General features: G+C 50.6%; 110 protein-coding genes, 1 tRNA gene, 14 pseudogenes, 1 riboswitch and 1 other annotated feature (2 of these 127 running past the window's edge). Of the genes and pseudogenes, 54 read left to right on the top strand and 71 right to left on the bottom strand.

From position 1 onward, the window contains the following. From WC7_RS06130 to WC7_RS06210, 18 genes are all read right to left on the bottom strand, one after another. A protein-coding gene (locus WC7_RS06130) for a DUF5983 family protein (protein WP_009652438.1) crosses the window boundary here: on the bottom strand, nt 1–219 show its 5' portion. 273 nt of this gene lie to the left of the window's left edge; the window shows 219 of its 492 coding nt (coding positions 1–219); the start codon lies at nt 217–219; its stop codon lies beyond the left edge, outside the window. Further along, nucleotides 216–593: a TA system toxin CbtA family protein gene (locus WC7_RS06135; RefSeq protein ID WP_016154457.1), complete on the bottom strand. Its 378-nt coding sequence runs from the start codon at nt 591–593 to the stop codon at nt 216–218. The genes WC7_RS06130 and WC7_RS06135 overlap by 4 nt, the downstream gene beginning before the upstream one ends. Before the next feature lie 49 nt (nt 594–642). Then, entirely contained in the window at nt 643–1,002 is a 360-nt protein-coding gene (locus tag WC7_RS06140; RefSeq protein ID WP_016154456.1) for a type IV toxin-antitoxin system YeeU family antitoxin, read from the bottom strand. Between the two features lie 23 nt (nt 1,003–1,025). After that, nucleotides 1,026–1,247 carry a DUF987 domain-containing protein gene (locus tag WC7_RS06145; protein ID WP_009652392.1) on the bottom strand — a complete coding sequence of 74 codons (222 nt, stop codon included), beginning with the start codon at nt 1,245–1,247 and terminating at the stop codon, nt 1,026–1,028. 13 nt (nt 1,248–1,260) lie between these two features. After that, entirely contained in the window at nt 1,261–1,743 is a 483-nt protein-coding gene (gene radC, locus WC7_RS06150) for a RadC family protein (RefSeq protein ID WP_016154455.1), read from the bottom strand. 11 nt (nt 1,744–1,754) lie between these two features. Next, nucleotides 1,755–1,973, bottom strand: a complete 219-nt coding sequence (locus WC7_RS06155) for a hypothetical protein (protein ID WP_009652503.1) — start codon at nt 1,971–1,973, stop codon at nt 1,755–1,757. 10 nt (nt 1,974–1,983) lie between these two features. After that, complete coding sequence (locus WC7_RS06160; protein WP_009652453.1) at nt 1,984–2,457, bottom strand: antirestriction protein; 474 nt, start codon at nt 2,455–2,457, stop codon at nt 1,984–1,986. Between the two features lie 16 nt (nt 2,458–2,473). Further along, a complete protein-coding gene (locus tag WC7_RS06165; protein ID WP_009652519.1) occupies nt 2,474–2,728 on the bottom strand; it encodes a hypothetical protein in 255 nt (84 codons plus the stop codon). Next, entirely contained in the window at nt 2,728–3,546 is an 819-nt protein-coding gene (locus tag WC7_RS06170; protein ID WP_009652424.1) for a DUF932 domain-containing protein, read from the bottom strand. Before WC7_RS06170 ends, WC7_RS06165 begins: the two co-directional genes overlap by 1 nt. A gap of 103 nt (nt 3,547–3,649) precedes the next feature. Continuing rightward, nucleotides 3,650–3,883, bottom strand: coding sequence for a DUF905 domain-containing protein (locus WC7_RS06175; RefSeq protein ID WP_009652474.1), 234 nt, complete (start codon nt 3,881–3,883; stop codon nt 3,650–3,652). Nucleotides 3,884–3,938: 55 nt separating this feature from the next. Then, nucleotides 3,939–4,160 (bottom strand): hypothetical protein, encoded by a 222-nt coding sequence (locus tag WC7_RS06180; RefSeq protein ID WP_009652443.1) that lies wholly within the window; start codon nt 4,158–4,160, stop codon nt 3,939–3,941. A gap of 82 nt (nt 4,161–4,242) precedes the next feature. Beyond that, nucleotides 4,243–4,755, bottom strand: a complete 513-nt coding sequence (locus tag WC7_RS06185; RefSeq protein ID WP_009652395.1) for a DUF4234 domain-containing protein — start codon at nt 4,753–4,755, stop codon at nt 4,243–4,245. 48 nt (nt 4,756–4,803) lie between these two features. Further along, on the bottom strand, nt 4,804–5,274 hold the full coding sequence (locus WC7_RS06190; protein WP_009652431.1) for a hypothetical protein: 471 nt from the start codon (nt 5,272–5,274) through the stop codon (nt 4,804–4,806). 46 nt (nt 5,275–5,320) lie between these two features. Further along, nucleotides 5,321–5,632, bottom strand: a complete 312-nt coding sequence (locus WC7_RS06195; protein ID WP_009652410.1) for a hypothetical protein — start codon at nt 5,630–5,632, stop codon at nt 5,321–5,323. Nucleotides 5,633–5,644: 12 nt separating this feature from the next. Beyond that, the gene (locus WC7_RS06200; RefSeq protein ID WP_009652486.1) at nt 5,645–5,911 is read right to left on the bottom strand and encodes a hypothetical protein; all 267 of its coding nucleotides are present in this window, start codon (nt 5,909–5,911) and stop codon (nt 5,645–5,647) included. Continuing rightward, nucleotides 5,908–6,636, bottom strand: coding sequence for a helix-turn-helix transcriptional regulator (locus tag WC7_RS06205; RefSeq protein ID WP_009652433.1), 729 nt, complete (start codon nt 6,634–6,636; stop codon nt 5,908–5,910). The genes WC7_RS06200 and WC7_RS06205 overlap by 4 nt, the downstream gene beginning before the upstream one ends. Before the next feature lie 261 nt (nt 6,637–6,897). Further along, the gene (locus WC7_RS0124730) at nt 6,898–7,194 is read right to left on the bottom strand and encodes a membrane protein (RefSeq protein WP_009652512.1); all 297 of its coding nucleotides are present in this window, start codon (nt 7,192–7,194) and stop codon (nt 6,898–6,900) included. Between the two features lie 349 nt (nt 7,195–7,543). Next, nucleotides 7,544–8,512, bottom strand: coding sequence for a hypothetical protein (locus WC7_RS06210; protein ID WP_016154453.1), 969 nt, complete (start codon nt 8,510–8,512; stop codon nt 7,544–7,546). Nucleotides 8,513–10,118: 1,606 nt separating this feature from the next. On the opposite strand from WC7_RS06210, the gene WC7_RS0124725 reads away from it, so the two are divergent. From WC7_RS0124725 to WC7_RS06220, 3 genes are all read left to right on the top strand, one after another. Then, complete coding sequence (locus WC7_RS0124725; protein WP_009652475.1) at nt 10,119–10,487, top strand: hypothetical protein; 369 nt, start codon at nt 10,119–10,121, stop codon at nt 10,485–10,487. A 171-nt stretch (nt 10,488–10,658) separates the two neighbouring features. Beyond that, nucleotides 10,659–11,228, top strand: a complete 570-nt coding sequence (locus WC7_RS06215; protein ID WP_016154452.1) for an inovirus Gp2 family protein — start codon at nt 10,659–10,661, stop codon at nt 11,226–11,228. A 152-nt stretch (nt 11,229–11,380) separates the two neighbouring features. Beyond that, a complete protein-coding gene (locus tag WC7_RS06220) occupies nt 11,381–11,620 on the top strand; it encodes a helix-turn-helix transcriptional regulator (RefSeq protein WP_009652493.1) in 240 nt (79 codons plus the stop codon). A gap of 37 nt (nt 11,621–11,657) precedes the next feature. On the opposite strand, the gene WC7_RS26820 is transcribed toward WC7_RS06220, so the two are convergent. Further along, a complete protein-coding gene (locus WC7_RS26820; RefSeq protein ID WP_131334065.1) occupies nt 11,658–11,837 on the bottom strand; it encodes a hypothetical protein in 180 nt (59 codons plus the stop codon). A 72-nt stretch (nt 11,838–11,909) separates the two neighbouring features. Here WC7_RS26820 and WC7_RS06225 point away from each other — a divergent pair, with 72 nt between their 5' ends. From WC7_RS06225 to tssB, 5 genes and pseudogenes are all read left to right on the top strand, one after another. Continuing rightward, on the top strand, nt 11,910–12,329 hold the full coding sequence (locus WC7_RS06225; protein WP_016154451.1) for a putative zinc ribbon protein: 420 nt from the start codon (nt 11,910–11,912) through the stop codon (nt 12,327–12,329). Next, complete coding sequence (locus WC7_RS06230; RefSeq protein ID WP_009652429.1) at nt 12,317–12,733, top strand: putative zinc ribbon protein; 417 nt, start codon at nt 12,317–12,319, stop codon at nt 12,731–12,733. Before WC7_RS06225 ends, WC7_RS06230 begins: the two co-directional genes overlap by 13 nt. A gap of 75 nt (nt 12,734–12,808) precedes the next feature. Then, nucleotides 12,809–13,375, top strand: coding sequence for a YagK/YfjJ domain-containing protein (locus tag WC7_RS06235; RefSeq protein ID WP_009652434.1), 567 nt, complete (start codon nt 12,809–12,811; stop codon nt 13,373–13,375). Nucleotides 13,376–13,451: 76 nt separating this feature from the next. Continuing rightward, the gene (locus tag WC7_RS06240) at nt 13,452–14,057 is read left to right on the top strand and encodes a DUF2913 family protein (RefSeq protein ID WP_009652485.1); all 606 of its coding nucleotides are present in this window, start codon (nt 13,452–13,454) and stop codon (nt 14,055–14,057) included. A 736-nt stretch (nt 14,058–14,793) separates the two neighbouring features. After that, a pseudogene (gene tssB, locus WC7_RS25935) lies at nt 14,794–15,098 on the top strand (type VI secretion system contractile sheath small subunit); the annotation flags it as partial. Here the strand turns inward: tssB and WC7_RS25930 are convergent. Continuing rightward, nucleotides 15,096–15,482: pseudogene (locus WC7_RS25930) on the bottom strand (transposase); the annotation flags it as partial. The pseudogenes tssB and WC7_RS25930 sit on opposite strands and share 3 nt — an antisense overlap. 272 nt (nt 15,483–15,754) lie before the next feature. Between WC7_RS25930 and WC7_RS27010 the strand changes: the two are divergent. The 6 genes and pseudogenes from WC7_RS27010 to WC7_RS25925 all read left to right on the top strand — a co-directional run. After that, nucleotides 15,755–15,880, top strand: a pseudogene (locus WC7_RS27010) (hypothetical protein); the annotation flags it as partial. A 119-nt stretch (nt 15,881–15,999) separates the two neighbouring features. Continuing rightward, on the top strand, nt 16,000–16,122 hold the full coding sequence (locus WC7_RS27365; protein ID WP_369700765.1) for a hypothetical protein: 123 nt from the start codon (nt 16,000–16,002) through the stop codon (nt 16,120–16,122). A 304-nt stretch (nt 16,123–16,426) separates the two neighbouring features. Next, nucleotides 16,427–17,641, top strand: coding sequence for an efflux RND transporter periplasmic adaptor subunit (locus WC7_RS06255; RefSeq protein ID WP_009652401.1), 1,215 nt, complete (start codon nt 16,427–16,429; stop codon nt 17,639–17,641). Next, the gene (locus WC7_RS06260) at nt 17,641–20,814 is read left to right on the top strand and encodes an efflux RND transporter permease subunit (protein ID WP_009652455.1); all 3,174 of its coding nucleotides are present in this window, start codon (nt 17,641–17,643) and stop codon (nt 20,812–20,814) included. The genes WC7_RS06255 and WC7_RS06260 overlap by 1 nt, the downstream gene beginning before the upstream one ends. A gap of 17 nt (nt 20,815–20,831) precedes the next feature. Beyond that, nucleotides 20,832–22,301, top strand: coding sequence for an efflux transporter outer membrane subunit (locus tag WC7_RS06265; RefSeq protein WP_009652383.1), 1,470 nt, complete (start codon nt 20,832–20,834; stop codon nt 22,299–22,301). A gap of 345 nt (nt 22,302–22,646) precedes the next feature. Beyond that, on the top strand, nt 22,647–22,838 hold the full coding sequence (locus tag WC7_RS25925; RefSeq protein WP_016154448.1) for a heavy-metal-associated domain-containing protein: 192 nt from the start codon (nt 22,647–22,649) through the stop codon (nt 22,836–22,838). Between the two features lie 1,619 nt (nt 22,839–24,457). On the opposite strand, the gene WC7_RS06280 is transcribed toward WC7_RS25925, so the two are convergent. Further along, nucleotides 24,458–25,243, bottom strand: a complete 786-nt coding sequence (locus WC7_RS06280) for a MipA/OmpV family protein (protein ID WP_016154445.1) — start codon at nt 25,241–25,243, stop codon at nt 24,458–24,460. Nucleotides 25,244–25,370: 127 nt separating this feature from the next. Here WC7_RS06280 and WC7_RS06285 point away from each other — a divergent pair, with 127 nt between their 5' ends. From WC7_RS06285 to WC7_RS06300, 4 genes are all read left to right on the top strand, one after another. Further along, a complete protein-coding gene (locus WC7_RS06285; RefSeq protein WP_009652481.1) occupies nt 25,371–26,066 on the top strand; it encodes a response regulator in 696 nt (231 codons plus the stop codon). Continuing rightward, nucleotides 26,063–27,229 carry a sensor histidine kinase gene (locus WC7_RS06290; RefSeq protein ID WP_009652412.1) on the top strand — a complete coding sequence of 389 codons (1,167 nt, stop codon included), beginning with the start codon at nt 26,063–26,065 and terminating at the stop codon, nt 27,227–27,229. Before WC7_RS06285 ends, WC7_RS06290 begins: the two co-directional genes overlap by 4 nt. Nucleotides 27,230–27,330: 101 nt before the next feature. Next, on the top strand, nt 27,331–28,446 hold the full coding sequence (locus tag WC7_RS06295) for an efflux RND transporter periplasmic adaptor subunit (RefSeq protein ID WP_009652501.1): 1,116 nt from the start codon (nt 27,331–27,333) through the stop codon (nt 28,444–28,446). Next, nucleotides 28,443–31,502 carry an efflux RND transporter permease subunit gene (locus tag WC7_RS06300; RefSeq protein WP_016154444.1) on the top strand — a complete coding sequence of 1,020 codons (3,060 nt, stop codon included), beginning with the start codon at nt 28,443–28,445 and terminating at the stop codon, nt 31,500–31,502. The genes WC7_RS06295 and WC7_RS06300 overlap by 4 nt, the downstream gene beginning before the upstream one ends. Before the next feature lie 168 nt (nt 31,503–31,670). Here WC7_RS06300 and WC7_RS06305 read toward each other — a convergent pair whose 3' ends face one another. From WC7_RS06305 to WC7_RS06325, 6 genes are all read right to left on the bottom strand, one after another. Next, nucleotides 31,671–31,931 carry a cation-transporting P-type ATPase gene (locus tag WC7_RS06305; RefSeq protein WP_016154443.1) on the bottom strand — a complete coding sequence of 87 codons (261 nt, stop codon included), beginning with the start codon at nt 31,929–31,931 and terminating at the stop codon, nt 31,671–31,673. Between the two features lie 109 nt (nt 31,932–32,040). Next, on the bottom strand, nt 32,041–32,415 hold the full coding sequence (gene crcB / locus WC7_RS06310) for a fluoride efflux transporter CrcB (RefSeq protein WP_016154442.1): 375 nt from the start codon (nt 32,413–32,415) through the stop codon (nt 32,041–32,043). A gap of 34 nt (nt 32,416–32,449) precedes the next feature. Continuing rightward, nucleotides 32,450–33,085 carry a 2,3-bisphosphoglycerate-dependent phosphoglycerate mutase gene (locus WC7_RS0124720; protein WP_223175621.1) on the bottom strand — a complete coding sequence of 212 codons (636 nt, stop codon included), beginning with the start codon at nt 33,083–33,085 and terminating at the stop codon, nt 32,450–32,452. 377 nt (nt 33,086–33,462) lie between these two features. Then, nucleotides 33,463–34,749 carry a phosphopyruvate hydratase gene (gene eno, locus WC7_RS06315; protein WP_009652415.1) on the bottom strand — a complete coding sequence of 429 codons (1,287 nt, stop codon included), beginning with the start codon at nt 34,747–34,749 and terminating at the stop codon, nt 33,463–33,465. Nucleotides 34,750–34,764: 15 nt separating this feature from the next. Further along, nucleotides 34,765–35,193, bottom strand: coding sequence for a universal stress protein (locus WC7_RS06320; RefSeq protein ID WP_009652460.1), 429 nt, complete (start codon nt 35,191–35,193; stop codon nt 34,765–34,767). A 3-nt stretch (nt 35,194–35,196) separates the two neighbouring features. Further along, nucleotides 35,197–36,159 carry a DHHA2 domain-containing protein gene (locus WC7_RS06325; RefSeq protein WP_009652407.1) on the bottom strand — a complete coding sequence of 321 codons (963 nt, stop codon included), beginning with the start codon at nt 36,157–36,159 and terminating at the stop codon, nt 35,197–35,199. Nucleotides 36,160–36,201: 42 nt separating this feature from the next. Further along, nucleotides 36,202–36,276, bottom strand: a riboswitch (Fluoride riboswitch). Nucleotides 36,277–36,392: 116 nt separating this feature from the next. Here WC7_RS06325 and WC7_RS27360 point away from each other — a divergent pair. Continuing rightward, nucleotides 36,393–36,536: pseudogene (locus WC7_RS27360) on the top strand (Tn3 family transposase); the annotation flags it as partial. A 120-nt stretch (nt 36,537–36,656) separates the two neighbouring features. On the opposite strand, the gene WC7_RS06330 reads toward WC7_RS27360, so the two are convergent. Next, entirely contained in the window at nt 36,657–36,869 is a 213-nt protein-coding gene (locus WC7_RS06330; protein ID WP_009652456.1) for a YdgH/BhsA/McbA-like domain containing protein, read from the bottom strand. A 290-nt stretch (nt 36,870–37,159) separates the two neighbouring features. Here WC7_RS06330 and WC7_RS06335 point away from each other — a divergent pair, with 290 nt between their 5' ends. After that, the gene (locus WC7_RS06335) at nt 37,160–37,510 is read left to right on the top strand and encodes a DUF3147 family protein (protein ID WP_016154441.1); all 351 of its coding nucleotides are present in this window, start codon (nt 37,160–37,162) and stop codon (nt 37,508–37,510) included. A gap of 284 nt (nt 37,511–37,794) precedes the next feature. Here WC7_RS06335 and WC7_RS27190 read toward each other — a convergent pair. Further along, a pseudogene (locus tag WC7_RS27190) lies at nt 37,795–38,433 on the bottom strand (ISNCY family transposase); the annotation flags it as partial. Nucleotides 38,434–38,491: 58 nt separating this feature from the next. On the opposite strand from WC7_RS27190, the gene WC7_RS06345 reads away from it, so the two are divergent. The 3 genes and pseudogenes from WC7_RS06345 to WC7_RS06350 all read left to right on the top strand — a co-directional run bounded on the left by WC7_RS06345 (nt 38,492) and on the right by WC7_RS06350 (nt 40,469). Continuing rightward, a protein-coding gene (locus WC7_RS06345) for an IS3 family transposase (protein ID WP_085954962.1) occupies nt 38,492–39,642 on the top strand; the annotation gives its coding sequence in 2 pieces (ribosomal slippage) (nt 38,492–38,753 and nt 38,753–39,642; 1,152 coding nt in all). Nucleotides 39,643–39,672: 30 nt separating this feature from the next. Next, nucleotides 39,673–39,822: pseudogene (locus tag WC7_RS25910) on the top strand (integrase core domain-containing protein); the annotation flags it as partial. 437 nt (nt 39,823–40,259) lie between these two features. Then, nucleotides 40,260–40,469 (top strand): YdgH/BhsA/McbA-like domain containing protein, encoded by a 210-nt coding sequence (locus WC7_RS06350; RefSeq protein ID WP_032443218.1) that lies wholly within the window; start codon nt 40,260–40,262, stop codon nt 40,467–40,469. Nucleotides 40,470–40,709: 240 nt separating this feature from the next. Here the strand turns inward: WC7_RS06350 and WC7_RS0124705 are convergent. Further along, a pseudogene (locus tag WC7_RS0124705) lies at nt 40,710–41,924 on the bottom strand (IS3 family transposase). Nucleotides 41,925–42,395: 471 nt separating this feature from the next. Between WC7_RS0124705 and WC7_RS06360 the strand changes: the two are divergent. Then, a complete protein-coding gene (locus WC7_RS06360) occupies nt 42,396–42,725 on the top strand; it encodes an NIPSNAP family protein (RefSeq protein ID WP_016154439.1) in 330 nt (109 codons plus the stop codon). A gap of 439 nt (nt 42,726–43,164) precedes the next feature. On the opposite strand, the gene WC7_RS06365 is transcribed toward WC7_RS06360, so the two are convergent. Next, on the bottom strand, nt 43,165–44,301 hold the full coding sequence (locus tag WC7_RS06365) for a nucleotidyltransferase-like protein (protein WP_009654824.1): 1,137 nt from the start codon (nt 44,299–44,301) through the stop codon (nt 43,165–43,167). After that, on the bottom strand, nt 44,294–44,920 hold the full coding sequence (locus WC7_RS06370; protein WP_016154438.1) for a Cap15 family cyclic dinucleotide receptor domain-containing protein: 627 nt from the start codon (nt 44,918–44,920) through the stop codon (nt 44,294–44,296). The genes WC7_RS06365 and WC7_RS06370 overlap by 8 nt, the downstream gene beginning before the upstream one ends. A gap of 408 nt (nt 44,921–45,328) precedes the next feature. Here WC7_RS06370 and WC7_RS06375 point away from each other — a divergent pair, with 408 nt between their 5' ends. After that, on the top strand, nt 45,329–45,826 hold the full coding sequence (locus WC7_RS06375; protein WP_016154437.1) for an MFS transporter: 498 nt from the start codon (nt 45,329–45,331) through the stop codon (nt 45,824–45,826). Here WC7_RS06375 and WC7_RS26430 read toward each other — a convergent pair. Continuing rightward, nucleotides 45,823–46,667 (bottom strand): IS5 family transposase gene (locus WC7_RS26430; protein WP_100245687.1). Its coding sequence is split into 2 segments (ribosomal slippage): nt 45,823–46,322 and nt 46,322–46,667, totalling 846 coding nucleotides; the frame shifts between segments, so codons are not numbered across the junction. The genes WC7_RS06375 and WC7_RS26430 overlap by 4 nt on opposite strands. Nucleotides 46,668–47,114: 447 nt before the next feature. Here WC7_RS26430 and WC7_RS06385 point away from each other — a divergent pair. Beyond that, on the top strand, nt 47,115–49,253 hold the full coding sequence (locus tag WC7_RS06385; protein WP_009654821.1) for an AAA family ATPase: 2,139 nt from the start codon (nt 47,115–47,117) through the stop codon (nt 49,251–49,253). Nucleotides 49,254–49,533: 280 nt separating this feature from the next. After that, complete coding sequence (locus tag WC7_RS06390; protein WP_016154436.1) at nt 49,534–49,782, top strand: hypothetical protein; 249 nt, start codon at nt 49,534–49,536, stop codon at nt 49,780–49,782. A 384-nt stretch (nt 49,783–50,166) separates the two neighbouring features. Here WC7_RS06390 and WC7_RS06395 read toward each other — a convergent pair whose 3' ends face one another. The 3 genes from WC7_RS06395 to WC7_RS06405 all read right to left on the bottom strand — a co-directional run bounded on the left by WC7_RS06395 (nt 50,167) and on the right by WC7_RS06405 (nt 52,831). Then, entirely contained in the window at nt 50,167–50,529 is a 363-nt protein-coding gene (locus WC7_RS06395; protein ID WP_016154435.1) for an ArsR/SmtB family transcription factor, read from the bottom strand. A 122-nt stretch (nt 50,530–50,651) separates the two neighbouring features. Further along, nucleotides 50,652–51,820 (bottom strand): IS3-like element ISEc52 family transposase gene (locus tag WC7_RS0124700; RefSeq protein ID WP_155849768.1). Its coding sequence is split into 2 segments (ribosomal slippage): nt 50,652–51,571 and nt 51,571–51,820, totalling 1,170 coding nucleotides; the frame shifts between segments, so codons are not numbered across the junction. A 69-nt stretch (nt 51,821–51,889) separates the two neighbouring features. Then, nucleotides 51,890–52,831: a cation diffusion facilitator family transporter gene (locus WC7_RS06405; RefSeq protein WP_016154434.1), complete on the bottom strand. Its 942-nt coding sequence runs from the start codon at nt 52,829–52,831 to the stop codon at nt 51,890–51,892. A gap of 185 nt (nt 52,832–53,016) precedes the next feature. Here WC7_RS06405 and WC7_RS06410 point away from each other — a divergent pair, with 185 nt between their 5' ends. Further along, nucleotides 53,017–55,512 (top strand): heavy metal translocating P-type ATPase, encoded by a 2,496-nt coding sequence (locus WC7_RS06410; protein WP_009654818.1) that lies wholly within the window; start codon nt 53,017–53,019, stop codon nt 55,510–55,512. Nucleotides 55,513–55,525: 13 nt separating this feature from the next. Then, nucleotides 55,526–55,990 (top strand): Cu(I)-responsive transcriptional regulator, encoded by a 465-nt coding sequence (cueR, locus tag WC7_RS06415; protein ID WP_016154433.1) that lies wholly within the window; start codon nt 55,526–55,528, stop codon nt 55,988–55,990. A gap of 89 nt (nt 55,991–56,079) precedes the next feature. On the opposite strand, the gene WC7_RS06420 is transcribed toward cueR, so the two are convergent. Beyond that, complete coding sequence (locus WC7_RS06420) at nt 56,080–56,532, bottom strand: Cd(II)/Pb(II)-responsive transcriptional regulator (RefSeq protein ID WP_009654812.1); 453 nt, start codon at nt 56,530–56,532, stop codon at nt 56,080–56,082. 81 nt (nt 56,533–56,613) lie between these two features. On the opposite strand from WC7_RS06420, the gene WC7_RS06425 reads away from it, so the two are divergent. Together WC7_RS06425 and WC7_RS26805 are read left to right on the top strand one after the other, a co-directional pair. Further along, nucleotides 56,614–59,109, top strand: coding sequence for a heavy metal translocating P-type ATPase (locus tag WC7_RS06425; RefSeq protein WP_016154432.1), 2,496 nt, complete (start codon nt 56,614–56,616; stop codon nt 59,107–59,109). Between the two features lie 74 nt (nt 59,110–59,183). After that, nucleotides 59,184–59,483 carry an AraC family transcriptional regulator gene (locus WC7_RS26805; RefSeq protein ID WP_071601782.1) on the top strand — a complete coding sequence of 100 codons (300 nt, stop codon included), beginning with the start codon at nt 59,184–59,186 and terminating at the stop codon, nt 59,481–59,483. A 100-nt stretch (nt 59,484–59,583) separates the two neighbouring features. Here the strand turns inward: WC7_RS26805 and WC7_RS06430 are convergent, their stop codons facing one another. Continuing rightward, complete coding sequence (locus WC7_RS06430; RefSeq protein ID WP_000019441.1) at nt 59,584–60,564, bottom strand: IS5-like element ISKpn26 family transposase; 981 nt, start codon at nt 60,562–60,564, stop codon at nt 59,584–59,586. Between WC7_RS06430 and WC7_RS06435 the strand changes: the two genes are divergently transcribed. After that, entirely contained in the window at nt 60,563–63,964 is a 3,402-nt protein-coding gene (locus WC7_RS06435) for a molybdopterin-dependent oxidoreductase (RefSeq protein ID WP_050566848.1), read from the top strand. The two genes, WC7_RS06430 and WC7_RS06435, sit on opposite strands and share 2 nt — an antisense overlap. 322 nt (nt 63,965–64,286) lie before the next feature. Further along, nucleotides 64,287–65,021 (top strand): annotated as a pseudogene (locus WC7_RS26425) (IS5 family transposase). Here the strand turns inward: WC7_RS26425 and def are convergent. Together def and WC7_RS06445 are read right to left on the bottom strand one after the other, a co-directional pair. Continuing rightward, nucleotides 65,010–65,462 (bottom strand): peptide deformylase, encoded by a 453-nt coding sequence (def, locus tag WC7_RS06440; protein WP_016154430.1) that lies wholly within the window; start codon nt 65,460–65,462, stop codon nt 65,010–65,012. The pseudogene WC7_RS26425 and the gene def overlap by 12 nt on opposite strands. Before the next feature lie 176 nt (nt 65,463–65,638). After that, nucleotides 65,639–67,006, bottom strand: a complete 1,368-nt coding sequence (locus WC7_RS06445) for an OprD family outer membrane porin (RefSeq protein ID WP_016154429.1) — start codon at nt 67,004–67,006, stop codon at nt 65,639–65,641. Between the two features lie 382 nt (nt 67,007–67,388). On the opposite strand from WC7_RS06445, the gene WC7_RS0124690 reads away from it, so the two are divergent. Beyond that, a complete protein-coding gene (locus tag WC7_RS0124690; RefSeq protein WP_016154428.1) occupies nt 67,389–67,745 on the top strand; it encodes an IS4/Tn5 family transposase DNA-binding protein in 357 nt (118 codons plus the stop codon). Nucleotides 67,746–67,917: 172 nt separating this feature from the next. On the opposite strand, the gene WC7_RS26800 is transcribed toward WC7_RS0124690, so the two are convergent. The 5 genes and pseudogenes from WC7_RS26800 to WC7_RS0124680 form a co-directional block, all read right to left on the bottom strand. Further along, nucleotides 67,918–68,109, bottom strand: a complete 192-nt coding sequence (locus tag WC7_RS26800; RefSeq protein ID WP_045890344.1) for a hypothetical protein — start codon at nt 68,107–68,109, stop codon at nt 67,918–67,920. 307 nt (nt 68,110–68,416) lie between these two features. Further along, complete coding sequence (locus tag WC7_RS06450; RefSeq protein ID WP_016154425.1) at nt 68,417–68,629, bottom strand: YdgH/BhsA/McbA family protein; 213 nt, start codon at nt 68,627–68,629, stop codon at nt 68,417–68,419. Between the two features lie 426 nt (nt 68,630–69,055). Then, entirely contained in the window at nt 69,056–69,796 is a 741-nt protein-coding gene (gene istB / locus WC7_RS06455; protein WP_269150626.1) for an IS21-like element helper ATPase IstB, read from the bottom strand. A 13-nt stretch (nt 69,797–69,809) separates the two neighbouring features. Next, nucleotides 69,810–71,353: pseudogene (gene istA, locus WC7_RS0124685) on the bottom strand (IS21 family transposase). Nucleotides 71,354–71,620: 267 nt separating this feature from the next. Next, a pseudogene (locus WC7_RS0124680) lies at nt 71,621–72,076 on the bottom strand (transposase); the annotation flags it as partial. A 50-nt stretch (nt 72,077–72,126) separates the two neighbouring features. On the opposite strand from WC7_RS0124680, the gene WC7_RS06465 reads away from it, so the two are divergent. Together WC7_RS06465 and WC7_RS06470 are read left to right on the top strand one after the other, a co-directional pair. Beyond that, a protein-coding gene (locus WC7_RS06465) for an IS3 family transposase (RefSeq protein WP_162838707.1) occupies nt 72,127–73,367 on the top strand; the annotation gives its coding sequence in 2 pieces (ribosomal slippage) (nt 72,127–72,442 and nt 72,442–73,367; 1,242 coding nt in all). Further along, nucleotides 72,435–72,551 (top strand) — a sequence feature (AL1L pseudoknot). (Overlaps the previous gene by 117 nt.) 46 nt (nt 73,368–73,413) lie before the next feature. Then, a pseudogene (locus WC7_RS06470) lies at nt 73,414–73,641 on the top strand (transposase domain-containing protein); the annotation flags it as partial. Nucleotides 73,642–73,818: 177 nt separating this feature from the next. On the opposite strand, the gene WC7_RS06475 reads toward WC7_RS06470, so the two are convergent. From WC7_RS06475 to WC7_RS06490, 4 genes are all read right to left on the bottom strand, one after another. Next, complete coding sequence (locus WC7_RS06475; RefSeq protein ID WP_016154418.1) at nt 73,819–75,780, bottom strand: DUF3732 domain-containing protein; 1,962 nt, start codon at nt 75,778–75,780, stop codon at nt 73,819–73,821. Further along, on the bottom strand, nt 75,777–76,265 hold the full coding sequence (locus tag WC7_RS06480; RefSeq protein ID WP_016154417.1) for a three component ABC system middle component: 489 nt from the start codon (nt 76,263–76,265) through the stop codon (nt 75,777–75,779). The genes WC7_RS06475 and WC7_RS06480 overlap by 4 nt, the downstream gene beginning before the upstream one ends. Continuing rightward, nucleotides 76,262–77,485, bottom strand: a complete 1,224-nt coding sequence (locus WC7_RS06485) for an ABC-three component system protein (RefSeq protein ID WP_016154416.1) — start codon at nt 77,483–77,485, stop codon at nt 76,262–76,264. The genes WC7_RS06480 and WC7_RS06485 overlap by 4 nt, the downstream gene beginning before the upstream one ends. Before the next feature lie 567 nt (nt 77,486–78,052). Beyond that, complete coding sequence (locus WC7_RS06490; protein ID WP_016154415.1) at nt 78,053–79,075, bottom strand: IS110 family RNA-guided transposase; 1,023 nt, start codon at nt 79,073–79,075, stop codon at nt 78,053–78,055. A 142-nt stretch (nt 79,076–79,217) separates the two neighbouring features. Between WC7_RS06490 and WC7_RS27185 the strand changes: the two genes are divergently transcribed. Next, the gene (locus tag WC7_RS27185) at nt 79,218–79,433 is read left to right on the top strand and encodes a DeoR family transcriptional regulator (protein ID WP_223822565.1); all 216 of its coding nucleotides are present in this window, start codon (nt 79,218–79,220) and stop codon (nt 79,431–79,433) included. A 43-nt stretch (nt 79,434–79,476) separates the two neighbouring features. On the opposite strand, the gene WC7_RS06495 is transcribed toward WC7_RS27185, so the two are convergent. From WC7_RS06495 to WC7_RS06505, 3 genes are all read right to left on the bottom strand, one after another. Next, nucleotides 79,477–80,667 (bottom strand): tyrosine-type recombinase/integrase, encoded by a 1,191-nt coding sequence (locus WC7_RS06495; RefSeq protein ID WP_016154414.1) that lies wholly within the window; start codon nt 80,665–80,667, stop codon nt 79,477–79,479. A 175-nt stretch (nt 80,668–80,842) separates the two neighbouring features. After that, nucleotides 80,843–80,918, bottom strand: a tRNA-Phe gene (locus WC7_RS06500). A gap of 105 nt (nt 80,919–81,023) precedes the next feature. Beyond that, nucleotides 81,024–81,731: a DUF554 domain-containing protein gene (locus tag WC7_RS06505; RefSeq protein WP_016154413.1), complete on the bottom strand. Its 708-nt coding sequence runs from the start codon at nt 81,729–81,731 to the stop codon at nt 81,024–81,026. A gap of 468 nt (nt 81,732–82,199) precedes the next feature. On the opposite strand from WC7_RS06505, the gene WC7_RS06510 reads away from it, so the two are divergent. After that, nucleotides 82,200–84,335 carry an ornithine decarboxylase gene (locus tag WC7_RS06510; protein ID WP_016154412.1) on the top strand — a complete coding sequence of 712 codons (2,136 nt, stop codon included), beginning with the start codon at nt 82,200–82,202 and terminating at the stop codon, nt 84,333–84,335. 55 nt (nt 84,336–84,390) lie between these two features. On the opposite strand, the gene WC7_RS06515 is transcribed toward WC7_RS06510, so the two are convergent. The 4 genes from WC7_RS06515 to mutY form a co-directional block, all read right to left on the bottom strand. Then, the gene (locus WC7_RS06515; protein ID WP_016154411.1) at nt 84,391–85,647 is read right to left on the bottom strand and encodes a nucleoside permease; all 1,257 of its coding nucleotides are present in this window, start codon (nt 85,645–85,647) and stop codon (nt 84,391–84,393) included. Between the two features lie 210 nt (nt 85,648–85,857). Continuing rightward, nucleotides 85,858–86,943, bottom strand: a complete 1,086-nt coding sequence (gene mltC, locus WC7_RS06520; RefSeq protein ID WP_016154410.1) for a membrane-bound lytic murein transglycosylase MltC — start codon at nt 86,941–86,943, stop codon at nt 85,858–85,860. A gap of 94 nt (nt 86,944–87,037) precedes the next feature. Next, complete coding sequence (locus tag WC7_RS06525; RefSeq protein WP_016154409.1) at nt 87,038–87,313, bottom strand: oxidative damage protection protein; 276 nt, start codon at nt 87,311–87,313, stop codon at nt 87,038–87,040. A gap of 27 nt (nt 87,314–87,340) precedes the next feature. Continuing rightward, nucleotides 87,341–88,393, bottom strand: coding sequence for an A/G-specific adenine glycosylase (gene mutY / locus WC7_RS06530; RefSeq protein ID WP_032947194.1), 1,053 nt, complete (start codon nt 88,391–88,393; stop codon nt 87,341–87,343). Between the two features lie 160 nt (nt 88,394–88,553). Here mutY and trmB point away from each other — a divergent pair, with 160 nt between their 5' ends. From trmB to WC7_RS27180, 5 genes and pseudogenes are all read left to right on the top strand, one after another. After that, nucleotides 88,554–89,273, top strand: coding sequence for a tRNA (guanosine(46)-N7)-methyltransferase TrmB (gene trmB / locus WC7_RS06535; protein ID WP_016154407.1), 720 nt, complete (start codon nt 88,554–88,556; stop codon nt 89,271–89,273). Beyond that, entirely contained in the window at nt 89,273–89,599 is a 327-nt protein-coding gene (locus tag WC7_RS06540) for a YggL family protein (RefSeq protein ID WP_016154406.1), read from the top strand. Before trmB ends, WC7_RS06540 begins: the two co-directional genes overlap by 1 nt. 49 nt (nt 89,600–89,648) lie before the next feature. Continuing rightward, nucleotides 89,649–90,368 (top strand): YggN family protein, encoded by a 720-nt coding sequence (locus tag WC7_RS06545; protein ID WP_016154405.1) that lies wholly within the window; start codon nt 89,649–89,651, stop codon nt 90,366–90,368. A 188-nt stretch (nt 90,369–90,556) separates the two neighbouring features. After that, nucleotides 90,557–91,603 carry an L-asparaginase 2 gene (gene ansB / locus WC7_RS06550; protein ID WP_016154404.1) on the top strand — a complete coding sequence of 349 codons (1,047 nt, stop codon included), beginning with the start codon at nt 90,557–90,559 and terminating at the stop codon, nt 91,601–91,603. A gap of 119 nt (nt 91,604–91,722) precedes the next feature. After that, a pseudogene (locus WC7_RS27180) lies at nt 91,723–91,835 on the top strand (DUF1202 family protein); the annotation flags it as partial. A gap of 25 nt (nt 91,836–91,860) precedes the next feature. Here the strand turns inward: WC7_RS27180 and hemW are convergent. The 5 genes from hemW to WC7_RS06575 are packed head-to-tail and all read right to left on the bottom strand — an operon-like array spanning nt 91,861 to nt 95,167. After that, nucleotides 91,861–92,997: a radical SAM family heme chaperone HemW gene (hemW, locus tag WC7_RS06555; RefSeq protein WP_016154403.1), complete on the bottom strand. Its 1,137-nt coding sequence runs from the start codon at nt 92,995–92,997 to the stop codon at nt 91,861–91,863. Further along, the gene (locus WC7_RS06560; protein WP_016154402.1) at nt 92,990–93,583 is read right to left on the bottom strand and encodes an XTP/dITP diphosphatase; all 594 of its coding nucleotides are present in this window, start codon (nt 93,581–93,583) and stop codon (nt 92,990–92,992) included. Before WC7_RS06560 ends, hemW begins: the two co-directional genes overlap by 8 nt. Before the next feature lie 7 nt (nt 93,584–93,590). Beyond that, nucleotides 93,591–93,881 (bottom strand): DUF167 family protein YggU, encoded by a 291-nt coding sequence (yggU, locus tag WC7_RS06565; protein ID WP_005123286.1) that lies wholly within the window; start codon nt 93,879–93,881, stop codon nt 93,591–93,593. Continuing rightward, nucleotides 93,878–94,444 carry a YggT family protein gene (locus WC7_RS06570; RefSeq protein ID WP_016154401.1) on the bottom strand — a complete coding sequence of 189 codons (567 nt, stop codon included), beginning with the start codon at nt 94,442–94,444 and terminating at the stop codon, nt 93,878–93,880. The genes yggU and WC7_RS06570 overlap by 4 nt, the downstream gene beginning before the upstream one ends. 18 nt (nt 94,445–94,462) lie before the next feature. Beyond that, on the bottom strand, nt 94,463–95,167 hold the full coding sequence (locus WC7_RS06575) for a YggS family pyridoxal phosphate-dependent enzyme (protein WP_016154400.1): 705 nt from the start codon (nt 95,165–95,167) through the stop codon (nt 94,463–94,465). 17 nt (nt 95,168–95,184) lie between these two features. On the opposite strand from WC7_RS06575, the pseudogene WC7_RS26990 reads away from it, so the two are divergent. The 3 genes and pseudogenes from WC7_RS26990 to WC7_RS06580 all read left to right on the top strand — a co-directional run. Beyond that, nucleotides 95,185–95,310: pseudogene (locus WC7_RS26990) on the top strand (type IV pili twitching motility protein PilT); the annotation flags it as partial. A gap of 274 nt (nt 95,311–95,584) precedes the next feature. Next, nucleotides 95,585–96,022, top strand: coding sequence for a hypothetical protein (locus WC7_RS0124675; RefSeq protein ID WP_369707995.1), 438 nt, complete (start codon nt 95,585–95,587; stop codon nt 96,020–96,022). After that, entirely contained in the window at nt 96,022–96,441 is a 420-nt protein-coding gene (locus WC7_RS06580; RefSeq protein ID WP_016154398.1) for a DUF3828 domain-containing protein, read from the top strand. The genes WC7_RS0124675 and WC7_RS06580 overlap by 1 nt, the downstream gene beginning before the upstream one ends. Before the next feature lie 5 nt (nt 96,442–96,446). Here the strand turns inward: WC7_RS06580 and WC7_RS0124670 are convergent. Next, nucleotides 96,447–96,617: pseudogene (locus WC7_RS0124670) on the bottom strand (YggS family pyridoxal phosphate enzyme); the annotation flags it as partial. Nucleotides 96,618–96,634: 17 nt separating this feature from the next. On the opposite strand from WC7_RS0124670, the gene WC7_RS06585 reads away from it, so the two are divergent. After that, a complete protein-coding gene (locus WC7_RS06585; RefSeq protein ID WP_016154397.1) occupies nt 96,635–97,615 on the top strand; it encodes a type IV pilus twitching motility protein PilT in 981 nt (326 codons plus the stop codon). Here WC7_RS06585 and ruvX read toward each other — a convergent pair. The 8 genes from ruvX to metK form a co-directional block, all read right to left on the bottom strand. Next, entirely contained in the window at nt 97,612–98,028 is a 417-nt protein-coding gene (gene ruvX, locus WC7_RS06590; protein WP_016154396.1) for a Holliday junction resolvase RuvX, read from the bottom strand. The genes WC7_RS06585 and ruvX overlap by 4 nt on opposite strands. Further along, a complete protein-coding gene (locus WC7_RS06595; protein WP_016154395.1) occupies nt 98,028–98,591 on the bottom strand; it encodes a YqgE/AlgH family protein in 564 nt (187 codons plus the stop codon). Before WC7_RS06595 ends, ruvX begins: the two co-directional genes overlap by 1 nt. A 176-nt stretch (nt 98,592–98,767) precedes the next feature. Beyond that, the gene (gshB, locus tag WC7_RS06600) at nt 98,768–99,715 is read right to left on the bottom strand and encodes a glutathione synthase (protein ID WP_016154394.1); all 948 of its coding nucleotides are present in this window, start codon (nt 99,713–99,715) and stop codon (nt 98,768–98,770) included. Between the two features lie 12 nt (nt 99,716–99,727). Next, nucleotides 99,728–100,459, bottom strand: a complete 732-nt coding sequence (gene rsmE, locus WC7_RS06605) for a 16S rRNA (uracil(1498)-N(3))-methyltransferase (protein WP_016154393.1) — start codon at nt 100,457–100,459, stop codon at nt 99,728–99,730. Between the two features lie 75 nt (nt 100,460–100,534). Next, a complete protein-coding gene (gene endA / locus WC7_RS06610) occupies nt 100,535–101,242 on the bottom strand; it encodes a deoxyribonuclease I (RefSeq protein ID WP_016154392.1) in 708 nt (235 codons plus the stop codon). Between the two features lie 94 nt (nt 101,243–101,336). Next, nucleotides 101,337–101,834, bottom strand: coding sequence for a SprT family zinc-dependent metalloprotease (locus tag WC7_RS06615; RefSeq protein ID WP_016154391.1), 498 nt, complete (start codon nt 101,832–101,834; stop codon nt 101,337–101,339). A 77-nt stretch (nt 101,835–101,911) separates the two neighbouring features. Then, the gene (galP, locus tag WC7_RS06620; protein ID WP_016154390.1) at nt 101,912–103,306 is read right to left on the bottom strand and encodes a galactose/proton symporter; all 1,395 of its coding nucleotides are present in this window, start codon (nt 103,304–103,306) and stop codon (nt 101,912–101,914) included. Nucleotides 103,307–103,704: 398 nt separating this feature from the next. After that, a complete protein-coding gene (metK, locus tag WC7_RS06625; protein ID WP_003027071.1) occupies nt 103,705–104,859 on the bottom strand; it encodes a methionine adenosyltransferase in 1,155 nt (384 codons plus the stop codon). Between the two features lie 538 nt (nt 104,860–105,397). On the opposite strand from metK, the gene WC7_RS27245 reads away from it, so the two are divergent. The 4 genes from WC7_RS27245 to speB all read left to right on the top strand — a co-directional run bounded on the left by WC7_RS27245 (nt 105,398) and on the right by speB (nt 108,806). After that, entirely contained in the window at nt 105,398–105,535 is a 138-nt protein-coding gene (locus WC7_RS27245) for a hypothetical protein (protein WP_269149342.1), read from the top strand. A 91-nt stretch (nt 105,536–105,626) separates the two neighbouring features. Further along, the gene (gene yqgB, locus WC7_RS25860) at nt 105,627–105,758 is read left to right on the top strand and encodes an acid stress response protein YqgB (RefSeq protein ID WP_049041971.1); all 132 of its coding nucleotides are present in this window, start codon (nt 105,627–105,629) and stop codon (nt 105,756–105,758) included. Nucleotides 105,759–105,766: 8 nt separating this feature from the next. Beyond that, the gene (speA, locus tag WC7_RS06630; protein WP_016154389.1) at nt 105,767–107,743 is read left to right on the top strand and encodes a biosynthetic arginine decarboxylase; all 1,977 of its coding nucleotides are present in this window, start codon (nt 105,767–105,769) and stop codon (nt 107,741–107,743) included. 142 nt (nt 107,744–107,885) lie between these two features. Then, nucleotides 107,886–108,806: an agmatinase gene (speB, locus tag WC7_RS06635; protein WP_016154388.1), complete on the top strand. Its 921-nt coding sequence runs from the start codon at nt 107,886–107,888 to the stop codon at nt 108,804–108,806. Nucleotides 108,807–108,917: 111 nt separating this feature from the next. Here speB and WC7_RS06640 read toward each other — a convergent pair whose 3' ends face one another. Further along, nucleotides 108,918–109,676 (bottom strand): metalloprotease LoiP, encoded by a 759-nt coding sequence (locus tag WC7_RS06640; protein WP_016154387.1) that lies wholly within the window; start codon nt 109,674–109,676, stop codon nt 108,918–108,920. 279 nt (nt 109,677–109,955) lie between these two features. Here WC7_RS06640 and tkt point away from each other — a divergent pair, with 279 nt between their 5' ends. From tkt to WC7_RS06655, 3 genes are all read left to right on the top strand, one after another. Beyond that, nucleotides 109,956–111,947, top strand: coding sequence for a transketolase (tkt, locus tag WC7_RS06645; protein WP_016154386.1), 1,992 nt, complete (start codon nt 109,956–109,958; stop codon nt 111,945–111,947). Nucleotides 111,948–112,263: 316 nt separating this feature from the next. Next, nucleotides 112,264–112,707, top strand: a complete 444-nt coding sequence (gene cmtB / locus WC7_RS06650; RefSeq protein WP_016154385.1) for a PTS mannitol transporter subunit IIA — start codon at nt 112,264–112,266, stop codon at nt 112,705–112,707. 27 nt (nt 112,708–112,734) lie between these two features. Next, nucleotides 112,735–114,019, top strand: partial view of a PTS mannitol transporter subunit IIBC gene (locus WC7_RS06655; protein WP_016154384.1) — the 5' portion only. Its footprint extends 95 nt past the window's final position; only the first 1,285 of its 1,380 coding nucleotides appear in the window; its start codon is at nt 112,735–112,737; the stop codon falls past the right edge of the window.

Below are 114,019 nucleotides of genomic sequence, written 5' to 3'. Positions count from 1 at the left end.
AGTGCTGCACTGAATGCCGTTCAGGCGGGCAACGGGCGGAATTGGATCTTCAACAATCAATTTCCCCGGTTCGTCAGCAACGAGAAGCGAATAACCGTTCTGGTTCACCACATTGATCAGGTCGGTCAGTTCAATACCGTCAATGTCTACGACGATCCGGCCCATGTTGAGGGCCAGTACGTTGATGGCATCGGCTTCCACCGTCAGGGACAGCTTCATGGTTGCACCTCACGGTATTTGCCGGTGGTGATGTCGGTAACGGCCCTGTAGCTATGACGGGTCATCAGCCCGGTGGCTTTGCGGGCGCGGAGAATATCGATACTGGTGAGAAGCGGCGACTGAGTTTCCGCGTTAAAACCGCGACGATCAGTGCGTACCAGGTCGTATTTCTCCACGATGAAATTCACCGCGTCGCACAGTGAGATACCGGCATCGATATGCTCTTGGATCACACCATCTTTGCCAAATGGCGTGTCGTTGAGCGTCAGACCGTAGTGACGGTCCAGCAGGTGACTCAGGAGGCGCTGCCAGATCGCCACGGGTGACGGGCGTGGCGAAACCTCCCGTTTCGGAGGAACAGGTTGTGTTTGCATAATGGAAACCTTTACTGGTGAGTTAAACGAAGGAAAACTGCCGGGAGGTTTATTCTGTTGTTGCAGGTGTCGGGTAAATTGCGAGATAGACGTACCCGTGCGAGCCGAGGCTGTCGGCCTCGCATATCAGCCCTTTTGCATACAGCGTGACGCAGTGCTGATGACGGGGATTCAGCTCACCGGAAAGCAGCATCAGCTCCAGTTGCTTCAGCAGTAGCGGGAATGCCTGGTCGAGATGGCGTAAATCCGCGTCGCTGAAGGTGCCGGTGATGCTGGCGCGGTCGTTCAGGTAATGCAGCCGGTTGCTCTCCTGCACCAGACGTGCGCCAAAACAGGGGGTGATATCGCGTTTAAGCCCCCACCAAGGGGCGGCGATATCGTGGTTTACAGGCGGTATTGTATTCGACAATTTTAGCCTTCCTTAAACGTGAATTAATTCAGCGTAACGCTGCGTAATACGACGTACGGGCCGTTGCGGTCCTGACGGTGTTCTGCGAAGACGGCGAGCACGCCGCTGATATCCTGCACTTCCCGACCTGCGTAGTGGCAGATGCTGCCGGACCATGTGTATTTGCCGGCACAGAAGCGAAACAACCGGGACTGCGGATGCTGGCGGTATATCGCCATCGCCTGGCGTTTGCTGATGATTTTCATCGTTATTCTCTCCTTAAAGCCACCCTCTCTCAGCAAACGAGACGATCTCCATGCCGCCCACCACCAGGTGATCAAGCAGTCGGATATCAACCAGCTCCAGCGCCTGCTGAATACGCGTAGTGACCTGACGATCTGCATTGCTGGGTTCGGCAAGGCCTGACGGGTGGCAATGCGCCACAATGACAGCGGCACAGTTATGCTTCAGACCGGCCTTAACCACCTCGCGGGGATGGACCTGCGTATGATTGATGGTGCCGGTGAAGAGCGTTTCGTGGGCTATCAGACGATGCTGGTTATCGAGGAAGAGTACAGTGAATACTTCACGCTCCAGTGAGGCGAGTTGCAGACGCAGCCAGTCACGAACGGCGGTGGTGGAGGTAAAGGAGGCGCCGGGCTCGCGTAACTGGCGTTCCAGCAGGGTCAGCGCACGTCGGATAGTGCGCTGTGCGGCGGGAGATATTCCCCCGCTGTCGGGGGGGCAAGGGGTTATATTCATTGGCTTTTCCTTTATGTTGACCCGTCCGGGATTGATGTGTTGTACAGTTTCACGGCAACGACGAACTCGTCGTGCTGGGATTCAAACCATGACCAGATAGGGAAGAGAGAGGTGCCCGTCAGAAAATGCAGGAAGAGTTCGTCGGTCACAACGTCTCCGTCCTCATCCCTGACCGTTATTTTCCCCAGCGCATCCCACAGGGTATTCAGGTGAGACAGTTCATACGACATGGCGGGATGCTCAGTCGATGATGTGCATGATGGCGCTGCATTCCGGGTGACTGAGCGCGTAATCCCGCAGGCGGTAGTAGTGCTCCGTCATGGCATCGCATTCGGTGCGCATGGCATGGTGGCTGTAAGTCATCAGACAGACGGCAATCCCCGCAGCGTCGGCACTGAGTTCACCGCCGTTGCCGTTCATAGTGTTGAACAGCGACCACGGTTCATTGTTCTCCGCTTCCGGGGCCATAAACGCACCACCGTTGCTGAGCGTATAAAAATTCCAGATACCGCCGTTGTAGTCGGCGCAGAAACGGTCCATCCACGCGAAGACCGTCGGCTCAAGGATTATCCACTGCGGTATGCTGCCGAAGTACTGCGGCCAAAAGCCGATGCGCTGCTCGTCCTGTACGAGGGTGGCGGTCAGCGCTGGCGCAGAACCGGCAGGTTGTGGCGGTAACGGAAGGGTATCGTGAAGGTTAATAATGTCGGTCATGTTAGTTTTTCCTTGTTTATTTATCGGGTTGGGGATGCTGGTTCAGCAGGAGTGACGGGCAGGACTGCGCATAGCCATCTTCATCGCACCGTGAGGGCCAGATGCTGTCAGATACAGACAGTCGGCACAGGCTGAGCTCGCCGGGACGGTAGCAAAGATGTCTGCACCAGGCGCAGAGGTCATCGTCGGAGATGGAACGGCAGCCGGACTGGTTTTGCAGGGAAACGGGCCAGACAGCCGTCAGACGGGTATTTGCAGGAATGTGCTGCATCAGCTCAGTGCCTGCTGCAGTTCTTCGGCCATCACCCAGAGCGCGCGGTTGAGTTTGATATCCCCGTCGATACCGTTAACCGCACGAGTGTGGGTACGTTTACCCTGTGCGGTGCGTCCGCTCAGCCCGCCTTTCAGCAACGATTCCTGAATGCGGTTATAAACGGTCCACAGGTCGTCCTGATGGTCCTCATACCGTCGCGGTGTCAGTATCTGCGCTGCGGTCACCGGCTGATATTCTTCACCAAAGCGGTATGTCAGTGCGGCGTTCGCCAGGGCATGTTGCGCGGGTGCTGGTAGTCGAAGTGACTGCATGGCCTCGCGCTTTTCTTCCACCCGATCAAAGACACCGAGCACTTCATAAGCCCCCTCAATCACTTTCCCGGCCACATCGCCACGATGCGGTACACGAATTTCACCGAACGACTGTCCGCAGACGAGCCCGTTGGTGCAGATGGCTCTGAACAGCCCCGGCAGCATCTGGTATGAGCTGCTACCATCGTGCGAGTTAAGCAAAATGATTTCGGGAACCTGCTGGCCGGTTATCTGACCGGTACGACGCAGGCGCAGCAGATGTTTGGTGTGCTCCCGGCGGTCAGGGTCGCGTACGCGTGACTGGCAGGCGAAGAAGGGTTCAAAGCCTTCGCGTTGAAGATTTTCGAGCAGAGTAATGGTGGGTATGTAAGCGTATTTTTCGCTCCTGGAACCGTGGCGATCTGCACTGAATACGCTGGGAACGACCTGCATCAGTTCTTCGCGGGTTAACGGACGATCGCGACGGATCTGGTTTGTCCGTCCAAAGCGGCTGGCTAGTCTCATGGTAAATTCCTTATTGTTGATTTAACGGCATAAACAAAACAGCCATGCTCCTGTGGGAGCATGGCTTTTTTGTGTGGTCGCTATTGGGTTAAGCTGTGGTGTGTCAGTGTTTGGGGATCCCGTGGCTGAGCAGATAGCGGTTAAGCCATTCCCCGGCACTGGCTTCAAAATTCCAGGCCCGCCAGATTAACGTCCCCTCGCTGTCGCGAATAACCAGCCGAAAGTGCGTACCCTGGTCATCTTCTATAGTGACGTTGTGGTAAAGCGTGACCACGGCTTCAGCCTGTCGGCGGGTGAATTGCCCTGGCGGTAACGACGTATCGTCAGTGACTTGCATATTCAGTTCCTGATGAATGGCATAAAACAAAATGCCCCGCTCAGTGAGCAGGGCATCAGTGGGTTAAGTGTGTGGCAATAAGCTGCAGTATCTGTTCCATGAGCGCTGTGATTAAGGCACCTGCGAGCAGGGTTGCCGCCTGTCTGGCGATGTAAATACTGTCTTCGTCATAGCCTTCTTCGCGGAAGTGGTCTTCCACAAACTGCTGCGCCCGGCTGCTGGCGCACCACGTCAGCACCTGACGCAGGGTGTTGAGCACGATTTTCAGTAATGTCATTGGGTCAAATCTCAGAGGGGGGATCCGGATGAATCTGGGGCACACAGGAATGCCCCGGCCGGATAATAAGAGGAGAGCTGCGTTACTGCGGTGACGGAGACTCCGGCGGCACAGGGGCCTGACCATGAATAATGCGGTGCTTCGCCAGTGCCTGCGGCATATCGTTGATGCAGTATGTAATGTAGAAGACGTTGAGCACCACGGTATAAAACGCATTCATCTTCAGGTCAAACCGGAAGGTGTTCAGCGCATAGTGTCGCAGTGCTGCTCTGGCCTTAAAGGCCCAGACGATGTACATCACGCCGCAGGTGAGCGACAGAATGCCGCTTAAGGCCAACAGTGTATCGCTGCCCGTGTAGTAGCCCGCCAGGTCCGGTGAGGCCATCACGCCGAACTGTCGTCCGAGCCCAAAACAGACGGCGAGCCAGATGATAAACAGATTGCCGCAAACCGGATATCCGGTGGTGTCGCTGATAATCTGCTGTTTTCGGTACAGCCACAGTAACGGCCAGATGCCGCAGGTGGCGACGGTGAGTAGAACAAAATGCAGGGTTGGCGTCGTCAGTCGCTGGCTGAGTGTCGAAATGTCGGTCATATCGTATTGTCCTTGATTGATTTTGCTGTAAACCGGGGATGCGCCGGGTTACCCGGCGGTCAGTGTCGTGCATTCGGGCATATCAGCCAGAACCTTGTGAACGTTTCCAGCCGAAGGGGTAAAGTGCCCCACCTGTTTGTCGTTGACGTAAATCTCAAACGACGTTGCTTTTCTGATGGCATCAATGAACGACAGCCAGGCGTTGTCGCCGTTACGCCAGCCCAGAGAGGACGGCAGGGGGAACGTCTGGTCATCCGTGACGACGGTGATGGCGGTTTTCTCATCCTGTGAATCGGCACCGCTGCCGTCAGGCAGGGTGAGCATGACGTGATGCTGCAGGATATTCTGGTCGTCAGGGTTGCCGGTGCAGTTCAGGTTCATCATCACGTTTTCCGGGCTGGTGATGATGTACTCGGTGACGCCCATACCGAAGCCACTGCTCCACATATTGGGGACCGCCTGTGCCGTGATGGCAAAGGTCAGTAATCCTGCTGACAGGATGGCGTGCATGAATCGCATGGTATTTTTCCTTCTCAGTCAAAAATGTTGTTGGGGGGCAGCCGTGTTACATGAGTTGTTTACCCACGACGATAAGTCCGGCCAGCCAGCCGATATACTGTGGGCCCACAAGCCAGAACAGACGGGCCTTGAGTAATCCGGTCATTCCTTCGCGGGTGTATACCGCATCCGGCATCAGCCATTGTCGAAGAGCAGCACCGACCGTCATACCGGCTCCGGGCCCAAGCGTCATCCAGAACAGATATTCCATTCCCTGACCAAAACTGCGTATCTCGCCGGTACTCCCGAACACGTTAAACAGCACGACCACAAGCGCGATGGCGAAGGCAATCGCGAAATATTTAATGACAAGCGCCATGTTCAGATTTCCTTATTTTCTGCACTGCTGAGCAGCGCTCAGCATGTTGTCCATGAAGCGCGGGGGGACATAACCGTATTGCTGGTTCATTTTCTCCAGCTCCCCGTGCGTATATTTCGTTTTGAGGTCATCCCGGATACATCCGCAGACGGCGGTAGTACCGCCGCCTGATTTGCATCCCCGGATAAACTCGCGTTCATTTTTGTCGCCACAGCCGCTCAGGGTTACGGCAGACAACATCAGGGTGAAGAGCAGCAGAGGGCCTTCGACAGGTTTCACGATTTGACTCCTTTGGGTCTGGATGGATGTTCAGGGTGTTGTTCCCTGAAGGTGTGAATGACATCACTGATAAAGCGAAAGTGGGGCAGTGCGCTGATAAATCCCTCTTCAGTAATGAGCGAACTGATTTCGCTCCGGCGACGGAAGGTTTGCTCTGAGAGTGAGGCCGAGATAATGTCTTCCAGCCGGAACACCCGAAGGCTCCCCCGGCAACAGACGACCAGATACCAGTGCTGATGCCGGTAAATCAGGCGGTAAGGCTCCTGCTCATCGTGACGGACACCGCCGACCAGCAGACTGACCACCCGGTGATGACAAATGGCTTCGGCCAGACGATGAAAACTGTCAGCCTGTGTCCATGCTGGCGGTAAGTCGTGCCAGATAAAGCAGGGTGAGGTGCCCGTTTCATTCATCAGCAGGTGCATCAGTTGCCGGTTCTGCGACGGGATAATGCGTGCGATACCGGTACTGCGGGCAAAGGAAACGGCCCCCGGAGAGTGATCACGCGTGGCGCTCTCACTGAGCCGATACGTGCCGTTCTCCCCGATAATGTCGAGGTGGACCAGCCGTTGATGTAAGTCACGACGCAGGGTGCGTATCGATACACCAAACTCACCGGACAGTGTCTGAAGGGTCAGCGTTTCTCCGGCCATTAACCGGCTGATAATGACCGACAATCTGACGGCCAGCCGGTCGTAGCGGGCCTCTTCATCGGGTCGTTGCATGGACGCTCCGTGTGCGATAAATAGGTTGATATTTCATGCGGTTATTATGCGGGCGGGGAGGGACACGTTATGTCCATCCCCCGTAATGGCGGAAAAGAAAAAGTAAAATTCATCTTTCAGTAAACAGGAGAATTAACAAAGGGTTAGTGCCAGGTAGCTGAAATGACGACAGCATGCTGACACGCCCTGTCATCAGTCGTGCCGTAGCGAGTACGGTCAGCGGCTCAGGCTTTGTGCAGGATGGGCTGACCCTTATTAACGTTACGGTGCACTGAAGATATGCTCGCACTGCGTGCAGCCGTATTCATCAAAGACGGTACCGTCCAGTTGTTCTCCGGCCAGAGAGCCTGCCACCGCACCAGCACAGGCGCCGGACAGAAAACCAATGAGGCCTCCGGCTATCGTACCGACAACCGGAATGACTGAACCTATCAGCGCACCGGTGGAGGCTCCTTCAAGCCCGGCAATGCCTCCGGCTGTTGCGCCAATGACCCCACCCGTCTTTTTACCCACATGGCGCAGTCGTATGTTTTGCGAACCGCAATTCGGACAATGCATTTCTTTCTCCCTTATTACTGGCAATAAATAGCCGCCTTCATGAGCTGGCGGACCGTGTATCAGAGAGACCTGGGTACCGGAACAGAAAGCATAGCTGTGACTTAGCGCGAGAAGCATACGCACGGGTATTTTGTGGGACAGTTGACCCGGGAGAAGGAATAACGACGGTAACAGGGTATCGGGACCCCGTTTGTTCTTACTGGACACATTAACCTCCGTGAGTGAAATAACAAAACGGCAGCACTTCTGCTGCCGTTCTCACACCGGTAATATAGGTCTGAAATTATTTTGAATGTCATTTCTGGTCTGTATTACTGCCTCCGCTCACCTTGTTTTTAGCGCAAAGCCCTCACTCACCACCACAGGTTTTTCGGTAATGGTCATTAATCAGCATTTCCAGCATATCACTGATGCGAACTCCGCTACGTTCTGCCATAAAGTCCAGTCGAGTTTTTGTTTCGTTCTTCAGGTACGTATTGAGTGCTTTTTTATCGGTACGGGACTGACGTAATTTTTGCTGGTTCCAGGCTTTATTCAGGTTCAGAAGGAATAAACGCTTTGTATCCGGTGCATCGTCCCATAAGTCGATCGCCGTGCGCAGGGCTAAATTGCGTTCAGAATGACTCAGGGGGGTAAACCAGGTACTCATTCCTGGCGTTGAAATATTTAATGAGAGCCCGATAGTGGGCGCATTTCTTTCTTCCTGAAGCGATTTGAGGCTGTTCCATGCCCACAGTACCGCGTCTTCTTCATTAGGTAACCATTTCAGCGGAGCTGGTTTGCTGTAAATATTTTTCCACTGGTCTTTCAGCCTGTCCATGACCTGGCGCTTGAGATGATTTACCGGTGGGGTCGGAATAATAATGTTGTCGAAAAAAGAGATGATAATATTAATTCTTTCCTGGTGGCTTGTCGGAGATACACTCAGATTCATTCGCTGATACCAGTTCTTTCCGAACTCTGCATTTGCTGGTTTGTCAATACCAAGTTCGTAGTCTCCGGCCTTGCAAATATACGCCCATAACCAGAATGTTGCCCGTTCATCCTGTTCTAGCCAGTCAAAACTTTCCAGCGGAAGGATGTTTTCATCACGGGCTGTTTCCATATCAGAAAAAAGTCTTGCCCGCTGTTCTGCATTCGGTATGAACTGATTAATCAGTTTGTTGAGTGCCTGTCGACAACTTTCTGCATCCTGGTGAGGAATGTCACGGGTGTTAATTATTTTATTAACACCCAGCCACCCGGCATAAAAAGCACAGACTCTCAGGTCACGGGTTTTTATAAGATGTTGTCTGCCATTGTCGTAATGTACAACCATTGTGGATACCTGTAATCGTAAACTACATAGTAGTGGTTATGGTGGTGATTGTTGTAGCTACACAGTATCACGATGATGGTTTTATCGTCACTTAAAAACACATCTGGTAGTCATCGTGAGGTTTTATTGTTGATTTATACTGGTTTTGACAAGGTTTTACCATGGTTTTAAAGTTGTCATTTTCTTTGTTTATCTCTCAGATGCTTCTCTGTTTACTGGATGAGTATCGTCTCAATAGGTTATCTTGTTCTCCTGCATGCTTTCGTTTTCATCCCCATCATGGTGCCTGGTTCGCTTCAGGGGGCATTTCTGGTATCAGGTCGGGCTGCCATGAGGTATTTCCATTTTGTTGCTCATAATCAGGATTGAGGGCTTCTGCGGGCAGTGATGATACGGGGTTAATTTGATTGAGGTTATTTGATATGACGTGGTGTCTATTTTCATGTTATTGAAAAAAGATAATTCCAGAGTAACTGATGCAGGCGTTTGTTGTAGGTAAGTGCTGTCTGGCGTGGTTATCTTCATAGCTATTGTTATGCCTGGCGTGTTGGATTGGTATTAATATATTAAAGAAGGGGTCTTATCATTTGTAACAGTAATCGATGATGTGTTATCAGTAAGTGGGTTATGCCTGGGAGGTATTATTATCTGAAGGTATTCACTAAGGGGATAGTACTATTGGATGGTATCCATTGAGCAATCATTGCCATCAGGTAAGAAATACACCATTCAATGTAGTCACAACCTGAATGTTTAGCACTCATTAAAAATCTATCATTAAGAAAACAGAATTGAATTGAGTCGATATTACCATTGACTAGTCCTCGTCAGGATAAAAGTGAAGATGATTAACATCAGTAATCTAATAATCATAACGACAGGGTGGTTACTGGTTAACAGTAACGTTTTGGGTGAATGGTCATGCCTGAAAATCAGCAGGTGAGTATCAATGGTTTATTACTGGTCTGCGTATTAGTGATGAGCGTTAAATGCTCAGTCAGTGAACTAACCTGTAGTAAGCCTGTCGGTATTGCTCTGTCTGCCTGATATTGACGCTTACAATACCTGTCAGTTACAGATACTACGGTGACCCGTTATCCCTGAAAGTTTTTTGATATGTGTAAACAAGGCCATTGGTAACGACTGTAAACGGGGCATTATCCGTGTTGGTGATAATAGTCATGATTGTATCGTAAACAGAATAACCCGATTGAGGTGACGTGGAATAGGGTGATTATCCTGGTAATCACCGCAAGCTATTTAATAAGTAATTGAGCGCTGTAGTGTCTTATACCGCCATAGCTTCCTGTGAGCCTGCATAAGCGCATTGAATAACACGATAGTGGAAATCTGTGGTTAGTATGAATATGGCGCTCCTGATGCGTTACAGGGCGTTTTAGCAGTAGTCCCGATAACGATTATTTATCGGGCTTATTGAACGGGGTAATAATATCATGACAGCAATGAGGGACTGGTACAGGGGCTCTTGCCCCGGGTATATACATCCCTCTGGGGTAATATTTGCTTTTCAGGGTAACCACAACCTATTTTGGGTCCAGGTCAATACAAGGGCATCGCAATCTTCAGCTGCTTCTGTAAGCCAGAATTGCAGCGACTTAACAGTTTCGATCTTCGCTACTGGCCTGACATTGCCGGGATCATTCGCTCACTGGGGATGGAAGAGGTGGAGGTAACATTCAGGGATGAAGCGACAGAGGCAATTATCAACGCCCGCAGACCTTCACAGACGGATTTCTTCAGAGCGTTATTCGATAACATCAGTAACCAAAAAACCGGGGATTACTACGCCTTGTCACGGAGTTTTAAACTCTCCGATACAGCACTGGCGACGATTTGTAATATCACCCGTGATTTGCCACCCGATGAACTCGTTGACGCCGCTTATGTCAAGCGTACCCGCCATCGTCTAACGGGAAGACTGTTTTTTCGCAGCCTTCGGGTCACCCGGCATTAGAACCGATTTCTGAGAGGCGATTACCCTTTACGCAATCATTCTGCCAGCCACGATATTTTACTGAAGCCAGCCGTCTCTGAGGGATCGACTGGCGGACTCGCTGAAGGCAATAAGTTTTTTTTAACAGCACCGGTAATGGTTATGAACGATAACCCACCGGAGTCCATTTTAATGAGTTACACATACGACCCTTACTGGCAGCAACGCATCGCTGATACCTTCAGTTGCGCTCTTAACGCTTACACCCGCTTACTGGCCCTGCGTGTTGACCTCCGTCTGCCGGATACGCCAGCGGCCACCGATGCTGCTGTTATCTCCCGCTTCACCGATTCCCTGAAAGCCCGGATTGATGCCCTTCAGACGCGTCAACGTCGCGAGGGCAAACGCGTCTGGCCGACCACGCTGCGTTTTATCTGGGCGCGGGAGTTTGGTGAAATCAAAGGGAAGAAGCATTACCACGCGGTGCTGTTGCTGAACCGCGATACGTGGTGCGGACCGGGAGATTACAAAGACCCGGATTCGCTTGCAGGTATGATTAAACAAGCGTGGTGCAGCGCCCTGAAGGTGGATGCACAGGCGCATGCCGTTCTGGCTCGTTTCCCGGCGAGTCCAGTCTCATGGTTGACACGTGGCGATGGTGCTCAACTGCAACAGGCCCTGTCGCAGGCGGCCTATTTAGCCAAGCTGGAGACCAAAATCACCGGTGACGGTGAGCGTAACTTCGGTTGCAGCCGTGGCTGAGCCAGACATATCTCGATTCATCAGGCCTGATTGTGCGGGCCGGGTAATTTTTTACAACGTTCCCCTATCCTCTGAGGAGAACCGGTAACCCCATGATTCAACCACCACCGGACGTCTCCCGATAGCCATATCCTCAGAGGGAGAAAAATACCATGACCACGTTGAATACGAATATTAATGCCAGCCCTGACACACTGCTTTCAGCTCAGGACCCGCTTATCGACATGACCTTTATCACCACGTTTACCGGGATGACCGACAAATGGTTTTACAAACTGATTGGCGACGGGTTGTTTCCGAAACCCATCAAGCTGGGGCGCAGCTCCCGCTGGCGCAGAAGCGAGGTGGAAGCCTGGATGCAGCAGCGTATTGCTGATTCCCGTGGCGTCTGAGCAGGGAGGATATCTGAATGGAAAAACGACGCCGCACTCAGCCACAGGCCATCCCGGTTCGCTGGACGTGTCCCCGTTGCCGGCGACAGTACTGTGGCGCCAGACCCTGTCCCGTTTGTTTCAGACCCACCGACGCACCTGCACAACCGTAACCTTTCTGTATTCCGGTGCCGACCACCAACCGTACCGACCCGCTAACGCATAACTGAACCGCCATTCACCCTGCCACGCTGCCCGTACCGGGACGGCTGACGCCTGCGTGTCGTCTGGCGGTAAGGAGAGTACCACTATGTATGCAAAATCGTTTATGGCTCTGGACGGCAACGGCCGTCTCACGGGAGCCATAACCGCGCAGACCGCGCCGTATGACCGCTACAGCTGCCATCTGTGTGCCAGTGCCCTGCAGTACCATCCTGAATACGACACCGAACGTCCGTGGTTTGAACATCATGCAGCAAAGCTTTCGGAGAACGGTCGACAGCACTGCCCGTATGTAAAGCCCGGGGTGAGGGAGACCCGCCATATCCGGCAACTGCAGTCTTATGTACCGGAAGCCCGTCCCCTGGTTTTCTACGCAGACTGGCACTGTCACGGCTGCGGCAGTGATTACCACGGTGAGCGCTACTGCCTCACCTGCCGGACGGGCGAGCACAGTGATGTGCGTGCTGATACCAACCGGATAGAGGAAGTGACGGCATGCGCATGCTGAAATGTTATCTGGCCAATGACCGCGAAGGCCACTTCGCGACAGCCGGGGAGGCCGTGAGTGCGCCGGGGCAGATATGGAGCTGCGCGTCCTGCGGCTGTCGACTGGTGCTCCATGCGGGGACATACGGGGAGCCGCCGTGGTTTGAACATGACCAGCAGAGCGTGGCCCGGCATGTGCTGATGGCCTGCGCCCACCTTGACCCGGAAGTGAAAACCGAAGCCCGGCACCGAAAGCTGCGCAGTCTCATCAACGGGCTGGAAGCGACGGTAATGGTGCTCTCCTGGTACTGCGTGTGGTGCGGCGACCATTACCAGGGCGTGAAGCACTGTCCCCGGTGTCTGACTGGTATCTACAGCATCGAAGAAGCGCACTGGCAGAGAAACTACTGCTGCAGTACCAGATAGTTCCCCGTCTTTATGAACCAGATACCGCCGTAGAGGCGGTGTCCTCCCTGATTTAACCTAAAGAGAGTCTGCATTATGAATCATTCTTACATACGGGCGTCTGATGCTGTCAGCGCGGATGCCGTCAGCACGCGTGCATTTCTGCAACAGGCCGTTGACCATTACCCGCGACTGGCGGCATTCAGCTTTACGCTGGCGCTACCGTATCGTGAAGCCATGAGCGAATACCGGTCATTGATTCTGCGTTTTCACTCTGAAGTCTGGCAGCGCACCGGCGAATATTCGCGCCAGCGTCAGCAGGCACGACATCGTTCACTCCCGACGCTGTTACGCTGGATATGGGAGACGGCCAGCGCACCGGAGTGCAAAATGGTGCTGCTGCTCAATCTCGATACGCTGGGTACAGGGCGAAACCTGCAACTGACCGACAGTGCGCCTCCGGGGCTTAACGCCATCATCGCCGACGCATGGCAAAAGGTGACCGGTACCGCCTGCACTGACGGTGTAACGAGTATGACGCAGATCATTATTAACCGCGTCGCTCAGGGAGTCTTCGCAACACCCTTTAACCAGCTTACCGTGCATGTTAAGGCCATGTCAGAGCCAATAGCAACGGCCAGAACGGGGATGATTTGTCCGTGAAAGTAATAGCTTCTCTAATTAATGGGGGAGTTATCCAGGTCTTCCCCGGTGTCTGCAGCGCCGATATAATCCCTGAATGAAAAAAGCTCACGATACCTTACCCCCGGAACAAACCGTCACAGCACTTGCGCATTTCGCCTGGTGCGCCCTTGTCGCCTTACGTACCGCTCAGCAGGATGGTCAGGCATTGTCGCCACTCAGCACGCATGCATTTATACTGCGCTGGTTAACGGTGGCGTATAAGCAAAAACGGTTTCCACGTGCAATCGCATCTGATATTGAGGGATTGCTGACGCTGGGGCGTAACAAAGGCCTTGCCGCCAGCTTATTCAGTCGTCTGGAATATCTGTGGTCTTCGTGCACCGGACCGGTGTCAGCGCAGTCGGATTTGTATCGGCTGACGTACGCAATTGAACAGCTTAAATCGCGGGGCTGGGTCAATGCAGCGGTGAGTGACAGGGACTGGGACAATGAAACGCTTCTGGCCCTGGAATACAGCGATGCGAATGCACTGCTGGTAAGGAAGTCGGCACTGACCTGCGGATTTTCGGATGGAGGGAAACTCGTTGCGCCGGTTGAGTTTCTTGTGAATGGCGACTTGTCAGCCTGTATGGCTGTTTTTGCGGCTCATACACTGTCGGCTGTCATGCTGGAGTCGAATCGGATCGTGTTACAACCTTGAGCAGTAAAACAACCGTTCTCAACCCGCAGCAAAGCTCATCACTGTCCACGTCTGTCTTTCTGTAAACCGAACGGGTGTTGTTCCTGGTCGCGCTAATGCACCGGCGGCTGAGATATTCATATCGCTGGTACAGGTATGAGATATGCGTAAAGTCCGGGCGTTGCAATTCCTTTAATCTGAAAAAAAATAAATAAGCCCGGTTTACGTGAATAATAAGAAATGATGGAAACCTGAAACTGTCGCCAGTTTTTCACATGCTCAGTCACGTCCAGCTTCTCAATTTCTGATAAAAGTACAAAATCAGATATTTCACGTGACTGGTGATATTTTGTACAAATATACACCCTAAGCCAAATTGATCATTTTCTGTACATCCTTATCCCGCGGGGCCTGAAGGGTTATGGTGTAAAATTTTTATAAATCAGAAAGATGATATTTTTTTTGTTAAAAGCCAGGAATGTAAATCTTTGTTACATTTTTTCATTTTCGATCTGGCAGGGAACGTTCCCAAACTCCAGCCATTGGGCCTTATCCGAAATTTTTCATTTCAGACAAATACCCAGAAAATACAGTGTCGACATGCTGGTGGATGGAATGCGCCCGCTTTTTTTGGTTCCGGGATTTTTATTTACGTCGGATGACGCGAACCGGAAAGTTGTTCTGGCTGGGTAATTTTTTCTTATTTATTTTTCACTGGCATTGACCGTTTCTATCACTCCATAGAACAGGGACAGCCATGTCTAATTCTTCCTTTCAGTCCGAAATCCCTAAAGCGCGTATTAATTTAAAACTTGATTTGCATACCGGTGGTGCGAGCAAGAAAACGGAGCTCCCCCTGAAATTGCTCGTGGCGGGCGACTTCAGTAATGGTCAGGAGTCTGCCCCTTGTCTGAGCGCAAAAAAGTTGATTTGAATAAAAATAATTGTGATTCTGTCATTTCTGAATATTCCCCAAAAGTCAATCTTACCGTTAAAAACACGCTTGCTGATGATGGCAGTGAAGACAACATCAGTCTGACCTTCCGGAGCATGAAGGACTACCAGCGTCGGTGAGACATCCGCGTCATACAACTCTTTGAACGCAGCCACTATCTCACGGGTGGTCATCCCTTTGGCGTACAGTGACAGGATTTGGTTATCCATCCCGGTGATCCGGGTCTGGTTTTTCTTCACCAGTTGGGGCTCGAAGGAGCCGTCACGATCGCACGGCGTACGCAGTTCCAGCGGGCCATCGCCGGTGGTAACGGTTTTTGTGAAATAGCCGTTGCGGGAGTTGGCACCCGGTTTAGACTGATGTTTACCGTAGCCGAGGTGATGGAGCATTTCGGCGTTGAGGCGGCGCTCAACGTTGATTTTTTTCAGCAGGCGATCGAACTGGTTGAGATCGTCAGGGGTTTTGAGATTTTTGGTCAGTTCGTTAGCCAGAGCCTACAACTGTTTTTCGTCCATAAAGTAACCTGCTTTTGATGTTGAATTGAACATATCAAAATCAGGCAATTACACAAACTTGTGTACAGGCTCCATACAGCTAACCCGGCCCGTCACATCGTAATGTCAACCCGTAATGCATAACATCATGCAGCGTTCCATTAATGAGTCGGGAATCATATTCAACCTTCTTGAATCGCCACGGGTAATCTAGACACTTCCGAGCCGTTGATGGACTGACCCCACCCCGGTAGACGATCCTGCCCTATAGTAACGAGCGCATGGCAGACATGTCCCCGTTCTGGATGCTAAATGTTCTGAACAGCGCCGAACTGGTACTGGGGCAGTATCAGCGCCTGCAGCACAGCCCGCCAAGTACTGTGGTTCCGACCTTAATGGGGGCCGCCAGCTGTCAGTAAAGGTCAGTGTCTGACCCCGGAGACACGCGGACAGCCAAGCACCTACCAATCATCTGCTGGTCCCGCGCTAGCAAATCAGCCAGTTGCGTAAAGAAATGCGGCATGTTGTGCCGCTGGTTCTGAATGGTCAGGTTGGCAGCGCGATGACGAATGACATGCTGCCGCAGGCGGCTATCCCGGGAGAAGGGGGAAGGTCTGGCGTGAGTCTTCAGCGGTGAGCTCAATTGCTGCATGGGTCACTACCTTCGCCATATCTTGAGCATACTACCGGAGTAGTCCAGCAACAAAGTGGCCGAACTACTTCCATGGAACGTGGTTCTTCCCGATAAATAATCGTCAATACGGCGCTCGTTTAACGCTTACACATTAAATATTAATTAAGCCTGATTGGATGTTTTTCATTTTTTTTAATTGGTGTGCTTGACCTTCCAGTAACATCAACCTTTAGCCTTGTAAGAAATTGCTACAGCGCCGTTTTCGGATGGGCCGGGGCTGCCTGTGGCGTATGAAAGGATCACTGTTATGAAAATGAAAATTGGGGTTCTGATTGTGTCGGCCGCAATCATCGCCACTGCCGGGATTGCGTTTGCCCGGGATAGTGGCGGCAACGATGAGCCGGCCGCAGCGGCCGCACCTATGGCTCCCCAGGTTCCCGTAGCCGAAGTGCTCTCGCGTCAGATAGTCCCTTCGGCAGAGTTTACCGGTTCATTGGCGGCCCCAAAAACCGTAGAGCTACGCCCACGCGTTGGCGGTACCATCGACGCTGTCAGCGTACCTGAAGGCAGCATGGTGCGTCAGGGGCAGCTGCTGTTCCAAATTGATCCTCGTCCATTCCAGGTGGCTCTTGACAGCGCGCAAGCACGACTCAAGCAGGCAGAAGCGCTGGCTATCCAGGCCAATCGCGATTTTGAACGAGTTGGTCGGCTGGTGAACAATGGCGCGGTATCCCGGAAAGATTACGATGACGCCGCTTCTACACGTCATGCTCGTCAGGCTGAGGTGCAGGCTGCAAAGGCCGAGGTTGCGGCGGCGAAACTGGACTTGTCTTATTCGCGCGTGGTGGCACCGATTACCGGCCGCGTGGATCGCATGCTGGTGACTGAGGGAAATCTGGTCAGCGGCGGTGGTACGGGATCTGCGACGCTATTGACAACGATTGTTTCCGTCAATCCGCTATACGCTTACTTTGATATTGACGAAGCGACGTTCCTTAATTCAGTCAGCAAGGCACGTCCTGACGCAGTTAACAAGGTGGAAGAGCGTTTACCCGTGCATGTTGGGCTGGCGACAGAAAAAGGTTTCCCGCATCAGGGAACGCTCGATTTTGTCGGGAATCAGATCGATCGTAGTACCGGTACTGTCAGGGTACGTGCCGTAATCCCTAACGACGATGGGAAACTGACGCCAGGTGCCTTTGCCCGCGTGCAGCTGGCCACCGGTGCGGCACATCAGGCGATTCTGATTGACGATCAGGCGATAGGGAGCGATCAGGGACGCAACTATGTCCTGGTGGTGGGTGCGGATAATAAGGCGCAGTATCGCCCGATTGAGCTGGGCGCGGTGGTTGATGGTTTGCGCGTGGTCAAGAGTGGCCTGAAAGCCGGTGAGAACATTATTATCAAGGGGCTGGTGCGTCCCGGTATGGCGGTGACGCCGCGTTTGACCCCGATGCAGGCTTCTGGCGCGTCGGTTAGCGAGGGGGAAAAAGCCGGCTCCGTTGAAGGGGGAGGCCAATAATGAAATTCCCACACTTCTTCATCCAGCGGCCTATTTTCGCGATTGTGTTATCGGTGTTTATGCTGATAGCTGGCGCTCTGGCTTTCTTTCAGCTTCCGCTGAGTGAATACCCATCGGTAACACCGCCTACCGTGCAGGTTTCGGCAAGCTACCCTGGTGCTAACCCTAAGGTGATTGCTGACACCGTTGCTGCTCCACTGGAACAGGCAATCAACGGGGTGGAAGGCATGTTGTACATGAGTTCCCAGATGTCTGCCGACGGTCGAATGGTCTTGACGATTTCATTCCGGCAGGGAACCGACCCCGATATTGCGCAGATTCAGGTGCAGAACCGGGTTTCTCGGGCCTTGCCGCGCTTGCCGACTGAGGTGCAGCAGATCGGTGTCGTGACGGAGAAAACGTCACCGGATATCCTCATGGTTGTGCATATATTTGCACAGGGCGATCGCTACGATCCGCTTTATGTTTCCAACTATGCCATGTTGAACGTGCGTGATGAGCTATCACGCTTGCCAGGTATTGCCAGCGTCACGCTTGGGGGCGAGGGTGAATACGCGATGCGCGTCTGGCTGGATCCGACCAAAGTCGCTTCCCGCGGTTTGACGGCCAGTGATGTGACCGCAGCAATTCGTGAGCAGAATGTCCAGGTCGCGGCCGGTTCTGTCGGTCAACAGCCGAACAGCTCCTCAGCCTTCGAAGTCAGTATCAATGCCCAGGGGCGTCTGACCACCGTTGAGCAGTTTGGCGATATCGTGATCAAAGCTGGCGCTGACGGGCAGGTTACCCGCCTGCGCGATGTTGCGCGTCTGGAATTGGGATCGGACAACTATTCCCTGCGCAGCCTGCTGGACGATAAAAATGCCGTGGGTATGCACATCGTTATGACGCCAGGCGCCAATGCGCTGGACGTCTCTGCCTCGGTTCGGGCGACGATGGCGAGGCTGCAGGCCAACTTCCCGGAAGGTATCGAATACCGTATCGCTTATGACCCGACAGTGTTTGTCAGCGCCTCGTTGAAATCAGTGGCAATGACGTTGCTGGAGGCGACGGTGTTGGTGGTACTGGTGGTGATGCTGTTCCTGCAAACCTGGCGGGCTTCGATCATCCCTCTGGTCGCGGTACCTATTTCGTTGGTCGGTACTTTCGCCCTCATGTATTTGTTCGGCTTTTCGCTCAACACGCTGTCGTTGTTTGGTCTGGTGTTATCGATTGGTATCGTTGTCGATGATGCCATTGTGGTGGTTGAAAACGTCGAACGGCATATTGCACAGGGCCGTTCTCCGAAAGAAGCGGCAAGAAGGGCCATGGACGAGGTGACTGGCCCTATTTTAGCCATTACTTCCGTTTTGGCTGCTGTGTTTATTCCTTCTGCGTTCCTGTCAGGATTGCAGGGGGAGTTCTATCGCCAGTTCGCGCTGACCATCGCCATTTCGACGATCTTGTCTGCGATCAACTCGTTGACGTTGTCGCCGGCGCTGGCATCGGTTCTGCTTAGACCCCATCAGGATATGGCGCAGGCCGACAGGTTGACGCGCATCATGGATCGCGTATTCGGTGGTTTCTTCCGTCGCTTTAACGCTTTCTTCGATAGATTGTCGAACAACTACGTTGGCGCAGTCCGCCGGGCCGTACGCGGCAGTATCATCGTGCTGGTGCTGTATGCCGGTTTCCTGGGCCTGACACTGTTGGGGTTCCAGCAGGTTCCTAACGGTTTTGTGCCCGCTCAGGACAAATACTATCTGGTTGGGATTGCTCAATTGCCTTCCGGCGCCTCGTTGGATCGCACGGAAGCCGTAGTGAAAGAGATGTCCCGAATTGCGCTGGCGGAACCTGGAGTGGAAAGCGTCGTGGCGTTTCCTGGGTTGTCGGTAAACGGCCCTAACATGCCTAACTCCGCATTGATGTTTACCATGCTGAAACCCTTCAGTGAACGTAAGGATCCTTCGCTGTCTGCCGAGGCTATTGCCGGTAGCCTGATGGGGAAATTTAGCCAGATACCTGACGGTTTTGTCGGGATCTTCCCGCCACCACCGGTACCGGGGCTGGGCAGCATGGGAGGATTTAAACTCCAGATCGAAGACCGGGCAGGGCTTGGCTTTGAAGAGCTGACCCGTGTTCAAGGGATGGTTATGGCGAAGGCCATGCAGGCTCCTGAACTGGCAGGGATGATGGCCAGTTTCCAGACCAACGCACCTCAGTTGCAGGTTGATATCGACCGCGTCAAAGCCAAGTCTCAGGGCGTCGCACTGACCGATATCTTTGATACGTTGCAGGTGAATCTGGGGTCGCTGTATGTAAATGACTTTAACCGCTTCGGTCGTACGTATCGGGTGATCACTCAGGCGGATGCGCAATTCCGTATGCAGCCTGAAGATATCGGGTTGCTTAAAGTGCGTAATGCCGCGGGTGACATGATCCCACTGGGAACGCTGGTGAACATTACCCGTACCTCTGGACCAGACCGTGTTATGCGTTACAACGGTTATCCGTCGGCGGATATTACCGGTGGCGCAGCGCCTGGCTACTCCTCCGGACAGGCAACGGCAGCTATTGAGAAGATCGTTAGTGAAACGCTGCCTGAGGGAATGACATACGAATGGACCGATCTGACTTACCAGGAGAAGCAGACTGGCAACTCGGCGCTGTATATCTTCCCGTTGGCGGTGTTCCTGGCGTTCCTGATCCTGGCCGCACAATACAACAGCTGGTCGCTGCCGTTTGCGGTGCTGTTAATTGCCCCAATGGCATTACTTTCCGCGATCGCCGGGGTTTGGCTATCGAATGGAGATAACAACATCTTCACGCAGATTGGTTTTGTGGTGCTGGTGGGACTGGCGGCGAAAAACGCAATCCTGATCGTCGAGTTCGCTCGCGCCAGAGAGAGTGAAGGCGTCGATCCTCTGGCTGCTGTGCTGGAGGCCGCTCGCCTGCGTCTGCGCCCGATACTGATGACCTCGTTGGCATTTATTGCGGGGGTTGTGCCTTTGGTGATCGCGAGCGGTGCCGGTGCGGAAATGCGTCATGCCATGGGGATTGCCGTGTTTGCCGGGATGCTGGGGGTGACGCTGTTCGGACTCTTGTTGACGCCAGTGTTCTATGTCGTGGTCCGTAAGCTGGTTATTCGCCGGGAAATCAAGCAGGCACAGCGGGCAATCAGTGATTCACGGCCATGACGGGCGGAGAGAGAATAATGAAAGCAGAGTATGAAATGAACCATCGTATTAATAAACTCTCGGTGCTGGCGATGGCGCTGGTATTGGCCGGTTGTACTATGGCGCCGGACTACGAACGGCCTTCTGCACCAACGAGCTCAAGCTATCCTTCGGGAGCGGCTTATGCTCAGGGAACAGTTTCAGCGGCTCAGACTGCCGTGGCTGATATCGGTTGGCGCGATTTCTATCGTGATCCGTTGTTGCAACAATTACTTGAGGTCGCGTTGGCAAACAACCGCGATCTGCGCAAGTCGGTGCTGGATGTTGAGGCCGCGCGGGCTCAGTACCGGATCCGTCGTGCCGATATGTTGCCAACACTGAATGTGGATGCGGGCGCTACCGTGCAGCGTCTGCCCGCAGATGTCAGCCCGAGTGGTACAACGCAGATAACGCGGAGTTATGACGTTAATGGTGCGGTGTCAGCCTGGGAGCTGGATTTGTGGGGACGGGTTCGTAGCCTCAGCGATCGGGCGCTGGCAACGTACCTGGCGTTGGATGAAACACGGATTGCGGCAAGGCTGAGCCTGCTCGCTGAGGTGACAAACGCTTATCTGACGTTGCGTGCGGATCAGGAGTTGCTGCAACTGGCTCACGATACGCTGAGCACGCAAAAGAGGACTTACGCATTGACCCAGGCGCTGTTTGATGCGGGTAATGCAACGCAAATTGATTTGCGGCGCGCAGAGATTGCGTTGCGTACTGCGGAAGTCAGTCAGGCTGCTTATACGAGGGTGGCGGCGCAGGATCGCAATGCACTGGTTTTGCTTTTAGGGCAGCCATTGACGGCCGAACTCTCGGCCAGCCTGGATAAGGCGAATACCTTGCCCGATGACATCATCCCTTCCGCGTTGCCGGCGGGCTTGCCGGCAGAATTGCTGGTGCGTCGTCCGGATGTCCGTGCGGCAGAGCAGCAACTGCGTGCGGCCAATGCCAATATCGGGGCCGCTCGCGCGGCATTTTTCCCGGCAATCAGTTTGACAGGATCGGCTGGTACGGCCAGTTCGAGTCTGGACGGGTTGTTCGAGCCGGGGTCAGCGGCCTGGAGTTTTGTTCCGCAAATCTCGTTGCCTATTTTCCGGGGAGGCGCTCTGCGCGCCAATCTGGACCTAGCCCAGGTACAAAAGCGCATCGAAATTGCGAATTACGAGAAGGCGATTCAGGTTGCCTTCCGCGAAGTGGCTGATGGCCTGGCGGGCAGACAAACCCTGGACGATCAATTCCGTTCAGAACAATTGTTGGTGCAGGCCAGCCAGGCTAACTATGAATTGGCCTCACAGCGCTTCCGGGCCGGTATTGACGATAATCTGGCGGAGCTTGACGCGCAACGAGCGCTGTTCAGTGCACAGCAAACTCTGGTTCAGACCCGACTGGCGCGAATGAGCAATTTGGTCAATTTGTATAAAGCGCTGGGGGGCGGATGGACAGAAAGCTCTCCGGCTAAGCCATAACTCTCCGGGCAGGTTAACGCCACTGTCTGGCGATAAGGTCGGCAATACGTGGGTGGAGGGATAAAACCGCCCGCGTATTGCATTGTCGTAGGGATAAGGGGTTACGGCGCGGCAACCACTTCTTTTACTGCGAGGACTGCTACGTCTTCGTCTTGTTGCCCGACAGCCGGCAGAAAGCACAACTGAACGGTTTACTTGAAATACTTTGGGGCAGTATATATCCCCACCTCAGGTGAAACGCTTAGTCAGAGAATATAAGCACGAAAATTTTTGGCGATAGGGCTTGACCTTACAACGGTGGCAAGTTCTATCATTGAAGTTACTACAACTAAATAGGATATATATATGCAATTACATCTAGAAAATATGACATGCGGCGGATGTGCCCGGACAGTGACTAAAGTGATTCAAAATATTGATCCTGAGGCAAGTATCATAACTGATCCACCGACTCGTAAGATCGAAGTGAAAACTTCTTTATCTACTGAACAAGTTGCTAATGCTTTACGTGAGGCAGGTTTTCCTCCGAGAGAGTAGTTAACTAAAAATGGTTACCTCCCCGCTGTGGTAACCATTTTTTATCATGTATCCTTACGGTTAGAAGTATTTCTGTTATTATTATGCACCATGGTGGGGTGTTTAGATGTCTTGAGTTGTAGTTTTGATTTAATATGTCTATTACTTAACTCACTAATTTTTTCTCTATGTTAAATGTATTGTGTTCAATATTTATGTGTGATTTACTAAATCATCGGTTTTTTCTTTTAAGGCCTCATTAATGTATCATGTGACGTCAAGTATTTGTGGAGGGAGTATTTGGTTTTTTTTAAATATATTAAGAACAGGGTGGTATGCCAAATTTATCATCATAAAAAGTAAGAAGAGCGAAGTATACGTAAACCAAACGCTGTAAGTTTAAGCATGCCATTTTTGTTCCATGCACTTCTTGATAGCTCCGGGTTTTCAGTCATCAGCCGATACCTCTTCCTGTATCAGGTTATTCAGAGATTCATGAGGCCGCTCGTTATTGTATTACCTCAGCCAGCATAATGTAATTCTCCCGTACCTCATTCTGAGTTCTAAATAGATTAAAATCCAGTATTTATGTCCGATAGCGGCGGTTAAACAGTTCTGCTTTGCATTAGTAACCCGCGTCCCCGGTAGGCGTTGATACGATATGCTTCCCGCAGAGAATGCACCGACTGGTATTTCTGTGCCGGCCTTAGAACTTTTGCTTCAGCATCTCCTGAAGCATCTCCTTGTCCACACTCAGGCCAGCCACCTGTTTCTTCAGTAGCTGATTTTCATCCTCCTGCTACCGCATGTGATTCAGTTCTGAATGAGAAATATCGCCTTATTCCTTACGGTATGTAATGGGATTGTCAGGGCATCGTACAATAGCGTGTTCGACAGCGTGATGAACTACTATCCAGAAGAGCTTGACCGTACGTTCGAGATAATTCTCGATAGCGTGGAGGCTCATATAAAGGTCTATGTGTCGGTCAAGAATCTTGATGCCAGTATGGCGGTAGAAGTACTCAATGAAGTAATATCAGCAAATATTATTGCTATCTAAAAATCAAAGAGACTGATATGTTAGTCTTAAAATAATAGTCAGTTAGAGACTCAACGGACGGAACAAACTAGCTGGCAGTTCGTACTATGCCCATACTATTATGGAATGACGATATTCAATTTATGTCAAATTTTTCAAGTATTCATTCGTCAATTCTGGTTAAGCTGGGATTCGGCCCATCTGACATGTGATGTCGTAGTTTTCCTGATATTTTCGTGGTCATTGTTTATGGGGGGGAGAAGAACCTCGGCGCAAAAGACTGTCGGTGCGGTCTTATTTAAGGTGCTAGGGTTTTCTTTCGCTATACATGATTTTATACTAGCGAGAATATAGATAAAGGATTTGGGAATGTAATGAATTTTAATGCTGTCCTCATATGCTATTATCCTGCGCTTATAATCCACTCCACTGAAAGTGTAATAGTACATGCTCCTGCTCGTAATCTTCCGGTGATATATCACTCAGGGCTTGAAGCCATTTCCAAGCCAGTAGATGACTCGCAAAACATCATCTGATATCAACATTCAAATATATGTTTCTGATAGTCCACTTTTCGGAGACTCTGCCAGTTCCTGGCGTGTCAGAATGTCCAGTTGATACCAGCAAAACCGCTGATATTGTCTCGCGCTGACACAACAGGACTGTCACTGGTTTTATCCGCAAGCCAGGCATATGAAGCGCCCAGTAGGGTGCCCCAGTGTTCATTAAACTGATGCTGCCAGCTCAGGGTAGTCTGCGTAGCATAAAATCCTGCGCTACGGTTGTATTCCCGGAAACCGGTTGTGCGGCTCTGGGCAGCATTAACGCCGTACCAGGTGTTAATGTACCGGGCGTCACCAAAAAGTGCCGCGCCCTGCAGGGCAACCGTATCTGTGTCGTTCTGCCAGGGCACGAGCGTCAGCGAGGCCTGGTACTGTACCCCCTGTGAATCCGTCAGCGGCAGAGTTGCACGGATTTCCGGGGTAAACCAGCTGTTCACCTGCCAGCCAACAGCAACCTGCGTGTTCAGTGCACCACGGATGTTTCCCATTCCTTTCAGTTTGTCAGAACCATCGCGCCACGATGAATTTTGATCGGCACGGCCAAAACTGTATCCGAACGCATTTTCAAAATAGAGGCCATTATCCGTCTGCAGGTCATAACCGATACCTTTTGTTGAGTCGAAGAAAAACGCGCCTTTACGGACCTGCAGGGAAGGCATCACTGTCCAGTGCTGCTTATCCGCGCCACTGTAGCGGGGGGCGTTTTCTCCCATTATCCCCACCGTCACTCCATCCTGATTGCCGCTGTCGGCAATAGCGGACCCGCAGGTCGCTGCCAGCAGGATCACTGTACACCCTGTTACAGACGAATACGTTGCCATCATATATCCCTCGTTTTATGTTTATGCATTACGGTAAGCTGTGACCCGCCCGGCCACCCGCAGTGGATTATGACGATGCTTTATCAAGACTCAGCGTGGAAACCATCAAGAAACCATCAAGGCAGAATGAATGAACACAAAACGTATTCTGATTATCGAGGACGACCGGGATGCGGCGAATGTGCTCGAAGCCTATCTTCGCCGTGAAAACTTCGGGGTCATACTGGCCCATGATGGAAAAGCAGGACTTGAAGCCGCCCTTACCCAGCATCCTGCACTTATTCTGCTTGATATCATGCTGCCGGGTATGACCGGAACAGAAATACTCAGCCGGCTGCGCCGCGAATCCGATGTTCCCGTGATAATGGTCACCGCAATGGGCGAGGCCCCGGACCGTATCGGGGCCTTACGCTTCGGTGCGGATGATTATGTCGTCAAACCTTATGATCCGGGTGAGGTCGTGGCCCGGGTGCAGGCGGTGTTACGGCGTGGGGCGGCAGCGCATGCTAGCGCTGAAAATTATCGCCGGGTGGGGGCCGTTGAACTCAACCGGGACACCATGTCAGTCGCTGTTATTCACGATGAAAACCGGGTGCACCTTGAGCTGACCCCCACCGAGTTTTCACTGCTGGACATGATGATGACCCGCCCCCGGAGCGTCTGTTCCCGTCAGACGCTGCTTGAACACTGCCTGCCGGAAAGTGATGCGCTGGAGAGGGTGGTTGATACACACATCTATAACCTACGCCGCAAACTGGAAAAAGCGGGGGTCAGCGGTGTGCTGACCAGCGTGAGAGGGATCGGTTACCGGTATCTGCAGCCATGAAAAAAAGAGAGTCCCGTTCATTATGGCGCTGGATTTGCGTCAGGGTGTTGTCGCTGGCGGCCGGCAGTGTCGTGCTTATCGCCCTGTGCATGTGGCTGCGTTTTGCCCTGCTGGATGCCTGGGTACAGCATCGGATGCCGGAGGCGGTACGACAGGAATTTCTGCATCTGCGGGAAAATCCCGATCTTAATCGCATCCGTTACCATGAAATTATTGATGACTGGTACGGACTGCAGTTCTCAGATCCGTCCATTGCGTCAACAGACTGGCTGACGCTGGGAGGGCTGGTCCTGTTTGTGACACCGCTGATAATTATGCTCGGTTTGCTGGCCGCCCGGCCTCTCGCCCGGCAGTTCGGTCTGCTGACGCGAGCCTCCGCAGCGATAGCGCAGGGGCGTTTTACCACTCGCTCAAAAATGGATGCAAGTGCGCCCTCTGAATTGATGTTGTTTACGCAGAACTTCAATACCATGGCCGAAAGACTTGAACGTTATGACCGGGAATTACGGGCATCTCATGTTGCAGCCGCGCATGAACTGCGCTCTCCACTGACGGCCGCGGTGGGCCGTCTACAGGGAATGATGGACGGCGTATTCCCGGCTGATAAAGCGCAGATGAATATGGTGATGAACCAGCTCCTGAGCCTCAGCCGTCTGATTGATGATTTGCACCTGCTCTCACTGGCTGATGCAGGGCAGCTTACGCTGAATAAACAACGCTTCTCACCCGCCGGATTACTGCAGGAAAAGATTGCCTGGCTACGGCCACAGGCTACCGCCGGGCATTTCGGTTACGACACGGATATCCCTCCGGGAGAATGTTGTGCGGACCCGCTGCGAATCGGACAGGTCTTTACCATTTTAATGGAGAACGCACTGCGTTACGCGACGGAAGGCGGGAAGCAAACGATACAGGGTTCCGTTCAGTCAGGCTACTGGACGTTCTCCTTCCGGGATTACGGCGCGGGCGTCGAACCGGATTTTCTGCCGGTGATGTTTGACCGGTTTACCCGTTCTGATGTTTCCCGTTCCCGTCATTCAGGAGGCAGTGGACTGGGTCTGTCGATTGCCAGAGCCATTTGTGAGTCTCACGGCGGAACGCTGACCGCCAGTATCCCGCAAGAGGGGAACGGACTCCTGTTTCGGGTGAAACTGCCCGTATGAGTTTTCTTTTTCACTTTTCTTGACCAAATCTTGATGGTTCGTCGAACGTATCTGGACACACCTGCGGTTTACTCATGGCAGCATTTTTTCCGGAGGCTGCCATGCCATCATATTCATTCATCCCCCTGATAGCGTCTTTGCTTTTCTGGCGACGGGGCTCAGCCCTGGTTTTCGCCCTCGCCCTGCAACTGACCGGCTGTGATAATGAGCCGGTATCCCGCCATGTCCCACCAAGACCGGTGATGACCACGGAGGTATCTGCCGGCAATCATGGCGGACAGACGCTGATGACCGGTGAAATATTGCCCCATGAAGAGACGATTATCGGCTTCCGTACCGATGGCCGGATGGTGAAACGACTCACGGATGTGGGGCAGTCAGTGGTTGCCGGGCAGGTACTGGCTGAACTGGATGATACCGATTTGCGTAATCAGTACCGCAGTGCTCAGGCGGCAGTACAGGAAGCCGAGGCAAGCGCCAGGCTTGCTGAGATAAACCTGCGACGCATGACGCTGCTTGCCCCGCAGGGTGCGGTTGCCCGGGTTCAGCTTGACGAGGCCCGCACAAACCGCGACACGGCAACAGCAAAACTGCAGAGCGCTCAGGCCGACCTGAGCAGTGCAGCGGACCGTCTGGGGTATGCGCGACTGCTCTCACCGGTTACCGGGGTGGTCACCACCGTCAGCGCCGGTCCGGGACAGGTAGTGACCACCGGACAGGAAATCCTGCGGGTGGCGCAGTCAGGGGCCCGTGATGCGGTCTTCAGCGTACCGGGGGCTCTGGCTGACACCCTGAAACAGCAGCAGACACTCACCCTGCGTATGGCGGATAACCCGTCGGTGTCGGTAACCGGAACGCTGCGTGACATCAGCCCGCAGGCCGACACACAGACCCGGACCTGGCGGGTACGCTATGACCTTGAGAATGCACCCGCGGTAATGGCTATGGGGGCGACGGTCACCGGGTCATTACCCCTGGGCGGCAGTGAAGTGTTTCAGGTACCGGCATCTGCCCTGACGAGGAAAGAACAGAAACCGGCAGTGTTCGTGGTGGACACCGGCAAAAATCGCCTGCGCCTGACACCCGTTGACATTGCGGCCTATATGACCGATTCGGTGCTCATCCGCAAAGGGCTGACAGCCGGTGAACAGGTGGTCACTGCCGGGGTCAGTCAGTTACGTGACGGGGAAAACGTGCTGACGGAGAACCAAAAATGAAAAATGTTATGCACGCTTCCGGCGGTTTTAATCTTTCTGCCTGGGCACTGGCCCACCGACAACTGGTGGCTTTTCTGATGCTGATGGTCACGGTGACAGGCGTCATGAGCTTTCTAAATCTGCCGCGCAGCGAAGATCCGGCGTTTACCATTAAGACCGCCGTGGTGTCGGCACAGTGGCCGGGCGCAACGGTAAAAGATACCGTCAGTTTCGTCACCGACACGCTGGAGAAGAAGCTCCAGGAAATCCCACATCTGGATTATATCGAGAGTTACACGCGTCCGGGCTCGTCGGTGATTTTTGTGAACCTGCGTGATGACACACCGCCGTCAGAGGTTGCGGGTATCTGGTATAGCGTGCGGAAAAAGATGGACGACATCCGGGCATCCCTGCCGGACGGCACCACCACCCCGGCCGTGGATGATGAATTCGATGATACATACGGCACAATTTATGGCTTCACGTCGGACGGCTTCACTCCCCGGCAGTTACGCGATACCGTCGATGATATCCGGACATCTCTGCTGGCTGTTCCGGGAACAGGGAAAGTTACGCTGCTGGGTGACAGCGAACAACAGGTGGTGATTGCTTTTGATCCACTGAAACTGTCGGGAATGGGACTCGATCTTCAGCAGGTGACGGCGGCTCTGCAGGCACAGAATGCCGTCACGCCCGCCGGACGTATCCGGACATCACAGGAAAATATGTCGGTGGAAGTCAGTGGCGCCTTCACATCCGTGGACAGCCTGCGGCAAATTGTGCTGCATACCGGAAACCGTTTTATCCCACTCACCGATTTGGCCACGGTCACACTGCAGCAGGCAGATCCGCCCTCACCGGAGTTTAGGGTTAACGGTAAACCAGCACTCGGGCTGGCGATTTCGATGGCTCGCGGTGGAAATATTGTTGATTTTGGTCGGGCGCTGAACGCGACGATGGACAGGATCCGCACGCATCTTCCTTACGGGATCAGTGTGGAGAAGGTGGCAGACCAGTCGGCCGTAGTCAGTGACGCGGTGGGAGGATTCGTCCAGGTGCTGGTTGAGGCCGTTATTATTGTGCTGGCCGTTTCTTTTGTTTCGCTGGGCAGCCGGGCAGGTCTGGTGGTCGCCGTGGCCATTCCGCTGGTGCTGGCCATGACATTTACCGGGATGGAACTGGCCGGAATAGGGCTACAGCGAATCTCCCTCGGTGCCCTGATCATTGCACTGGGACTGCTGGTTGATGATGCCATGATCACCGTAGAAGCCATGGTGTCGCGGCTTGAGGCTGGCGATGCCCTGAGTGTGGCCGCCACGCAGGTATTTCGTACCACCGCGTTCCCGATGCTGACGGGGACACTGGTGATGATTGCCGGATTTATACCGGTGGGATTTGCGGCATCGAGCGCAGGAGAATACTGCTACTCCCTGTTTGTGGTGGTACTGACAGCGCTGCTGAGCTCATGGCTGGTTGCGGTTCTTTTCTCGCCGCTTACCGGCGTCTGGTTACTGCCGGAACAGCATTCACATCAGTCACATAAGCACAGTTTCTTTCACCGTCATTATACCCGCCTGCTCGACCGGGTGATGCAGCACCGGCGCAAGACACTCGGTTGTGCCCTGGCGATACTGATATTGTCCGGGGGCGGAGCCCTGCTGATGCAGGGTGAGTTTTTCCCAGCGTCCGATCGCCCGGAGCTGCTGGTGAGCCTGACTCTGCCGCAGAATGTCAGCCAGGCACAGACGCACCGCGACGTCCTGAAGTTTGAAGCGAAGTTGCGCGATAATCCTGATATTGACCATTACTCAAGCTACATCGGTTCCGGCGCTGTGCGTTTTTATCTGCCGATGGATGTTCTGCTGCAGAAAGAGAACATTGCCCAGCTGGTCGTAGTGGCGAAAAATGAAGCGGCGAGAAACCGGCTGCAGAAACAGCTTGAGCAGATCCTGTCGAAAGATTTCAGTACGCTCACAACCCGGGTATCCACACTGGAGCTGGGCCCTCCGGTGGGCTGGCCGGTCAGATACCGGGTATCCGGGCCGGATAATACCCGTGTACGTGAACTGGCCACGCAACTGGCAGGGATGATTGCCCGCAATCCCGATACCCGGGGTGTCAATCTGACGTCCGGTGAACCGGAGCGGGTCATCCGTCTGCGGGTGGATCAGACGCAGGCGCGTGCCACCGGCATGACGTCTCAGTCACTGGCAGGAACGCTTGCCACGCTGTTTTCCGGAACCACCGTGACCACCCTGCGCGACCGTAACCGCCAGATTGATGTGGTGCTGCGGGGAAATGAAGCCTCACGACAAAACCCGGCGTTACTGAATGCTCTGATGCTGACATCATCGACCGGGAATAAAGTTCCCCTGGGACAGGTCGCCACGCCAGAATGGACGCTGGATGATCCGGTTATCTGGCGTCGGCAGCGGTTGCCGTTTATCACGGTTCAGTCGGATACCGCGCCCGGCGTTCGTGCAGAGACCGTGTCATCGGCACTCTCTCCGGTGGTTGCCGGTTTCCGGGAGAGTCTCCCGCCGGGTTACAGTGTGGAGGAAGGTGGAGTGGTTGTGGAATCGGAGAAAGGAAACAGCTCAGTGTATGCGGTATTGCCTGTCACGCTGATGGTGATGCTGTTACTGCTGATGATTCAGTTACAACGCTTTTCGTCGATGCTGCTGGCCCTGCTGATGGCACCGTTTGGTTTGCCTGGGATAGTTGTGGCTATGCTGCCTTTTGGCATACCGATGGGGTTTGTGGCGCTGCTGGGGATCATTGCACTGGCCGGGATGATCATCCGTAATGCCGTCATTCTTATTAGCGAAGTGGATGTGGGGATGAAAAATGGTTTCACTGCGGATGAGGCGATCAAAGTCGCCGCGCTGCACCGTTCACGCCCCATCATGCTGACCGCTTCGGCGGCCATTCTCGGGATGCTGCCGATTGCCCGGGATGTTTTCTGGGGACCGATGGCATTTGCCATTATTGGTGGGCTGCTTTCAGCCACACTGGCAACGCTGACACTACTGCCGGCAGCAATAAGTCTAATCTTTCACTGGAAACCGTATCCCTGACGAGTCCTGCCGTATCATCGCCTAGTGCTTCGACTAATGATTGCAACCCGCGGATATGGGGATGACCGTCGCTGCCGGTTGCGACTGCTAGGATCATGGCGCCGGACGCCGCCATGACCTGCTGGATCGTGGTGAACTCAGGAGGGGATTCGGCGTGTGAGACAGCGACTATCTGTGACCTCCGAATGAGGTGAATGGATGGTTCGTCGTTGTCTGAGCGCGCACTGGTTCAGTCGTCTTTCCCAGAACCACTTCAAGTACCAGCGCAATTTCGAGCATCCAGGGGATGGGACCCAGCAGACGTTTGAGGATAGCACGCACCTGGTCCGGAGGCTGTTCACGCACTTCGTTATAGCCACATTGACCCAGCCGGGTCTGCACCTCGGCTTCGGAAAGTCCCTTCACGATATTCTCAGGGAGCATCTCCATACACCCTTCTCCGGAAATACCTGACCCGGCAGGTCAGGTATGTTGTTATGGCGATAAAATGAAAATCTGCCGGAGACATGGCGCGGTTAAGTGTATGGCGCATATGCTTTTACAGCAGTGTCATCACAAAGAAACCAGTGGCAGTCATCAGAAGCGAGCCAGTTACGTGCGTCAGTACGGAAATGACAGCCCATGCATAATTGCCATTCTGAAGTAACACCACCACCTCAGCAGAAAAGGTGGAAAAGGTTGTCATACCGCCACATATGCCGGTGGTAATAAAAAACTTCCAGGCGGGATCAAGGTGAGGCTGCCGGACAAAAAAGGCCAGTGCCATACCGATGATAAATCCGCCAACCAGATTAACCACCAGGGTACCAGGTGGAAGATTGGGGAAAAGTGCATTGAGACGCATGGACAGTATCCAGCGGATCACACAGCCGATCGATCCGCCTATCACCACCGCGAATAATGATTTGTACATACCACCTCGCTGAAATCAGGGCACCATCAGACCGTCATTCAAGGGAATAACGTGCGGTGATGGCCCGTTTTTCATTCATTTCATACAGTACGGGGATTCCCGTCAGGACATGCAGATCGGGAACCTTATTTTCATCAATCTGCTCAATAAACATGGTCAGCGCACGCAGTGTATTAGCATGACTGACCAGCAACATGGTTTCGCCACTGGCGACGCGCAGGACAATGACGTGGTGCCAGTAAGGCAACAACCTTCGTTGCGTCATTTCCAGACTTTCTCCCCCCGGCAAATCCGTCAGGGACACATGACGATAACGTGCCTCACGATGAAGTGAAGCAGGTGCATCCGGCAACGGAGGGGAGATACCACGATAGCTCCTCCGCCAGTGATAAACGATTTTCTGGCCAATCTGTTGAGTGGCTTCATCTTTGTTCATTCCCTGAAGCGCACCGTAATGACGTTCATTTAACCGCCATGATTTGTCCACCGGTAACCACAATTGATTCAGCGCTTCCATTATCAGCCAGAGCGAATGAATTGCCCGGTTCAGAACGGATGTGCAGGCTCCATCTATGATTGTAGTGGCACACTGATTCCGGACCGTTTTATCAGGTTTGCTGCGCGCCGGGTTTCCTCCACTCCTTTCAGCATCAGCGGGACATTTTCCCATCCGGTAAAACGATTTTGCGATTCAACTAACTTTCGCCATGGCGGAGTAAAATAATTTTCCCCATAACAACTACCTGTCTGTCACCCACAACTGAACCGGAAGGACCTGAACCCGTTGAGTTGTTTGTACTGATTACCCGGATTTACCTGGACTCCGGTCAAGGAGGTGACGCATCAGAAGATGGGCACCGCTCCCGATGAACAGCGCGATTACAACGGCACTGGTATCATCCGGCAGTATATTAAAAAAGGCATCAGCGATCAGGAAAACCAGACAGTTTGCCTGGATCCCCGTTGCTGTTACAGTATGAGTATTTTTCCGTTCACAGAACCACCCTACCCCTTCCCGTATCTGAGCATACGGGAAGGGTGACGGAATCAGCGTTTTTTGAAGGCGGCTTTACCGGCGAAGATGGCGGCATCACCTAATTCATCTTCAATACGCATCAGTTGATTGTATTTCTCAATGCGCTCCCCACGGCTGGGTGCACCGGTTTTCAGGTGACCAGCCCGCAGGCCGACGGTCATATCTGCAATGAAGCTGTCCACGGTTTCCCCGCTCCGGTGCGAAATAAAGGTTCCCCAGTTGTTATCCTGACACAACTGGACGGCTTCGATGGTTTCACTCAGGGTGCCTATCTGGTTCAGTTTGATCAATGCGGCATTGGCCAGGTTTTCATCGATACCTCGCTGGATATATTTCACATTGGTCACAAAGATATCATCGCCAACCAGCTCAACTTTATCGCCGAGCGCGCGGTGCAGGAGCTGCCAGCCGGCCCAGTCGTCTTCCGCAAGGCCATCTTCAATCAGGACTATCGGGAAATCCTTCACCAGTTGCTCATAGTAGCGGGTCATTTCGTCGGCGCTGAGCCGGGTATTTTCGGTACGCAGGGTATATTTCCCATCGACGTAGAATTCACTGGAGGCCGGATCCATGCAAATAACGATATCTTCGCCTGGGCGGTATCCCGCCTTGCTAATTGCCTCCACGATAAGCTCCAGCGGCTGACGGTTTGAGGAAACGGCCGGTGCAAAACCGCCTTCATCGCCCACGCCGGCGGATAAACCTTTTTCCAGCAGGACCTGACGCAGGGCCTGGTAGACCTCACTGCCCCAGCGAATAGCTTCGCGTACGGAAGAGGCTCCCCATGGTGCAATCATAAACTCCTGAAAATCAGCGCCCTGCCAGCGGGCATGAACTCCGCCGTTAATGATATTCATACAGGGAACCGGCAGCAGATTCGCGCCGACGCCACCCAGATAGCGGTAGAGCGGGGTAGAGGATAGTTGTGCCGCCAGGCGGGATACTGCCAGCGATACGCCAAGGATCGCATTAGCACCCAGCCGGCCTTTGTTTTCTGTGCCATCAAGGGCAATCAGACAGTTGTCGATTTCTTTCTGGCGGCGTACATCGTAGCCCTGCAGGGCATCGTTAATTTCGGTATTGACGCACTGGACCGCATCCTGAACACCTTTACCGCCAAAACGTGTCTTGTCATCATCGCGATGCTCGATGGCTTCACGGGAGCCGGTGCTGGCACCGGAAGGAACGGAGGCACGGGCCATACTGCCCCCTACAGAAGTCACTTCAACCTCTACGGTCGGGTTACCGCGGGAATCCAGAATTTCTCTTGCGATGATACATTCAATTTCAAAGCTCATAAGTTTGACCTTCTTTTAAGGGGCTGGAATATGTTTAATCAGAACATCAACAGAAAGGTGATTGATGAATTCGAAAGAAAAGGAGGAAAAAACCCCGAACAGGCGGTTTTCATGCCCCAGCATGACCAGATCGATATCTTCATGCTGAACAACGGCCTCAACGTCCCGGAAACGATGGATGCTGACGATGGACCTGACGTTGATATCAATACTGCTGGACTCCACCAGACGGCTAAGCATTGCCTTTGCATCAATAACTTCGCGGGACTGACGGTCTTTGGTTAATGAGTCACTGGTATAATCCAGTTCCCTATAGTCAGCACTGAGATGCCCGACAGTAATACGGGTGCCCATCTCTTTTGCCAGACGTTCTGCCTGCTCAAGCAACAGCAGACCATCGGTTTCATTCTGTACAAGTAACAAGGCATGCCGGTAAATTTGCATAAATCACCTCTTATAAGAAGCGAAGCGGTTGGTCAGCCAGGGGAGGATTTCTTTTTTCCGGCTTGTCATGCCGGGCAGCGATACCTGGCGGGAGCCTGTCAGGCTGCTGTCTGAAAAAAGCAAAACGGAGTTCCGGCTGGTAATGTCTGTCACCATCAGGATCACCATGTCCAGCACGCTGTCCTTGCAGGTTTTATCCATTTCCTGCAGTAGCTCAGGCAACAGGGGAGTAATATCAGCCATGTCGCGGACCTCAATTTGTGACAACAACAGCGGCACATCATGGATCCGGTAATTTTTGGCGTCACGATTGAGTAAAACCGACGCGGATTGCCCGGTTATATCTGTTTTGGCTCGCAGCAGCCCTGTCACAAACTGGTCATAATCGATACCGGCGATTTCCCGCAAAACAGCCACGGATTCCTGATCCTGAGTGGTGGTGGTGGGACCCGTCAGCGCAACGGTATCACTGAGGATCGCCCCCATCAGCAACACAGCCTGAGCGGCAGTCAGCGGCATCGGAATGTCATGCATGAGAATTGAGAGAATTACTGTTCCGCAGCATCCTACCGCCCGCACCCAGACATCCGGTGGATTGCGGGTAACAAGGGTACCAATACGATGATGGTCAATGATGCCGATGACGTTGCTGTCCATCAGCGAAGACGGTCCCTGCTCTGCATCCGTAAAATCAACCAGCCATACGGTTTTATCTGTCAGATCGACGGTGAGTAAATCGGGTTGTGAAACACCCGCAGCGTTGAGGATATAACGGGTTTCCGGGGTGATATCCCCCAGGCGCCAGGGCGTTGCGGGACGACCGGTGTAATTAAGCCAGTCAGCCACAACCAGCGCGCTGCAAATAGCATCGCTGTCAGGATTTCGATGACCGAAGACATAAATCGGATTATCTCTTTGAAAAGAGAGAGATTCTGCGGTAAGCGGTAATGTGGTTTTATTTTGCATAGCTATACCTGACATACATGCCTATAAGAGGACAACTTCATCTGTATATCAGGCGCCATCATCCGGTGTTGAAAAACCGGCGGTTGGGAAAGGTGGAGCACCATCACCTTGTAAATCAATCTTATATGGGCCTTTGCATTAAATCAATATTTATTGTTGGCCCTCGGTTTCGTACACACAAGTACATCCTGTCCCGCCAAAAACGTTTACAATAGTGCGCCGAATGAAGCAATTTATACCTTCTTAATTATATTTATGATGAGTATTATCGCCGACGTATCCTGACTCAGCTTAACCGGAGAGAAGGTCGTAATGCAGTGGCTAGGGCAATCTGTTATGGCCAGCGTGGTGAGATCAGAAAACGTTACAGTGAGGGATTGCGTGTGAGGTCGCCAGCGGAACCAGATGCATCCCACTGGGGGACAGCCAGTCCGGCTATTTGCTCTGCGACCATCTCTTGCGTTAACTGGTCAGGTTCAGGGTAGTACAGTCCCGGGTTACTTATCTAGGACTGCAGTCATGCGGGCAAAGTTGTTCTGGTCAGCACTGGTGATGCGGTAGGACGAAGCACCGGATTCCTTGGCGATAGCGGCAATTTTCGCTTCCGCGTTGCTGAGTGTGTCAGCAGTAACACTGACTGACTGGGCGAAGCCAGAGAAAGAGACTACGGAGAGCATACTGGCAGCAACAAGCAGTTTGATATTTTTCATGGTCATATTCCTTGGGTTATCTGGTCATCTGGTGATACCGGCATCATCGCCGTCTCACCTGTTGATGTGCATTAAAAACCCTGTAGTAAATACAGGGTCAATAAGTTATTTTGTAAATTATTGTTGGCTGTGTTTTTTCGTTTTCATACAACCCAGCTCTTGAAAGAGCCTCACCGTGGCTGACGAGGCATGAGAAAATACGGCCGTAACAGACACCGCGAAACCGGGATTGCGCTGGGGAGATAGGTCGGTGCAGGGCCGTTAACTTACAGGATTAGTGAGGGTTTATGATGTTATGGCTACTGATTAAGTACGCGATCACCGCCGGAATGGTTGTTTTTATCTCTGAAGTTGCCAAGCGTAGTGATCGGCTTGGTGGTCTTGTCGCCGCGCTTCCCCTGGTTACTGTGCTTGTGCTCGTGTGGATGAAGCTGGAAGGACAGAGTCAGCAAAAAATAGCCAATCATGCGTGGTATACATTCTGGTATGTAGTGCCGACACTACCTATGTTTTTACTATTCCCTGTTTTCTGTCAGCGATTTGGCTTTTGGATCACGCTGGGTAGCTGCTGCGTCGTAACCGTCCTTATTTTCTTTTTGTGGGCCAGTGCGTTACGCCGTTTTGGCATAAATCTGATGTGATAATGTACGCTGTTGTGAAGCCAACTGCACTATTGCCGGAGGAAACACCGACTAACTCCGAACCATATCAGGCTTTTTAACAGGATAAGAGAGTTTTCAAGGGGGCCGGCTTCCTGCCGGAAGCGCGGTTCTTTCTGTCAAAGACAAATTCAGATGTTCTGGGGAGGTGCGGATATTACAACTATTATACTCGCTGTCTTTCCTTATTGATAATGTCACCCTGATTTCCCGGTTTTAAATGTCACTTTCTGCTGATTTCTGATGAAGAAAAAAGGGCAGTGAGCTCATTTTTTCAGGCTTGATTTGAAAAGAGAGGGTTCAGCCAGAACCGGATTGATGGCTCTGAGCTGAGCCTGAATCTGTGCCCGCCTTTTAGGCATACTCTGGCTGCGCCTTTCTTTTTCCTGCGGCTTCAAGCTCATCCTGTTTTTCCTTCGCCAGCTTCAGCACCGCGTCAAGCCTTTTGTTATCAACGATGCGCCCCTGACTGATGCAGTCCAGCTTATCGAACATCTGATATTTCAGTGTTCTGTTTCCATGGCGGAATTTGAGCGTACCGTCCGTATAATCAAAAGCGAGGATTTCTTCTCCGACTATGCGTGAGTTTTCGTCAGTGGGATCAACCAGATAAAGGATTTTTTCATACTGAAAAGTCAGTGCTTTTGAGAGCGTCCGAAGCGTCTGCCAGGCGAAAATGTCGTCCAGTTCCAGGTGGCTCTCTAGACCGTGCGGTGAAGGTTTTTCGGGTATTTTGCCAGTCTGGCAAAGCGGTGGTTGAAGTCGCTGATGAACGTTTCGATCCAGGCGTTGGCGGCATCAATGCAGGTGATATTCTCCAGGCACATCTCCTTAACCAGCCGCTCCTGCAGCGTCAGGTTGGCGCGCTTAACGCGGCCCTTGGCCTGAGAGCTGTTGGCACAGATACCCGCCAATAGTGGACACGCGACTAAGTGAGTAAACTCTCAACCAGAGGTAGCTCACATGACTAAATCAGTAACCGTCAGTAAAAAGCCGCGTAAACAGCACACTCCCGAATTCCGCCAGGAAGCTCTGAAGCTTGCTGAACGCATTGGCGTCGCTGCCGCTGCCCGCGAACTCAGTTTGTATGAATCGCAACTCTATGGCTGGCGAAAAAAACAACAGCAACAACTGACATCATCTGCACGCGAAAGCGAACTGGATGCTGAAAATGCCCGGCTTAAACGCCAGCTTGCGGAGCAGGCAGAGGAGCTGGCTATTCTCCAAAAGGCCGCGACATACTTCGCGAAGCTCCTGAAATGAAGTATGTTTTTATCGAAAAATATCAGGCTGAGTTCACCATCAAAGCCATGTGCCGGGTGCTGCGCGTGGCCCGTAGCGGCTGGTATGCCTGGTGCTCCCGGCGTCATCAGATAAACACGCGACAGCAGTTCCGTCTGGCCTGTGATGCCGCGGTTCTCAGAGCATTCACTGATGCAAAACAACGGTATGGTGCGCCACGGCTTGCGGATGAGCTCCCGGCCTACAACATCAAAACGATAGCTGGCAGCCTGCGTCGCCAGGGGCTTCGGGCAAAGGCAGCCCGCAAGTTCAGCCCGGTCAGTTATCGTGAGCATGGCTTGCCTGTGTCTGAGAACCTGCTGAAGCAGGACTTTTACGCCAGCGGCCCGAATCAGAAGTGGTCGGGAGACATCACCTACTTACGCACCGATGAAGGCTGGCTGTATCTGGCAGTGGTGATTGACCTGTGGTCGCGAGCTGTCATCGGCTGGTCAATGGCACCGCGAATGACGGCACAACTGACCTGCGATGCGTTGCAGATGGCGCTGTGGCGGCGTAAACGCCCGAAAAATGTCATTGTTCATACTGACCGTGGCAGCCAGTACTGTTCAGCGGACTATCAGGCGTTGCTGAAGCGGCATAATCTGCGCGGGAGCATGAGCGCGAAAGGCTGCTGTTACGACAATGCGTGTGTGGAAAGCTTCTTCCACTCGCTGAAAGTGGAATGCATCCACGGTGAACGCTTTATCAGCCGGGAAATGATGAGAACAACTGTATTTAATTATATTGAGTGCGATTACAATCGCTGGCGTCGCCACAGTGCCTGTGGTGGGCTCAGTCCTGAACAATTTGAAAACCAGAACCTTGCTTAGGGCCGTGTCCACATTACGTGGGTAGGATCAGTTCACACCAGGAAAACGATTAATGACTGGCGGCAGGATTATAACGAGTGCCGTCCACATTCATCGCTGGATTACCAGACTCCAGCTGAATTTCCAGCAGGCTGGCGAAACGGGAAATATGAAGAAAAACCAACCGACATTACTAATTGAAGGTTATATCTAATCCTGGGGTCAGTCCAGTTTATTTAGACAGTTTTGGCATTTCATGTCACGTGATTTAATGTCTGGGTATTTATTCTTTTGATCAGAGTAAAGCTAGAGTTGTTTGAAGGGAAGGGGATAGGAATGCGTGAGTTCCAGCCTCCAATTACCTGCAAAGACATATTTTGAAACCTATATAAATGGGGTAAGAAAAAATATCTTCAGTGTAAAACGATATAAAAATTGCCATATCTTATTGATTATGAGTGAATTTTATTGTTTAAGAAAAATTTCTCGATAAGTGGATGTTCAAGACAGTCAGCGCTATATAAAAAATACAATAAAAAGTATTGACCCTATAGTAGTTGCAGGGTTTTTAATGCTCATCAACAGGAAACGAGCAGTATGCTCTTATGATGAACATTAACTTTACTAGGGTTATCACTATGAAAAATATCAAACTTCTCGCAGCAGCTGGTTTTCTCTCTGTTGTCTCATTCTCTGGTATGGCGCAGACGGTCAGCGTAACTGCTTCCACTCTTGACAGTGCAGAAGCAAAAATTGCTGCTAAAGCAAAAGAAGCACAAACGTCATACAAAATTCTCTCTGCGTATACTGGTAATCGAGTGCATATGACCGCTAAATTAGGGGATTAATAGATAATCATTTTAGGGTATCTATAGGAATATATACCTTGATAAAATCTGCCACTATATACTAATTTTTAATGCTTGATATGCCACATGTTTTTTCCTTGAATAGACTTTAGCGGACTGCTGATAAAGAGTCCGTATTTTTTTAATGTAATACTAATAGTTAAGTATGGTTTTTTATCCGTGCAAATATTTTAGCTCCACGTCCTCTTTGTGGAGTTGCCCCCGCTAAAACGGACACGGTTAATTTATAGCTAGCAGCGAACTTCTGTATTCCCTTGGTGACTGCATTTTCAGCCCTTTATGGGGATGCCAGTTATTATAGTCTTCCATCCATTCCGTCAGTTTTCACATCACTGTCATGGCATCCGGCAGGTCATTAACATACACGTAGTCACGCTTGAACGTTTTAACGAACGATTCAGCCATCCCATTGCTCTCCGGACTGCGCACTGGCGTCGTACACACGATGAACCTGAGTGAGGTGGCGAACGTTCTTATTGAGTCCGCTATGTAGCAACAGCCATTATCGGTCAGCCACTCAACGGCATGTGGCAGGTAAAGCGTATTGCCAAAGCGCTTTTCCACACTCTCTGTCAGCAGATCCTGCACCATAACGCTGTTTATTCCACCTGTTGTCGCCGACCAGCAGATGGCTTCGCGATCACAGCAGTCAAGGCTGAACACTACCCGCACGACTTCCCGATTCAAGCAGCGGATTTCAACACCAGTGCGTATCCGGCTTGAGTGTCACGACGTTGCCGGTATGACTGTGCTCTGGCTTTCTATGGCCAGATTTTGCCAGCAACAGGTTATTCGCCTGCATGATCCGGTAAATGCGTTTGTGGTTAACCCGCCAGTTTTGTTCCTTCAGCGCACGATTGAGGTGTGCCGTCACGCGACGGTAGCCGTTTGTCGCCCGCTCGCTGCATATCTGGCGGATAAGCGGTAACAGTCGGGCGTCATCATCTTTGCTATAGCGGGCTGGCCGCTGCTGGCGCTTCTTTAGCAGCCGTTCATAAAGATTCGAACGCGATACGCAGAGCACTTCTGCTATTCGGATGAGGAGGTATCGTCCGGTGGCAGCAATGGCATGCGCGATATCAACTTTTTTGCCTAGGCTATCTCAAGCGCGTTCCTATGGATTTCGGCTTCCATCGTCTTGCGGCCCAGCATTTGTTCAAGCTGTTTGACTTTTTTCTCCAGCGCTTGGACCTCGGAGACACTGACGACCTCGTCGCCAGCGACGATCGCAGACTTTCCACCCTCGTTCATGAGCCGTTTCCACTTAAAAAGAAGACTGGGTGTGATGTCATATTGCCGGGCAACGAGTGAGACGGTGTAGCCGGGCTGCATGGCGAGCGCAACAAAACGGGCTTTCTCTTCAGGAGTATAACGACGGCGTTTTTGCTCGCCAGTGATCACTTCGATTCTTTGCACAGGACACTCCTTAAACATAGCTCTATGACTATGTCTTACTGGTGAGGTGTCCGGTTCAAACGGAGGCTATTACCCTTTGATATTTTCACTTTTTTGATTCATTCTCAATGCCGATGCTTGGTTAAATCAGAGAAGCGTTCATCATCAGCTATCAACCGGTGCTTTTACGATTTAAGGGGTTAAGACACCGCTCACTATTCTATTCCGTTAGCCTGACTCTGTGATTTCCCGAACATAGTTCAGTGTTCTGAACAGATAAAACCAGCATATTTCTGTCCGGAGCGTCAGACAAGATTGTCTGATAAAGGGGGAGCTGCTCCTTGCAGATTAGAGCATCTCTATGTTAGCAACGTCCGCTCCTGGCACGCATGAGACATTCAGAGCCATAACTGCTGGGGACAGCCTGGCAGTCCAGTTCTTCTGTTCGGTTTCACGACTACACGTCGCCATAATTCGCTATGATGAGAAAAACAGAATAGGATATCGAAGATGAAAACTGTCGAATTTTTGCTGTACACCCTCAAACCCGGTACTGGAAAAGACTTTCATAGAATAATGAAAGAAGTGAGTGTTCCACTTCACCGTTCAGTGGGAATGGATGTTATTTCTTATGGTATATCAGCACATGACGACGATGCTTACTATCTGATCAGGGCTTATAACAGCCTCTCTCACCTGAAAACTGCCCAGGACACCTTTTATGATAGCGAAGCATGGCGTCATGGTCCCCGGCAGGCCATTATCGATAGAATAAGCATCAGCGTTAAATCGGTACTGACTCTCACTGAGAGTGCCGTTGAGCATTTACGAACCCACTGACCCTATCGCTATACGTCATGGTAAAGCCGGGATAGACACACCAGCAAGACGTTACTGTTATTCAGTACATCAGAGATGAGGCTACCGCCTCACATGCTGAATGCGGGATGTTTGACCGGCATCTATGAGCGAAGAGCGGAAGTTCGCTTTCGGAAAACCTAATCCATGTGCCAGAGGGTCTCTGAAAGAGAATGGGGCGTTTAAGTGGGGTACTTACAAAAAATCAGCCTTAACGTACAATAATTTTCGATATCCAAACTGACCCCATTAAGAGTTATCCAGCATGTATGTCTCTTCAATCAACGATTAGTACGGAGACTCATACTAAACTGGAAATAAATCTCATAATAGCGCTTAAGCCGGAATGACTAGCGCTGTCCGGCAAATAGTCGCGGATGATTCAAGATCCACTTATTAAGTGGATCTTGATAGCATCCTGTTAGTAAACCGCTTGTTTTATAAGTAAAATTCCTTTGGCGGGTGTGTAATATTCAGTAGGCTGGCCGGTTATTTCACGCAGCACCTCAGTGACAATACTATTGACCATTCCCGTCAGTTTAAGCAATTCGGCAAAAGTTTCATTCTTGTCAATTATCTTTCTGGTGCCATTTGGAACGTAGAGCAGCATTGCAGCATTAGGGTTCTGTGCAAGATAATTTAGCCATCTGTGAGTCTCTACAAGGACAGCCAGCTCGTAGTATTGGCTATGTCGGAGATTGTTACCATCTGCGTGGTACATCAGCGAGGCAATATCATAACTACTGAGTTCAATTTTAGTACCCTCAGCTTCACTATCCGCTTTTAGTGTCTTAAGAAAACGAATAGACTTACGCAATCCTCCATTACATTGATCGCATTTGTCTTTAATTCGTTTGATGTGGAGGAAAGGTAGGTTGTAGATACGTTGACGTGTGTTTTTATCTATAATAGTGACCCCACGTTGATCTACATCTTTAGTATGTTGGTACTCTTTGGTATCCCACCAGATGCTTGGCACCACATCCACTTCTCTCTGCAAAGACCCTCCCGTTATTCTCAAAGATTTGGCGTTGTTGTCATCAACATCTGCCGCAGGGAAAGTTGCTTTCAGGGCATCCCTAGCGGCATCCCTGAGTTCAAGGATGACATCCCCATCATTTTTGTTCGTAGGGGTGTAGCGGCCAATACCGTCGCTATCATAAATAAGCATCTGAGTGTCTATAATCAGCAGATCCACATCACTGAAACTTTTAATATGAATATCCAGTGGTACAGAGCCTTGGACACGAAACTCCAGATTAAGATCTAATTTCTTTACCAGTTGGTTCTCAATACGCTTGGCAGTTTCAAAAGAAATTTCGGTATAGCGGTTATCAACCGGTTGCATGGCACCTATAACATAGCGGGTTGCAGAATCTTGTTTTCCCCTGGTTTCCCAACTTTCATTTAAATCCAGGAAACCTTCTAGCAAAGCATAGTTTTCCAGTCCATCAATCCTCTGGTTACTGATTGACTCTCTGGCTACGTTTAATTGATCGAATGTCCCTTTACGACGAGACTTCATGCGTTCAATTCGCGCACTAAATGAATTAGACATTGTCGATCCTAGTGATTGTCATTGTTCCGTAAGTAGCCCGGCCTTGACCGTTAAAATAATGGCCTTCAGCAGATTTGAGTCCGTCGTCGAACCTGAACTCTGCGAATCCAACATGTGAAGTCAGGTGTTCTTCACCTGTCTTGGGTTGGTTGCGGTAGTTATAAAGCAGCTGGTAACCAATTCCCTCGTCATGAATGATGGAGGCTGTCACACTATCCGAATGCGATGATTGAGTTTTCAGATGAATTCTGACTTTGTCCCATGACTGGACAATTCTCAGCTCACCTTCCCAGGGTTTACCACCTTCAGATCGGGTATGGCCTTCAACATTCCAGCGGCCTGCAAGATTTGGCACACATAAAAATTTCCCGAGGTAGGTGTTATGCCAGAGATTTTTATCAAACCATGTATACAACCCCATGTAGATCCCACCGGCGCTAATAAGTGAAAAAACTGAGGCAGGTATGTGGCTGTTAATGTGAAAGTTTTTCAGCCATTCGATTAGTGTGAGTGCTAGTAAAATCAGAACGAACGATATAACTGAGGCAACAATGGCAATATATCGGCCGACTTTACTGCGGTTAAAACCGCAAATCACAATGTACTCGTGACTTTTCATGAAATGGCGTCCAAGTGAGATGAAAACTAAAAAAACTATATATAGGTAATTTTACTATATCAAACCCTAGATATGGATGGATTGACAGTTATTTCTCGGTATGGTTATCAGAACGAGTTTTAAGTAGATCTGGAAGAAGATACATCCAGATTTCAGTCAGATACCGCCATCGTCATGTCAGCAGGAACCGGATTGATTTCCTCGTTTCATAGCGGTCAGGCTTGCCTGAAAATGATACCTTCGCAGGGAATGTTGATTGAGCTGGGCGGTGTCATTTTTCTGTTTATAGGCGGATTACTTGCAACCCTTGGCTGGCAGTGGCCGTTTTTGCTTCATCTTTTTGCCTAGGTTCTTCTGGTTATGCAGCTGGCGTTTGTGCCGTAACAATTGTCCTCTGGGACAGAAAACATGAATGAAAACGCCGGAGAAAGCGAATCGGTGAGTGCGACTCGATTAGCGCCTGTGCTTTTTGCAGCCCTGCTGTCCATGATTTGCTTCTTCACCAGCATTATCATCATTCCGCAGGTGTTTAGCTGCATGGCTATTGGGGCAGCAGAAACCGGATACTTTCTGTCGTTTATCTCACTGGTCGCCGTCGGGGCTGCTGCGATGATGCCGCGCCTCATAGCGCGTTTACGTGAGTACGGAAATCTGTACACGGCGTTTAGCTGCTACGCTGCCGGACATTTCATATTTTCATTCGCTGATAATGTAGTGTTCTACATCGCTGGCGGGGTTTTAATGAGTTGTGGGTTTGGTCTGTCGGTGCCGCTTGTGAATCATATGACAGTCGAGCAGAGTCACGCTCGCGTCCGGGGACGTAACCTTGCCTGGCTTTCTATGGCTATATTCTCCGGCCAGTTTTTATCATCATTCATGGAAATCATCCTAGGCTGTGTCCCTTAATTGCATAATCTTTTGTAAAACAGTCTGATACAGCCCAGTTTAACCATCGCCAGATAATTCCTCGCCGTTTTGTCATAACGTGTGGCTATGCGACGATATTCTTTCAGGCGACCAAAGCAACGTTCAACAACATTGCGATTACGGTAAGCATCACGATCGAGTTGTGAACGACCATCTGAGGCCATTTTTTCATTGGATTTGCGAGGAATGACGGCTTTTATACCCTTGTTTTTCAGTTCGTTCCGTAACGCATGTCCGGAGTAGGCTTTATCTGCCAGTACGGCATGACCACGTCGCTTCATGCTGCCATTCTGGCGCTGAACACCAATACCGTCCAGCAGACGTTGTGCGAACTGGCTTTCATGGGCTTGTCCGGGGCTCAGCACAATATTTAACGGCAGACCGCTTCCGTCTGTCGCCAGATGGATTTTGGTGCCAAAACCGCCGCGAGAGCGACCCAGCCCATTATCTCCGGCGATATCGGGATGTTTTTTTGAGCCCCGGCTGCACATTTGAGTGCACGGATATTACTGCCATCCAATGCTGTCGCTGACCAGTCAATAAGACTGTTTGTATCAAGTAACGTAAGTAACTTGTTGAAAATCATGTTAATCACTCCTGACTTTGACCACCGGTTAAAACGGTTGTAAACGGTCTTCCATGGACCATATCGTTCAGGCAAATCGCGCCATGGTGCGCCTGAACACAGCACCCAGAACATACCATTGATGACCATACGGTGTTCTGCCCATGGGCGTCCGGCCCGTGGTGTTGCTGGTTCAGCAGGTAATAAGGGCTGGATGAGAGCCCATGCATCATCGGGAAGGTCGTAACGAGCCATAGTTCAATGTGTTGTGGAAACAGGCAGTTACTATAGCTCAGGTGATTAAGGGACACAGCCTAGGAGATTCATCAGTCGTCTTCCGGGGGACCGCGACAATTGCGGTGGCGGTAATTGTCGCTCTCATGGTGATACACCGGAAACGTCGCTTTAAAACGGCATAACGTCTGTCAGTATCAGCAACGCCGACATTGCTGAGCCGGCTTAGTCTGGTGCGGGTACTGAGGGTGCAAATGTCCGCTCTTGGCACGAAGCGGACATACATCACAAGCGCCGTACATACGCTCTATAAAACAACTGCTCCGGCGCTGCGGTACCAAGGGCGAATCCCGGAGTGCTTTACTCAAAAATGAAACGGTGCTTATATGTTCTGGCTTCAGCTTAAATAATTAATCGGGCCTGCAATATACGGGGCCTGCTCAGTGTCTTTGCCGTAAAGGATTAGGTATGGAAATTGAAATTAATTGCTGTAATAACATCGATAAAGCAAATATAACTCTGGCAGAAAAAAAACTAAATATTAAATTTGCGCCTAACGGCACCGGAAAAAGCACCATTTCCCGCGCGATTCAGTGTACGGTAAACGGGGATGAACAGGGTCTCAGCGACCTGCTTCCGTTTAGATACCGTGGTTCTAATCCCGATGCAGTACAGCCTAGGGTAACTGGTGTCGATGGCCTGCAAAACGTCATGTGCTTTAATGAAAAATATGTCGATCAATTCACTTTTCAACCAGACGAGTTAGTAAGTAATAGTTTTGACATCTTCATCAAAAGTGAAGCGTATCACGAGACAGAACGCGAAATCGAAGCCATGGTCGTGGCCATACGGCAGCAGTTTGCTGATAACGTCGGGCTTGAAGAATTCATCACGCACCTGGGGGAACTCAGCGCCGCATTTAAGCTGAGTAGTACCGGGATTGCAAAAACGTCTACCGGTATGAAAGGCTTATCCGCTGGCAACAAGCTTCAGCACATTCCCGACGGTTTGGAATCTTATAAGCCGTACATCCAAAGTAAAAGCAGCGTAGAGTGGATCGAGTGGCAGACCCGGGGGTATGAGAAATTCTCCGCGCTATCCGACGGCTGCTGTCCGTTCTGTACTGGCGACTCCCGTGAAAAGGCCGAGCAGATTAGCCGCGTCAGCGCGGAGTATGATAAGGCTGTCATTAAAAACCTGATCGGCCTGATCGGCGTGCTAGATAAACTCGGCGAATATTTTTCAGAGCCTGCCCGTGCCCGCCTCGCTGATATTACAACCCTAAAAAGTGGGCTGGAAAAACAGCACGAAGAATATCTCGTGACAGTGAAGAAGCAGACAGACAGCCTGATAAATATGCTGAATACCCTTAAGACTCTTAACGGCTTTACGTTCAGCGCTTCAACCAACGTCAAGGCTGCACTGGAAGCCTGTCGCCTAGACGTGAAGTTTTTCCCGGAGCTGCAGTCGGATAAAACGGCCCGCACCGTAGCCAGTCTCAATACCTCTTTAGACGACCTGACGACGCAGGCCGGACGCCTGCAGGGTCAAATAAATAAGCAGCGTCAGGGCATGCAGAAGCTGATCCTCAAGCATAAAACCGATATCAATACCTTTCTGGCTTACGCAGGCTATCGTTATCAGGTGGATATCACTGGGGAAGGCGATAAATGTCGGCTGAAACTGCGCCACGAAGACTTTGAAGGCTACGTCAGCGGCGGCAGCCAGCATCTCAGCTACGGTGAACGCAACGCCTTTGCCATTGTTCTGTTTATGTATGAATGCTTAGCCAAGAAGCCAGGCCTGATCATTCTTGACGACCCGATTTCATCGTTTGATAAGAACAAGAAATTTGCCATCCTGGAGATGCTGTTTCGCCGCAATACCGGTGAGTGCCTGAAAAATGAAACGGTACTGATGCTGACTCACGATGTTGAGCCTATTATTGATACACTGAAGTCCGTCAGGAAGCTGTTCAGTAATCTGGTTACGGCCTCACACTTGCACTACAGCGCAGGCTGCATCACCGAGCAGCTCATCGGTGAAAGTGATATCCGCACTTTTGCTCAGATCTGCCAGTCTGTCACTGACTCTGATAGTGAAGACATCATCAAGTTGATCTATCTTCGCCGACATTATGAAATTATGGACGACCTCGGTGATGCCTATCAGGTGCTGTCAAACCTTTTTCATCACCGTGAAACGCCCATCGACACCCGTGAACCCGTTGTGCAGGGAGTGGGACATCCTGAAATGTCCGCAGAAAAAGTTGCCTTCGGCTGCCAGGCAATCGCCGATCGCATTCCCGGCTTTGACTACCAGGCCACTTTCGTTCAGCTCACCGACCCGGATCGTATACGTGCGCTTTATCTGCTCTGCCGTAATGGCTACGAGAAACTGCAGGTGTTCAGGTTGCTTCAGACCGGACTCGAGAACGCAGTAATACGTAAATTCATGAATGAGACCTACCACATTGAAAATGAATTTATCTGTCAGCTGGATCCTGCCCGGTTTGATCTCATTCCTGAATATGTCATCAGGGAGTGCGACGCGCTTATACTTCCTCCTCCACCGGCAAATGACGATGCGCTGGAAGAAATTGCCTGACCTGTCGGAGGCGCGAGTATATTAATGCGCTTCAGTTTTCAGTGCGGCTCCAGTCAGGGCCAATAACCACCAGCAGGCGATTACGGTCTGTTACCCGGACCGTTTTCCCCTACCGCAGCGACCTGATGAGCTTCCGGCCTCGCGGCTGGGCCTGACATTCAGAGTGCTGACTGTACCAAGGCAGCGCCACCTCAAGGGAGCAGGAAGGCGACAGGATACATGATCTTGCACGGTAATCGGATGCATTACGGTAAGCAATTCCATCACATGAAGATAAACAATGAACCATCCTGAAATTCACGTCAAAGACTGGATTGATGTGGGCAATCGTGAGTGTGTGGTGCAACGACTTCTTCCTCCAGTGTCTCCCGTCGGCGTCTGTATTGTTGTTCTGAATAAAACCAAACCGACCACCCGGATCGCTGGTTGGAAAGGTGAAAAGTGGTACTTCATGCCCAGCCATGACTTTGGTGGCTATGCAGATGAGTATGATCCCTGTGTACGTGAACTGAAACGGGGCCGTCGCTGACCCCACGAGGTAATGTAGTGCAACTGCGTTTAGGCCAGACTACACGTCACAACACAAGGGCTGCATTCTGATGTTGACCATAACGCATTGTGATGTAGCAATGTCCGCTTTTGGCACGAAGCAGACAAACTAGATTATCCGTGGCTATTCAATAAGCTTGCAAAGCAAGGTTTCTCCTTCATGAGGTGGCCTGCTCACTTCGCTTTATCTGGTGATAGTGAACCATCAGGTATTTATTACATACAAGGGAAGGGGGCAGGTTTCATTATTAAAAGGTTAATTATTAAGGTTTTAATAAATTAATGATGAAACAACTCACCAAAGTAATGAAAAACTAAGGTGAGTTGGAATTACACAAGCTCTACTTATCAAAATTCATTCGGGTTATTCTTCAGCTATGTGAAATACCATGTCCTGAAGAACATGACTTACATGGTGATCCATTATGCTATAAAATATGTACTTACCCTTTCTCTCTCCGCGAACAAGCCTTGCACTTCGTAACAACCTCAGATGATGACTGACCAGAGATTGTGATAACTGGAGCGACTCAGCAATGTCGCCTACAGAGACCGAACCACGCATACAGTAAAGCAGGATTCGTAGTCTTGACTGGTCCCCCAGTAGATGGAAAATCTCGGAAAGTTGCCCAATGTCGTTTTGCGAGAGCATTGATAGATCTGGCTCCGCGACATGATCTGTCGCGGAACAGTCTTGTATGTTGCCGCAATCTGATGTGCTGGACATTATGATTCTCCCTCCTAAATTGATAGTGCATCACCAGAGGCCTGATTAATGTTTGTGGCCTGGACTAGAATGGTTATGCTTTTTTCCGTGTTCGTGTTCGTGTTCGTGTTCGTGTGTTGTGGTCAACTAAAACTGGCCACCGCGTTAGAGTTTTTCCAGTATCGGTTTTCTGATTCGTTTGGTGGTAACCCACCATTATATTCGTGCGGTCTTAGTGCGCTGTAATATCCAACGATATAGTCCGTTATTGCGTGAGCTGCATCGCTGAAGCTTACATAGCCCGTCGCTGGCACCCATTCGTTCTTCAGACTCCTGAAGAAGCGCTCCATTGGGCTGTTATCCCAGCAGTTTCCACGCCGACTCATACTCTGCCTGATCCGGTATCGCCACAGTAACTGCCGGAACTGCCTGCTCGTATAATGACTGCCTTGATCGCTGTGGAACATCACCCCGACGGGCTTACCACGGGTTTCCCATGCCATTTCCAGTGCTTTCATGGTAAGCCTGCTGTCCGGCGAGAACGACATGGCCCAGCCCACTGGTTTTCTTGCGAACAGGTCGAGAACAACGGCGAGGTACGCCCAGCGCTTACCCGTCCAGATATAGGTCACATCACCGCACCACACCTGATTTGGTTCCGTTACGGCGAACTGTCGCTCAAGATGATTCGGGATAGCAACGTGCTCATGACCGCCACGCTTATACCGGTGAGTCGGCTGCTGGCAACTGACCAGCCCCAGCTCTTTCATGAGTCTGCCAGCAAGCCAGCGCCCCATCTGGTAGCCTCTCTGGGTTGCCATTGTGGCGATGCTTCTTGCTCCGGCAGAGCCGTGGCTGATGTCATGCAGTTCAAGTACCTGGCTGCGTAATACAGCCCGTCTGCCGTCTGGCTTTTCAGGACGGTTTTTCCAGTATTTGTAGCTGCTGCGATGGACCCCGAACACATGGCAGAGAGTGGCCACAGGATAACGCGCCCTGAGTTTCCCGATTATCGAGAACTGTTCAGGGAGTCTGACATCAAGAGCGCGGTAGCCTTTTTTAATATTTCATTTTCCATTTCAATACGTTGTAGCTTTTTCCTGAGCTCACGGATTTCAATTTGTTCCGGGGTAATGGGGGAGGCTTTTGGTGTTTTTCCCTGCCGCTCATCACGTAATTGTTTCACCCATCGCGTCATTGTGGAAAGGCCGACATCCATAGCGCTGGCTGCATCTGCCACGGTGTAGTTCTGGTCAACGACCAGTTGAGCGGATTCGCGTTTAAACTCTGCGCTGAAATTTCTTTTTTTCATTATGGCACCTGTGTTGTTCTGAGGTGAGCATATCACCTCTGTTCAGGTGGCCAAATTCAGTAAACCACTTCAGTGTTCGTTACGCAGTTTTGTCGGTGAAAGGCTGCATGTATTATCGTTTTGATCGTAATTCCAGTCGATTCCCACAGTTGCATGTTCTATTTTGAACTGCTCATAAAGTTCTTGTTTTACAAGCTTCACAACGTCTTTTACGTCCACATCTTCCTTGACTCTTACTTCCAGTGTTGCCATCGTCCGACCTGAGGTTATTTGCCAGACATGAATATGACTTACGGCTGCTAAGCCCTTAACAGAACTGATTAGTCTCTGTTCCACCTTGTCTGGGGAGGCATCTTCAGGCGCTCCTTCTAACAGGATGTGCAGCGATTTTGCTAATAATTTCCAGGCACTACGTAAAACCAGTGCTGCGACAAGAACGGAAAGTATTGGGTCAATCGGTGTCCAGCCCGTGTAGTAAATGACAATAGCGGCGACAATAGCGCCAACAGAACCCAATAGATCACCCATCACATGTAAAATAGCACCTTTGACATTAACATGATCGGTCTCACCACGGGTCATGATCCATAATACCAATATGTTGACCAACAATCCTGCAATGGCAACGATCAGCATTGGGCCTGCCAGTATAATTGGTGGAGCTTGTAACCTTTCCCATGCCTCATATGCAATCCACGCCACAATAGCGAAGAGTGTCAGGGCATTAAAGAATCCCGCGATGACTTCAAATCGCAAATATCCAAAGGTTCGTTTGCTATCAGCAGCTCGACGGCCAAAACGGAATGCCGCATAAGCCAGCGCCAAAGCTACTGCATCTGTAAGCATGTGGCCTGCATCTGCCAGCAATGCTAATGAGCCAGAAAGTATCCCTCCAACAGCTTCGACCACCATAAATGTGAATATCATGAGGAAGGAGATAAGGACTTTACGCTCGTTTGCACTGGTTACTGCTGGAGTATGGTCATGCTCGTGATCATGTGATTGTGACATAGGGCCTCAAGCGGTTGGTTATACATGATGCCTTCAATATAACATATGAATATGTGTTCATGTAAAGGGTTTTTATATCCATTCCTTCCACGGCATCGGCATGTTCAAAATAATGCGCTTGACCTTCCCACGATGGTAAGCCTTAAGGTTGTTCTTTATCTGACCATAACGATGAGAAATACATCATGAGCATTCAAAAAAAACAGCATTCTAATGATGGTGAAACTCAAGTCAGCTTGCCCATTGAGGGAATGACTTGTGCAAGCTGCGTTGGACGAGTTGAAGCCGCTCTGGCTAAGGTTGAAGGCGTACAAAACGTAAGCGTTAACCTTGCAACAGAGCGTGCAGATATCCGCCTAAATGCATTCGTTAATCGTATGGCGTTGGTTGAAGCAGTTGAAAAGGTTGGTTATGAGGTTCCTCAAGCTTCTGTAGAGTTATCAGTTCAGGGCATGACATGTGCATCATGCGTAGGGCGTGTCGAAAAATCGCTCCGAGCGGTTAAAGGTGTAAAAGAAGCCACTGTTAATTTAGCGACTGAAAGAGCTACTGTACGTGGAACCGCAGGAGTTGATGACCTCATAACTGCTATCGAAAAAATCGGTTATGAAGCCAGCCTGGTTGATAACCAAAGCCAGAATAATGATAGTGCCGCAGAAAAAAAAGATGCTGAAAAGGTTGCGTTGAAGAAAGATTTAGTTCTGGCGACCGTACTTGCGTTACCAGTATTTATTCTGGAAATGGGGTCGCATGTGATACCGGGAATGCATCAATGGATAATGGATACCATTGGGCTCCAGGAAAGCTGGTATCTCCAGTTTGTATTAACATTGCTGGTGTTGGCTATTCCGGGGCGGCGCTTTTACCTGAAAGGTATTCCCGCGTTATTAAGACTTGGCCCAGACATGAACTCTCTCGTCTCCGTCGGGACTCTCGCTGCATTCGGTTATTCAATGATTGCGACCTTTGCTCCAGGTCTTTTGCCTCAAGGTACCGTCAATGTGTATTACGAAGCTGCTGCGGTAATCGTCGCTCTTATTCTTTTAGGACGATTTATGGAGGCGCGAGCTAAAGGTCGAACGTCTGAGGCTATCAAGCGTTTGGTTGGATTGCAGGCCAAAGAGGCGCATGTGCTGCGTAACGGCATTGTCATCGATATTCCCATTAGTGATGTAGCCCTTGATGACATTATCGAAGTTCGACCAGGTGAGCGGATACCTGTTGATGGTGAGGTGAGTGAAGGAACAAGTTTTGTCGATGAATCGATGATAACGGGGGAGCCTATCCCCGTCGAGAAAGTTCCCGGAAGCTTAATGGTTGGCGGGACTGTTAACCAGAAAGGAGCATTGAGGTTGCGTGCAACAGCCGTTGGTGGCCAGACGATGTTGTCACAAATAATCAGAATGGTAGAGCAAGCCCAGGGCTCTAAACTACCTATACAAGCCGTGGTCGATAAGGTGACATTATGGTTTGTTCCTGTGGTGATGCTGGCAGCGTTGTTAACTTTCCTTGCCTGGTTAACATTTGGGCCATCACCGGCCCTGTCTTTCGCACTGGTTAATGCCGTGGCTGTATTGATCATTGCCTGCCCATGTGCAATGGGATTGGCTACCCCAACCTCTATCATGGTAGGTACTGGGCGTGGTGCAGAAATGGGGATCTTGTTCCGTAAGGGAGAAGCTCTGCAGTTGCTTAAAGATGCCAGGGTTGTCGCTGTAGACAAAACAGGTACTTTGACTGAAGGGCGCCCAGTAATGACAGACCTGGAGTTGGCCGAAGGGTTTGAGCTTGACTTAGTATTAGCAAAAGTTGCCGCTGTTGAATCACGTTCGGAACATCCTATTGCCCGCGCTATCGTTGAAGCTGCTCTAGGAAAAGAGATATCGCTGCCAGCGTTGACTGAGTTTGATTCAATTACTGGGATGGGCGTCAGGGCTACCGTAGACGGAGAGCGCGTAGAGGTCGGGGCCGATCGATTTATGCGTGAGTTAGGCTTGGATATCGAGTATTTTTCAAAGACTGCGATACGCCTTGGAAACGAAGGAAAATCGCCACTCTATGTTGCTATTGATGGACGTCTGGCTGCCATTATCGCAGTCGCTGACCCTATTAAATCAAGTACGCCGATTGCCATAAATGCATTGCACCAACTGGGGCTCAAAGTCGCAATGATTACCGGTGACAATGCCAATACAGCAAATGCGATTGCGAGACAGCTTGGTATTGATGAAGTGGTTGCCGAAGTGTTGCCAGAAGGGAAAGTTGAAGCAGTTCGTCGGTTGAAGGAGTCTTACGGTAAGGTCGCTTATGTTGGTGATGGCATTAATGATGCCCCAGCTTTAGCCGTGGCAGATATTGGGCTTGCAATTGGTACAGGTACCGATATAGCGGTGGAATCTGCTGATGTTGTCTTAATGTCCGGCAACCTACAGGGTGTGCCTAATGCTATTGGATTGTCTAAGGCAACCATAGGTAACATCAGGCAAAATCTTTTTTGGGCGTTTGGTTATAATGCCGCATTGATCCCTGTAGCAGCAGGCCTGCTGTACCCTGCCTATGGATTGCTGCTTTCACCAATCTTTGCTGCAGGCGCGATGGCGCTATCCAGTGTATTTGTCCTGGGCAACGCACTTCGTTTGCGTCGGTTCCAGCCTCCGCTGGCAGAAGACTCTGAGCACTAAGAAAAGGGGAGCTATGAACATTGGTAAAGCATCGAACGAATCAGGAATCTCCGCAAAGATGATTCGCTATTACGAGCAAATTGGTCTGATTCCTGCTACTGGCCGTACCGAAGCGGGCTACCGTGATTATGCACCCAATGATGTCCATCGTCTGATTTTTATCCGCAGTGCGCGCGATCTTGGTTTTTCTCTTGAAGAGATAGCCGATTTGCTCAAGTTATGGAATGACAAATCTCGCCAGAGCGCCGATGTTAAACGTCTGGCACAAGAGCATATGGATGATTTAGAGCGACGTATGGAAAATATGCGACGAATGGCAGATACACTCAGAGCTCTGATCAAAAGCTGTGCTGGGGATGAGCGAGTTGAATGCCCAATACTCCAGACATTAATGACCGCTGATGCTAAAAGCCATCCCGGTAAGAGAGAAGGGGCAGTGCAACGTCGTTCTCGTGGTAACGAAATGGAAAAAGCCTGACCCCTTATTTTAAGGGCATGATGGCGTAGCACAAAGCTGTATGGGCTTGTGTTACGCCATCAGTCTAATCAACTTATAAGCGCACACCACTAATGCACACCCCCCAAGTGGTCAGTTGGTACGGTTAAAGGAAGATCACCATTCTCTTCATCAGCAGTCAATTTCTGTACTATCCCGCATTCGTCCACGCTCCGGTCTGAGCTGCAATAGTTATTAAGTTCTTTGAGTTGTATTTCCAGGGCTATTAATTCTTTAATACGATGCTGAACATGAGTGAGATGGGCACTGATTATTGCATCAATGGGGCCACAGTCTTTACCGTGATTATTCATTGCCAGTAGCAATGCACGTATTTCCTCATGGGTCATATCAAGAGAGCGGCAGCGTCGGATAAATAATAACTTTTCCAGATGAGTATTGTTGTAACGGCGATAGTTATTTTCAATATCTCTTAATGGAGCCTGAAGTAATCCTTCTTTCTCATAGTACCGAATAGTTTCCACCGGACAATCCGCCTTACGGGCCAATTCACCAATTTTCATGCCTCCCCCCTTATGCGCTTGACCCTCTAGTTAGATTAGGGTCTTTAATCGTCAGTATAGTTAACAGATGAGGCAATGAAAATGAGTGGTGGTGTAAAAAATAGCAAAAACCCTGCAGGAGACGAAGCGGCTAGTTGCTGTGAAACGTTCAATTTAGGGACAGGACTCCGGGTTAAGAATACTGGTGAATCACATAAAGCAAATGATCATGCACATGATCAGCAGGCTCATAATCACAAGAAATGCAGTGATGATCATTCCCATGAAGGTCATAACCATGAAGGCCATAACCATGAAGGCCATAATCATGATGCCCATAGCCATGGCGGCGAAGGGCATTCGCATGATGAGCATAATCATAAGGGATGTAACCATGCTCATGCCGCGCAAGAGCATTCTCATGAAGGCCACGATCACGGCCATGAGGGGGATTGTTGCTCCGCTGCTCCAGAACAATTGAGTAGCCTAGGGGGCTCGCAGGTTGTGGCTGGTGGATTACGGACAGAAATTCGCATTATGCAGATGGATTGTCCTGTTGAAGAAAATCTTATCAAAAAGAAACTGGGTGGAATGAGCGCTGTTAAAGAGCTTGATTTCAACCTGATGCAGCGTGTTTTGACTGTAACCCATACACCGGATTCGCTTGAAGCTATCATGGCTGCAATTCGCTCGTTGGGATTCGCGCCAGAAGTCTCTGATAATACTAGCGGCAAGAAAAATACCCAGGAGAAAAAAAAGCCCTGGTGGCCATTAGCTCTTGCTGGCGTAGCTGCTCTTGCAGCCGAAGTGATGCACTGGGCTGATATGCCTGACTGGCTAGAAGCTGGGTTGGCTTTGATAGCAGTGCTTTCTTGTGGTCTGACAACCTACAAAAAAGGTTGGATTTCGATTCGCAATGGCAACTTGAATATCAATGCACTAATGAGTATTGCCGTTACTGGGGCTTTGGTCCTTGGGCAGTGGCCAGAAGCGGCGATGGTTATGGTGTTATTCACCATTGCCGAGCTGATAGAAGCCAAATCACTTGATAGAGCCAGAAATGCAATAGGTTCCCTGATGAACCTGACTCCTGAAACTGCAATGGTCCAACAAGCTGATGGAACATGGCAGGAAGTTGACGCCAGTAGCGTACAACCGGGCAGTATTGTCAGGGTAAAACCAGGTGAACGAATTGGTCTCGACGGAGAAATCGTCAAAGGCCAAACCACCATTAACCAAGCTCCAATTACAGGTGAAAGTATGCCTGTCGATAAAATTGCGGGCGATGCTGTATTTGCTGGAACAATAAATCAGTCAGGCTCTTTTGAATATAAAGTCACTGCAGCTGCAAATAATACAACCCTTGCTCGCATCATTCATGCCGTTGAGCAGGCGCAAGGCGCCAAAGCAGCTACACAACGTTTTGTTGACCGCTTTTCCCAGATTTATACCCCCGTCGTTATGGGTATTGCTGTTGCGGTTGCTGTATTGCCACCATTGTTTGGGGCAGGAACATGGCAGGAGTGGATCTATAAAGCTTTAGTTATGCTTGTCATTGCGTGTCCATGTGCCCTGGTTATTTCTACGCCAGTAACGATTGTTAGTGGACTTACTGCAGCTGCTCGCAAAGGGATTCTCATTAAAGGCGGTGTTTATCTTGAGCAGGGACGTAAGCTAAAAGCCCTTGCGCTGGATAAAACAGGAACTATTACCTATGGGAAACCAGTACAAACCGACGTAATGGTATTCAATGGGTGGAGCGAGCGTGAAGTTCGTACTACTGCAGCTAGTCTCGCTAGTTACTCTGATCACCCTGTTTCACTGGCAATTGTGAATGCTTCTGCTGATTTGAAAAAGCAGGATGTTGACAGCTTTGAAGCGATTGTTGGGCGAGGTGTGCATGGCGCGATTACAGGTAAGGATTTTTACCTTGGTAACCTGCGTTTGACTGAAGAACACTTTAATTGTCCATCAGAGATTAAAGCAACAGTACAAAGGCTGGAAAGCCAGGGTAAAACAGTTATTTTACTCAATGATGGTAAGCAAGTGCTTGGGTTGTTCGCTGTTGCTGATACTGTTAAAAACAGCAGCCGTGAAGCGATTGAACAACTTCATGAACTTGGCGTTAAAACTATTATGCTGACTGGTGATAACCCACATACAGCTAAAGCAATCGCATCTCAGGTTGGAATCGATGAGGCTCGAGGGAATCAATTGCCAGAAGATAAACATCGTGCAGTTGAAGAGCATTCACGGATTGGAATCACTGGGATGGTTGGTGATGGTATCAATGATGCACCGGCTCTGGCTGCAGCTGATATCGGTTTTGCTATGGGCGCAATGGGTACTGATACGGCGATTGAAACTGCAGATGTAGCCTTAATGGATGATGACCTGCGTAAAATCCCAGCCTTTGTAAAATTATCCCGACAAACGTACAGCTTACTCGTGCAAAATATCAGCCTCGCTCTAGGTATTAAAGCCGTATTCCTTGTACTCACGCTCATGGGAATGGGAACTATGTGGATGGCTGTATTTGCTGATGTTGGTGCCAGTCTTCTGGTTGTGGCAAATGGCCTGAGGTTATTACGAAAATAAAGAGTTGGGTCCCTGAGTTCTTCATGGATGACAGACTCAGAGACCGTATTCTGGTTTGAATATATTCATAGAATATGGTTTGGGGGGAGAGAATGGACACCAGGAAATATTCTGAAAGTGTTGTCAAAGATATTTTGCAGTGGGTTGAAAGTTCATTGAATACAACCTTGCCAGTAGAATTTATTGCTGAGAAGTCTGGGTATTCACGATGGCATTTTCAACGTTTGTTTAAACAGACGACCGGTGTTGCGCTGGGTGAATATGTTCGTGCTCGTCGATTATCATGTGCTGCGATTGATCTGAAATTGACTTCCAGAACAGTCCTAGGGAAGGTGCGAATAAGCAGGTCATTTCTTCCCAAGCTGACTCGCTGATTAAAATTTCGCGGATCTGGGCCGATTTTTTTCCCGCAAACACATCGAATCAGCCTATTTAGGCTATTTTTTCCACCATTTCTGGCGTTATTTCCGGTTTTTACTGAGATCTCTCCCACTGACGTATCATTTGGTCCACCCGAAACAGGTTGGCCAGGGTGAATAACATCGCCAGTTGGTTATCGTTTTTCAGCAGCCCCTTGTATCTGGCTTTCACGAAGCCGAACTGCCGCTTGATGATGCGAAACGGGTGCTCCACCTTGGCACGGATGCTGGCTTTCATGTATTCGATGTTGATGGCCGTTTTGTTCTTGCGCGGATGCTGCTTCAAGGTTTTTACCTTGCCGGGACGCTCGGCGATCAGCCAGTCCACATCCACCTCGGCCAGCTCCTCGCGCTGTGGCGCTCCTTGGTAGCCGGCATCGGCTGAGACAAATTGCTCCTCTCCATGAAGCAGATTACCCAGCTGATTGAGGTCATGCTCGTTGGCCGCGGTGGTGACCAGGCTGTGGGTCAGGCCACTCTTGGCATCGACACCAATGTGGGCCTTCATGCCAAAGTGCCACTGATTGCCTTTCTTGGTCTGATGCATCTCCGGATCGCGTTGCTGCTCTTTGTTCTTGGTAGAGCTGGGTGCCTCAATGATGGTGGCATCCACCAAAGTGCCTTGGGTCATCATGACGCCTGCTTCGGCCAGCCAGCGATTGATGGTCTTGAACAATTGACGGGCCAGTTGATGCTGCTCGAGCAGGTGGCGGAAATTCATGATGGTGGTGCGATCCGGCAGGGCGCTATCCAGGGATAATCGGGCAAACAGGCGCATGGAGGCGATTTCGTACAGGGCATCTTCCATGGCACCGTCGCTCAGGTTGTACCAATGCTGCATGCAGTGAATACGCAGCATGGTCTCCAGCGGATAGGGCCGTCGGCCATTGCCCGCCTTGGGATAAAACGGCTCGATGACAGCGGTCATATTCTGCCATGGCAGAATCTGCTCCATGCGGGAGAGGAAAATCTCTTTTCGGGTCTGACGGCGCTTAGTGCTGAATTCACTATCGGCGAAGGTGAGTTGATGGCTCATGATGTCCCTCTGGGATGCGCTCCGGATGAATATGATGATCTCATATCAGGAACTTGTTCGCACCTTCCCTAATGGTAAGGCCATGTGTATGAAGGGCAAAGCGGCACCTGAGCTGGTGGACAGCGCAAATAGAATTCTGTACCCGATGAAGAGAACCCATCCTAAAGGTGCCGAGAACCCGGGCTGGAAACGTATAAGTTGGGAAGAGGCTATGTCAACGATAGCCGGACAACTGGAAAAATTTAAACGAGAGAACGGAGCTGAATCTGTCGCTTTCGGTTTTACGAGCCCAAGCGGTACCCCCCTCAGCGATGCAATTGAATGGTTAGAGCGATTTGTTCGTATCTATGGCAGCCCAAACACCAGCTATGGAACTGAAATATGTAACTGGCATAAAGACGTTGCACATCGATGGACCTTTGGCTGCGGCATCCCTGTTGCTGACTATTCCCATGCCGATCTTATCCTTCTTTGGGGGCATAACCCCGCGAATACTTGGCTTGCCCAGGCTAGTGCGATTGGTACTGGTCGAAATAACGGTGCAAAACTGATCGTCGTGGATCCTCGCCCGACACCTTTAGCGAAAGAAGCAAATGCCTGGCTTGATGTCAATCCTGGAACTGACGGTGCATTAGCTTTGGGGTTAAGCCATCTCCTGGTAGAAAGAAACCTGTTTAATCATGAGTTTGTTCGAAACTGGACTAATGGTCCTTTGTTGGTTCGAAATGATAATGGTTATTTTCTTCGGGAAAAAGATATTAACCCACTTGCCATCAGTAATCGCTATACAGTTTGGGACGAACACAACCAGCAAGTCACATTTATCGATTCCGAGACTCGAACTGAAGAAACGCTGACGCCTACAGCTGCACTTGAGGGTAATGTTGAAGTTGCAATAGCTGATGGTGCAAAAATTTCCTGCCAAACGGCGTTTTCATCTTTTAAAGATATGTTGGCTAATTATGACCCAGAAAACGTAAGCCGTATCACCGGGGTATCTGTTGCATCAATTGAAGCCGCTGCGAGTTTGATTGCCGGGGCCAAGAAAATCGCCTACCACAGTTGGTCTGGAGTGGCACAACACACTAATGCCACCCAAACAGAACGTGCGATTGCGACACTGTATGCTTTAACCGGTTGTTTCGATCAGGAAGGATGTAATCGAATCTATGCCAGCCACCCGGTGAATGTGGTTAATTCACCGACACTGATGCCAAAATCACAATGGGATAAAGCATTAGGTCTTGAAGAAAGGCCTATCGGGCCGCCTTCACAAGGTTGGGTTCATTCTCAGGATATCTGGCATTCAGTATTAGAAGGTACACCCTATAAAATTCGCGGGTTAATTGGCTTTGGTGCCAACATATTACTTTCACAAAGTGATACTTCTCTCGGACAACAGGCGCTTGAGGCACTTGAGTTTTATGCCCATGTAGATTTGTTTGAAACGCCTACATCAAAGTATGCTGATATCCTTCTGCCAGTAAACACTGCCTGGGAGCGCGAAGGCCTAAGAACCGGGTTTGAAAGTAGTGCTGCTGCTCAGGACCACATTCAGTTGAGAAAAAAAATGGTCTCTCCGCGCGGTGAAAGCCGTTCCGACCTTGAGATTGTTTTCGATCTTGCATGCCGGTTAGGAATGAATGAAGCGTTCTTCGACGGCAATATTGAGGCAGCCTGGAATTATCAACTAGAACCATTAGGTTTGACTGTTGAGATGCTCAGAAATAAGCCAGAAGGTTACGATATCCCGCTTGAGCATAAAGTCAGAAAATATGCTTTCAGAGACCCAAATAGTGGATATCTGGCAGGTTTCAATACAGAAACAAAACGTGCAGAGTTTTACTCTGAGATCCTTCATCGCTATGGTTACAATCCTTTACCTGAGTATGTACAGCCGCAAGAATACCAGCGCAACGATCCTGATTATCCACTAATGCTGACATCCGTTAAAAGCGGATTCTTCTGTCATAGCCAACATCGAAGCCTGACTAGCCTACGAAAAAAAGCACCTTATCCAACGGTAGACATTTCGGCAGCTCTGGCTGACGAAGAAGGTATCAAGACGGGGGATTGGGTAGAAATTGAAACGAGAGCAGGTCTTGCTCGATTTAGAGCAAAAGTGGAAGCCAAACTCTCTCATGAAACTGTAATTGCTGAGTTTGGGTGGTGGCAGGCTTGTCCTGATTTTGGCAAACCTTCATACCCGGTTAAAGGTGAGTACAGTAGCAATTACAATAGCTTAATCAGCGGTGATAGCTATGATCCAGTCAGCGGTGCTTTACCTTTGCGTTCATTCCGCTGCCGCATTCGCCGCTTGAATGATTTTGAGCTGATAAGACGCCCCTGGGAAGGTCGTAAAACATTCAAAGTCATTGAACTGAAAAAAGAAGCAGATAATGTTACGACAGTTACCTTCCAATCGAATAGTGAAGGCTACTTACCTGATTATGAACCGGGCCAGCATATCACTGTTAGCTGTTGTCCGATGAGCGATTCTGAAGAGATCGTTACCCGGGCGTATTCGCTGACAGGCCCTGCGTTTGTTCATGACCGTAAAACCTATTCCATTTCTGTCCGTCATCAGAAAGCGACTGATGAGAAAGGTGAATATGTAGAAGGAATAATGTCATCCTACATAAACACGCATTTGCAGATAGGCAAGGATGTTGAACTTACGCCTCCTGGGGGGAATTTCATTGTCCCGCTCAATGCCGTCCAGCCTGTCGTAATATTTGCTGGCGGTATTGGAATTACTCCATTCATTTCCTATCTGGAGTCTATTAACCCCCAAGCGGAAGGTCCGGAAATCTGGCTTTTCTATGCTAATCAAAATAGTAGGCTACATGCGTTTAAGAAAAGAATTGCGGAGCTAAATGCGTCTATTGACAGGCTTAAAGTAATTAATATCTACAACCAGCCCCTCGACTGTGATATTCCAGGATTGGATTATGATAGAGCTGGTTATGTTGGTGCGGGAGATGTCGAGGCATATCTTATTGAGAATAATGCTCGTTATTACATGTGTGGTCCGCAGCCTATGATGGATGCGATATCCCGAGGGCTTCAGGAGAGAGGTGTACCTGCATTTGCTATTTTCTACGAGATATTTCGTTCTCCGACAAAAATAAATAATGATCCCTCATTACGTCATAAAGTAATTTTTGCAAAATCAGGAAGAGAAGAGATCTGGACCACGGATAAAGGTACTCTGCTGAATTTTGGAGAAAAACTTGGGATTAAAATGCCTAGTGGTTGTCGTGTTGGACAATGTGAAAGCTGTTCAACTAAGGTGATTGCCGGGAACGTGCAGCATCTGAATGGTGTGGAACCCTCTGATGAGGGTGCATGTTTGACATGCCAGTGCATTCCTGCCGGTGATATCACTATTGATGCCTGAGATAGGTATTAGCATCCTTTACATCAGGCCATTTTAGTGGTCTGATGTTATTCAATGGATAACGCTATGTTTTAAAGACATTTTTAATTATTTTGCGCCAATCCAACTCAATAACCGATTTAATGAATTATTTCAGTGCGATCTTCATGAATTTTTATCATCCTCCCCCTTACCTTCAAGTTACTGCAAGTCTTAGCCTGTAAGAAATTACTACAGTCACCAGTTTCGGATTGGCCGAGGAGTTTTAGTGAATGAAAGGCTTGCAATGATAAAATTGAAACTTCATTGTTTTTCTGCATCGAGCCTAAAAAAATGACCGGGTATCCCTGAGCACAAAACCAGCCATCCACTCGATACATACAGGAAACGCGTTGATAACCGCGCTGCCATGGATGCCATATTCTTCTTCCTCAGGACTGGTTGTCTGAACGCCACCGGGATATGTTCATCGAGTTCTGCACACCGGCGCTTTAAGGAGTGGCACGATTCAGGCATTTTTGAGCGCTTCTGGCAGAACGGTTTGCTTGCCTGCGAGCATCTGGACAGCATTGACTGGTCCTGGTTGTCGATGGACGGTTGTATGACCAAATCGCCGCTGTCAGGAACAAAAAACAGGTCGCAATCCTAAGGACAAAGGGAAACAAGGTGTAAAGCGCAGCCTGCTGACGGACGCCAGGGGGCTTCCTCTGTCGCTGGTCGTCGCAGCAGCGAACACGCACGACATCAAATTGGTTGCGGATACGCTCGATGCCCTTCAGGCGGGGCATCCGGGGGGAAACTCAGGCTCTGTCTGGACAAAGGTTACGAAGCTGGATGGCTGAAAACGTATCTGCAGAGTCGCCGTTACGAGCCACATATTCAGTCCCGTAAAGAGGAGTCTGACGCCAGTAAAAACAGGGACTTCAAAGCCCCTCTCTGGGGCGTTGAGAGGACTCATAGCTGGATGAATCGCTTTCGCCGGGTTCTGACCCGATGGAAAAAGAAGGCCGAAAATTACGAGGCTATGTTGCATTTTGCCTGTGGTCTTATCGTCTGGAATAAAGTCCTATTGAGATAGGCTCTTAGTTAATAGAATCCCGTTCATATGGTCTATCATATGCTGTATACAGATCGAGAGAGTACCACTTGCACTAAAATTTATTGTATTCCCAAAAGCATCAAGAGCGGTGACATTTATTTTCTCTGCACGGTATACAAAACGACTGGTTCCTGGTATAGAAAGACATTTTTCCTCAGTGATATTTTTTTCTTCCTTACTCTCAGCAATTACCGGATTAATTAATACTATTGGTTGCACCAGCGATTCAGGGACATCAATTACAGCAATCCTTTGGTGAACACCAACCTGGGTTGCTGTTAAACCTACACTGGATGTACCGTACATAGTGGTAATCATATCCTTAATAAATTGCCGGGTTATCGGTGAAATATGTTCGACGGGCATTGCAATGATCTTCAATTTGGGATCCGGATACTTTAAAACTGATAATAATGACATGCAAGGCTACTCTTTATTTAAATGGCAGTAAAAACGATATGTTTTAAGTCGGACCTGAGTGGAGAACCGGGACAGAAATAACTACCGGACTGACAGCCAGATATAAATCTTCTGCTGCCTGCGAACGTCATTCCGGTCTGTCCTGCTCAACAGCACAACAGACCGGAAACACTATATCAGAGAAGAGGAAGGGTATAACTGACTGTAACCCGGGTTTCATCCTGGTCACGCTGTCCAGCAGAGCCTTTTCTACTTGTGTCAGGCAGAGCGCTGCGCATTGTGGCATTTTTTACGGAGATGCCAAGTCCGTTAAGTATTCCCTCGGGGATAGTATAACTCAGGGCAATATCCCGTTCCCATTCCCCCTTTCGCCCATTCCCGGTATCAATATTATCGGCGTTCAGATAGAGGATACTTAGATTCAGCCCTTTGAGCCCTGCATCAGCAAAATTATAGGCGTACCGTGCCAGCCAGGTTCGCTCCCCCGCCCTGCTGAATTTTAGCAATTGTGCATCAGTAATTAACCAGGTGCTTGTTCCTTCTCCATCACCACGATTCAGATATGGAAAGTCACTTTTCCCCGTCAGCCACTGATAACCACTGCTCACACTGTGACCTCCAGAAGACCATGTCAACTGACCGCTATAAACATTGTTGTCCACTTCTCCCTTTGTGCGATTATTTCCGTAATAACCAGTACTTACATATCCGGCACTCCGTCCTGCAGCACTTCCGTTCTTTCCGTCTGCATCGCTGATGAATATACGAATATCTGATTTCAGGTTCCCGGAAACGATTTTCAGGTTATGTGCCAGTCCGATATAGTTTTGTCTGTAAAAATTATCCAGCTCACCGTAATAGTATGAGAGAGTCATGTCTTTCATAAGAGTATAGTCACCACCGGCGAAATAAAAACGATTACTGCTCCGTGAAGTGGGACCACTTCCATTGGCTCCGGCAATGGACATTCCGCGCATATCTGTGGAGTTACGTCCTTTTGTATGTGTGAGAACGCCGCCGGTCAGACTCAGATCGTCGATATCTGTTGATGATATTTGTCCTCCCTGATATGTCATGGGCAAAAGGCGGGCATCGTTGTATATAACGACGGGATTTTTGGGCTGAAGCGTTCCATAACGGAGTTCCGTATCAGATATTTTTGCCCTGCCGGTAACCCCCAGGCTACCGAACTGATGAACCGCTCTGCCATCATTGTCTAGCGGAAATACTGTACCGGGTTGCCGACCTGACGCCGGTGAGCCTGCTTTACCTCCTCCGTCAAGTCTGATGCCCAGTAGCCCCAGAGTGCTCAGTCCGAATCCCACTGGCCCTTCAGTATAACCTGAATCGTAATTGAGGATGAACCCCTGTCCCCATTCTTCCTGTTTACTGAACCCGTCCCCACTGCGATTATCTGTATTAATATAGAAATTGCGGAGTGTGAGATTGGCCTTACTGTCTTCAATAAAACCGGCTATCGCATTAGGGACTGTAACTCCCGGCATCAAAGCTACAGCAGATATTACGAGTGTAACTATTCTCATTCAGGTAATTCCTTTAGCTTGCCTGATATCAATATACGCGGTAACACGAAGGGAAAATGGCAGAAAATAATGAGGTATTTGTTTACCGCTGCACTAAGTACGAATCCAGTTCATATCAAAAACCATGAAGTGGCTACAGGGTCAAGACTTTTTTTTTCAGACTGACTGCTTATACCATGGATTGGCCCTATGCACCGTGTTTCTGCTGGTTGTAAGACAGGAGACTTCCGTTTAGACCGGCACTGTTTTCAGGGAGGGAATCAATCTGATGTATCAAGCGAATTGGGTTAATTGTAAGCGTCCAGCGAGACTTGCAACTACCCACAATTATATTAAGGTAATCATTATGATAATCAGCTAAATTACTTTCAGGGATGGTTGAATGATTAATCAGGAACAGACTTCGCTTTCATGGCTCGATGAGGAAATTAATTCTTCTGTCTTTAGCGATCGCCGCCGTGCCAGTCGTTTTAAAAGTCTCATGCAAAAACTCTGGCGGGGGATGGGCAACAGCCTCCCTTTTGCCTGCCAGGATAATGCAGCAACAAAAGCCGCTTACCGGTTCCTTTCCAGTGACAGGATTGATGAGCAGCACCTGCTGCAGGGACATTCCGAGGCTACCAGTCAAAGGATATATGCGCTGCAAGGTGAGAAGATTCTACTGCTTCAGGACACCACAACATTTGGCTACCACCGGGATAACCCTGATGCAGTAGGATTTGCAGGCAATCACACCTAATCAAGATGGGGAATGATGCAGGTGTCAATTGTGGGATCCTGATGCATTCGAGCCTGGCAGTGACGACATCAGGGCTCCCGCTGGGTCTGACCGCGGTGAAGTTCTGGACCCGAAAAAAATTCAAAGGCACTAACGCACTTAAAAGGAAAATTAATCCGACCGTTTTTTTACATCAGATCACTGGCTGACAGTCAAAGACGTGGCTCACGTCTTCATGGTTGACATAGTCTGTCCGGACAGAGATGTCCATATCCGAGCAAGTTTCCGGCAGGAACGAGGTTGCCATAGCTCCGGATGAGAGCATGCCAGTCAGAATCAGTACTGCAGTCACGCTAAATTTTTTCATCTGTATATTCCTCTTCATCAGATATCGCCGTTTCACCTGTTAATGTGTATTAAAAACCCTGTGGTTCATACAGGGTCAACACCCTTACGCTGTTTTTTCTGGTGGGATAAGGACAAAAAAAAAGGCTACCTGGGGGTAACCTGACTAAAACAGTCATCAAGGAAAACGGACAACAGGGATAGGGTTGTCCTGGAGGGTGTGTCCGCATGTGAGGTCGCCGGCGGAACCGGAGGTGACCCCCACTATAGTGGCAGTCAGTCCGGCAGTTCCCTCTGCGACCATCTCACGCGTTTACTGCTCAGGTTCAGGGTAATACCGTCCCGGATTACTTATCAAGTACTGCAGTCACGCGGGCAACGTTTTTCTGGTCTGCACTGGTGATGCGGTAGGACGAAGCACCGGATTCCTGGGCGATAGCGGCAATTTTCGCTTCCGCGTTGTTCAGGGTGTCAGCAGTAACGCTGACGGACTGGGCGAAGCCGGAGAAAGAAACTACGGAGAGCATACCGGCAGCAGCAAGCAGTTTGATGTTTTTCATGGTCATATTCCTTGGGTTATCTGGTCATCTGGTCATCTGGTGATACCGGCGTCATCGCCGTCTCACCTGTTGATGTGTATTAAAAACCCTGTAGTAAATACAGGGTCAACAAGTTATTTTGTAAATTATTGTCGGCTGTGTTTTTGTCGTTTTCATACAACCCAGCTCTTGAAAGAGCCTCACTGTGGCTGACGAGAAATGAGAAAATACGGCCGTAACAGACACCGCGAAACCGGGATTGCGCTGGGGAGATAGGTCGGTGCAGGGCAAGTTAACTTACAGGATTAGTGAGGGTTTATGATGTTACGGCTACTGATTAAGTACGCGTGCGTATTCTGGCGAAGTTGAACGGTTATTCCGGAGGAACGTGAACGCGTTATTCCCTAACGCGCCCTAACTTCTTTTTATTACACCGACCGTTCACTTTCAGTCAACCTGTGCCAGTCGTTTTCTCATCGACTCACCCTTCATTTCCAGCCGGTGGGAGTTATGCATCAGACGATCAAGGATCGCGTCTGCCAGCGTGTTATCGCCAACGCAGCCATACCACTCATCCGTTGGCAGCTGGCTTATCATCACCGTGGCGTTCTTTCCGTATCTGTCATCCATCAGTTCCAGCAGATCGTTACGCTGCGCTGGCAGCAACGGCTCAAGGCCCCAGTCATCCAGGATAAGCAGCTGCGTTTTTGACAGCTGAGCCAGCTGCTTTCGGTAACTACCGTCTGCGCGGCTGTGCGTCAGTTCAACCAGCAACCGGTTCAGTCTCCAGTACTGTACGCTGTAACCCTGCTGGCAGGCGTTGTTGCCAAGGGCGCAGCCCACATAGGTTTTGCCGCAACCGCAGGGGCCGGTTATCAGCAGGTTCTGCCCCCTGACCACCCATTCGTTCTGGCTTAGCTGAGCGATCCGAGAACGTTCCAGGTTTCTCGCTGGCTGGTAGTCGATGTCCTGGACCGAGGCTTCAAGCCTCAGGCGGGCTTTTTGTAGCAGACGTTTCTGTTTACGCTGATCCCTTTCGAGTGATTCGCGCGTGACCAGCAACGCCAGTCTTTCCCTGAAGGAGAGCTCTTCGTAAGTGCCGGGTTGCTCCATCTGTGAGGACAGCGCGGCCGCCATTCCCGTCAGTTTCATTTCTGTCAGCTGTTTCATCAGCGTATGTGGCATTATCGGATCCCTTGTTTCAGTGGAAGTGGCGTGGGCCACGGATGTTTTCATGTTCCTGAGGAAGCTCCCGGGACGGGTGCAGATCTTTGTCCGCCGGAACCAGGTCGCGGTTATTCTTCAGGATCGACTTTATCTGCTTCAGCCGGGTTAACCCCTCTGCATTGGCCAGCCGACAGCTGTTATTGACGCGCTCAGAAGGATATTCACGCGTCAGGCTCAGCAGCCCCAGACACAGGCGATAGGCCTGTTCCGGATGCGCTTTTTCAGCCAGACGCTCGCTGACCCACGTGAAGGTGTCGGAGCCCACACCGGCCGCCCAGCTTTTCAGCCGCTCTGGCGTCCACTGCTGATGATGACGATGGCGCTCCGGCATATGTTCTGCTGCCGTACTGTTGCCCGGATGAAGACGCCGCGGGTGACTGGCGATCATCTGCCCGTCAGACCAGACTTCAAGCAGGTTGTCGAAGGCATGAAGCTCCACCGTTTTACCGACGTGCTGATGGGGGACTGAGTAGTGATGCTGTTCATATTCCACGTGATAATCGATATTCACCTTCGCTTTTTTGATGTGCCGGTAGCGCCACTGCTGCACCGGTAATGGCCTGAGCACAGTTTTGTCCAGCCTTTCGAAGGCCTCACGGCGATTGCCCGGCAGTTTTTTGAAGGGACGTTCGTTGAGCCCGGTTACCAGCGTACGGATACAGTGGTTCAGCTCAGCAAGCGAGAAGAAGACCTGGTGACGGAGCCGGGCCAGGATCCAGCGTTCGACGATCTGAACGCCAACTTCCGCCTTCGGCTTGTCTCTGGGTTTTCTGGGGCGGGCAGGTATCACCGCAACCTGATAATGCTCAGCCAGCTGCTGATAGGAGGGATTCAGTTCGGGATCGTAACGACTGGCTTTGCTAACCCCGCTTTTCAGGTTATCCGGAACCAGGATTTCGGGGACTCCACCGAAGAACTCCAGCATCCTGACGTGGCTGAGAAGCCAGTCTGACAGCGACTGCGTATAGGTAGCCTCCGCGAAGGTGTAGTTTGATGCGCCCAGCACCGCCACGAAGATCTGGGCCTGCCGGCATTCACCCGTCTCAGGTGAGATAACCGACACTGTGGGTCCACAATAGTCGATAAAGCATTTTTCACCGGCAAGATGCTGCTGGCGCATGGAGCGTTTCTGTGACTGGCACCAGGTCTGGTAGCGGCAGCAGAACTGCGAGTAGCTGTACGCCCGAACCGGCATCCTCTGGCAGTATTCCTCCCACAGCAGGTGGCGGGTGACGCCTTTTTACGCAGCTCCATATGGATTTCAGCCCAGTCGGGATCCTCCAGCGCGCCAGGACGACTGTCAGACTCAGGATAAAGCAGACTGGCAAGTAGGGGCTCTGACATTCCTTCCGGAAGTGGCCAGGAGATCCCAGCGGCTTCAAGTCGTTTGAGCATTTTCTGGATGGCACCCGTGCTGACATCTGCGCACTGGCTTATCTGGCGGAAGGACAGGCCGACTTCAAAACGCAGCCTTAAAATTTCATGGATTTTATGCATTGCGATTCTCTTGTTTGGCATATATCACACCCTGGAATAAAAGGGATAGATATAGCATCAAAAATCAATGCGTTAAGAATGATTCTGGCAACGTGAACGGCAATTCCGGTCGGGTGAACACCGATTCTGGCAAAATGAACAGTGATTCTGGTCATGGTGCAAAATCGGGGTATTTTCCGCCGGAATACGCGTTCACGCAAAACCAGAAATAGCGTTCACGTTCCGCCAGAATACGCAACGCGATCACCGCCGGAATGTGTAAGCGTTAAACGAGCGCCGTATTGACGGTTATTTATCGGTAAGAACCACGTTCCATGGCAGCAGTTCCGCCACTTTGTTGCTGGGCCATTCCGGCAGTACGCTCAGGATATGGCGAAGGTAGGCCTCCGGATCGATACCATTGAGCCTGCATGTTCCGATAAGACCATACAGCAGGGCTCCGCGCTCACCGCCGTGGTCGCTGCCGAAGAAGATAAAATTCTTTTTCCCAAGACAGACGGCACGAAGGGCTCGTTCGGCTGTGTTGTTATCAGGCTCTGCCAGGCCATCATCACAGTAGTAGCACAGCGCATCCCACTGGTTCAGGGCATAAGCGAACGCTTCGCCCAGACGGGATTTTTTCGACAGAGTGGCGCTTTTCTCCACTAACCAGTCATGCAGGGATATCAGCAGCGGCTTACTTCGGGACTGCCTGGCTGCCAGCCGCTCAGTTGCAGGGAGGCCCCGTATTGCTTCTTCGATTGAACCGCCCCGGGAATCCTGGAGACTAAACTCTCAGTAAAAGGAGATCCCTGATGAAATCAAAATCAGCTAATCGTTACCCGCCGGAATTACGTGAGCGCGCTGTCAGAATGCTCATTGAGCATCTTGATGAATATGACTCTGAACCGGATGCTATCCGTGCCATATCGTCAAAAATTGGTTGTCATTACGATACCCTGAAAGGCTGGCTACGCCAGCACAGAAATGACTTACGCGGTGGTATCAGCCCCGTCAGGACTGGTGATGGCGAGCTGACCAGTAACGAACGTCAACGTTTAAAAGAGCTGGAGAGGGAAAACCGGGAGTTGCGTCGCAGCAATGATATTCTGCGTCAGGCATCAGCCTATTTTGCTCAGGCGGAGCTCGACCGCCACTGGAAAAAATAATGCCACTGCTCGAACGTCTGAGTGGTGCCCACGGGGTCGGGCCGGTATGCCGCGAGCTGGATATTGCCCCGTCGACATATTACTGGCATCAGCAACGTCAGCAATCGCCGGAAAAACACAGCCTGCGCTCGCAGCGTGATGCGCTTCTGAAGGTGCAGATACAGCGGGTGTACGACGATAACTATGGCGTCTATGGAGCCCGCAAGGTCTGGCGTCAGTTACAGCGGGAGGGCATCGGCGTGGCCAGATGTACAGTGGTACGGTTGATGAAACTGATGGGGCTCGCAGGCGTGCTCCAGGGCAAAAAAGTCCGCACCACAACCAGTCGCAGAGATACCGCAGCACAGGACAGGGTAAACCGCCAGTTCGTAGCGGAATGTCCCAACCAGCTTTGGTGTGCAGATTTTACCTACGTCATCACCTGGCAGGGCTTCGCCTATGTGGCGTTCATTATCGACGTGTTCGCTGGCGTCATCGTGGGCTGGCGGGTCTCATCATCGATGGAAACGTCGTTCGTCCTGGATGCGCTGGAACAGGCACTGTGGTCACGGCGACCTTCGGGCACCATCCATCACAGCGACAAAGGCTCTCAGTATGTCTCGCTGGCCTACACGCAGCGGTTGCAGGATGCAGAGCTGCTGGCTTCCACGGGGAGTACCGGTGACTCGTATGATAACGCGATGGCGGAGAGTATCAACGGTCTGTACAAAGCGGAGGTCATCCACCGTCAGGCCTGGAAGAAGCGCTCAGAAGTGGAACTGGCTACGCTGGCATGGGGGGACTGGTACAACAATCGTCGGTTGCTGGAACGACTTGGTCACATCCCTCCGATAGAGGCAGAAAAAGCGTATTACGCTTCCATCGGGAACAAGGTTCTGGCAGCCTGAACTTCCGAACTTAACTCTCTCCAGGAAAACCGGGGCGGTTCAGTATGAAAACGCCCTCCGGGTGGTTGCGCTGGGGCGCCGTAACTACATGTTCTTCGGCTCTGATGGTGGTGGTGACAGTGCGGCAGTGATGTACAGCCTGATCGGTAGCTGCAAACTTAACGGCATCGAGCCGGAAGCCTGGCTGCGCCATGTGATCAGCGTCATCAACACCTGGCCCGCCAACCGCGTGAAAGAACTGCTGCCCTGGAACGTCACCCTCTCTGTAAACTAATTTTTACCCCACGTCCTTCACGGTGCGCTTACGGTCAGGCGGAGTTAAGGTATTGTAGAAGTGTTGATTTCGGCGGGCTTAGAATGCAAAAACGGACCACCATGGAGGTCCGTTGATATGAATTTGGTGCAAGACTCGCAATCGAACCAAAGATGCGGGGATTTTCAAAACTCGTGCTTAATTTGGTAATTCTGACGGTAAAGGCCAGTCTTCTGGTACCAGGGCAGGGGGCTTGGTCCAGGGAAGCTCGGTTAAAGCATCCTGGAACCACTGGTCGCGAAGATTTGCGTGCTCTGTCACGATAAGCTGGAAGCCTGGGACTTCTTCTTGTGTAAACTTCAGCAGTAACGCAAACAGTCTACGTACTGCTGCTAAGTCAGCATCAGCTTCCGTTTTCTGAACAGTACCATCAGCTTCCTGGTAAATTTTTTCAGAAGGGAAATAAACTTGGGTAGGCTGATCAATTAAAAGAAACTGAGGAATGGGGCAATTGTTCTTTGAAGCAAAGAGATGAAGGGCTAACAAGGCAGACAGGTGATAAGCGAGATGATTTTCGCCACCGCCAGTTCGACTCATTGGTACCGGACGATCTGTACGATCAAAGATAATAGTCATTTGGCTTAGATCAAACCGTGCAGGGAGCCCCTGAAATTCTGCATCAAAAGCCTGGATGTAGCGTGTAATCTGTGACGAAATGTTATTCAGAATAGATATGAGTCTTTCATGGCTGCTATCAGCTCCAAATTTCCTTTGTAGGTCTTCGACTTTGAGCTTTAGACGACGATTTTCTGCTTCATATGTGGCCAGTTCTGAGTTAGGTACAAGGTCTTCAAGGAACAAACTTATACGACCAATTACTCTTGCCGCAGCATTATTGCGTGTGCCTAATTGCTCAATAACTTCGTTTGCCGCGATTGCCGCAGCAAGCTCCACTTCTTTGGCTCTTATCGAACTTACAATGGTCTGAACCTCATCTTCTAGTTCAGTAAGATAAACATCCATTTTAGGGCGTTGGCCAGCCACAATGCTCATTTCAGCGTCGAGAGTTGTTAGTTCGCTCAGGAGTGCTTTAGCAATTGGAGATTCCAGTGCTAAATTTGCTTCACAGAATGGCCATTGCCATTCACCAGTTTCCGGATTTTTCGGTAGAGCCTTGATAGAAGATAATCGGTCTTGCTGCTCTAAAACTTCGTTTTCAAAATTACCTGATTGCTTGGCATACATCCGAGCAGAATCAATTCGGGACTGGGTCTGACGTCTGTCTTGTCGTAAACCAGCAATTTCATTTTCAAGAATGGATATTCTATGTCCATCGTCTTCAGGTAGGGGGGACGGAATCCATTGCATTGCAGAACGCAAAACATCAATTACTTCGTCAGTTCCGATTCTCTCTTTGTCTTGTGTGATGATACCCACGGCTCTGGCTTCAGATAAAAGCCCAGAACCTTTTAGCAGTGATGTATCGATTGTATCGCGAGCTTGTTCAAGACGTTTGGCGTTGATTTTCAGATCTCGTTGTGCTGTTCGGAGTTTGGCCTCAAGTTCATAGCGATCATTTGATGAAATACCTAAAAGAATCGGTAATGTGTCGCGAATAGCTTGTGGCTGAAATGCCTCATTTTGTCGATAAAAAAGTTGATCTTTATTTGCTACAAGGCCCTGCTTTTGGAAAAGGTAATAAAAAGTATGCTTGATGTTTGCTTCAAAGCTTTCTCTGCTGTGCCCAATTGCCACGTCTGTACGGTTCTCGCGGATGCCAAGTAATCGTGACAACAGTGCGACTACAGAATCATCATCGGTGTTAACCGAGAGGTCTTTGAAATTTGGTGCGGTCAGTTCATTTCCTCGTCGCAGCATAACGGTGCCACAGCTTGTGGCTCCTGCATTTGGTGTTGGTTTCGCGATTAGTACTTGTTCCTGTGAAAATTGATAAATGACTGCGAACCATGACACTTTATCGCGAATAATACCTTCTGGTACGTTAAAAGTAGATCGACCCATACAGTATTCAATGATCTCAGAAAGAGCTGATTTACCGGTTGAGGAACGGCCAGTAATGACATTTAAACCATTAACCTTAAATTGCAGGTCCCGACGTTGGCCATCATGGCTGTAGACATGAATCGACTTAATTTTCATGGGCGTATTCCAAAGGTCGTGTACACCGTAACGCGATCTGCAATACGGGCAAATTCTTTTCCTATATAGCGCGCGACACGCTGGCATGAGATTGATTCTTCAGTCCCTATGACCGATTTGCGAACTTTATTAGGTATTGTTTTCAATCGGCCGTCTTGCGTTACGACAAAACATCCTCGTTCCATGAGCACTCCAAAAGCTTCAAGCGTAAATGGCAGCATATTATTGACGCGGTTAGCAAAATTAATGAGTAATTTGGGATTGTTTTCTATAGTTTTCAAAAGGTAGCGGCGAGGATTTTCAGCAAACACTTGGCGAGAATCTTTTTGCAGACATAATGGTAAAACTAAAAGAGCGAGAGAAAATGGCATGCCCTGTGAGTTTTCCTCTTCGTAGCTCTGCATTGCTCTGAATAGTACAACACCACAAAATGCAGGATTGAAAAGATTCCTTATCTCGAATGGACGCTGATCCCATTGCTTCATGCTTGGGCTCCCAACAATTGCCCAATTCTATTTAGGAAGTGGGGATGCCAGAAAATTTTGGGTAGTGGTCTACTGTTCGCAAGGATGTGAAATCCTCCTCGAACTACATAAGGCTCAGTCACTCGTTCTCGGATTCGCAATGAGTGAATATTACCACTTTCAAGATCGGCCCATTGATACAATGCTTTTCCCGCAGTAATAAGTACTTCGTCAGCTGAATTTTCATCTAATTCTTCAAAAACTACGTCTTTATAGCGACTCCATTCATCAACAAGGCGGTCTTCATAATCTTCCATCTCTCCTGTTACCAAAAGGTTTTCACGCGCCCATGAAGAACGCTGCTCAAATGCTCGGTAGTAGTCGAGAATAGCGTTTCGGATACGATTAGAGGAAACCCCTATTTCACGGAGTTGCACAACAAAGAGCCTGGGATCATTCATCGCATCGATTTCTCCAACGGGAATTTTTCCTCTGAACGTAATCGGCAGATTGTCCGATTTGTACTCTTCAGAAAATGCTGCAAGTTTGTCGGAAATCTCATAACCAAAAATCGCCTCTTTACGTTTCCCTGTTAGCAGATCGACTATCGTGTTATTCCACCACCCTTCAAGTCGTTCAAAAATAGCGTCTCGGTTATCGCGTCTAATGATACGCATGTGTTGATTTTTGATAATTGTTGGGAGGTCTTCAATGCGAGGCCCGCCATCAAATATGATTATCCGTGATAAGAAGTCATCTTTTTGCTCATCAGTCAGTTTATTGAACTCATCGGCTATTGCCGTGATCAGTTTTGACTTGCTTCTAGCCAGAGCTGTGTTGGTGAGTTGAGTTATTGATACTGAATTATCGTCTTTTGTTGGCGGTTCGACTAAGAAGTGTTGCAGGAACGAGGAGTTTGAGATAGATCCGGTCGTAAACAAAAAGAAACGAAGATTTGCTTCGGTTTTACCATCACGATTATAGCGGTCAAGCCAGATGCGGACTGACTTCCAAAAATCGGTAGACAGGTCGGTTAGAGTATCCCCATCCCCTTTGTGTTTGAGCGATGCCAGTGTTTTGACACCATCAAAACTAACGAAGTCTAGGTCATCATCTTTTTCGATCAAAACAGATGTATCTTCTGGCCACTGAAGAAGCTTAAGTAGCGCAAAACGAGGCTGATAGATATACCCTAAGCCCTGTTCACCAGCAGCGTATTGATCGCTAGATACTCCGGTCATTTTAAGTCCCTGCGTCGATTGCGCTTTCAGCTGTACGGAAAATGGCTCATGAAAGCAACAAGTTACCATCCAATGTTTGGTGGTACGTATCACATCATCGATATTAGCTTAAAACAATACCACTGTGTTTCCTGCGTGAATAGAAAAAGTAAGTACTTGAGAATGCTAAATGTGAAGTGAATAGCCTTCCGTGCCGAGGTTTATCGTGCTGATGAGGCACTTTGTAACCTGAATGGAAAACGGCGTTCGGTCATGTGAAGGTTTTTGTTGTAAAAACGCTTCTTAATAGGGGGACCTATATGGTCTTCCCCCGTATTGCAAGAACGCAGTGACAATGAAAGTAACAGGTTTGCTTTCGTATATTCGGCCTGTTGATGAAGCTACTGCTTCTGGCCTTGATGAAACATTCGCGCATATCGTCCTTAACGCTTACACGGCCTTGATTAATTCTGGCCAAGCCCCGATCCCAGGTTTTCGATATGCAGGTTTGACCTGTTTTTCATCGTTTCTGCTTTCTACGCAATGCTGGAGTTAACGGTATAAATTACCCTGTTTCAACTTCTTATTTCATGCTACCGAAACCCGGTAAACTTCATTACGAGTGATAATAACCCAGACAATACGAATTAACTTATTTGCCAGGGCGACGACTGCCCTGTTAAATCCTCGTTTCTCCCGGACCAGGTTAACCCATGAGCTAAGTTGATCCGTTTTGCCTGCGGATCTGAACAAAACAGCTCGGGCACCATGTATCAGCATTGATCTGACGTAGCTGTTTCCACATTTGGTGATCCCCAGAAGAACCTGTTGCCCCCCTGTGCTGAATTGTCGTGGAACCAACCCAAGAGCCGCTGAAGCATCCCGACCTCTTTTAAACTGTTTTCCATCACCCATCCAGCTTTTCACTGCCAGACTAACCAGTGGACCAAAACCCGGAATAGAAAGTAGGCGCTGGCATACTGAATCCCCGGCGGCATTTTTTCGCTGTCGGTTGTCATACCATATGAGTTCATCATCCAGAGCCGCCAGCCGCTGATATTGCCGTTGTAACAGTTCACGCATCTGGGGCGTAAATCCATTCTCTGCATCTTCAAGCAACTCGGGTAATTTACGTCGAAGCTCAGTTGCGCCTTTACGCAAAACAATACCATACTCTGCCATTAACCCTCTGATATGGTTGATTAACTGCGTTCTTTCTTCAGAAACAAGTCGTCGCATTTTTAAAAAGGTTTGTTCATCCTGCTGAGATAGCGTTTTTACCGGAACTGGGCGAATTGTTCCGTGCCAGCAGGCTTCGGCAATGGCCTGAGCATCGTTATAGTCGTTTTTCTGGCGACGCTGATAAGCCCTGACGTGCTGAGCGGGTAGCATCACAACATCATGCCCCGTCTTTTGAATTTCTCTGGCCCAGTGATGAGAAGCACCACATGCCTCCATGGCGACAATCATCCTGGACTGTGTCGTAAACCAGCCAATCAACTTTTCACGAGAGAGCTTAATCCTTCCACCAGGCTTCCCTTCCGGTGAAAGGCTGAAAAGATAAAAATTTGTTTTCGCAAGATCAATTCCAATAATGTTCAGCCTTGACATGGTTTCTCACCCTTTCAACGCTGATTGAATTACCACCATCATGACGGTATTGAGAGTCGCCGTGAAGGAGGGGGTAGACCATCTCATCGCTTACGTTGCTGATGAAGACATTACAAACATCGCGGTGTATTAATCAACGGGGATCAGGTCAACCCGCCTCAACAATGGCGAGTCACTGACCGTCAGGAGCCTTGCTGACGAATTTAGCATTTGCGAAAAAACAATACGGCGTGATCTGACCGAACGTCTTGCTTACCTGAACTTGCTCCGACAGGGAAAGCAGTACTGGATCGCTTCACGTTTAAGTCCATACAGCGCGGTAAATATGCCAGAAGGTTATAGAACAAACAAAAAATAAAAGAATTACGTTCCCCGCACCTTCAGGTGCGGGTGAACAACCACTAACTTTTTGTCGATGAACTGAGAAGATTGTCAATATAATCAGCGTACCACTGCATCATTTCTCGTCTTCCATCCAGATACTGTGCATGGTTATATGTGCCGCGAATGCTGTTTTTATCCACGTGAGCGAGCTGCATCTCGATCCAGACTGTATTAAACCCCTGCTCATGCAAAATGGTGCTCATAGTGTGGCGAAAGCCGTGTCCGGTAGCTTTACCATCGTAGCCGATACGTTTGATAACCATGTTGATACTGGCTTCACTCATCGGTTTGTTGATGTTGCAGCGCCCTGGAAACACGAGTTGATACTGACCGGTATAAGTGCGGAGTTCCAGCAGGATCGACAGAACCTGGTCTGACAAAGGCACCAGATGTTTGCGGCGCTTTTTCATCCGGCTTTCGGGGATTGTCCACAATGCATTCTCCAGATCAAACTCTTGCCATTCTGCAGCGCGAAGTTCAATCGTACGAACCCCCGTCAGTAGCAGCAGACTGGTTGCCATACGCGTAATGCAACTGCCATGGTAATTAGCCAGACTGGCAAGGAACGCGGGTAACTCGGATGCCTGTAGGTGAGGGAAGTGCTCGGTCTTTGGTGCGGTCAGAGTACCGGTCAGTTCCGCAGCTGGATTAATCGTCGCACGCCCTGTTGCTATGGCGTAACGGAAGATCTGATTGCAGTACTGCCGGACCTTACGTAATTTTTCCAGCGAACCGCGTTTTTCAATCAGCCGTAAAACTTCCAGCATCTCCAGAGGCAGGATCTCAGCGACAGGGCGTTTGCCCACATACGGGAAAATATCCTTCTCCAGCGCCTCCTGAACGCTTTCTGCGTAGCTTTCCGACCATGAGATACACTTATGCTTATGCCACTCCATGGCGAGTGCCCTGAAGGTATTTACGACGGATATTTTTTTGGCGAGTTTTTCGAGCTGCTTTTTCTCACTCGGATCGCCGCCATCAGCAATCACTTTTCTGGCTTCATCGCGTTTTACACGCGCGTCAGCCAGAGAGATTTCAGGATAAACACCGATAGATAACTTTTTCTCTTTACCGGCGATACGGTATTTCATACGCCAGTAGCGTTTTCCGGTGGTGGTTACCAGGAGAAAAAGGCCACGTTCGTCAGAGAGTTTATAGTCCTTCTCTTTAGGCTTGGCGGTCTCGACCTGCCGGGCTGTCAGTGCCATATGGGGGCCTCAATTTTCATTGAACACAAAGAGCCCCCTGAAAAGCCCCCGGATGCAACTTGATTTAGAGAGAATCGAGTTGAGGTCAGTGGAGTTCGTAATGTTGGAAAGTGGCGTATAGCAGTGATTATACTTGAGTTTTGTGATGTTTGGGAGACGTACATTGAAGTGAAAGTGGTGCCCGGACTCGGAATCGAACCAAGGACACGGGGATTTTCAATCCCCTGCTCTACCGACTGAGCTATCCGGGCAACGAGGCGCATTAAACCCGATTCGCTTCGCTTCGTCAACGAAATTTCTTCAAATCAATGCAGACTGCACAATCTATCACCACATTGCTGCTAATGCACGCATTCTCAGGCAAAAAATGCCGTCCAGGCGGCGGAAAGCGGCATTGCCAGCAGCAGGGCAGGAAGCATATTCACAACCGCAAACATTTTGATGCCGCAAATACGCAAACCGGTTGCCAGCAGCAATAGACCGCCTACGGCGCTGAAATCGGCCATCATAGCTGGCGTCGTCAGGGGTAAAATCAGTGCTGCACAGGTGGCGAGCGTTAACTGGATTGCCAGCATCGGCATGCAAATGGCGGATACCGCGATTCCCAGCGAACAGGCAAAAATGATGGCCGTGAAGAAATCCAAAAATGACTTGGCGATTAAAATATTCGGGTCGCCGGTCATCCCTTCATGTATCGCACCGAAGATCCCGGTACCGCTGGCGCAAAACAGCACAATGATAGCCACATAGCTTTGAATAAAGGATTCGTGCGTTACGTTGGCGTCCGAGCGGGTGAAAAGCTGCTGCGCTTTGGCTACCGTGGCATTGATCCCTTTTTCCAGATGACAAAACTCGCCAATTAACGCGCCGACGAGCGTTGCCAGAACCATCACCGGTAGATTGGCGCATTTGATAACCAGCAAGATACCAATCCCTAACGAGGCCAGCCCGAAAATAGAGGTCATGGAGACCCGAATGCGTTCTGGTATATGCTGGCTGAGCAGCGCGCCGAGAATGCCACCAAATAAAATAGCGCTGGCATTAATAAAGGGTCCGATTACCACATTTGCTCCTGCATACCCATCATCGTCTTGATACTAAAGGCAATTAGCTGGGTGAAATTATGTTTCAGATTGCATTATTATGCCGCAACTTTCAGACGAAATGCTTGCTTATCTGTAAGGTTTTCGCACAGGATTTTATCTTGCGCCTGTAAGTGAAAGATGCCATGATTGCGCGAATTTTCTCCTGTCTGAATGGGGCTGCCTGGGATGATATTACTCCCCCTACATCGCCTTCAACATCGCCTTTTTGCGCGACGTTTGCCCCTTCCCGCGACTTATCTTTACGCTCCCACCATGCGGTGAGGGCAGCGCACGCTCACTGCAGGATAACAGTAAAATCAGAGGCTATCTGCTTTTACTGATGTCTGGCGGTCGGGGCTGGTAACCAGTTTGACCTGTCATTTCGTGGGCAAAGCCATGCGGCGTTGTCCGGGACTTTTGATTTTCCCGAAACGGGTTATTGCGCTTATGAAATCAATGAAAATTGCCGCCAGTAGTGAACTGGTTTCTCGTCTGTCCAGCCATCGTCAGGTGGTGTCGCTGGACAGTACCGATTTTACTGACGTTGCGGCAGTCGTCATTACCGTTGCGGACAGCCGCAGTGGGATCCTGGCTTTGCTGAAACGCACCGGTTTTCATCTACCTGTGTTTCTGTTCGCAGAGTCTGATGTTGATGTGCCTGTGGGCGTTAATGCGGTAATTCGCGGTCAGGCTCAGGACTGGCTGGAGCTGGAATCTGCTGCCTGTCAGTATGAGGAAGAGCTGCTGCCGCCGTTCTATGACACGCTTACCCAGTACGTCGAAATGGGGAATAGCACGTTTGCCTGCCCGGGACACCAACACGGTGAGTTTTTTAAGAAGCATCCTGCGGGCCGACATTTCTATGAGTTCTTTGGTGAGAATCTGTTTCGCGCGGATATGTGCAACGCTGACGTTAAGCTTGGCGATCTGTTGATTCATGAAGGAGCAGCGAAACATGCGCAGAAATTTGCTGCGAAAGTTTTCCACGCGGATAAAACCTACTTTGTGCTGAATGGGACCTCTGCGGCCAATAAAGTGGTCACCAATGCGCTGCTGACGCGCGGCGATCTGGTGCTGTTTGACCGCAATAATCATAAATCGAACCACCACGGGGCGCTGATCCAGGCGGGTGCTACGCCGGTTTATCTGGAAGCGGCGCGTAATCCGTTTGGCTTTATTGGCGGCATTGATGAGCACTGCTTTGATGAGGAGTATCTGCGCCAGCAACTTCGAGAAGTTGCGCCGCAAAAGGCTGATCAACCGCGCCCGTTCCGTCTGGCGATCATTCAGTTGGGTACCTATGACGGTACGATCTACAACGCCCGGCAGGTGATCGACAAGATCGGTCACCTGTGCGATTACATCCTGTTTGATTCCGCATGGGTCGGTTACGAGCAATTTATCCCGATGATGGCCGATGGGTCGCCGCTGCTGCTAGAGCTCAATGCTAACGATCCGGGGATCTTTGTCACTCAGTCGGTACACAAACAGCAGGCCGGATTCTCGCAAACCTCGCAGATCCATAAAAAGGATAACCATATTCGCGGCCAGGCGCGGTTCTGCCCGCATAAGCGTCTGAACAATGCGTTTATGCTGCATGCTTCCACCAGCCCGTTTTACCCGCTGTTTGCGGCACTGGACGTTAACGCCAAAATCCATGAAGGCGAGAGCGGCCGTCGGCTATGGGCGGAATGTGTGATGCTGGGGATCGAGGCCCGCAAAGCGATTATTACCCGCTGTAAGCTGCTTCAACCGTTTATTCCTCCGATAGTGGATGGCAAACCGTGGGAAAGCTATCCGACACAGGTGATTGCCAGCGAGCGTCGCTTCTTTAGCTTTGAACCTGGTGCTAAATGGCATGGTTTTTCTGGATATGCACGCGACCAGTATTTTGTCGATCCCTGCAAACTGCTGTTAACCACTCCGGGCATTGATGCGCAAACCGGGCAATATACTGAGTTTGGTATTCCGGCGACGATTTTGGCGCATTATCTGCGTGAAAACGGTATCGTGCCGGAGAAATGCGACCTTAACTCGATTCTGTTCCTGCTGACCCCGGCAGAAAGCGCTGAGAAACTGGCGCAACTGGTCGCGATGCTGGCGCAGTTTGAACAACATATTGAAGACGATACGCCGCTGGCAAACGTGCTGCCCACCATCTTCAACAAGTATCCGGTACGTTACCGGGATTACACGCTGCGTGAACTGTGTCAGGAGATGCACTCACTGTACGTCAGCTTTGATGTGAAAGATCTGCAAAAAGCGATGTTCCGTCAGGAGAGTTTACCTACCGTGGCGATGAACCCACAGGATGCTAACAGCGCCTTTATCCGCGGTGATGTTGAACTGGTGCGTATTTGTGATGCCGCTGGTCGCAGTGCGGCAGAAGGCGCGCTGCCTTATCCTCCGGGCGTACTGTGCGTGGTACCGGGCGAAGTATGGGGCGGGGCGGTGCAACGTTACTTCCTGGCATTGGAAGAGGGCATAAACCTGCTGCCGGGCTTCTCGCCGGAGCTGCAAGGGGTTTACAGTGAAACGGATGCAGACGGTATTAAACGTCTGTATGGATATGTTCTGAAGTAAGCGTCATCTGACCAAATAGGGCCACCATCAGGTGACCCTATTTAATCAATAAAGATTAGTGCGCGATAGTCTGGGCGCCTGCCGGAACGCGTACGTGTTTGTATTTAAACAGCGCAACGAAGGCAAAAGCCAGAACCAGCGAGTAACCTGCGAAGATCAGCCACACGGTCTGCCAATCGGTAATACCGTTCAGCGTATAGTGTTCAACTACTTTACCGCTCACCAGACCGCCCAGAATACAACCGAAGCCGTTGGTCATCATCAGGAACATGCCTTGTGCGCTGGCGCGGATTTCAGGGCGAACTTCTTTCTCTACAAACACGGAGCCAGAGATGTTGAAGAAGTCGAAGGCGCAGCCGTAAACAATCATCGACAGAACCAGCAGCACGGTACCAAACGGTGTTGGATCGCCGTAGGCAAACAGGCCAAAGCGCAGCATCCACGCCACGATACTGATAAGCATCACGTTCTTAATACCGTAACGGCTTAAGAAGAACGGGATGGTCAGGATAAACAGCGTCTCGGAGATCTGCGAAATCGACATCATCACCGACGCGTGTTCAACGATGAAGCTGCCGGAGAACAGCGGATTGTTATCGAAGCTGTGCAGGAAGGTATTACCGAACATATTGGTAATTTGCAGCTCTGCGCCCAGCATCATAGAGAAGATGAAGAAAATCGCCATACGCTTGTTTTTAAATAGCGCGAAGGCATCCAGGCCCAACATGGAAGACCAGCTCTGGTTTTTCTGCTGATTGGCGACCGGGATATGCGGCAGCGTCAGGGTAAACAGCGCCAATACGACGGACAGCGTCGCGCCGATATACAGCTGCATATGGCTCAGTTCAAAGCCGGAGAAGCTTACCGCCCACATCGCCAGAATAAAGCCGATGGTGCCCCAGATACGGATTGGCGGGAAGTCTGTAACAATATCCATCCCGGCTGATTGCAGGCGATAGTAAGAGATGGTGTTGATTAACCCCAAAGTTGGCATATAGGCCAGGGAGTTAAGCAAGATCACAAAGAACATGGCGCCTGGCGTGGTGACTTCGGCTGCGGCGAACAGCGTTGCTGCGCCGACCAGGTGACAAATGGCGTACACCCATTTTGCACTGATCCATTTGTCAGCCACGATCCCTAACAGCGTAGGCATAAACACGGCGGCGATCCCCAGCGAGCTGTACACCGCGCCAATGGATGCACCATCAAATTTAAGGGTGACAAACATATAGGAGCCGAGGGTAGTGAGCCAACTACCCCATAAGCAGAACTGCAGAAACGAGAGAACTTTCAGCTGCAGCTTAAGATTCATGTTAATTTCCTCACACCGTAATGCGGATGAATGTTTTAAAAGGCACATTTGCCGTGGCTATATGATGTGATTCTATCAACGAGAGGCACTCTTTTTTTGTTACCTGTGACAAATATTTGCAAACAATTTCGGATTGCAAAGCAAAAGAGTGATGGAGTTAACGTTTTTCCCTCTTCAGGCCCCCGTTTTAGGGGGCAAGAGAGGGATACATTAGCGGCGACGATATGATTTTTGTGCGGAATTGACCTTGTAAAGATATCGGCGTGATTCAGCTGATGGGTGTCGGGTGGTCAGCGTTTGATAAACGTCCCCAGGGGACATGCTGTTAATGATGTTTGCGGCCTGAATTTTATCGTTCGAGAACACGCGCAGCACGCTGCCCGCGCCGCCGTTATACGCGGTGATCACCGCATAGCGACGCGAGGTCGGATTATCAATGCCGCCCAAATAGACATTATTCAGCATTGCCAGATAGGCAGTACCGGTATCAATGTTGCTGGCCGGGTCAAACAAGAAGCTACGGCTTGGCGTGCCTGAGCGCCCCTGGGAACGGAACACATCTTTTCCGGCGCTGTGTTGTACCACCTGCATGAGTCCCAGCGCATCGGCATGGCTGACCGCATACGGGTTAAACGAGGATTCGGTTTGCATGATGGCCAGAATCAGTGACTCGTCGACGCCATACTTACGTGAAGCCTGACGTACCATGCCGACGTATTTATGCGCGCGCTTATCAAGGTGGTTCGGGACCAGATTGATCGTCACGCTATAGATGATACGCAAGCCATTGCTGCGCTTTTTCAGTCGCGTTTGTAGCAGGTAGTTGGCAAAGTTGGTTGCACGTCCCTCCCAACGAATAGGCTGGCCGGTATTATCGACTACCTGCCCGTACAGGAACGGCTCTTTGGAAATCTTAATGTCGTCGACATCGGAATAGAGGTCGATAGAACCCGGATCATCACCCATCAGCAACGTCTTGATAATCGCTAGACGCAGATGTCCGGCGGGATCTGTCCCGGCAATGGTCTCGACGGTTATCGTACCGTCATCAAAATTGATATGGCTGCGGGTTTGATACTGATCGGTATACTTTACGTAGTCCTTCGGACCCGCAATCAGCACTTCCTTAAATCCCCACAGATTCTCAATGTTATGGGCAAATTGCCCCATCAGAATATCAAAACCGTTGGTATCCTTGACCCAGGCTTCGTTATAGGAGTCGCCTTTTTTGGTCGAACTGGAACAGGAGATGAGCAACGGCGCGATAACGGCAAGCGCGAGAAATTTTTTCATCATTCCGGGAGTGCGTGTTGTGTTTGTTGTTGTATCGTTTTGCCGGATGGCAGTGCAAGCACCCTATCCGGCCTACGAGATTGCCAGCAAGCGATGCTTATTTTTTTTCTTCAGGCGTATAGCCTTCAATATGCACATCCTTACCTTCAAACAGGAAGTTAATCATCTCCTGTTCCAGTAACTTACGGTGTTCAACGTTCATCATATTGAGTTTCTTCTCGTTAATCAGCATGGTTTGTTTATGCTGCCATTGCGCCCATGCTTCTTTAGAAATCTCGTTATAGATGCGTTTTCCCAGATCGCCCGGGTACAGCTGAAAATCCTGTCCTTCTGCTTCGCGTTGCAGGAAAGTGCAAAAAATCGTTCTGCTCATAAAAAATCCTCTTTATCGACCGGTACGTTAAACCTGTGTGCCGGCACGTAATTGCTGTAACAAACGCTCCACGGGGGCCGCCAGTCCGACCGACGGCGGTTGCGCTAAGTTATACCAGAGCGCGTTGCCTTCATCCATGCATGAGGTGAATGAGGACACGGGAAGCCACATAGGCACAATATCTAAGTGGAAATGGCTAAAGGTATGGCGAAACGCATTAAGTTGGGTCAGATTATCTGCGTTAATTTGCCGTTGCGCCAGCCAGTCGCGTAGCCCATCCTCATCATCAAACTGCGGAAAACAGTATAAGCCACCCCATAAGCCGCTGGGTGGTCGCTGCGTGAGCAACACCTCGTTTTCATGCTGCATCAGTAAAAAATAACCCGTCCGTTCTGGTAATGTCTGTTTGGGCTTTTTACCCGGGTACAGCGGCCAGCTTGCATTGGCGCTCGCCACACAGCCATTTTCCAACGGACACAGGGAACATTTGGGTTTTGAGCGCGTACAGACCATGGCGCCTAAATCCATCATCGCCTGATTAAACCGCTCAACCCCATGGGCTGGCGTAACCTGCTCGCTCAATTCCCACAGTTTCTTTTCGACCTCTTTTTTACCCGGCCAGCCGCTTACAGCATAACAGCGAGCCAGCACACGTTTGACGTTACCGTCAAGAATCGGAAAATGCTGACCCAGGGAGAGAGAAAGGATCGCGCCTGCAGTTGAACGTCCGACGCCTGGCAGGGCGGCCACTTCATCAAAGGTTTGCGGGAATGAGCCGCCGTGCAGCGTCACAACCTGTTGCGCGGCTTTATGCAGATTACGCGCTCGGGCGTAATAGCCCAGCCCGGTCCATAAATGCAGGACTTCATCCAGCGGCGCATGGGCTAAATCCGTTACCGTTGGGAAGCGCGCCATAAAGCGCTCAAAGTAGGGGATAACGGTCGCAACCTGAGTTTGTTGCAGCATCACCTCAGAGAGCCATACTTTGTAAGGCGTCTTATCAATTTGCCAGGGCAGCGTTTTCCGCCCGTATTTGTCGTACCAGCTCAAAACCTGAGCCGAGAATTGAGACGCTTGCATGATTACCGTTTCATTATTGCCGGGGGCAAGATTGCAGCACAGCGGCAACGGGGTGTAAACCGGAACTTTCCGCTGCTCACTTTCTTCCTTTACTTGCATCCGGCAACTAACTTTGGATAATGCCCGTTTTCAGAACTCAAACACAGCAGACTAAACTTTTATGAAGAACGACGTCATTTCACCGGAATTTGATGAAAACGGCCGCCCTCTGCGCCGGATTCGTAGTTTTGTTCGTCGCCAGGGGCGACTGACGAAAGGGCAGGAACACGCGCTGGAAAACTACTGGCCGGTGATGGGCGTTGAGTTCAGCGAAGAACCTGTGGATTTCGCTGCGCTGTTTGGTCGCGATGCGCCAGTCACGCTTGAAATTGGTTTTGGTATGGGGGCTTCGCTGGTGGCGATGGCGAAAGCGCGTCCGGAGCAAAATTTCCTCGGCATTGAGGTTCACTCACCGGGCGTTGGCGCGTGTCTGGCTTCAGCTCATGAAGAGGGCGTCGAGAACCTGCGTGTCATGTGCCATGATGCCGTCGAAGTCCTGCATAAAATGATTCCTGACAATTCTTTATCTATGGTTCAGCTGTTTTTCCCTGACCCGTGGCATAAAGCACGTCATAATAAACGCCGTATCGTTCAGGTACCGTTTGCTGAGCATATCTTAAGCAAGCTGAAGCTGGGCGGCGTGTTCCACATGGCAACCGACTGGGAAGCCTATGCGGAGCACATGCTTGAAGTGATGTCCTCGATTGACGGGTATAAAAACCAGTCAGAGAGTAACGATTACGTACCGCGCCCGGAATCGCGCCCGGTAACCAAATTTGAACAACGTGGTCATCGTCTTGGCCACGGCGTATGGGACTTAATGTTCGAGAGGGTGAAATAATGGCAAAGAACCGTAGCCGTCGTCTGCGTAAAAAAATGCACATCGACGAATTCCAGGAAGTAGGATTTTCGGTTGCATGGCGTTTCCCGGAAGGTACATCTGGAGAGCAGGTCGATCAAATCGTTGATGATTTTATCAATGAAGTTATCGAACCGAACAAGCTGGCCTTTGACGGCAGCGGCTATCTGGCCTGGGAAGGTCTGATCTGTCTGCAGGAAATCGGCAAATGCACCGAAGAACATCAGGCTATCGTGCGTAAGTGGCTGGAAGAGCACAAACTCGAAGAAGTGCGCACCAGCGAACTTTTCGATATTTGGTGGGACTAAGTAGCAAAGGGTCGGCAAATGCCGGCCCAATTTGTATTGAGGGAAAGATATGATGCGCAAAACGCTGCTGGCGGCAGTCCTAACGTTCACGGCGATGGCCGCACATGCTGATTATCAGTGCAGCGTCACCCCGCGTGACGATGTGATTTTGAGTCCACAAACGGTACAGGTGAAGGGTGAGAACGGCAACCTGGTCATTACCCAGGCCGGTGATGTCACCTTTAACGGTAAACAGTACAACCTGAACGCCGCGCAGCGTGAACAGGCCAAAGATTATCAGGCGGCGTTGCGTAGCAGCCTGCCGTGGATTGACGAAGGTGCCAGAGCGCGCGTGGAGAAAGGTCGCGTGGCGCTGGATAAAATCATTGCCAAAGAGGTCGGCGAAAGCAGCAACATGCGTGGCCGCTTAACTAAGCTGGATGCGCAATTGAAAGAGCAGATGAACCGCATTATTGAGCATCGCACTGACGGCCTGACCTTCCATTATAAGGCGATTGATCAGGTCCGTGCGGATGGACAACAGCTGGTCAATCAGGCGATGGGCGGTATTTTGCAGGACAGCATCAACGAGATGGGGGCGAAAGCCGTGCTCAAAGGCGGTGGTAATCCGCTGCAGGGCGTGCTCGGAAGCCTCGGAGGTTTGCAAACCTCAATTCAGAACGAATGGAAGAATCAGGAACAAGACTTCCAGCAGTTTGGCAAAGATGTTTGTGCCCGCGTCGTGACGCTGGAAAACGATCGTAAAACGCTGGTTAGCAATCTGAAATAATCTTCACCTCTTTTTAACGGCACAGAAACATTCTGTGTCGTTTTATTTTGTATTTTTCTGTTTTTTTGATATCCATCTCTAAGAATAACAATTTGATAGAGATATAAATCTGGTTAATTGGATGGCGTCACATTATTCATCTGTAAGATAGACATAATGCTGCAAATTCAAGTAACTGGAGAAATAACATGGAGTTTTTCAAGAGAACGGCACTTGCCGCACTGGTTATGGGTTTCAGCGGCGCGGCGCTTGCACTGCCAAACATCACTATTTTAGCTACCGGCGGGACGATCGCCGGCGGTGGTGACTCCGCAACAAAATCTAACTACACGGCAGGCAAAGTCGGCGTAGAAAATTTGGTTGATGCCGTACCTCAGTTGAAAGATATCGCCGTTGTGAAAGGCGAGCAGGTGGTGAACATCGGCTCCCAGGATATGAATGACGAAGTCTGGCTAACGCTGGCGAAAAAGATTAATACCGAGTGTGATAAAACTGACGGCTTCGTGGTAACACATGGTACGGATACCATGGAAGAAACCGCCTATTTCCTCGATCTCACCGTCAAGTGCAACAAGCCGGTGGTGCTGGTCGGCGCAATGCGTCCGTCTACAGGTATGAGCGCTGATGGCCCGTTCAACCTGTATAACGCCGTGGTAACCGCCGCAGACAAAGCCTCTGCCAACCGTGGTGTGCTGGTGGTGATGAACGACACTGTTATGGATGGTCGCGACGTGACCAAAACTAACACCACGGATGTCGCTACTTTCAAATCCGTTAACTATGGTCCGCTGGGTTATATCCATAACGGTAAAATCGACTACCAGCGTACGCCTGCGCGTAAGCACACCACATCCACGCCGTTCGATGTATCTAAGCTGACCGAGCTGCCGAAAGTTGGGATTGTATACAACTACGCTAACGCCTCCGATCTGCCAGCCAAAGCATTGGTAGACGCGGGTTACGCCGGGATCGTCAGTGCGGGTGTAGGTAACGGTAACCTGTATAAAACCATTTTCGATACGCTGGCAACTGCCGCGCATAAAGGTACTGTTGTGGTGCGCTCATCCCGTGTACCAACGGGCGCCACCACCCAGGATGCTGAAGTTGATGATGCGAAATACGGATTTGTGGCTTCAGGCTCTCTGAACCCGCAAAAAGCGCGTGTTCTGCTGCAACTGGCTCTGACCCAAACCAAGGATCCTAAGCAAATCCAGGAAATGTTTAATCAGTATTAATCACTCCGGCCCCGGTCATTCGACTGGGGCGTTTTCTCAAAGTCTCCTGAATATGCGTAACGATTAATTCGCTCATCATTTTTGTGGTTATGATGATTGCCGATCGTTATTTTGCATATTTATACACCTTAGTGGGAATGGTCGGGGATTATACATTTTTTGAAAGACCTGGACGAAAGAGCATCCTGTAAAGTTTTCCGCCATGCTGACCACTAAAGGCACACCTGTCAATAATGCGCCCGTGGGCGCATCGAGCATCACTCCGCCAGAAACAGCTCCAGCAGCGAATTCAAAAATAGCTTACCGTGTTGGGTAATCTGCCAGTATTCATCGCATTCACTCAGATAGCCCTGGGCAATGGCCTCATCGATCTGTCGACGAATAACGTCTTCGGTAAGCCCGGTATATTGCGTGAACTCCGCGCGAGGCGCGGCTTCCAGCAGCCGGAAACGGTTCATAAAGAACTCAAACGGCTTATCGGCCTCGGCGACATCTCGCTGGCTTTCCAGATAACGTCCTTGCATGTATCCACGCGGATGTCGCGTTTTGGTAGTGCGCAGGATGCGACCGCCTGGGAAAGTGACTTTGCCGTGCGCGCCGCAGCCAATGCCTAGATAGTCGCCAAAACGCCAGTAATTTAGGTTGTGCTGACACTGATAACCCGGTCTGGCGTAGGCTGAGGTTTCGTACTGCTGATACCCCGCGGCGGTCAGCAATTGGTGGCCTTGCTCAAAAATATCCCACAGCGCGTCGTCATCCGGTAATACCGGTGGTCGGGACCCGAACAGCGTATTCGGTTCGATGGTCAACTGATACCAGGAAAGATGCGGCGGGTTGAGCTCGATGGCCTGTTGTAAATCGCCCAGCGCCTCTTCCAGCGTCTGATCCGGTAAACCGTGCATCAGGTCGAGGTTAAAGCTGCGTAGTCCCAGACCGCTCGCCAGGTGCGCTGCACGTTTGGCTTCTTCCGGCCCGTGAATACGTCCCAGACGTTCGAGTTTGGCGGAGCTAAAGCTCTGTACACCAATGGAGATACGGTTTACGCCAGCACGTTGATAATCCACAAAGCGATCGGCTTCCACCGTACCGGGATTCGCCTCCATCGTGACTTCTGCATCTGCGGCGAGATTCAGCCGTGCGCGCACGCCGTCGAGCAGCGTTTGCATTGCCGGGCCAGAAAGCAGGCTCGGCGTACCACCACCGATAAAAATCGTCTTTACCTCGCGGCCCTGGGCGTGGGCCACCTCAGAATCCAGATCGCTCAGCAGATGCTGCACATAGTCGTCATGAGGGACTTCGCCTTTAAGCGCATGCGAGTTGAAGTCGCAGTACGGGCATTTCTGCACGCACCACGGGATGTGTATGTAAAGACTTAACGGCGGAAGCTTAACCATTACGCAGGGCATCCAGCAGCAGCTTCAGCGCTTGTCCGCGGTGAGAAATCGCGCTCTTTTCTTCGCGGGTCAGTTCGGCGGCGGTTTTCCCTTCAGAGGGCACAAAGAAGATTGGGTCGTAGCCAAAACCACCGTTTCCGGCAGGTTCACGGGCAATAACGCCCGGCCAGCGTCCGTGGCAAACCACAGGTGTTGGATCGTCTGCATGGCGCATATACACCAGCACGCAGTGGAATTGTGCCTGGCGCTTGTCATCAGGAACATCCTGCAGGGTGTGGAGCAGTTTTTCCAGGTTCTGCTGATCGGTTGCATCTTCGCCGGAATAGCGGGCTGAATAGATGCCCGGCGCGCCGCCAAGGGCATTTACCGCCAGACCGGAGTCATCAGCAATGGCGGGTAAACCGGTAATTTGCGCGGCATGACGTGCCTTCAGAATGGCGTTCTCAATAAACGTCAGCCCGGTCTCTTCTGCAGAATCAACACCCAGATCCGTTTGGGCAACAACATCAAGACCGAAATCACTCAGAAGAGAGGCGAGTTCACGCACTTTACCGGCGTTGCCGGTCGCGAGGACAACTTTTTGCATGGGATACCTAATCAGTTAGCGCCGCAATTTCGGGCGGGATCTGTTGCGGATGAATGATTTTAACCTGTTTGTGACGACCAAGCTCGCCCTTCTCAATGACGACCTGGCTTTTTGCCACACGGAACTGTTTGCCGAGAAACTTCACCAGATGGCTATTGGCTTGCCCATCAACCGGTGGGGCGGTAATGGCGACTTTTAGCTCGTCGCCATGTAAACCTACAATACTGTCACGACTGGCTTTAGGCTGAATGTAGAGCCGTAAAACCAGACCGTCATCGCAGGGGGTAACGGCACTCATAGCGCCATCCACAGCCCCGGCAGCAGCATGTTACCTGTCGCCTGTAATACTTCTGCGATGCCCATGTTAATGACATACAGCAGCAGAACCAGGATCATTGGCGAGAAATCGATCCCGCCCATGCCTGGAAGTAAGCGACGAATAGGACGCAGCAGCGGATCTGCCAATTGAATCAGCACGTACTCCACAGGGCTGCGGCCCTGGCTGACCCAGCTCATAATCGCCATCACCAGCAGAACCCAGAAAATCAGCAGTCCGATAGTCTTCAGGACAATCAGCACGGCGGCGATCCAGATGATCGGCTGGAACGTAACCACCTTAAACAGCACGATGGCCTTGATAAAGCTCAGAACGAGCGCAACTAATGCCGATGCGCTGTCAATTGGCCCCATCGGGGGAATGATACGGCGTAACGGCCCAATAATGGGCTGAGTGATTTTCACAATAAACTGCGAGAACGGGTTGTAGAAATCGCAGCGAGACCATTGCATCCACACGCGCAGCAGCAGCGCCATGGTATACAGCTCAATTACCGTTGAGAGCAGGAAGGTCAACGTATTCATGGTGTTCCTTAGTTTTCCTTATTTTTTAGTGTAATCACGAGCACCAAAAATGGCAGTGCCGATGCGCACCATCGTGCTACCCGCCGCAATGGCGGCATCCATATCATCAGACATCCCCAGTGAGAGCGTGTCGATACTTGGGTAGCGTGTTTTCAACCCGGCAAATGCTACCGCCATTTGCTGTGCAACTTCAAACTGCCTTACATAATCTGACTCTGGCGCCGGAATCGCCATCAGACCACGCAGGGTAATGCGTGGCAGCGCGGCGACCTCAGCCGCCAGTGCGTCAAGCTCTGCAAGCGGAATACCTGACTTACTGTTCTCATCGCTGATATTAATCTGAATCAACACATTGAGCGGCGGCAGTTCCGCCGGGCGCTGTTCGCTCAGACGGGCAGCGATACGCAGACGATCAATCGTATGGCACCAGTCAAAATGTTCAGCGACCAGACGACTTTTATTCGACTGCAGCGGGCCGATAAAGTGCCACTGCAGATCGTTAACGCCTTTTTCCTGAAAGTAGCGGATCTTATCCACCCCTTCCTGGACATAGTTTTCACCGAAGGCACGCTGCCCTGCGGTCATGGCTTCTTCGATGGCGCTCGCAGGTTTGGTTTTGCTGACTGCAAGCAACATAACTTCTTCTGAAGACCGCCCGCAACGCGTCGCGGCGGCTGAGATTTTGTCCCGGACATGTGCCAGGTTATGCGCGATATCGTTCATTTTCCGAGGATGTTCATATGAATATGGAAGAAATAGTGGCCCTTAGTGTAAAGCATAACGTGTCGGATCTACACCTGTGCAATGCATGGCCTGCGCGCTGGTGCATACGTGGGAAAGTCGAAACCACACCATTTACTACGCCTGGTAAGGCTGCAGATAGGCTGAGTATAAAAATGTGAGTCTGTAGGAGGACGTAAACAGATTTAACTGACAGAATTTTCAATTCGTTTTATTCAGCTCCAGTTTGCGCCAGTGTAAATATTCTACAGTTATAAAATCTGGGATGATATTTATTTATAATAAAGCAAAAAAATTAAATAGTTGGTAAGGTAAATATTATAACCTCATTTGTTATTAAGCAGCAATACACATCGGAAATACAGCTTGCGGGCATATTTGTGATGTCAATAAATAGAGTTGGGAGCATTTAATGTTCAAGGTGATGGTTCGCTTTGTGATATTTCATACTCTTCGTTTATAAATGAGATTTTGCAAATGTGGAATAAAGAAGCCGCTATAAATTTTGTTAGGAATAATGCTCATGCGCACGCTACAGGTTATTGTGCCAGGGCAGTAACAGCAGCAATCGAACATGGAGGCGTATCCTTGCATCATGATAATGCTAAAAATATGGGTAAATATTTAGTATTGGCTGGTTTTCGTGAAGTATATGGCAATCCTATTAAAGGTGATGTTGCTATAATTCAACCATATACTGGAGGAAATACAGCAGGGCACATGGCGATTTTTGATGGACATTACTGGTGGTCAGATTTCAAACAGGAACATGGCGTGTATCCCGGACCTGGTTATCGTAAAAATCAGCCCTCGTATAAACTCTATAGGCATAACTGATGAAACGATTGATATTATTTACTTTTCTATTCTCATCGTTTGCTATGGCAGGAATAATACCTGCTGATACTCAGGCATTAAAATTCAATGCCTGGTATATAAAGCAGATTGCTCATAATATCATCCCAGTTGCAGATGATCCGACGGCATTAGAGCCTTATGTTATTATTGATACATTGAATAAATTAAAGCAAGCTTATAGAAGCAATGAGCTTGAAGAGGATTATTTTCTAAAAGTTCAGGATTTTGCCGATGAAGACTGGAGTAAGCATATTAGTATTGATCTAATTATAGCTGATCCTATTTGTACCAATGTCTATTTGACATTTGGAACAGGGGAGTCATCTCAAAAAGTTATTGACTGCATGGTAGAAGAAAAAGGTGTATGGAAAATCAAGAGCGTGACTACTCGCTATTAGTCGTTGTTTTCACCAATTGAAAATAATCCTGCGACGATGGCTTCTTCGATGGCGCTCGCAGGTTTGGTTTTGCTAACTGCAAGCAGCATAACTTTTTCTGAAGACCGCCCGCAACGCGTCGCGGCGGCTGAGATTTTGTCCCGGACATGTGCCAGGTTATGCGCGATATCGTTCATTTTCCGAGGATGTTCATATGAATATGGAAGAAATAGTGGCCCTTAGTGTAAAGCATAACGTGTCGGATCTACACCTGTGCAATGCATGGCCTGCGCGCTGGCGCATACGTGGAAAAGTCGAAATAGCACCATTTACTCCCCCTGACGTGGAGAATCTGCTGATGTGCTGGCTCAGTGAGCAACAACAGGTACAGTGGCGGGAACAGGGGCAAATTGATTTTGCCCTTACGCTGGCGGACTCCCGGCGTCTACGCGCCAGCGCATTTGCTCATCAGCAGGGAACCTCGCTGGCGCTAAGATTGCTACCGCTTGAATGTCCTCGTTTAGACGATCTTCAGACCCCCGAGGCCATACCTGAACTGCTGCACGGTGAAAATGGATTAGTTCTGGTCACTGGAGCCACCGGCAGCGGTAAATCAACCACCCTAGCGGCGATGGTGGAGTACCTTAATCAACATATTGCGGGGCATATTCTGACGCTGGAAGATCCGATTGAATATCGCTACACCAGCCAGCGTTGTCTTATTCAACAGCGGGAGGTGGGCGTACACTGCGCTTCTTTTGCTGCCGGTTTACGCGGCGCGTTACGCGAAGATCCCGACGTCATTTTGCTGGGCGAGCTGCGCGACGTGGAAACTATTCGTTTGGCCTTAACGGCAGCGGAGACCGGGCATCTGGTGTTGGCAACCTTACATACGCGAGGGGCGGCGCAGGCCATCGCGCGGCTGGTGGACACCTTTCCCGCACAGGAGAAAGATCCGGTGCGTAACCAGCTTGCAGACAGCCTGCGGGCGGTACTTTCGCAAAAGCTGGAGGAAGATAAGCAGGGAGGACGCGTGGCGCTATTCGAACTGCTCGTCAACACTCCCGCCGTGGGCAATTTGATCCGCGAAGGGAAAACGCATCAGCTACCCGGTGTGATTCAAACCGGGCAGCAGACAGGTATGCAGACGTTTGCACAAAGTCAGCAGCAGCGCCAGGCGCAGGGGCGACTTTAGTAGCCCTGCTCGAAATAGCTTTCAAGGATAATAACGGCAGAAGCGGAATCTACTTTGCCTTTACTCAACGCCCGGTATCCGCCTTGCTCAAACAGGCCTGAGCGGGCTTCGACGGTGCTCAAACGTTCATCGTGTAGCGTTACGGTTACGCCAAAGCGACCGTGAATGCGGTTAGCGAATTTGCGCGCGCGCGCAGTAAGGGGTTGTTCGGTGCCATCCATGTTGAGCGGCAGGCCGACAATGATTTCGTCCGGCTGCCACTCTTTTAGCAGGCGTTCAATCAAACTCCAGTCTGGCGTACCGTCCTGTGCTTTGATGGCGGGCAAGGGTCTCGCCGTACCGGTAATGCGTTGACCAACCGCGACGCCGATACTTTTCGTACCAAAATCAAAAGAGAGTAATGTTCCGCTCATCAGGCGTGTCCCGCCACGCCAGGCATGGTCTGAATATCAATCCCGATAAGCTTCGCCGCATCGCGCCAGCGGTCGGCAATCGGCGTTTTAAACAAGATGTTGAGGTCTGCGGGAGCAGTGAGCCAGGCGTTATCCAGTAGCTCTTGTTCCAGTTGACCTTTTTCCCATGATGAATAGCCCAGCGCAACCAGCACTTCGGATGGCTGCTCCTGTGTACCCAGGGTTTCAAGTACATCGCGGGAGGTCGTGATGATAGTGTTATCTGAAATGCGAATACTGGAGGCAAAGCGTGACGGCGGGGTGTGTAGAATAAATCCACGGTCTTCCGCCAGCGGGCCGCCGAGCATCACCGGTTTGTCCAGACGAATGGCAGGATCGCGTGCTTCTGGAGTAATCTTCAGCTTTTCCAGAATCCCTTCAATTTGTAAGTTTTCCAGAGGCTTATTGACGATAATCCCCATTGCTCCGTTCTCATTGTGTTCACAGATATACACCACGGAACGGCGGAAAATCGGATCCTGGAGAGCAGGCATGGCAATTAGAAAGTGATGCTGTAAATTCATTGTCAGAGGTTCTGTTTCCTGGTTCAAAAAAGCAACAGAGCCCAGTATGTGGGCAAAGCGCGAAGATGTCACCCTCTGAAGATAGCTTTGCCGGATGGCGGCTTCGCCTTATCCGGCCTACGGGGTGCGAATGTAGGCCGGATAAGACGCGAAGGCATCGCCATCCGGCAACTTATTTATTTCTGCAAACGTGCCTCGATGGCGTCCATCAGCATACCGGTAATCGAAACCGGGAACTCCGCTTCAATTTCACGAATACAGGTTGGGCTGGTGACGTTAATTTCCGTCAGACGGTCGCCAATGATATCCAGACCGACAAAAATCAAACCTTTTGCTTTCAGCGTTGGCCCAATGCGACGTGCAATTTCCCAGTCGCTGTCGGTTAATGGACGCGGCTCGCCACGACCGCCGGCTGCCAGGTTGCCACGGGTTTCGCCGCCTTGTGGAATACGCGCCAGGCAGTACGGAACGGGTTCGCCATCGACCACCAGCACGCGTTTATCGCCGTCTTTAATTGCCGGCAGATAGTTCTGCGCCATGCAATAACGGGTACCGTGCTCGGTCAGTGTTTCGGCAATAACGCCAAGGTTCGGATCGCCTTCCTTGACGCGGAAAATAGATGCGCCGCCCATGCCGTCCAGCGGTTTGAGAATGATGTCGCTGTGTTTTTGCCAGAAGGCTTTCAGCTGCGCTTTGTTACGCGTGACCAGCGTTTCCGGTGTCAGGTCGGCAAACCATGCGGTGAACAGCTTCTCGTTACAATCGCGCAGGCTCTGCGGTTTGTTGACGATTAGCGTCCCTTTCTCCTCTGCACGTTCCAGAATATAGGTTGCGTAGATGAACTCGGTATCAAACGGCGGATCCTTACGCATCAGAATGACGTCCAGATCTGCCAGCGGGAGATCCTGCTCGCTATTGAACTCATACCATTTGTCGTAGTTCTGCTCTACGCTCAGGGTACGCGTACGGGCGCGGGCTTCACCGTTGATCAGATAGAGATCGGCCATTTCCATATAATGAATTTCGTAACCGCGACGTTGCGCTTCCAGCAGCATAGCGAAGCTGGAATCTTTCTTGATGTTGATGCTTGCGATGGGATCCATCACGATGCCGAGCTTGATCATTGTTCTTCTCCGTTAGCCCAGATCGCCAAAACGCACCTGTAGCGCGGTGATGGCGGTGAGCGCAGTTGTCTCAGTACGCAGAACGCGAGGTCCTAACAGAATATCAGTAAACTGATACCGTGCGGTCATGGCAATTTCATCTGCCGACAGCCCACCTTCGGGGCCAATCAGCAAGCGGATGCGTTCCACCGGGAGCGGCAGCGTATTGATGCTGGCGCTGGCGCGGGGATGCAGGTTCAGTTTCAGACCTTCATCCTGTTCGGCGCACCACGCTTCCAGATCCATCGCCGGGCGAATTTCAGGCACCCGATTACGACCGCACTGTTCGCAGGCGGCAATGGCGATTTTCTGCCACTGCTGGAGCTTCTTGTTCAGGCGTTCGCTGTCCAGTTTAACGCCGCAGCGCTCAGAAAAAAGTGGCGTAATGAGGCTTACACCCAGTTCAATCGATTTTTGGATAGTAAATTCCATTTTTTCACCCCGCGACATCACCTGGCCCAGGTGGATGTGTAGCGGCGATTCTCGATCGTCGAGTTCAGCGTTAAGCACCTTCACGTCCACGCTTTTCTTACTGGCGTGGGTGATTTCGGCGTCGAATACCTGATTGCTGCCATCAAACAGCTGTAGCGCCTGGCCAGGCCCCATACGCAGCACGCGGCCGATATGGTTGGCTGCATCTTCACACAGTGAAATTTGGCTGCCGGAAGTGAGTGGCTCAGGGTGATAAATGCGAGGAATGCGCATAGTTAAACATCCGCGTCATGGCCCTGGGCTGCAAAAGGCCTGGGCATGGTTAAAAAATATTGCTGCTAGTGTAGGTTAGCTCTTTTGCGCCTGGCAAGCGCGTTGCACATAGGGGTTATGGTTCCCCTGTACCTTCGCAATGCGTTCGTCGCGCTCACACTCCCAATCGGTGACCGGATACTGCTTATTCCAGGCATTAAAAAGCTGAGTTTGCTGGCGGGAGAGCGTCAGGTTGTATTGGTCGCGCATGTAAAAATAGGTACGCGCGATGGCGCCACGGGCGCGGGCTGGCGGCTCGGCAACTTTCTCTTTGAAGTCAACCTTCATGGTGCATTGTCCATATTGGCCTTCGCCACCATTCCACTGGCTGTACATAAAGTTTGCGCGATCGCCATTGACCTCACCCACCGCGGGCTGCAGGTTATGCATATCGCTTTCCATTTTGCGATAGACCGGATCTTTAGCGCAGTTTTTACGCCCTCCGTCCTGCCAGCACTGGCGCTGATGACCAAATTGCCAGGCGGGGACAACGTGTTCCCATTCAATTCGACTGGCGCGGTTTTCATTTTTTCGCACTTTATAGCCGCAGGATTCGAGGTCAACGACCCCTTTTTTTCCTTGCCAGTTAATTTTACATCCGCAATAGAAATCGCCTGGCGCATCGGCGTTAACTTTAACGCCTGCTGCTTTTGCCTGAGAAAAACTGTTGATGCCTTCGGCTAAAACCGAGCCTGAAAACGCAGCGGCTAATAGGGCCGCAGCAAAAGAAAGATTACGGTACATCACGAACTCCGTGTCAAAACGAGCCCGCAACGTAGCGAAAGTCATTCCTGTATGCAATCAGTTAGATCAGAAAAGTTCCTGATAATTCTGAAGATTATTCTGCAACCAGCGGTTGACCGCAGTGAACGCAGCGGTAGGTGGCTTCGCCGCGTACAACGCGGTTATGGCGGCGGACGGTCAGTTGGTGTTCCTGACACTTACAGCGGTATGTAAAGGTCTTACGCTGCACGGATTGCAGCTCAAACTGATGCGTGCGCCGGGCCGGTACGCCCAGCACGCTCTCCATCATCCATTTCCACTCTTTCCCGTGCGGCGGTACGCGGCCAAAGTGTTTCCACACCAGTAGATGCGCCAGTTCATGGGGCACCACTTCGTTAACGAACGCGTCAACATTCTCCATCAGCAAAACTGGATTAAGACGAATTTCGTAGGTTTGTAGCCACGCGGTACCCGCGGCGGTTCCGCGCTGTTGGTAAACCAGCTTTGGTTCCGGGTATTGGCGTTCGAGCTTGAGATTGGCCTGAGCGAGTTTTTCCCGCAGGCTGCGCATAACGGCTTGCTGGATGGCGATCGGGAGACGGGAGGTTTTCATAACGCCAGAGGATAGTGCGACAGGGAAGGGACTGCAAGAGGAAGGCTCCCTCCCACGGGGGAGGAAGCCTAACGAGATTAGTCGTGTGCGCCAATTTCGCGCAGTTTACGACCTTTCATCAGGTTACGTTCAATGTGTTCCAGAGAGACGTTTTTAGTTTCAGGGATCAGCCACAGGGTCAGGAAGATGAACAGTACGTTAAGGCCACCGTAGACCCAGAAGGTGTTGGCGCTGCCCAGCGAGTTCAGCATCGTCAGGAAGGTTGCGCCGACAATCATGTTGGCAATCCAGTTAGTTGCGGTAGAGCAGGTGATGCCGAAATCGCGACCTTTCAGCGGCTGGATTTCAGAGCACAGTACCCAAATCAGCGGACCGGCGCTCATCGCAAAGCCAACGATAAACATTAGCAGCATCAGGACAGCGAAGTATTGTGCGGCTGGCGAGTGAATACCCACGTGCATCATTGTACCCAGCACGCCCATACCGACGGCCATGACGATAAAGCCGAGGATCAGCGTAGGTTTACGGCCCCAGCGGTCAACCAGGCCAATGGCGATAAAGGTTGCCAACACGTTGGTCAGACCGACAATAACGGTCCCCCACATCTGTTCGGTGGTGTTGGTGTAACCCGCCAGCTCAAAGATTTTTGGCGCGTAATACATAATGACGTTCATCCCGGTGAACTGCTGCATCACCTGTAGCAGGACGCCAAGGAAAACTGCGCGGCGGAAGTTGCTGTTTTCTTTAAACAGCGCCCAGCCGCTCTGCTTCACTTGCAGGCTTTCACGAATTTCATCCAGCTCGCGTTTGGCTTCAGCGCTGGTGTCACGCAGACGCAACAGAACGCGTTCGGCATCGACAAAACGACGTTTAGCCGCAAACCAACGCGGGCTGTCCGGCAGGAAGATGACGCCAACCAGCAGTAACAGGGCAGGAATGATGATCACGCCCAGCATCCAGCGCCATGCGCCGCTGTAGCTAAACGCCGTATCGGAAAGATACGCACCTAAAATACCGATGGTGATCATTAACTGATACATAGAAATCATGCTGCCGCGAATTTTTTCCGGGGCGATTTCGGACAAGTACAACGGTGCGGTATAAGACGCAACGCCGACTGCCAGGCCGAGCAGCACGCGGGAAACCAGCAGCACTTCAACGTTTGGCGCTGCGGCGGAGAACAGCGAACCAGCAACAAACAGGATTGCGCCGATCATCAGGCTTTTTTTACGTCCCAACTTGAAGGAGAGCCAACCGCTGCCGACGGCGCCCACTGCCGCACCAAACATCATGGAACTCACCACCCATTCCTGAGTGTGTGGGGTAATTTGGAACTCGTCGGTGATGAATGGTAAAGCACCGGCAATAACACCGATATCCAGGCCAAAAAGTAATCCAGCCAGGGCTGCCAGGAAGCAGACAAAAAATGTCATGGCTTTGTTGGAATGCCCCGTTTTTTTATTGTCAGGCATGATGCCCTCCGTTGGGTAGCTAGTTTTGTTGATGTTAAGGGTAGGTGAGTACGGGGTAAAAAAATGCGAATCACATCACATTAGTGTAATCGGTTACACTAACATTCATGTGGATTATTGTTTAATGAGTTGAAAGTTAACATTATTTATTATTATAGAATAAAGTTGATTGGCTGATTTTAAGACAATGCTGAAATATGATGTAACAGTGATGCAATGCTGGTAACGAAGAGATGTGAATTCAAGGTGGATAGAAATACCGTGCTATGTAATCGCTTTCATTTGTTATTGAAGCAAATGAAAATAGCGTGGCTATAGTGATGGGGGATGGGAGAGCAAATGACATAAAAAAAGACCAGCACGAGGCTGGTCTTCATAAGCGTTGAGCCGTGGAGGAATTACTTCAGACCGGCAGCTTCACGCAGCAGGGCGGCTTTGTCGGTTTTTTCCCATGGGAAATGTTCGCGACCAAAGTGACCGTAAGCGGCGGTTTCTTTGTAAATCGGGTGCAGCAGATCCAGCATCTGAATCAGGCCATACGGGCGCAGGTCGAAGAACTCACGCACCAGCAGGGTCAGCTGTTCTGAAGGCACTTTTTCAGTACCGAACGTTTCCACCATGATAGAGGTCGGTTCAGCCACGCCGATTGCGTAGGAAACCTGAATCTCACAACGGTCAGCCAGGCCAGCGGCAACGATGTTTTTCGCTACGTAGCGGGCTGCATAAGCTGCGGAACGGTCAACTTTAGACGGATCCTTACCAGAAAATGCGCCGCCGCCGTGACGGGCCATGCCGCCGTAGGTATCAACGATGATTTTACGACCCGTCAGACCGCAGTCACCCATTGGACCGCCGATAACGAAACGACCGGTTGGGTTGATGAAGAACTTGGTTGAAGCTGTCAGCCATTCAGTCGGCAGTACCGGCTTGATGATCTCTTCCATAACGGCTTCTTGCAGCGATTTCTGATCGATATCTTCAGAGTGCTGAGTCGACAGAACAACCGCATCAATACCGACGATTTTACCGTCGTCATACTGGAAGGTTACCTGGCTTTTTGCATCCGGGCGCAGCCAGGATAAGGTGCCGTTTTTACGCACTTCAGCCTGACGCTGCACCAGACGGTGAGCATAGGTAATCGGGGCTGGCATCAGCACGTCGGTTTCGTTGGTTGCATAACCAAACATCAGACCCTGGTCGCCTGCGCCCTGTTCCAGCGGATCCGCACGGTCAACACCCTGGTTGATGTCCGGAGACTGTTTACCAATCGCGCTCAGTACCGCACAAGAGTTGGCATCAAAGCCCATGTCGGAATGCACATAGCCAATTTCGCGAACCGTGTTACGGGTGATCTCTTCGATATCAACCCATGCGCTGGTGGTGATCTCACCGCCAACTAAAACCATGCCGGTTTTGACGTAGGTTTCGCAGGCAACGCGTGCTTTCGGATCCTGCTCCAGGATTGCATCCAGCACGGCATCAGAGATTTGGTCAGCGATTTTGTCAGGATGCCCTTCTGATACGGACTCGGACGTAAAAAGGTGTTTTGCCATATTTAATTTCACCTAAGGAGAATGTAGTTAGCTCAAACTGTCGAGTGGAATAGCCATGTGTAGAAGATTCTACCATGAGTCTGCAGATGACGGACACTGGCAGTCTGAGTGTTAATCGGTATAGATGGATTAACATCTGGACGGCTATTTTAAGTCGGTTCTGCGCCTGATTTCCAGCTTTTTTTGATTGAGCTCGTATTGTACTGAAAATGTAACTGGAAATTTTTCCTGACGGTGCTGGCAATGCGCGTATTTATCTTTTGCTTTTTCGTACTGTTGTCGGTATAAAACGCGGCGCGCGGCTCATATCCGTCATACTTCAAGTTGCATGTGCGTTGGCAATACTCGCCCAGTCACTTACTCCTGTAAGCGCCTGGGGATTCACTGCGTTGCCGCCTTCCCGCAACTCGATTTATTGAGGATAGACAAAAAAGCACACGACGTTTTCATCGTGTTGCCACTTCCAGCCGGGTTAAAACTTTAGCTTTGGCTTGTGGGTTCGTTCCGTCAGGAGCAACCGTGGAGGTGATACGAGATAATGAACCGTTGTATTCTGCTGAATCTGTCGCACCGTTCTGGTGTACATATGTCCCCCGCAATCTGCATCTTGCATACCTGCCGATGTTATACCCATCTCGGCGCTTCTCAGGACTCCAGGGCCGGCAACGGTCACTAAGAACTGAACAAGGGCGCTCTTGGTAAACAAGAGTTTTCTCGTGGTTTCGCCGAACCGTCAGCATTAAGTTCGGTTACGTGTTTACATTGATATGAAAAAGAAACCGGTCGCACAGTCGGAGCGTCAGCACTATCTGCTGGAAATTCTGCCTGTATTTGGGTTGTTATCGCGTCTTCGGATTGCGATAGTAGTCAACTGTTTTACACTTGTTAATAAAATTTGAGGTTCGCTATGTCTGACGACATTTCTTTGGGTTCGCCTTCGTCAGCAGGCGAACACGGTGTACTACGCTCCATGCAGGAGGTTGCAATGAGTTCCCAGGAAGCCAGCAAGATGCTGCGTACTTACAATATTGCCTGGTGGGGTAATAACTACTATGACGTCAATGAACTGGGCCACATCAGCGTGTGCCCGGATCCCGACGTACCAGAAGCGCGCGTTGACCTTGCTGAGTTGGTGAAAGCCCGTGAAGCGCAGGGCCAGCGTTTGCCTGCATTGTTCTGCTTCCCGCAGATCCTGCAACACCGTCTGCGTTCGATTAACGCCGCGTTTAAGCGCGCCCGTGAGTCTTACGGCTACAACGGTGACTATTTCCTCGTTTACCCGATCAAGGTTAACCAGCACCGTCGCGTGATTGAATCGCTGATCCACTCCGGCGAACCGCTGGGGCTGGAAGCCGGTTCTAAAGCTGAACTGATGGCCGTTCTGGCTCATGCCGGAATGACCCGCAGCGTGATCGTGTGTAACGGCTATAAAGACCGCGAATACATCCGCCTGGCGCTAATTGGCGAAAAGATGGGCCATAAGATCTATCTGGTCATCGAGAAGATGTCTGAAATCGCTATCGTGCTGGATGAAGCTGAACGACTGAATGTTGTTCCGCGTCTGGGCGTGCGTGCGCGTCTGGCGTCGCAAGGGTCCGGCAAATGGCAGTCCTCCGGCGGAGAGAAATCGAAATTCGGCCTGGCGGCAAACCAGGTGCTGCAACTGGTAGAAATGCTGCGCGAGCGGGGTCGTCTGGACAGTATTCAGTTGCTGCACTTCCACCTCGGCTCACAGATGGCGAACATTCGTGATATTGCCACCGGCGTACGTGAGTCGGCGCGTTTCTACGTTGAGCTGCACAAGCTTGGCGTAAATATCCAGTGCTTCGACGTGGGCGGTGGCCTGGGCGTGGACTACGAAGGTACCCGTTCGCAGTCTGACTGCTCCGTAAACTACGGCCTGAACGAATACGCGAACAACATCATCTGGGCCATTGGCGACGCCTGTGAAGAGCACGGTCTGCCGCACCCGACGGTAATTACCGAATCCGGTCGCGCTGTTACCGCGCATCATACCGTGCTGGTGTCTAATATTATCGGCGTTGAGCGTAGCGAGCATACCGAAGCAACGCCTCCGGCTGACGATGCGCCGCGTGCCTTGCAAAGCATGTGGGAAACCTGGCAAGAGATGCATGAGCCGGGAACCCGTCGTTCGCTGCGTGAATGGCTGCACGACAGCCAGATGGATCTGCACGATATTCACGTTGGGTACTCTTCAGGCACCTTTAGCCTGCAGGAACGCGCGTGGGCAGAACAGCTCTATCTGAACATGTGTCACGATGTGCAAAAACAACTCGACCCGAGCAACCGCGCGCACCGTCCGATTATCGACGAGTTGCAGGAGCGTATGGCGGATAAGATTTACGTCAACTTCTCGCTGTTCCAGTCGATGCCGGATGCGTGGGGGATCGATCAGCTGTTCCCGGTGATGCCGCTGGAAGGGCTGAACAAGGCTCCTGAGCGCCGTGCGGTGCTGCTGGATATCACCTGTGACTCTGATGGCGCTATCGACCACTATGTTGATGGTGACGGCATTGCGACCACCATGCCGATGCCGGAATACGACCCGGAGAACCCGCCGATGCTGGGCTTCTTTATGGTGGGGGCGTACCAGGAGATCCTTGGCAACATGCACAACCTGTTCGGTGATACCGAAGCGGTTGACGTGTTCGTCTTCCCTGACGGCAGCGTGGAAGTTGAGCTGTCTGACGAAGGGGATACCGTGGCGGATATGCTGCAATACGTGCAGTTGGATCCGAACACCCTGCTAACTCAGTTCCGTGACCAGGTGAAAAACACCGATCTGGATACCGAGTTGCAGCAGCAGTTCCTCGAAGAGTTTGAGGCAGGTCTGTACGGATATACCTATCTCGAAGACGAGTAATGCTGTTGGGGCTCGCTTGAACCTGAGCAAATTAACGGCGATAATTCGCCTATACAAGTAGTCACGTAAATCAATCCCTTCCTCGTCGGGCTTAACGACGCGGAGGGGATTTTTTTTCACCGATTTTAAAAGAGGTCAGTACATGAGCACCTTAGGTCATCAATACGACAACTCCCTGGTTTCTAACGCCTTTGGTTTTTTGCGTCTGCCAATGAACTTCATGCCGTACGACAGCGACGCCGATTGGGTGATCACCGGCGTACCGTTTGATATGGCAACGTCTGGCCGCGCGGGCGGTCGTCATGGTCCGGCTGCGATCCGTCAGGTTTCCACTAACCTGGCGTGGGAACACAATCGCTTCCCGTGGGACTTCGATATGCGCGAGCGCCTGAACGTGGTGGACTGCGGCGATCTGGTTTATGCGTTCGGTGATGCCCGTGAAATGAGTGAAAAACTGCAGGCGCATGCTGAGAAGTTGCTTTCTGCCGGTAAGCGCATGCTCTCTTTCGGCGGTGACCACTTCGTCACGCTGCCGCTCCTGCGTGCGCATGCTAAACACTTTGGTAAAATGGCGCTGGTACACTTTGATGCCCACACCGACACCTACGCTAACGGCTGTGAATTCGACCACGGTACCATGTTCTACACTGCGCCGAATGAAGGTCTGATCGATCCGAATCACTCTGTGCAGATCGGTATTCGTACAGAGTTCGACAAAGATAATGGCTTTACCGTGCTGGATGCTTGCCAGGTGAACGATCGCGGCGTAGATGACATCATCGCCCAGGTTAAACAGATTGTTGGTGATATGCCGGTGTATCTGACCTTTGATATCGACTGCCTCGATCCGGCGTTTGCTCCAGGAACCGGTACGCCCGTGATCGGCGGTCTGACTTCCGATCGCGCGATCAAGCTGGTACGTGGTCTGAAAGATCTGAATATCGTCGGGATGGATGTGGTGGAAGTGGCTCCGGCCTACGATCAGTCAGAGATCACCGCGCTGGCGGCGGCTACGCTGGCACTGGAAATGCTGTATATCCAGGCGGCGAAGAAAGGCGAATAACGGGTTTCGGACTATTTTGCCGGATGTCGCTGACGCTAGTCCGGCCTACATTATTGCTGAATTTGTAGGCCGGATAAGGCGTTCACGCCGCCATCCGGCACTGTTCGAGGATTATTTTATCCCGTCTGCGCTCATGCGATCGCGAATGTGTTGCGCACGTTCTGCAGATGCCGGGTGATCGTCAAACATTGAGCTTTGGCGTCCTGCTTCCAGTTTAGCCAGTTTCTCAAAGCTGGTAGCCAGTCCTGCCGGATTGATCCCACGTTTGCGCAACAAATCATACGAGTAATCATCCGCTTCGGATTCCTGACGCTGGGAGAACTGCGAGTTCACCAGTTTCTCGCCAAGATCGCCCAATTGCGACTGCGACAGGCTGCCGACAATGCCGCCAGCGGAAGCCGCTGCTGCACGTACGGCGTTAGTGCCCAGCGCGACCTGCATGCCTTTTTTCACGTGACCCAGCGCGACGTGGCCCATTTCGTGGCCGATCACCGCTTCGACTTCGTTATCGGTCATCATATCCATCAGGCCGCTGTACACGCGGATACAACCGTTCGCCATGGCAAAGGCATTCACATCTTTCGCCATATAGACTTTGTAGTTCACCGGCTGGCCGTTAATGTTGTCGCCAAGCGCGGCGGCGATTTTGCCAAGACGCGTTGCGTACTCGCTGCTTGCAGGGGCGATAGTAGCCTTGCTGTCCATATCTTTACAGGCCTGATCGCTCAGCGCTTTTACCTGAGTATCGCTCAGACTATAGGCCTGAAAAGCCTCTGCGCCAGAAGAAAGCAGTCCGTTTGAGTCCATGTTCTGGCAGCCGGTCAATGCCGCCGCCATGCTCGTAGCAAGCAGTAAAGCGCGAATTTTCATTTTTTCTCTTCCGCACAAAGTCAGGATTTTTCTAAAAAATGCGTCGTTTGCAGGTAAACCGACGCTCGGCCTTAGTATAAAGAAAAGAACATTCAGCGGGCGAGAAGATTGCGCAACTTGCGCGTATGATCCAGAGATTTCTGAAGCGGTAAAAGGATGCTCCATGTACATGACACGCGGCTTGGGTTACATTGTTGGCACTTTTTTCCGGCGTAGCCCAAAACGCGCTGTCGTCAAGTCGTTAAGGGCTCAGCCTTCATTATCCGATCTGGAGTCAAAATGTCCTCACGTAAAGAGCTTGCCAATGCTATTCGTGCGCTGAGCATGGACGCAGTACAGAAAGCCAAATCCGGTCACCCGGGTGCCCCGATGGGTATGGCTGACATTGCCGAAGTCCTGTGGCGTGATTTCCTGAACCACAACCCGACTAACCCGTCCTGGGCTGACCGTGACCGCTTCGTGCTGTCCAACGGCCACGGCTCCATGCTGATTTACAGCCTGCTGCACCTCACCGGCTACGATCTGCCGATGTCCGAGCTGCAGAACTTCCGTCAGCTGCATTCCAAAACGCCGGGTCACCCGGAAGTGGGTTACACCGCGGGTGTTGAAACCACTACCGGTCCTCTGGGTCAGGGCATTGCGAATGCTGTGGGTATGGCTATCGCCGAAAAAACGCTGGCGGCGCAGTTTAACCGTCCTGGTCACGACATCGTTGACCACTTCACCTATGCTTTCATGGGCGACGGCTGCATGATGGAAGGTATCTCTCACGAGGTATGTTCCCTGGCCGGTACGCTGAAGCTGGGTAAACTGGTAGCGTTCTACGATGACAACGGCATCTCTATCGATGGCCACGTTGAAGGCTGGTTCACCGATGACACCGCTAAGCGTTTCGAAGCTTACGGCTGGCACGTGGTTCGTGGCGTTGATGGTCACGATGCTGACGCGATTAAGCGCGCAGTTGAAGAAGCTCGCGCTGTGACCGACAAACCGTCCCTGCTGATGTGCAAAACCATCATCGGTTTCGGTTCCCCGAATAAAGCTGGTACCCACGACTCTCACGGCGCACCGCTGGGTGATGCAGAAATCGCACTGACCCGCGAACAGCTGGGCTGGAAATACGCGCCGTTTGAAATTCCGTCTGAAATCTACGCGCAGTGGGATGCGAAAGAAGCAGGCCAGGCAAAAGAAGCTGCATGGAACGAGAAGTTCGCTGCTTATGCGAAAGCCTTCCCGCAGGAAGCTGCTGAATTCACCCGTCGTATGAAAGGTGAAATGCCGTCTGACTTCGACGCAAAAGCGAACGAGTTCATCGCTAAGCTGCAGGCTAACCCGGCGAAAATCGCCAGCCGTAAAGCGTCTCAGAACGCGATTGAAGCGTTTGGTCCTCTGCTGCCTGAATTCCTCGGCGGCTCCGCTGACCTGGCACCAAGTAACCTGACTCTGTGGTCTGGTTCTAAAGCTATCAACGAAGATACTGCCGGTAACTACATCCATTACGGTGTACGTGAATTCGGTATGACCGCTATCGCTAACGGTATCTCCCTGCACGGTGGCTTCCTGCCGTACACCTCCACCTTCCTGATGTTTGTGGAATATGCCCGTAACGCGGTGCGTATGGCTGCGCTGATGAAACAGCGTCAGGTGATGGTCTATACCCACGACTCCATCGGTCTGGGCGAAGATGGCCCGACTCACCAGCCGGTAGAGCAGGTAGCTTCGCTGCGTGTGACCCCGAACATGAGCACCTGGCGTCCGTGTGACCAGGTTGAATCTGCCGTTGCATGGAAATACGGTGTAGAGCGTCAGGACGGTCCGACCGCGCTGATCCTCTCCCGCCAGAACCTGGCACAGCAGGAACGTACCGAAGAGCAGCTGGCGAACATCGCGCGCGGTGGTTACGTGCTGAAAGATTGCGCCGGTCAGCCGGAACTGATCTTCATCGCGACCGGTTCTGAAGTTGAGCTGGCTGTGGCTGCCTGGGACAAACTGACCGCTGAAGGCGTTAAAGCGCGCGTGGTTTCCATGCCGTCTACCGACGCGTTCGACAAACAGGATGCCGCTTATCGCGAGTCCGTACTGCCGAAAGCTGTTTCCGCACGTGTTGCAGTGGAAGCGGGTATCGCAGACTACTGGTTCAAATACGTGGGCCTGAACGGCGCTATCGTTGGTATGACTACCTTTGGTGAGTCTGCACCGGCTGAGCTGCTGTTTGAAGAGTTTGGCTTCACTGTCGACAACGTTGTCGCGAAAGCAAAAGAACTGCTGTAATTTTGATTACAGGTGAAAACGGGTCGCTTATGCGGCCCGTTTTTTTAAAGTAAGTAAATTTATTTGATCGTGCGCAACCCGAAAATGTAGATTTGCATCACAAATATGATATTTAGCGATGTTTTATATTTGCAACTTGAATCACATTATTACTGTTGATTTTTATATTTCTTTTATCAATCCATTGTTTTTAAAGGAATCACCAAAAAACATTCTGCGCTGTATGTAGTTTTCTCCTCGATTGATTTCATTTCGCCGTGCGCGTATTTTATTTTTAACGCTAACTCGTACCCTAAAAATAAAATAAGGAAAATGTATGCGGCTGATTGATTACTTTCCCGAATCATCTATCTCAATAAAAAATTCAGCAAAGAACTGGCAGGAGGCAATTGACTTTTCTATGTCATCCTTACTTGCCAATCATTATGTCAATTCAGATTATATTCAGGCCATTAAAGACTCAACGATTAACAATGGTCCTTATTATATTTTAGTGCCAGGCGTCGCCATGCCGCACGCTCGACCGGAGTGTGGCGCGTTAAAAACCGGTATGTCATTAACGCTTCTCAAACAGGAAGTGAAATTTGCCGAAGATGATGAAGGTATCAGATTATTAATCGGATTGTCGGCGGCTAATGCTGATTCACACATTGGCGCTATTCAGGCCTTAAGCGAATTATTATGTGAAGAGGAAGCACTAACCGCTTTGTTAGCGGCTAAATCAGAAAAACAATTGGCGGATATTATCGCTCAAGCATAATTAACGGTTTCCTTTCAGGACATTATTATGGAAAACAAGTCTGCTCGTGCCAAAGTCCAGGCTTTTGGTGGGTTTTTGACTGCAATGGTCATTCCTAACATCGGCGCATTTATTGCCTGGGGTTTTATTACCGCATTATTTATTCCTACTGGTTGGATGCCGAATGAGCATTTCGCCAAAATTGTCGGTCCGATGATTACCTATTTACTGCCCGTCATGATTGGCTCCACAGGGGGACATCTGGTTGGCGGGAAACGCGGTGCGGTAATGGGGGGCATTGGTTCTATTGGCGTTATTGTGGGCGCGGATATCCCGATGTTCCTTGGCGCGATGGTAATGGGGCCGCTTGGCGGTTGGGTGATTAAGCATATCGACCGTCTGCTGGAAAAACGCATTCCTGCAGGCTTCGAGATGGTTATCAATAATTTCTCTCTTGGTATTGCGGGAATGCTCTTATGCTTGCTGGGGTTTGAAGTTATCGGTCCGGCGGTTCTCATTGCCAATAATTTTGTGAAGGAGTGTATTGAAGCGTTGGTTCATGCGGGCTATCTGCCGTTGCTATCCGTAATCAATGAGCCGGCAAAAATCCTCTTTCTGAACAATGCCATCGATCAGGGGGTGTATTATCCGCTGGGGATGCAGCAAGCTTCTGAAACGGGAAAATCGATTTTCTTCATGGTGGCATCCAACCCAGGGCCGGGATTAGGTTTGTTACTCGGCTTTGCTATCTTTGGCAAAGGGATGAGTAAAAAGTCTGCGCCAGGCGCCATGATTATCCACTTCCTCGGTGGTATTCATGAACTGTATTTCCCGTATGTGCTGATGAAGCCTCTGACCCTGATCGCGATGATTGCCGGGGGAATGACCGGGACGTGGGTATTCCACCTGCTGGACGGTGGGTTAGTTGCGGGGCCAAGCCCAGGATCTATATTCGCCTATCTGGCATTAACGCCGAAAGGTTCTTTCCTCGCGACCATTGCAGGAGTCACCGCGGGAACCGTTGTTACTTTTGTTATTACCTCTGTCATCCTGAAAATGGAAAAGAACGTTGAAACAGAAAGTGAAGATGACTTTGCTGAATCAGCCAGAACCGTCAAAGCGATGAAGCAGGAAGGGAAATTCTCTTATAAAAACATTAAACGTGTCGCTTTTGTCTGTGATGCAGGAATGGGTTCCAGTGCTATGGGGGCAACCACGTTTCGTAAGCGTCTGGAGAAAGCGGGATTGAATATTACTGTGACGCATTATGCTATCGAAAACGTTCCGCAAGATGCCGATATTATTGTCACCCATGCCAGTCTTGAAGGTCGTG

This window comes from Citrobacter sp. KTE151, assembly GCF_000398845.1.
In the GTDB taxonomy this organism is placed as follows: Bacteria; Pseudomonadota; Gammaproteobacteria; order Enterobacterales; family Enterobacteriaceae; genus Citrobacter; species Citrobacter braakii.
Note: the sequence above shows the minus strand (reverse complement) of the source record. Positions and strands in the feature narration are given on the sequence as shown.

Bases quoted from the DNA above. Each gene is read 5' to 3' on its own strand.
- WC7_RS06135 (WP_016154457.1), bottom strand. From the start codon at position 593: ATGCAAACACAACCTGTTCCTCCGAAACGGGAGGTTTCGCCACGCCCG.
- WC7_RS06145 (WP_009652392.1), bottom strand. From the start codon at position 1,247: ATGAAAATCATCAGCAAACGCCAGGCGATGGCGATATACCGCCAGCAT.
- radC (WP_016154455.1), bottom strand. From the start codon at position 1,743: ATGAATATAACCCCTTGCCCCCCCGACAGCGGGGGAATATCTCCCGCC.
- WC7_RS06155 (WP_009652503.1), bottom strand. From the start codon at position 1,973: ATGTCGTATGAACTGTCTCACCTGAATACCCTGTGGGATGCGCTGGGG.
- WC7_RS06160 (WP_009652453.1), bottom strand. From the start codon at position 2,457: ATGACCGACATTATTAACCTTCACGATACCCTTCCGTTACCGCCACAA.
- WC7_RS06165 (WP_009652519.1), bottom strand. From the start codon at position 2,728: ATGCAGCACATTCCTGCAAATACCCGTCTGACGGCTGTCTGGCCCGTT.
- WC7_RS06170 (WP_009652424.1), bottom strand. From the start codon at position 3,546: ATGAGACTAGCCAGCCGCTTTGGACGGACAAACCAGATCCGTCGCGAT.
- WC7_RS06175 (WP_009652474.1), bottom strand. From the start codon at position 3,883: ATGCAAGTCACTGACGATACGTCGTTACCGCCAGGGCAATTCACCCGC.
- WC7_RS06180 (WP_009652443.1), bottom strand. From the start codon at position 4,160: ATGACATTACTGAAAATCGTGCTCAACACCCTGCGTCAGGTGCTGACG.
- WC7_RS06185 (WP_009652395.1), bottom strand. From the start codon at position 4,755: ATGACCGACATTTCGACACTCAGCCAGCGACTGACGACGCCAACCCTG.
- WC7_RS06190 (WP_009652431.1), bottom strand. From the start codon at position 5,274: ATGCGATTCATGCACGCCATCCTGTCAGCAGGATTACTGACCTTTGCC.
- WC7_RS06195 (WP_009652410.1), bottom strand. From the start codon at position 5,632: ATGGCGCTTGTCATTAAATATTTCGCGATTGCCTTCGCCATCGCGCTT.
- WC7_RS06205 (WP_009652433.1), bottom strand. From the start codon at position 6,636: ATGCAACGACCCGATGAAGAGGCCCGCTACGACCGGCTGGCCGTCAGA.
- WC7_RS0124730 (WP_009652512.1), bottom strand. From the start codon at position 7,194: ATGCATTGTCCGAATTGCGGTTCGCAAAACATACGACTGCGCCATGTG.
- WC7_RS06210 (WP_016154453.1), bottom strand. From the start codon at position 8,512: ATGGTTGTACATTACGACAATGGCAGACAACATCTTATAAAAACCCGT.
- WC7_RS06215 (WP_016154452.1), top strand. From the start codon at position 10,659: ATGAGTTACACATACGACCCTTACTGGCAGCAACGCATCGCTGATACC.
- WC7_RS06220 (WP_009652493.1), top strand. From the start codon at position 11,381: ATGACCACGTTGAATACGAATATTAATGCCAGCCCTGACACACTGCTT.
- WC7_RS26820 (WP_131334065.1), bottom strand. From the start codon at position 11,837: ATGGCGGTTCAGTTATGCGTTAGCGGGTCGGTACGGTTGGTGGTCGGC.
- WC7_RS06225 (WP_016154451.1), top strand. From the start codon at position 11,910: ATGTATGCAAAATCGTTTATGGCTCTGGACGGCAACGGCCGTCTCACG.
- WC7_RS06230 (WP_009652429.1), top strand. From the start codon at position 12,317: ATGCGCATGCTGAAATGTTATCTGGCCAATGACCGCGAAGGCCACTTC.
- WC7_RS06235 (WP_009652434.1), top strand. From the start codon at position 12,809: ATGAATCATTCTTACATACGGGCGTCTGATGCTGTCAGCGCGGATGCC.
- WC7_RS06240 (WP_009652485.1), top strand. From the start codon at position 13,452: ATGAAAAAAGCTCACGATACCTTACCCCCGGAACAAACCGTCACAGCA.
- WC7_RS27365 (WP_369700765.1), top strand. From the start codon at position 16,000: ATGCGGCATGTTGTGCCGCTGGTTCTGAATGGTCAGGTTGGCAGCGCG.
- WC7_RS06255 (WP_009652401.1), top strand. From the start codon at position 16,427: ATGAAAATGAAAATTGGGGTTCTGATTGTGTCGGCCGCAATCATCGCC.
- WC7_RS06260 (WP_009652455.1), top strand. From the start codon at position 17,641: ATGAAATTCCCACACTTCTTCATCCAGCGGCCTATTTTCGCGATTGTG.
- WC7_RS06265 (WP_009652383.1), top strand. From the start codon at position 20,832: ATGAAAGCAGAGTATGAAATGAACCATCGTATTAATAAACTCTCGGTG.
- WC7_RS25925 (WP_016154448.1), top strand. From the start codon at position 22,647: ATGCAATTACATCTAGAAAATATGACATGCGGCGGATGTGCCCGGACA.
- WC7_RS06280 (WP_016154445.1), bottom strand. From the start codon at position 25,243: ATGATGGCAACGTATTCGTCTGTAACAGGGTGTACAGTGATCCTGCTG.
- WC7_RS06285 (WP_009652481.1), top strand. From the start codon at position 25,371: ATGAACACAAAACGTATTCTGATTATCGAGGACGACCGGGATGCGGCG.
- WC7_RS06290 (WP_009652412.1), top strand. From the start codon at position 26,063: ATGAAAAAAAGAGAGTCCCGTTCATTATGGCGCTGGATTTGCGTCAGG.
- WC7_RS06295 (WP_009652501.1), top strand. From the start codon at position 27,331: ATGCCATCATATTCATTCATCCCCCTGATAGCGTCTTTGCTTTTCTGG.
- WC7_RS06300 (WP_016154444.1), top strand. From the start codon at position 28,443: ATGAAAAATGTTATGCACGCTTCCGGCGGTTTTAATCTTTCTGCCTGG.
- WC7_RS06305 (WP_016154443.1), bottom strand. From the start codon at position 31,931: ATGGAGATGCTCCCTGAGAATATCGTGAAGGGACTTTCCGAAGCCGAG.
- crcB (WP_016154442.1), bottom strand. From the start codon at position 32,415: ATGTACAAATCATTATTCGCGGTGGTGATAGGCGGATCGATCGGCTGT.
- WC7_RS0124720 (WP_223175621.1), bottom strand. From the start codon at position 33,085: ATGGGAAAATGTCCCGCTGATGCTGAAAGGAGTGGAGGAAACCCGGCG.
- eno (WP_009652415.1), bottom strand. From the start codon at position 34,749: ATGAGCTTTGAAATTGAATGTATCATCGCAAGAGAAATTCTGGATTCC.
- WC7_RS06320 (WP_009652460.1), bottom strand. From the start codon at position 35,193: ATGCAAATTTACCGGCATGCCTTGTTACTTGTACAGAATGAAACCGAT.
- WC7_RS06325 (WP_009652407.1), bottom strand. From the start codon at position 36,159: ATGCAAAATAAAACCACATTACCGCTTACCGCAGAATCTCTCTCTTTT.
- WC7_RS06330 (WP_009652456.1), bottom strand. From the start codon at position 36,869: ATGAAAAATATCAAACTGCTTGTTGCTGCCAGTATGCTCTCCGTAGTC.
- WC7_RS06335 (WP_016154441.1), top strand. From the start codon at position 37,160: ATGTTATGGCTACTGATTAAGTACGCGATCACCGCCGGAATGGTTGTT.
- WC7_RS06350 (WP_032443218.1), top strand. From the start codon at position 40,260: ATGAAAAATATCAAACTTCTCGCAGCAGCTGGTTTTCTCTCTGTTGTC.
- WC7_RS06360 (WP_016154439.1), top strand. From the start codon at position 42,396: ATGAAAACTGTCGAATTTTTGCTGTACACCCTCAAACCCGGTACTGGA.
- WC7_RS06365 (WP_009654824.1), bottom strand. From the start codon at position 44,301: ATGTCTAATTCATTTAGTGCGCGAATTGAACGCATGAAGTCTCGTCGT.
- WC7_RS06370 (WP_016154438.1), bottom strand. From the start codon at position 44,920: ATGAAAAGTCACGAGTACATTGTGATTTGCGGTTTTAACCGCAGTAAA.
- WC7_RS06375 (WP_016154437.1), top strand. From the start codon at position 45,329: ATGAATGAAAACGCCGGAGAAAGCGAATCGGTGAGTGCGACTCGATTA.
- WC7_RS06385 (WP_009654821.1), top strand. From the start codon at position 47,115: ATGGAAATTGAAATTAATTGCTGTAATAACATCGATAAAGCAAATATA.
- WC7_RS06390 (WP_016154436.1), top strand. From the start codon at position 49,534: ATGAACCATCCTGAAATTCACGTCAAAGACTGGATTGATGTGGGCAAT.
- WC7_RS06395 (WP_016154435.1), bottom strand. From the start codon at position 50,529: ATGTCCAGCACATCAGATTGCGGCAACATACAAGACTGTTCCGCGACA.
- WC7_RS06405 (WP_016154434.1), bottom strand. From the start codon at position 52,831: ATGTCACAATCACATGATCACGAGCATGACCATACTCCAGCAGTAACC.
- WC7_RS06410 (WP_009654818.1), top strand. From the start codon at position 53,017: ATGAGCATTCAAAAAAAACAGCATTCTAATGATGGTGAAACTCAAGTC.
- cueR (WP_016154433.1), top strand. From the start codon at position 55,526: ATGAACATTGGTAAAGCATCGAACGAATCAGGAATCTCCGCAAAGATG.
- WC7_RS06420 (WP_009654812.1), bottom strand. From the start codon at position 56,532: ATGAAAATTGGTGAATTGGCCCGTAAGGCGGATTGTCCGGTGGAAACT.
- WC7_RS06425 (WP_016154432.1), top strand. From the start codon at position 56,614: ATGAGTGGTGGTGTAAAAAATAGCAAAAACCCTGCAGGAGACGAAGCG.
- WC7_RS26805 (WP_071601782.1), top strand. From the start codon at position 59,184: ATGGTTTGGGGGGAGAGAATGGACACCAGGAAATATTCTGAAAGTGTT.
- WC7_RS06435 (WP_050566848.1), top strand. From the start codon at position 60,563: ATGATGTCCCTCTGGGATGCGCTCCGGATGAATATGATGATCTCATAT.
- WC7_RS06430 (WP_000019441.1), bottom strand. From the start codon at position 60,564: ATGAGCCATCAACTCACCTTCGCCGATAGTGAATTCAGCACTAAGCGC.
- def (WP_016154430.1), bottom strand. From the start codon at position 65,462: ATGTCATTATTATCAGTTTTAAAGTATCCGGATCCCAAATTGAAGATC.
- WC7_RS06445 (WP_016154429.1), bottom strand. From the start codon at position 67,006: ATGAGAATAGTTACACTCGTAATATCTGCTGTAGCTTTGATGCCGGGA.
- WC7_RS0124690 (WP_016154428.1), top strand. From the start codon at position 67,389: ATGATTAATCAGGAACAGACTTCGCTTTCATGGCTCGATGAGGAAATT.
- WC7_RS26800 (WP_045890344.1), bottom strand. From the start codon at position 68,109: ATGAAGAGGAATATACAGATGAAAAAATTTAGCGTGACTGCAGTACTG.
- WC7_RS06450 (WP_016154425.1), bottom strand. From the start codon at position 68,629: ATGAAAAACATCAAACTGCTTGCTGCTGCCGGTATGCTCTCCGTAGTT.
- WC7_RS06475 (WP_016154418.1), bottom strand. From the start codon at position 75,780: ATGAAAATTAAGTCGATTCATGTCTACAGCCATGATGGCCAACGTCGG.
- WC7_RS06480 (WP_016154417.1), bottom strand. From the start codon at position 76,265: ATGAAGCAATGGGATCAGCGTCCATTCGAGATAAGGAATCTTTTCAAT.
- WC7_RS06485 (WP_016154416.1), bottom strand. From the start codon at position 77,485: ATGACCGGAGTATCTAGCGATCAATACGCTGCTGGTGAACAGGGCTTA.
- WC7_RS06490 (WP_016154415.1), bottom strand. From the start codon at position 79,075: ATGTCAAGGCTGAACATTATTGGAATTGATCTTGCGAAAACAAATTTT.
- WC7_RS06495 (WP_016154414.1), bottom strand. From the start codon at position 80,667: ATGGCACTGACAGCCCGGCAGGTCGAGACCGCCAAGCCTAAAGAGAAG.
- WC7_RS06510 (WP_016154412.1), top strand. From the start codon at position 82,200: ATGAAATCAATGAAAATTGCCGCCAGTAGTGAACTGGTTTCTCGTCTG.
- WC7_RS06515 (WP_016154411.1), bottom strand. From the start codon at position 85,647: ATGAATCTTAAGCTGCAGCTGAAAGTTCTCTCGTTTCTGCAGTTCTGC.
- mltC (WP_016154410.1), bottom strand. From the start codon at position 86,943: ATGATGAAAAAATTTCTCGCGCTTGCCGTTATCGCGCCGTTGCTCATC.
- WC7_RS06525 (WP_016154409.1), bottom strand. From the start codon at position 87,313: ATGAGCAGAACGATTTTTTGCACTTTCCTGCAACGCGAAGCAGAAGGA.
- mutY (WP_032947194.1), bottom strand. From the start codon at position 88,393: ATGCAAGCGTCTCAATTCTCGGCTCAGGTTTTGAGCTGGTACGACAAA.
- trmB (WP_016154407.1), top strand. From the start codon at position 88,554: ATGAAGAACGACGTCATTTCACCGGAATTTGATGAAAACGGCCGCCCT.
- WC7_RS06540 (WP_016154406.1), top strand. From the start codon at position 89,273: ATGGCAAAGAACCGTAGCCGTCGTCTGCGTAAAAAAATGCACATCGAC.
- WC7_RS06545 (WP_016154405.1), top strand. From the start codon at position 89,649: ATGATGCGCAAAACGCTGCTGGCGGCAGTCCTAACGTTCACGGCGATG.
- ansB (WP_016154404.1), top strand. From the start codon at position 90,557: ATGGAGTTTTTCAAGAGAACGGCACTTGCCGCACTGGTTATGGGTTTC.
- hemW (WP_016154403.1), bottom strand. From the start codon at position 92,997: ATGGTTAAGCTTCCGCCGTTAAGTCTTTACATACACATCCCGTGGTGC.
- WC7_RS06560 (WP_016154402.1), bottom strand. From the start codon at position 93,583: ATGCAAAAAGTTGTCCTCGCGACCGGCAACGCCGGTAAAGTGCGTGAA.
- yggU (WP_005123286.1), bottom strand. From the start codon at position 93,881: ATGAGTGCCGTTACCCCCTGCGATGACGGTCTGGTTTTACGGCTCTAC.
- WC7_RS06570 (WP_016154401.1), bottom strand. From the start codon at position 94,444: ATGAATACGTTGACCTTCCTGCTCTCAACGGTAATTGAGCTGTATACC.
- WC7_RS06575 (WP_016154400.1), bottom strand. From the start codon at position 95,167: ATGAACGATATCGCGCATAACCTGGCACATGTCCGGGACAAAATCTCA.
- WC7_RS06580 (WP_016154398.1), top strand. From the start codon at position 96,022: ATGAAACGATTGATATTATTTACTTTTCTATTCTCATCGTTTGCTATG.
- WC7_RS06585 (WP_016154397.1), top strand. From the start codon at position 96,635: ATGAATATGGAAGAAATAGTGGCCCTTAGTGTAAAGCATAACGTGTCG.
- ruvX (WP_016154396.1), bottom strand. From the start codon at position 98,028: ATGAGCGGAACATTACTCTCTTTTGATTTTGGTACGAAAAGTATCGGC.
- WC7_RS06595 (WP_016154395.1), bottom strand. From the start codon at position 98,591: ATGAATTTACAGCATCACTTTCTAATTGCCATGCCTGCTCTCCAGGAT.
- gshB (WP_016154394.1), bottom strand. From the start codon at position 99,715: ATGATCAAGCTCGGCATCGTGATGGATCCCATCGCAAGCATCAACATC.
- rsmE (WP_016154393.1), bottom strand. From the start codon at position 100,459: ATGCGCATTCCTCGCATTTATCACCCTGAGCCACTCACTTCCGGCAGC.
- endA (WP_016154392.1), bottom strand. From the start codon at position 101,242: ATGTACCGTAATCTTTCTTTTGCTGCGGCCCTATTAGCCGCTGCGTTT.
- WC7_RS06615 (WP_016154391.1), bottom strand. From the start codon at position 101,834: ATGAAAACCTCCCGTCTCCCGATCGCCATCCAGCAAGCCGTTATGCGC.
- galP (WP_016154390.1), bottom strand. From the start codon at position 103,306: ATGCCTGACAATAAAAAAACGGGGCATTCCAACAAAGCCATGACATTT.
- metK (WP_003027071.1), bottom strand. From the start codon at position 104,859: ATGGCAAAACACCTTTTTACGTCCGAGTCCGTATCAGAAGGGCATCCT.
- WC7_RS27245 (WP_269149342.1), top strand. From the start codon at position 105,398: ATGAACCGTTGTATTCTGCTGAATCTGTCGCACCGTTCTGGTGTACAT.
- yqgB (WP_049041971.1), top strand. From the start codon at position 105,627: ATGAAAAAGAAACCGGTCGCACAGTCGGAGCGTCAGCACTATCTGCTG.
- speA (WP_016154389.1), top strand. From the start codon at position 105,767: ATGTCTGACGACATTTCTTTGGGTTCGCCTTCGTCAGCAGGCGAACAC.
- speB (WP_016154388.1), top strand. From the start codon at position 107,886: ATGAGCACCTTAGGTCATCAATACGACAACTCCCTGGTTTCTAACGCC.
- WC7_RS06640 (WP_016154387.1), bottom strand. From the start codon at position 109,676: ATGAAAATTCGCGCTTTACTGCTTGCTACGAGCATGGCGGCGGCATTG.
- tkt (WP_016154386.1), top strand. From the start codon at position 109,956: ATGTCCTCACGTAAAGAGCTTGCCAATGCTATTCGTGCGCTGAGCATG.
- cmtB (WP_016154385.1), top strand. From the start codon at position 112,264: ATGCGGCTGATTGATTACTTTCCCGAATCATCTATCTCAATAAAAAAT.